Below are 115343 nucleotides of genomic sequence, written 5' to 3'. Positions count from 1 at the left end.
ACCGAGGCGCGACCGAGCTCGCAAGTGGCTGGCACCGCTGCGTTTTCCAAGTTTGTGCATCTGTTGCAGATAGTGGCTGACACTCCCGAGCCGCTTACCGTCGCTTCCCTCAGTAAGCTCAGCGGATACCCACGACCGACCGTTTATCGGACGGTCGCGGCTCTCGTCGCGGAAGGCCTGCTTGAAGAAGGTGCCCGTACCGGCCGGCTTGCGCTCGGCCCGCGGCTAATCCATCTTGCTAATCGCAGCTGGGGGCAGTCTGAACTTCGACTTGCCTCTCTCGAGGATTTGAAGCGACTGCGTGATGTCACGGGCGAAACGGTACACCTAGCCGTGTTGAACGGACATCACATGGTTTATGTGGAAAAGCTTGAGAGTCCCAGCGCGGTGCAAATGTCTTCGCGTATCGGGACTAATGTGTCGCTCCACTCGTCCGCCGTAGGGAAAGCCTACCTCGCAGCACTGTCAGAGGTCGACCAAGACAAATTGCTTCAGGCTTTGCCGAGTCCGCTCACGCGATTCACCGACAACACGAAAGATAGCTTGGAGAAGTTGCGAGTTGAGTTGGCGCTCACCCGCGAGCGTGGTTGGTCCGTTGATGACGAAGAGCAAGAGGCCGGCATACACTGCTTTGGCTCTGCCATATATGGACGCTTGGGTACCCCAATCGCAGCGATAAGTGTCAGTACATTGCGCTTCCGCCAGAAAGAGAACCTTCGTCAAGCCTATGTCGAGCCGTTGTTAGAAGTCTGCCGAACTATCTCAAGGCGAATCGGGGAGACTCCCGCCTCTATCGAGCCGTTTTCTCTCTGAGACGACGTAGTGGAAGCGTCGAAGTAGGCACACGTGCTTTATTTCGCGTGTTTCATGGTTGCTGCGGATGCTCGAACAGCAATAACGTTCGCGCTCTCTCCCGTCCAGGTGGGTGATGCACAGGAAGGGCGTGCCCTGCTGCAAAGCCTTGGACGGCCTAATGTGCCTAATGGGCCACTGCACCTGCTTATGGACAAGGCATACGAAGGCGACGAGACGCGACACCTCGCGCTCGATCTTCGCTTCATTCCTGTGTTCCGCCCAAAAGCAGCCGTCTTGCCATGGGAGTACGACCGCGAAATGTACAAGCATAGAAATCAAGTCGAACGCCTGTTGCCGGTGCCCACTGTATCGTGCACGGGCTCGAGGATCGCATCTCAAGCCCGCTACACAGCTTCTTGTTGTTTTGCCGTGACCAAGCAGGCAAACCTTGCGTCAAACCTCCGCGAGTTTATCGAGCGGCGGCACATCGCCTTCGTTGGCAAGAAGCGCGCGTTTTCTCACGTATCGCATGATGCTCGTCGAGCCGTAACGCGACCCTCCCATGCCGGACTTTTTGAACGCGGTTTTCTCGCCGGCGAACATCATCACGCGCGGTAGCTCCGTGTCGTTGATGCTCACTCCGCCCGCTTCCATCTTCGTCGCGAAATCGCCAGCAGTGTGCGTGTCAGGACCAAATACCGCGCCGCTCAGGCCGAACATCGAGTCGTTCATCAGCCGCTCGGCTTCGTCGACGTCGGTGAAGCCCATCACTGGCACGACGGGTCCGAAGGTCTCCTCGGTCATCAGCGCCATGTCGTGCGTGACGCCGGTCACGATGGTCGGGTCGATCCACACCGCGCCGTTCACGCTTTCGCTCTTGCCGCCAAGCACGATTTTTGCGCCCTTCGCCACGGCGTCATCGAGTTGCGCGTCGATGATCGCGGCCTGTCGCGCGAAGATCATTGGACCGTAGTGGCCGCCATCGCCGGCCGCGTGGCTACGCTTTAGCGTCTTCGCTTGAGCGGCGAGTTCGGTGACGAGCGCATCATGCAGCGAATCATGCGCATACACGCGCTCGATCGCGTAACAGACCTGTCCCGAGTTATACAGCGCGCTGCGCAAGATGCTGGTCGCCGCGCGCGCGACATCCGATCCCTCGAGCACGACCGCCGCGTCCTTCCCGCCGAGTTCGAGGAACGCGGGGACGAACGCCTGCGCCGCCGCCGCCGCGATCTTCTTTCCGGTCGGTATGCTGCCGGTGAATACAACGGCATCCGCCTGCGCGACGATCGCAGCGCCAGTCTCCGCCCCGCCGCGTACGAGATTGATGATGCCCTTCAACGCCGGCACCGCATCAATCGAACGGACCAGCGGTTCCACGAAGCGCGGCGTCACCTCGCTCGGCTTGATGACGACTGCCGCGCCTGCAACCAGTGCGGGAATCGCGTCGATGAACGACAGCACGAGAGGAAAGTTCCACGGGCTGATGACGCCCACCACCGGATACGGCGCGTAGGTCACCTTGAAAACGATGTCGGGATGAGCGTCGAGCTTGCGGAACGGCGTGGCCAGCACTTCAGGTGCGGCCTCGCAGAAACCGTGAATGAAATGGATCACGGCGCCGAGTTCTTCTTCCGAAATGCGATGACGCGCAGTATCGACGGCGAGTGCCGCGACGATATCACGGCCATGCGCTTCGAGCTGGCGAGCCCAGTCAGCAAGCGCCTCGATGCGATGCTCGAGTCCCAGCGCTGACCACGCGCGCTGCACGTGGCGCGCTTCGGCCATCACGGCTGAGACGTCCTGCGCGCTTGCCGATGCGAACTCGTAATCGTGCTCGCCCGTGCGCGGATTGCGTACCTGGATTGACTTCATCATGTTTCCGGTCTGTTGATCGTCGGCCCGAGGGCCGGTGGCATAGGGTGAGACGATGCTATCAACAGACGTCGCGGCATGGCAGCCAGTCAGGGACGATGCGGCCGATTTCCTAAATTTGAATGCCTTGATCCAATATGACGCGCGTGCCTCACGGCTTGCCCGCATTCTCGGTTGTCGCGGATTGTGTCCTCACAGACACGCTGGCATCAGCCATGCGCTCGGGCGCGAGCGGCGCTGCTGCCGCCCGCGTTTCATGTCGCTGAATCGCCGGGCTCGCAAGCCGGCGCGCGTCCTTCGGCGCAAATCCGAAGTAGTCGCGAAAGGCGGCGGTAAAGCTGGTTTGATGCTGATAACTGGTCGCAAGCGCGACCTGTCCGACGGGCAGCCGCTCATCGACGAGCAGCCGCAACGCATGATTCATGCGGCAACGATGCCCGTATTCGAAGATGGTCATGCCGTACAGGAACTTGAAGCCGCGCTTCAGCTTCGATGAGTTGGTGCCGACTGCGCGCGCCAGTTCCGGAATGGTCGGCGAAACGCGCAGGTCCGAGACGATGATTTTCTGCGCCTGCTCGATGAGCCGCAGATCGCGTGCGGAAAGCGTCTCGCCGGGCTTGTCCGCATTGAGATGCGCAAGCCACATCTCGATGCAGGCACAAAGGATCTCCGTGCACTTTCCTTCGAGATAAAGCAGTTGCCGCGCGCCGTGATACGGCGAGGCGAGCAGTCGCTCGGCAATCTGCAACGCCTCGACGCTGAACGGCATCTGACGGTTGTAGATCTGGTCGTGACCGATCGTGGCGAACTCGGAGCGGATCTTATCGGCCTCGCCGCCGAGCGCATGCACGAGGCGGTCGAAATAGCGCCGCGTCACGTACATGCCAACCGATTGCCACGGCCCGGGCCCGCATGTCACCTGATATTGCACGTCGGTGCCCTGGACGCAGACGAGCAGGTTGGGCGCATTGACGTGTAACTGACCAGCGTCCGAAAAATCCACGCTTGCGGGACCCGAGAGCGAAAAGTGAAACTCGACGAAGCCCTCCGGCAGAACGTTCTCCGAGCGACTGTGCGCGTAGTTGCAGTCCGACACGACAAGAAAGATATCGTCGCGAATGCTCGCCATCTTCCAGGCACCCTCCTCCGCTTCGCCGGGCACCGAGACGATCGCACCGTACAAGCCGAACTCGGGCACGCTCACGCAGTCGGGACGCACCCGTAATTGATAGAACGCTTCGGTCAGGCGTGCCTGCGGCCCCGCCAGCGCGTTTCTGAAGAGGCCCGTATGGTCGTTCGTCATTGCGTCTCCCCGATGAATAGCCGCGCGGCGCCGCTCGTGTCTTGCGCTTCGCCGCGCGCGCTTCATTATGTCCCATCAAGCGGGTTATCCGTCACCGGAAGCATGGCGCCGCATGTCCCATGACGCCGCGTGCGCGGCAAAAAAAACCTATTTCCTAGTTTTGCCGCGCTTTTGCGAATCATCCCGCCACCTTCGTCGGCTATAAGAGAAGCACCTGCGCTCGCCGCCGCTTCGTGCGGCATCGGCGCTCATTTCACGATTCGCGGATTCGCTCACGATGAGACACTACCTCTCCCGCCTGCGCGCGCGCGGCGACCTTTTGACCGTCACACGAGAAGTCGATCCGCGTTTCGAAGCGGCAGCGGTCGCGCGACGGCTTCAGCGGGAAAACACTAAGCCCGTCCTGTTCGAGAACGTGCGCGGAAGCAGGCTGCCGGTGTTGCTCAATCTTTACAGCGATCATGACCGTCTGCGCGAAATCATCCGCTGCGCACCCGATGAAACATTCTGCGCCCGCCTCGATCGCGAGATCTCGCTCGCCTCGACCCTCGAGAGCGCGTTCGAACACGTTCCGATGCCATCCGACTGGGTGACGGGCACGCTTTCCGATCTGCCCATCCTCACCTATCACGAGCGCGACGGCGCGCCCTACATCACATCCGGCATCTTTCTGGCGAAGGACCCGGACAGCGGCGTGCCGAACCTGTCGTTTCACCGCTCGATGGTCGTCTCGGACTCCGAGCTGCGGATTCGTCTCGGCAGCAGCCACGATCTCGCGCAGTACCAATTGCGCGCCGAGGCGCGCGGCGAGCCGCTGGAAGCGGCGATCCTGATCGGCGCGGCGCCTGAACTCTTCATGAGCGCATGCGTCTCACTGCCGCCCGACGGCGACGAGCTGGCGCTCGCGGCCGCGATGCGCGGCGGCCCGCTCGCGATGCGCCGCGCGCTCACGCTCGACCTGGACATTCCGGTGGCCGCCGAGATCGTGATCGAAGGCCGCATCCTGCCGAACGAGCGGCGTCCGGAAGGGCCGTTCGGCGAGTTCATGGGCTATTACGTCGAAGTCGGGGACAACCATGTTTTCGAAGTGACGCATGTCGGCTGGCGCGAAGGCGCCGTCTTTCACGGTCTCATTTGCGGTTCCGACGAGGACCTGCGCCCGCTCGAAGCCGCGACCGCGGCCCGCATCTACAAGGCCGTGTCGGCGCAGGTGCGCGGCGTGCTCGACGTCACCTGCAAGCCCACGGTCATGAACACGATCATCAAGATCGACAAGCAATACGACGGCCACGCGCAGCACGCATTGCTCGCTGCGCTCGGCTCGCATCTCGACTACAACAAGCTGTGCATCGTCGTCGACAAGGACGTCGATATCTACGACATGAACGAAGTCATCTGGGCCTTTCTCACGCGCGGCCGCGCGGACACGCGCACGATGGTGATCCCGGACGTGCCTGGTTTTTATCGCGATCCGCACAGGGACCACTGGGGCCGCCTCGCCATCGACGCCACCAAGCCGTGGCGACGCGAAGCGGAGTTCGAGCGCAAGTCGATCCCGGGCGCCGAGACGCTCGCGCTGGACGATTACCTGCCGCACTTCAGTCCGCGGACATTTCGATGAGCCCGCGCCAGCCCCGCATCGTCGTCGCGATAACGGGCGCGACGGGCGCGATCTATGGCGTGCGTCTGCTCGCGGCGCTGCGCGAGCGGGCGGTCGAAACCCATCTGATCGTCTCGCGCGCGGGCTGGCTCACGCTGCACGACGAGATGGCGCTCGAGCGCACGGCCGTACGCGCGCTCGCGAGTGAATGGCACGAGCCCGGCGAAATCGGTGCGACGCTCGCGAGCGGATCGTTCCAGCACGACGGCATGGTCGTCGCGCCGTGCTCGATGAAGACGCTCGCGGCGATCGCCCACGGTCTCGACGACAACCTCGTCACGCGTGCCGCCGACGTCACGCTCAAGGAGCGGCGCAAGCTCGTGCTGCTCGCACGCGAAACGCCGCTCACGCTCGCGCATCTGAACAACATGACGCTCGTCACGCAGATGGGCGGCGTCATCATGCCGCCGCTGCCGTCTTTCTACGCGAGGCCGGAGAGCATCGAGGCGCTCGTCGATTATACGGTGCAGCGCGTGATCGACCAGTTCGGGATCAATGACCCGGATGCTTACGCACGGTGGGCCGGGCTGAGCAAGGCGAACTGATTGCGCCTGCTGTCGAAGGGTCGTCGATAGCCATATCCGCCCTGCGCGAAATTTCAAACGAAGGGGCCGCACGATATCGCGCGGCCCCTTTTTTCCTGCCCTGTTGCGAAGCGTCGGATCAACTGCCGGCCGAACCCACCGGTTCGAGTTTCTTGCGCGCGGACCCGCGCTTCTTGCGCTTCGCCATGGACAGCAGCGTGCCGAGCACGAAAAGCGCCGTGACGAGCTTGAGATCGGATGGCTGGAAGCCGAGTGCGAGCACCGCCGATATCAACTGGAAGTAGATGATCGAACCGAGCACCGGCGCGATCACCTGGCGCGTCATCGAACGATTGCCGATCACGGCCTCGCCGAGCAGCAGCGCCGCCAGGCCGTTCACGAGGACGCCGAAGCCCATGTTCACGTCGGAGAAGCCCTGGTTCTGCGCGAGCATCGCGCCGCCGAGCGCGGCGAAAAGATTCGCGAGACCGAGGCCGATCAGCGTGTAGACCTTCACGTTGATGCCCTGCGCCTTCGCCATCGACACGCTCGAGCCGATCGCGCGCATCGCGAGGCCATGCTCTGTGCCGAGGAACCAGAGCACGCACGCGGCGATCGCCACGTCGATCACGCCGAGCATCGCGATGCGCGGCAGGTAGCCGCCGGCGTCGCCGGGCAGCCACAAGAACACGCTCGGGAACGCGAAGAGCGCGGCGTTCGGCTGCCCCATCACGCGAATGTCGATGGAATAGAGCATCGACAGCACGAGAATGCCGCACAAGAGCGTGTTGATCTTCGCCTTCTCGTGAATGTAGCCCGTGGCGAGTCCCGCGATGAAGCCGGCGAGCGCGCCGCCGAGCAGCGCCATGACCGGATTGAGCCCGAGCATCAGGAACTTGGCGCAGACGCATGCGCCAAAGGGAAACGCGCCCTCTCCGGTCATGTCCGCAAAACTGAGGATGCGAAAGGGGATCATGATCGCGATGGCGATCAGCGCATAGGTCAGGCCCTGCATCAGTCCCACAGGCACCAGATCGAGGAAGCCGCTCAAAAAGTTCATGAGTTCACCGTGAGTGCCGTTGCAGGCTCGTCATTGAAGGTTGCCACCAGTTTCTCGACCGTCATCGCGCGCTTCGCGTCGCCCGTCAGATCGCCGACGATGCGCCCGTCGCGCATCATGATGAGCCGGTTGCCGTAATCGATCGCGTGCTGCATGTTGTGCGTGACCATCAGCGTCGTAAGGCTCGCCTCACGCACGACCTGCTCGGTCACCCGCATGACGATCGCGGCCGTTCGTGGATCGAGTGCGGCCGTGTGTTCGTCGAGCAACAGCAGCTCGGGGCGCTGCAGCACCGCCATCAGCAGCGACAGCGCCTGGCGCTGGCCGCCCGAGAGCAGCGACGCCTTGGTCTTCATTCGCTTCTCCAGCCCGAGATCGAACGAGGCAATGCGTTCACGGAGTTCATGGGACAACGACTGCGTGAGTCCCAGGCTGAACCTGCGCTTGAGCCCGCGCCGGTTCGCCACCGCAAGATTTTCTTCGAGACTCAGCGCAGCGGCGGTACCGACCGACGGGTCCTGAAACACGCGTGCGATGTGCCGCGCGCGTCTGTGCGTGGGCAGCGCCGTCACGTCGCAGCCGCCGACGGTGATGGTGCCGCTGTCCGGCGTCACCTCGCCCGCCAGCAAGTTCAGGAACGTCGACTTCCCCGCGCCGTTGCCGCCCACGACGACGGCGAAATCGCCGGCATGCAGCTTCAGCGAAACATCCGATAGAGCGATACGCTCGTCCACGGTGCCCGGATGGAACGTCTTGCAGATCTTCTCTGCCAACAGCATGAGTATGGGGCGCTCGCGCATCGTGGTGACCCTGGCCGCACGGCGGCCGTTTAGTTGATGAAGCATTTGCAATCCTCGAATTCGGCGGGCACCTTGAGCCCCAGCGACTGGAACTGACTCCTGCTGATCGACGTCACGTAGTCCGCGGCCGTAGGCATCGCGGGCGGCAGCGCCGAAGTCTTCTCGCCTTTCAGCACGCGTCCCGCGAGCTTCGCGGCGTTCGCGCCCACCGACCCCAGCGAAACCGCGTAGGACGCCGTCGCCATGCCCTTCTTGATCGCTTCGGTCTCTGAACTGAGCACGGGAATCTTCAGGCGCTGCATGCTCGCGGCCACTGCGGGAATCGCGGACTGCACGAGATTCGAACCGGTGACATAGACGAAGCCCACGCCCTTGAGCAACTGCGCGCGCTGCGTGATGTCGTTGACCGTGTCGACGCTGACCGGGCGAAAGGCGAGGCCGGCGCGCTGGGCGGCGGCTTCCAGCGCCTTCGTGGTGACGACGTCGTTCGCCTCGCCTGCGTTGTAAAGCGTGCCGAACGACTTCACCCCCGGAAACGCCTTCTTGGCGAACGCGAGCACGGCGTCGAAATCCTGCAGATCCGACGAGCCGGTAAAGCGCTCGCCGCCCTGCTTCCAGTTCGGCACGAGGCCGGCCGCCACCGGGTCCGTAACCTCGGTGAAGATGAGCGGCGTCTTTGGATCGACGATGGCCGAGCGCGCCACCTGCGAAACCGACGTCGTCACAGTCAGGATCAGCGCCGGATGCTTCGCCACGATCTGGGAGAACATTTGCGGCATCAGCGCCTGAGTGAAATTGGCGTCGCTGTACACGTAGCTCGTGTTCTTGCCTTCCACATAACCTTCGTTCGCCATCTGCTGCTTGAAGCCTTCGATCGTCTTCTGGAGCGACGGATGCGGCCCGAGGTTCGCAATCCCGATGACGGTCGTGGCGGGTGTTTCGGCCGCCACGGGTCCCCCGGCCGATGCCAACGCAACCACCATCGTCGCGCCGAGCATAGCCGACAGCTTGCGGCAGGCCAGACGCCGGGCCGCGCAGATGCGCCCATCTCTGTTCATCCTCATCTCCATGTTGACTCCCCAAAGTTCGATCGGAAACCCGTTGCGAGAACGGCGGCAGGTCTGCAATGTTTTTTATCACCGATAGTTCGCACGGCATTAAAGCGCGCCGAGCAATTGCCGTTTCGCTACAATTCGCTGCGTTTTGCCTAATTTCTAGGCGCTCGCGCACGTCATGGCCGCCTGCATACGTGCAAAGAGCGTCTTCGCGGCGCGCTCGCCGCTCGCGCACGCGCCCGTCAGGAGCGCTTGCGAGAGCCAGTCGCCGCAATACACGATCGCGCTCGCGCCGCCTTGCTGGCGGTCTTCCTGCCAGGCCCAGAAATTCGCCACGCGCGCTCCATATCCCGGCGAGAACACCGGCAGCTTGCGCGGGATCCACTGGTTCGCGACCGCGACCACATGCCGGTCGAAATCCGGAATGCGCGAGCGCAGCTCGTCGCGCACCAGCACATCCAGCGCGTTTTCGAGGCCGCGTCGCACGGCCTCGTCGGCGGCTTCGGGCGTGAGCTGGCAATAAATCTGATTGAGCGGCCGGCCGCTCGCAGGCGCGGCGGGCAGCTGCTGGTAGGTCGCGATCCTGCCGGGCTGGCCGCGCATCGCGAAGTTCATCTTCGGCGGCAGCGGCAACGCGAAGCCGTAGTGCACGACGCCGAGCGCGTTGTAGCGCACGGCGTCGAGCATGGTGCGCTCGGCGCTCGTCGGCGCTTCGACGAGCGCCTTCGCAAGCGAGCCTTCCACCGCGCACACGGCGTAGTCGGCATGCACGCGTTCGCCGTTCGCGAGCGTCAGCTCGACGCCGTCGCCCGCCGCGCCGCGCCGGATGGTGCGCACGGGCGTCGAGGTGCGTACGGTCAGTTGCGCGGCGAGCGCGTGACACACCCGGCCCATGCCGCCCTTCAGCGTATGCACGGTGGTCTCGCCGATCATGTGCGGCACCGTCGACGCATAGAAGAGCGCCGACAGCGTCTCGGGATTGAAGCTGCGCGTCGCGCGAAACACCGGTTCGACCATTCGCGCAAGCACGTTCGGCCCCAGGGCCTCGCGGATGTACTCGGCGAGCGTGATTCGATCGAGCCGGGGATCGGCGTCGAGCGCGCTCGTCGCCCAGTCGGGGTCGACGCGCGGCTTCAGGCGGCGCATCGAAAGCGCATGCGTGACGAGCCGCAGGCGTTCGCCGGCGGCGAGACCCGGCGTGGCGAGCGAGCGCGGCGAGGGCATCAGTTCGATGGTGTGCTCGCCGCCGGGGGCGATGCATCGCGCGCTCAGCCGGTGAAGCGGCACCAGCGCGTCGCCGAGCGACAGCTCGTCGACGAGCCGGTTGAACACCCGGCCGAACCGATACACGAGTCGCGCGCCGCTGTTGAACACGAGATCGCCTTCGCGGCGATCTCCCATGCGTCCGCCGACGACCGGCTGCGCATCGAAGACGGTCACGCGCACACCGGCCTGCTGCAGGCGGTAGGCCGCCGTCAGCCCGGCGATGCCGGCGCCGACGACCGCGACATGTGGATCGGAAAGAGAGTGGCTCATCGTTTGAATTCGGAAACTTGAATACGGTTAGCCGACCGGCTTGGTCACGTCGGAGGACACGCGCAGTTCGATCAGCGACACGCCGCGTGCGGCCTTCGCGCGATGAAGCGCGGGCGCGAACGCGTCGGTCGTCTCGACGGTCTCGCCGCGCGCGCCAAGCGCCCGCGCGAACGAAGCGAAATCGATCGCGCCGAGCGCCGTGCCCGTCGTGCGGCCGAACTGGCGGCGCTGGGCGCTCTCGATCGCGCCATACGAGCGGTTGTTCACCACGATCACGAGCAGATCGATCCCGAGCCGCACGGCGGTCTCCAACTCCTCGGCGTGCATCATGAAGCAGCCGTCGCCCGCCACGGCGACAACCCGCCGGGCAGGCGCGAGGAGCGCCGCGCCGATCGCCGCAGCCAGCCCGTAACCCATCGCTCCGCTCTTCGGCCCAAGTTGCGTGCCCGGCCGGCGATGCCGCAAATAGCGCTGCGGCCACATCGCATAGGCACCCGCGCCAGAGGCGACGAGGGCGTCGTCGGGCAGCGCGGCGTCGAGCGTGGCGTAGGCCGCGCGCAGATCGAGCGGACCCGTGCAACTCCCCGAGCTCGTGAAAGCAAGGCGCTCTGCGCGCGCCGTGGCAAGCCAAGCAGCACGCCCGGCATCCGGTGCGCCGGGCGCCGGGCTGTGCGCGGCGGCATCGGCCCAGGCCTCTACGAATGCGTTCGCATCGGCAGGGATGGCGAGGTCCGCGCGATAGGCGCTATTGAGCTCGGTCGGCTCCGGGTGGACGTGCACCAGCACGTTAGCCTGGCGCGGCGGCGTCCAGAGCGTGAAGCCGCTGAAAGCGCCTGCCCCGACGGTGTTCAGTTCGCTGAGCCGTCCGTTCACCACGATCACGAGATCGGCCTGGGCGATGCGCTCGGCGAGCGACTTGTCGATGCCCAGCCCGATTTCGCCGACAAAGCTCGGATGCTCATGGTCGATCAGGTCGCGGCGGCGATAGGTCGTCGCAAGCGGCACGCCGTGCGTGTTGGCGAGCTCGGTCAGCACGCGCAGCGAGTCGCTCTGCCAGCCGGTGCCGCCGACGATCATGAGCGGCCTCTGCGCCGCCGCAAGCAGGCCCCTGAAGCGCGCGAGGTCGGGCGCGGTGGGGGCGGCGGCCGACGGCGACGGACGCGGCAGATCGGCGACCTCGGCGAGCTCGCGCGAGACATCCTCAGGCAGAACCAGCACGACGGGCCCGCGACGCCCCGACATCGCGACGTGCCAGGCTCGCGAGAGCATTTCAGGAATACGCGCCGCCGACTCGATCAGTCCGACCCACTTGGCGAGCGGCCCGAACACCTGATGGAAATGGCCGACGCCGAGCATCGCTTCGCGCTCGGCGGCGCCCATGCCCGCCTGCCCGACGATCATCACGAGCGGCGCGCTGTCGGTATGCGCGGTATGCACGGCGAGCGTCGTGTTGAGCGCGCCGGGCGCGCGCGCCGCCAGACAGACGCCCGGCTGGCCGCTCAATTGCCCGATGGCCTGCGCGGCGAATGCCATGCCCGCTTCGTGACGAAAGCTCGCGAGTCGAATCGACGGCGCGCGCACCGCGAGTTCGTCGACGAGTTCCAGAATGCCCTCACCCGGAATGAACGTGACGACGGGCACGTCGAACTGGCGCAGCGTATCGGCCAGGATCGCCGCGCCGCTGCGGCTTTCGCGCGGCGTCGGCAACATGTTATTTAGCACTTGACCATCCTCGTGAATGGGCAGCGCTCGCCGCCGCCCGCAATGCGCTTGCTCAGAAGCGATGGAAGATGCCCGCCGTCACCGCGATCTGACGCTTGCTGGTTGACGCGCCGCCGCTGCTCGCATATTCGATGTTCGCGTGCTGCGCGTCGCCTGCGGCGAGCTGGAAGATCGCGTCGACATAGAGCGCCGTGCGCTTGGACAGGAAGTAGTTGTTGACCAGCACGAACTGATGATACTTCGGCGAGAAATCGGTCGGTTGCACCTTGCCGAGCGTGTACACGTAATCGAACGCTGCCTGGAAGGCCGGCGTGAAATAGTGGCTCACGTTCGCTTCGATGTTCGTGTAGCCCGCGCGGCCGTGCGTGAGGCCCAGTTGCGCGACGCCCAGGTCGTCGTAGCGGCTGTGGGTGACGACCAGGCTGAGCGTGGTCTGTCCGAGCACATACGACCCGCCGCCGCCGTAGATTTCCATGCTCGACGGCGCGAGCGCGTAGGAGAAGGTGGGCGACTGCGCCGAGATCGACGGAAAGAGCGCGGTGTTCCAGATCCCTTCGCTCGCCGCCACGGAAGGATGGTTCATCCGCATGTACGCCGCCGAAAGCGAGAGCGGGCCGCTCGCATAGTTGAGGCCGAAGCTCACGGCGCTCTGATTGCCGAAGCTGCCCGCGACGCCGCCGAAGCTGTACATCGCCCCGCCCTGCAGCCCGCGATAGTTCGGCGACACGAACTTCACGGCGTTGTTCGTGCGGAACTGGAAGTTGAAGTTGTTGTTGTCGCCGACCGTCGCCGCATATCCGTTCCAGCGGAGCGGTGCCGAGTATTGCGCGAGCCAGTCCTGCGTGAAGTCGTACTGGCGCCCAAAGGTAAGCGTGCCGAACGTGTCCGACTGCAAGCCGACGAACGCCTGACGGCCGAACTCGCGGCCGCCCTGCGACATCGTGCCGGTGTTCGGATTGAAGCCGCCTTCGAGCGTGAAGATCGCGCGCAGCCCGCCCCCGAGATCCTCCACGCCTTTAAAACCCCAGCGGCTCGGCCCGTTGGCCGTCGCAACCGACGGGCCCTTCAGTGAATTGTTCGTGTAGATGAGGCCTTCCATCAAGACGCCGTACAGCGTGACGCTGCTCGACGATGACGTCTGGGCGTGTGCGGCTGTGGCCAATGTAACCAGCAGCATCGCAGGGCAAATTCGTTTCATGCTTTTATCCCGTGTAGGCGGTGATGACTCTGGAGTCGAACCTGGTCTCGAGTGCGGCGGAGCAGCGCATGGATGCGAGCGCCAGGACTGGAGACTAAAAACCGGCGCGCCGGCCGACAATCGGGTCAAAAAAGTTAGAACCGAAATCCTCCAATTGAGGATCGGATGACTAGCGGGTGCCACGGGCGCATGCGGGCAAACCCGCACGTTCCGCTGCGCTGACACCTGGCAAGTGGCGATGCGTACGCGGCTGCCCGGATGCGCAGGCCGCGAATCGAGGGCAGCCGCCCAAATAGATAGGCAATCGGATTTGTTTAGGTTGCCGGCCTGCCCGCGCGCGGCGCTTCTTTACACAATGGGCGGCAGTCGAGCGCTCCCATCCACTTCAGGTTCCACTCCATGCGTCCACTCGTTCCTCTATCCGGCATCGCCTCATGTCTCTCCTCGCTCTTGCGCAAGCTGCCGGCGTTCGCCGCCGCCGCGGCGCTCATTCATGCGAGCGGCGCGGCCGCCCAGGCCACGACGGTGATCGGCATTGCGAACTTCGGGCCGCATCCCGCGCTGTCGCGCACGATCGCCGGTTTCAAGGAGGAGATGACGAAGCAGGGCTACGTCGACGGCAAGAACGCCGAGTACGTCTACAGCGACGCGAATTTCACGCCGGGACTGATACCGCAGACGCTCGCGCAGGTCGTCGCGAGGCATCCCGCCGTGATTCTCACCGTGACGACACCCGTCGCGCAGGCCTCGGTGCGCAACGTATCGGATCACTCGGTGCCGCTCGTGTTCACGCAGGTGACCAACCCGGTCGCCGCCGGCCTCGTGCCGGACTGGGCGCACGGCAGCGATCGCATCACCGGCACGGCGAGCGTCACGGACTACGACGCCGTGCTCGCGTTCGCCAGGAAGGTGTTCCCGAAGGCGACCTCGTTCGGCGTGCTGTACAACGCGGGCGAAGTCAACGACGTCGCCGCGATCGCGAGCCTCAAGACAGCCGCGAGCAAGGCTGGCCTCGAAATGCTCGCGACTTCCGTGGATTCGACCGTCGACGTGCCGCAGCGCACGGCCACCATGAAGGGCGTCGGCTTTTTCTATGCGATCGGCTCGAATCTCGTGCAGTCGTCGCTGCCGGCGGTCGCGTCGGTGACGGATCGCATGAAGGTGCCGATCATCAGCGCCGAGCACGAGATGATCAAGAAGGGCGACATCGTCGCGGTCGCCTATGCCCCGTCCTACGAATCGCAGGGCGCGCATGCGGCCGACCTCGCCGTGAAGATGCTGCGCGGCACGAAGCCTTCCGCGCTCGCGGTCTATCGGCCGCAGCCGGGCGACTACGTGGCGATCATCAATCGCGCGAAGATGAAGGCGCTGAACCTTCCGATCGCGTCCTCGCTCGACGGCTGCAACTGCTTCATCAACTGACCATGCGCGCGAACGCTTCCGCCGCGCGCCCCCGCACGATCCATGGCGTGAGCATCGGCATCCTGATGCTCGATACGGGATTCATGCGTTTGCCCGGCGACATCGGGCATGGGGCGACCTGGCCCTTCCCCGTGCAGTACGCGCTGGTGGAAGGCGTGAGCGGGCCGCAGGTGATGGCCGCCGTGGCCGGCGACAACGAGGCGGGAGCGCCGCTACTCGAGCGCTTCGTCGACGCGGCGAACGGACTCGCGCGGCTCGGCGTGGACGCCGTCACGACGAGCTGCGGCTTTCTCGTCCTGTTCCAGAACCAACTTGCCGCGCGCTGCGCCGTTCCGGTGGCGACGTCGAGCTTGCTGCAGATTCCGCTGGCCACGAGCCTTCTGCGCCGCGGCCAGCGAGTGGGCGTGCTGACCGCGAAGCGTTCGGCGCTCACGGCCGCGCATCTGCTCGCGGCGAACGCGCCGCCCAATCTGCCGGTCGCGGGCCTGCCCGAAGCGTCGCGCTTCTTCCAGAACAACCTCACGAACGCGGCGCAGGTGAGCTTCAACGAGCAGTCAAATGACATCCTCGATTGTGCGGCGCGTCTCATCGACGAGCATCCGGACGTCGGCGCGATCGTCAGCGAATGCGCGAATTTCGCGCCGTATTCGGCGCTCATCGCCGCGCGCTTCGGTGTGCCGGTATATGACATCGTGAGCCTCGTCGAGTGGTTTCACGCGGGTCTGCGTCCGCGTGTCTACCGCCATCCAACGGAGTTGAAGCTTTGATGAACGCATTCCGCGACCCTGCCGCTCACAGGCACACGCGCTGCCGCGTCGGCATCGACATCGGCGGCACCTTCACCGATCTCGTGCTCGAGACCGGTGAGCGCCGCATCACCCACAAGCTGCTCACGACACCACTGGCGCCCGAACGAGGCGTGCTCGACGGCCTCGCGGCGCTGCTCGCGAAGGCGGATATGGCGCCCGGCTCGCTCGACGCGGTGATGCACGGCACGACCCTCGCCACCAACGCGCTGCTCGAACGACAGGGCGCAAGGACCGCGCTCCTCACCACGGAGGGCTTTCGCGACGTCATCGAAATGGGCACGGAAAGCCGCTGCGACCAGTACGACCTGATGTTGCGCAAGGCCGAGCCGCTCGTGCCGCGCGCGCTGCGCTTCGCGGTCACGGAGCGCATGAGCGCGCATGGCGACGTGCTGCTGCCGCTCGATCACGCGATGGTGCAGGCCCAGGCGCGGCAGATAGGCGAAAGCGGCGCCCGAAGTCTCGCGATCGGCTTCCTGCACAGCTACGTGAACCCCGCGCACGAACAGCAGGCGGCGGAGATCGTCGCGCGCATCCTGCCCTCGCTCGACATCAGCGTCTCGTCCGACGTCTCGCCCGAAATGCGCGAGTTCGAGCGCTTCTCGACGACCTGCGTGAACGCCTACGTGAGGCCATTGATCCGCGGCTATCTGGACCGGTTGCGCGCGGGCCTCGATGCACTCGGCGTGCGCGCGCCGCTCCTGATGATGCTGTCGAACGGCGGCCTGTGCGACGTCGCGACCGCATGTCGCTATCCGGTGCGGCTGCTCGAGTCGGGACCGGCGGGCGGCGCGCTGCTCGCCGCCCGCCTTGCACGAGAACACGGCTTCGACCAGGTGCTGTCCGTCGATATCGGCGGGACCACGGCCAAGCTGTGCTTCATAGACGGAGGCGAGCCGCAGACCGCGCGCTCCCTCGAAGTCTCGCTGTTCTACCGCTTCAAGGCGGGCAGCGGCATCCCGCTGCGCATTCCCGTGATCGAACTTTCGGAGATCGGCGCGGGCGGAGGTTCGATCGCGCGCGTCGACGACCTCGGCCGCGTCGCCGTCGGCCCGGAAAGCGCGGGCTCGCAGCCCGGCCCCGTGTGCTATGCGCTCGGAGGCGAGCGGGTCACGCTCACCGACGTCCATCTGCATGCGGGTCGCCTCAGCCCCGAATACTTCGCCGCGGGCACGATCGCGCTCGATGCGGCAGCGGCCTCGCGAGCACTCGACGCGCAGATCGCGCAGCCGCTGCGTGTCGATGCCGACGAAGCCGCTTACGCCGTCGCCGAGATCGCCGACGAAGCGATGGCGCAGGCCGTGCGCGAGCACGCGGTCGATACGGGCCGTGGCGTCGCGGGTCGCACGCTGATCGCGTTCGGCGGCTCGGCGCCCTTGCACGCGGCGCGCCTCGCGGACAAATTGCAAATCGACCGCGTGCTGATTCCGGCTCAGGCGGGCGTTGGCTCGGCGCTCGGCTTCCTGCACGCGGCGCTCGCGTTTGAAACCACGCAGAGTTTGCATCAGAACCTCGAGCGCTTCGATGCATCCGCGGTGAACGCGCTGCTCGCGGAGCTGACCGCGCGCGGCCGCGCCGCGCTGTGCGCGCTCGATCCGGACATGCCGAACACGGCGTCGATGCATGCGTTCGTCCGGTACAAGGGACAAGGCCACGAACTGCGCGTGCCGCTCGCGGACGTCTCGTTCGGCGAGGACGGCGGCCAGCGCCTGTCGGCCGCCTTCGTCGACGAATACGTCAAGCGCTATGGCCGCTCGATCGAAGGCGCGGGCGTCGAAGCGCTGGGCTGGAGCGTGACGGTGACCGGCCATGAAGCGGCCCGCACGGCCGTCGTTGCGCGCCGGGCGCAAGGCGCGCCGACCGGCGGCGCGCCGTCGCGAAGTGTCGAGATCCGCAAGGTGCTCGATCAGGCAAGTCGCCGGCGTGCGGATTTTGCGGTGGTCGCCCGCGACGCGCTCGCGACGGGCGCGAGCGCCGCCGGGCCGATGATCCTCGTCGACAGAGAGACCACCATCGTCGTGCCGCCGGCCTTCGACATCCGCGTTCTCCACAACGCCGACATTCTCCTCGAGCGCAGACCGCTCACTTTCCGCGCGGAGGTATGACGCATGTCCTTTCAGCCCGGAGACGACATCGACGTCGTCACGCTGCAGATCGTCTGGAATCGCCTCATTTCGACCGTGGAGGAACAGGCGCGGCTGCTCATGCGCACCGCCTTCAGTCCGACCGTGCGCGAGGCGGGCGACTTGTCCGCGGGTGTCTTTGATGCGCGCGGCCGGCTCGTCGCGCAGGCCGTGACGGGCACGCCGGGTCATGTCAATTCGATGGCGGCCGCCGTGCGCCACTTCGTCGAGCGCTTCCCTGCCGGCTCCATCGGCGAGGACGATCATTTCATCACGAACGACCCGTGGCTCTCCTCGGGCCATCTGCACGATGTGACGGTCGTCTCGCCCGTATTCGCGAAGGACGCGCTGATCGCGTTTTTCGCCTGTACGTGCCACCAGGTGGATATCGGCGGCCTCGGGCAGGGACCGGACGGACAGTCGGTCTACGAAGAAGGCCTGTTCATTCCGATGATGCGGCTGATGCGCGCGGGGTCGCTCAACCAGGATCTGCTCGACATCGTGCGCGCCAACGTGCGCCAGCCGAATGAAGTGGTGGGCGACCTCCTCTCCTACGTGACGGCGAATTCGTTGAGCGGCAAGCGTCTCGTCGACACGCTCGGCGAATACGGCATCGACGACTTCCAGGCGCTCGCGGACGTCATCATCGACCGCTCCCTGCGCGCGACGCGCGCGGCGATCGCGTTGTTGCCCGACGGAACCTATTCCTACTCGATGCAGATCGACGGTTATTCCACGCCCGTCGATCTCGTCGCGGAACTGACGATCTACGGCGACCGGCTCAGAGTCGACTATGCGGGGTCGTCGAATGCGAGCGCGCGCGGCATCAACCTCGTGTTGAACTACACCCGCGCCTACACGCTCTATGCGCTACGCGCGGCGATCGCGCCCGAGGTGCCGAACAACGCAGGCTCGCTTCAGCCGTTCGAGATCGACGCGCCCGCGGGCTCGATCCTCAACGTGCAGCATCCGTGGCCTGTGAGCGCGCGGCACATCATCGGGCAATTCCTGCCGGATGTCGTGTTCGGCTGCCTCGCCGCCGTGATGCCCGAACGCGTGCCGGCTGAAGGCGCGTCGTGCGTCTGGGGCGCCCAGTTGCGCGGCGGTCCGCAGGTCAGCGCGCTTGCCGGCACGCCCGAGCACGCGACGCCCGCGTTCGAGACGCTTTTCTTCAACAGCGGCGGCTCCGGCGCGAGACCGGGCGCCGCCGGGCTCTCGGCGACCGCCTTCCCGAGCGGCATCAAGGCGATCTCGTGCGAGGTGATCGAAGCCGGCAACCCGATCGTGATCTGGAAAAAGGAGCTGCTCGAAGACTCGGGCGGTATGGGCCGCTGGCGCGGCGGGATGGGACAGCGCATCGAGATCGGCACCATCAACGGCGCGCCGTTCCAGTTCTTCGGGATGTACGACCGTATCCAGCGACCCGCGCGCGGCCGCGATGGCGGAGGGGCGGGCCGAAGCGGCTGGGTCGGTCTCGCGGATGGCACGCCGCTCCCGCCGATGGGTCGGCAGACGGTTCCGGCGCATGCGCGTCTGCGGCTCGACGTGCCGGGTGGCGGCGGCCACGGTGCGTCTGCCGAATCAGGATAAGCGGCCGCGGCCGATTTCCGAACTAAATGTGCGAATCCGTTGATTTCGTCGCGCCCTTCATCGTCGCGCGCGAGATACCGGTGTTGGCCGAATCGGAGGACAACCGCGCTGATCGCCAGCACAGCGATGCCGAGCGTAAAAATGAGGATACGCTGGTCCGCCGTGTCGCCCCGGTTCAGAATGAGATCTCGCGCCAGCGACGCCATGGCGATATACAGCGGAAATCGAACCGGCAACTGCCCAAGGCGTAGATATCGCGCGTCCATTGCAAGGACTTCGAGATACAGGAACATCAGCAGCAAGTCGATCATTTAGCGGGAACTCGCCTACCGAGCGGTCGCTCATTCGTCGAGAATGCAGTCCCGAGCCCTACGTCTGGACTGCCATTCAGATCGCTTCAAGTGCTCCTTTCCCTAGGCAGAATGGTCGACATGCGCCGCAACCCGCACAAGTCTGACTAGCGCTTTTTCTGCGCATCCGGGGCCGGATTAGAGCCCTCGTAGGCGACGCGGAATCAGCCAACCGAGCGTTCGCGCCTGAGGGGGCGCCATGATCGCCTCCGCAACCGGATATTGCGGGCGCAGCAGGAGGGCATCCGGTCGACGCCGCAGTGCTCGGAACGCTGTGGCCATATCGTCGAGAGCCCATCAGTCCGACTCGGGGGACAATCCGCTGGGTCCCCAGCGCGCCTGCCAAAGGGATCGGCGATCTGCACGCCCGTGCATTTCAATCGACGCTTTCTTATGCCTTCGTCGTGAGTTTCTCTCGTTGTATCGCGACCTCGACCACTTCTGCCGTTTCCGCGCAGATTAACGTTTTTTTCTTGACCGCGTTTATCGGCTAGCATACATTGGCCCTACTGGTAGGACCAGTAGGGCCGGAGATCGAGACTGCCGAAGCTCTCCTCGGAGGAGCACTGATCATGGATGTCGTTCGCTCACGATCCGTGGCGAATGTCCGAGTCCGTGGGAACGGCGCAGCATCGCGACGCGTCATTTTCGCCTGTCAGTGCTGCGCCCCAAGGCGTACCGCTTCGTTGGCACCACTCGAAATCAATAAGTCAGGCAAAAGCCCAAACCCAATCTACTTGTAAAGGATTAAGAATGACGAAGAAGCAGATTCTGCCCGCCGGCGTTTTCGCGCACCATCGCGCCGCAGTGACGAGCCACTACGCAGTCATGCCGCCCGAAGGGATTCTTGAAAGCCGAATCCCGGGGATTGACAAGACCACCGTCAGCGTGCAAGCCACGCCTGGCTTGGGCGCTAAATTTGCCCAGCTTCTCCTAGAAATTCAGAGTGGTGGGGGCATGGCCCATGAGCGGAATGACGGCATGCAATCATTTTTTTATGTTGTTTCGGGTAACCCAACTTTGGAAATCAGTGGCCAAGAACACCTACTGAAACCAGGCTCGTTCGCCTACGCTTCCGCGGGCACAGGCGTTCGCCTGTATAACCCGGAAACCGATGCATCCAACGTCATCTGGATCAAAAAGCCCTATGAACGATTAGAAGGTGTTTCAGCAGCAGAGCCGTTTGTTTCGCATGAAGGCAACATAGAAAAAGTCAACAAACACACTAAGGGGCGTACATGGCAACATCTTCTGCCTGACGAGAATCCGGCGTTCGACTTCGCTATCAATATCCTGAGTTTCGAGCCGGGAAACTACTTTCCGATGGTAGAAACGCATGTTATGGAACATGGGTTGTATATGCTCGAAGGCCAAGGCATGTATTTGCTTCAAAATGATTGGCATGAGTGTTGGGCGCAGGACTTCATTTATATGGCACCGTTTTGCCCGCAATTTTTCTACGCAACTGGTTGGTCGAAAGCCAGTTATTTGCTTTACAAGAATGTGAACCGAGATATCACCTTCTAAGCCGATACGCCAAACGGGAATGCCATTTCCCATCAGCGTAGCGGAATCGGGAACGCGCAGTTCAAGCGGAGGACAGAATAGCGCGCCAGTTCTTTCGTGAACGGAACGCGAAGTGCGGGCGCGCTCATCGTGACCTCCCTCGACGTTGAAAAATTAATGCCAGAACGCGAGGACCCCAAATAAAAAAGGCATCAACCCTCAACTCTTCGTGGTTAGCCCACAATGAAATACGAACTGTTATAGCGAGAGAATCGTGCTTAAATACCTCAAGAAGTTACACGTTCAAGTGTTACTGGGTTTTATTGGAGGCGCGTTGCTCGGCTTTCTTTGGCCCGGCGCCGCAGTGCATCTGCTCCCACTCGCGGAAGGATTCATCAAGCTTATTAAAATGATGTTGGCTCCTATTGTCTTCTGCTTCGTCATCAACGGAATCCTACATGCGGGTGACCTAAAAACGGCGGGGAGAGTAGCGCTTAAAACCATTCTCTATTTCGAAGCAATTACAACGATCGCCTTGTTGATTGGCGTAGTCGTCACCTTCCAGCTTAAGCCGGGAACTGGGATGAATGTTGATCTTTCGAGGCTAGACCCCAGATCAATCCAAAGTTTCGTCGGCAATGTATCGCATGCAACGGATGTTAAAGGATTCTTGCTCAACATCATTCCGTCGACGTTTCTTTCGGCATTCGCAAAAGGCGATATTTTACAAGTATTACTTCTCGCGGTCCTCTTCGGATGCGCAATTCAATTAACGGGGAAGAAAGGCCGACCTGTTGGGGCGTTGATTGAAAGCGTTTCCGATGTACTTTTTCGTATCGTAGGGCTTATTGTTCGACTTTCGCCGTTGGGCGTGTTTGGTGCGGTCGCATTTACCGTCGGGAACTTCGGATTTGGCACGATTCAGCAATTAGGACAACTTGTGTTGACGTATTATGCTGCATGTGCGTTGTTCCTCTTTGTGGTCCTAGGTCTTGTAATGAGAATCTGCGGCCTAAATCTCTTAAAGTTCATTATCTATCTAAAGAGCGAGGTGTTGATTGCACTTGGCTCAAGCTCGTCCGATGCTGTTATGCCGATGGTCATGGCAAAATTGCAGCACCTTGGAATAAAAGAGACCACCGTCGGATTGGTGATTCCCACCGGTTACACGTTCAATTTGGACGGCTTCTCGATTTGGCTAACCTGCGCAACAATATTTATTGCGCAAGCTACGAACACGCCTTTAGATAGCGGAACGCTCGCTCTTATCTTGGCAGTGTCGCTACTAACTTCGAAAGGCGCCCACGGAATTCCAGGGTCGGCTACTGTCGTTCTCGCCGCGACACTGACTGCTATTCCATCCATACCCGTTATTGGCATAGCACTGATTTTGTCGGTGGACAAGCTTATGGGATTTTTCCGGGTCGCACTCAACTTGATTGGAAACTGCGTGGGTGCCGTCGCGATCGGCGCTTGGGAAGGACAACTTGATCTCGCGAGAGCTCGCAGGGTTTTGAACGGAGAGGATATTTTTCAGGCTAAAGAGATCGACATGAGCTCTCTTGAACGCAGGGCTTAAGCGCTGGGCTAGTTTCTTATGTCTGGCTGCGCAGCCAACTTTCCCTATCACCGAAACCTCACCCATTTTGGCTCGTCTGAGATGCAAATTTTATACCGCATCTCAGATGAATTTTTCTTGTTCTCGCGCGCCGACGCAGCGACATTGTTCTTCAATAAACACGGCACATTTCGGCTCGCTCCTAACCTAGGGTCACAAAAGCGCTAACGCGTCAAAATCGGCCGATCCCTCTCGTCAAACCAAAATTCGTTGCAATTTCTTCCGGGGCCGGCGCGATCAATTACAAGAAATTCAGCATCTTTATCAGGCACAATCAACGTATGATGCCAGACACCTATTCTATAATTTATCCCTTGCTTTCCATCGCTGATAAACGCTTTTAGTTCTCCTGGCGTGCCATCATATTTGTCGACGGCAACGACGGTGATAAATGGACTCTCGGTTAAAGGTATAAAAGCTTGACTAGAAAGCACGAACTGCTGAACGAATTTTATCACTAACGGAAACTGGTTCGGGCGCGCGTGCAGAATGCTGACGGCGGGACGCCCGCTTTCTCTGTTAACGTCAATGTTCGCCAAATCGTGAAATCGCTTGGCCATCCCCTCATTCAACCGAAAGCTTTGTTTTCCATCTCGCGATATTACTTCCCCAAATGGCGCAAAACCGTCATCTGTCAGTGGTCGAATTTGCAACCGATGTTGGAGCATTTCTCACCTCCTAGCTTTTATCCATTAATTCTATCGAAATTCCGGCCCGCTCAGCTGAGTAACGAATATGTGATTCAACCGCTCGACGAGTCTCGATCGGATCGTGGTCAGCGAGGGCGCTAATAATCGACTCGACCTCTTCCATCGAACCGATGATCGAGTCAAATCGATGGTCGGAAAAAGCCGCTTGACAACTCCGCTCAATCTCCGACTTCAATCGTTCCGCTGCATCAATTGCAACGCCATTCCCAGACCATCGGACTATCGACAGATAGAATTCGATTGAATACTCGCTGAAGTTGAACATGTTTTGTTGAGCACCCGCAGCGCGCATTTTACTGACAAGCGCCCGTAACTCTGAAATCTGCCCACTTGTCACGACAGTCGCAAGCAGCATCGCTGCCATCCCTTCCGTGGCGTAACGGTATTGATAGATCTCCTTCAATCCATATTTGCCGGAAGACTGCCCGTTGCGCTTCGTATAGCGGTGACGCTCTTCGTCTGACAGAACGAAGACGCCGCGTCCTGGCACGATCCGCAGGTATCCGAGCGTCTCAAGTGCTGTCAGTGCCTCCCGCAGAGAATTTCGACTTATGCCTAATTCGTTCGCAAGATCTCGCTGCGACGGGAGACGTTGGCCCGCACGCAGCGCGCCGTCGAGAATTAGTTGTTGTAAGGCTTCTGCGGCATGATGGCTAACCGGGGAACGGTCAGGCCGCAGCGGTGCGAGTGGCCCGCGGTCGTCGTGCAACGTTCGTTTTAGGTCAAGTTGTTTGCAGTCGCTCATGGCGCTATCCTAGCAAACAGTCTCCATTTTGAAGCAAATACACTCGGGATGATCGGGTCCGCCATAGTCAACGCTGACTGGCCTCCAGAGGCCGAGTCAAACAATTATGGCTTTTTCTAGCGTCGAGGTCGTCGGAAATGGCGATTTGCGCTCGCGATTGGGACACAGCGTCAATCGGCGGCCCGGCGGCCCGGCCGCGATTAAGCTACCGGACTATGCAAGCGCATTTCAAGACGGAATGCATGGGTCCCGTACGATCGTCGAGGCGGGAATAGCGTCTAAATTACCCCGCCAAGTGAGCCTGGCCAGTAAACGCCCCGCAATCCAGTGTGACTGCAATTATCTGTCGAGTGATAAGCGTCTTGCCCATCCGATGGTCGGCAACGCTGCAAAGCACTTATTCGTTGACATGGAGCCTCTAGGTCCTCCACGCCGGAAGACGATTGTCTCGGGCTCTGACGGGACTGACAGCAATTTCCGACGATATGCTCGCAACCCGCAAATGTAAAGTGGGTCAAACCACAGAGGTATACCGGAGCAGCTGGACCGCGTTTAAAATGGAGACCATAGACGCTACACTAGCTGACGTCTGAGAGCAGGAAAAATACTCTCATCGATGAGACGGCCTCAAAAGCGCATATTTACTCCGAAATCCACAGGCAATATTTCCGTGAGAATTCCAATCCAAGAGCAACGCAGGGATATCTACGAAGAACCCTTATATGGACGCCTCCCTTGTGGCAAGGAAGTTTTGGAAATTCTGGTAGCGGATCAACTGCGGACTTATACATGGCCTCGTCCCGTTTGCCAAATGATCTGATCCACAGCGAGCAGGTGCTGGATTGCATATATACATTCGGCCTGTTGATGGCACGGTTGTGCCTGGCCCCAATGGATTTCGCCCGACGACTCCTTCATATATCCACGGCTTCGAAAGCCCTAAGTCCGCGCAGGTTCTGTCGTCGACGGTCCGACCTGTTTTGCCATTGAATCAAATCCCTTGTGCAACCGATGAAGAGGTAAAGCAGCGACAAAGTATGTGATCGGGATTCCGCTCATACCGGCGGCGCGTACTCCTGACCACGTGCGAGCAACACCCAGATCGTTCTGGCAATCTTGTTCGCGAGTGCGACGACAGCGACATTTGTTCCGCGACGCGCCTGAACCTCGAGTATCCATCGGGAGAGTTTGTCCGTATGCCTTACGGCTTGCTGGACAACCGATCGCGCACCATGTACCAGCAGCATCCGCAGATACCCGTTACCACGCTTCGTAATACCGAACAGACGATCTCTGCCGCCTGACGAGTGTTGACGTGGTGTCAGGCCAAGCCACGCTGCAAACTGCCGACCGTTTGAGAACTCGGAGGCACTGCCGGCCGCGGCAATGACGCCGGTTGCGATCATCGGTCCGACACCACGGATCTTCTCGAGGCGCTTGCTTATGGGCGATGCCTTGTGCGCTTGCTGGATCAGACTGTCATACCTCGCGATCTGCTTATCGAGCAAGGCAAGTCGCTCGTACATGTCACGCATCATTGTTCGGGTCAGTCCTGTCAGCTCGTTGTGCTCGTCATCGATAATCGTGGGAAGTTGCGTCCGCACTTTGAGAGGTGTCTGCGCAATAACCACGCCGTATTCAGTCAGCAAGCCTCGAATCTGATTGATCTGCGCGATGCGGTCTCGCATCAGAAGACTGCGGATGCGGTGCATGGACTGGATGTCTTGCTGCTCAACGCTGTTGACTGCAACGTAGCGCATCGTCGGACGAGATGCGGCTTCAACAATCGCTTCCGCGTCATTTCGATCATTCTTCTGGGATTTGACGAACGGCTTGACGAATCGCGGGGCGATGATCTGGACCTGATGCCCCATCGCGGTGAACCGCCGAGCCCAGTAGTGCGCTCCACCACAAGCTTCCATCACAATGCGGCAGCACGGCAGGCAGATAACCGCTTCCAGGAGCCTGTTGCGGCTGACTCGCCGGCTCAATACCGGATGGCCGCGCTCGTCAACGCCGTACAGCTGGAAGATGTTCTTGGCTAGATCGATGCTCAGCAACGCGACGCTCATGACGGCCTCCGCTCATTCGTGGATCAGGGAGTGTTCATACTGCCATGCACTTTGATGGAGATCGTTAGCGTTCATCCACCGAAGGTGGGACGAGGCCATTCCACTATATCCGGCCTGTTCATGCAGTCCGGAGCTCGTCCGCCTGCTGGCTATGATGGTCATTCGCGAGGTCGGTGCCTACCTAAAGTACGGGCTGCGCACATGGCGCGCCTAAGCGTGGACGTGGCTTTGCCGACCCACGGTCTTGACCGCTTGCCATCATTTCCTCAACTGCACTCGCACACTCGGTTCGTCGGTTCAGCGCTTGACGCGTTCGTTGTTCATGAGGGTGGACGCTCCCGGTGCTTGCACACAGCGGCCTATGCCGCCGCTGCGGGCTTGACGTCGGGTTGGCATGCAGGCGCGATCGGATGCCATTGCACGTCATAGCGTCTGTTATGGGCGATCAAAGCCCAGGCCGTTCGCGCCAGTTTATTGGCCAGCGCAACGACGGCCACGTTTGTTGGCCTTCGCGATAGCAACGCCTGCACCCACGATGAACAGTTCTTTCTGGCTACAACAGCTCGCGCACCAGCGATGAGCAACGTGCGTAGATAGGGATCCCCGCGCCGGCTAATGCCGCCCATCTTCACCTTGCCGCCGGTACCAGTATGGCGGGGGCACAGTCCAAAGCTCGCGGCGAAATCGCGGCCATTGCGCCACGCGCTTGCATTGCCCAATACCGCCGCAAGCGCCGTGGCGCCTAGCACACCGATTCCGGGCACTTCTCGCAATGTTTGCGCTGCCCCCACGCTGTGCTGCACGGAGGCGATCTCCTCATCGAGCACTTCGATGTCGTGGTCGATTTCGCGCAGCGATCTCAGTTGCTCAGTCAACAGCCTCATCATTAGCGGCGGCAGTCTCGCATCGATGTCCGCGCGTTGTTGCTCAAGCATCCGTAGCGCGGCTGGACGCGCGGGCGTCGGCCATGTCGTCCTTATTGCCTCGGACGAAGGCGCGGATCTGGCCAGCGGGCAGTAACTCGACGGCATGCCCCATGGGGGTCAACGCACGTGCCCAATGAAGAGCTCCCCCGCAGGCCTCCACGGCTACGCGGACGGGCTGCAACCGTGCGAAGAACTCCAGGAATTTCGCCCTGCTGAGTCTCTTGCGGTGGATCTCGCCGGTCTCGACGTCGACCCAGTGCAACTGCATTACATTCTTGGCCGTATCGACGGCGTACGTGGTGCCATTCATGGTGGGACCTCCGTTGGATGATGGGATGCAACCTCCACAGGAGCATTTTATGCCTGGCCAAACGCGCGTTCCCATCGCGTTTCTGGAGGGGGCCCGCCAACTCGGGCGGGAGGCGTCCATACCATCTGAAGTGCTCGCCCGAGAGCAGATCCTTCTTCTCGGCGAGGGCCACCACTTCGTTGAAGAATTCGACGATTGCATGGTGCTTGATCAATCGCTCGTCATTCTTCGTGAAGACCGTGGGCACCGACACCTCGTCATCCATTTCCAGGCCGATGAACCAGCGAAAAAGCAGGTTATATTGAACCTGCTCCATCAGTTGCCGCTCCGAGCGGACGCTGTGGAGGATCTGGATCAGCATGGCTCGCAGCAACTTCTCGGGCGCGATGCTCGGCCGCCCGCCCTTCGTGTGCGCTTCATACATCCCGGCGAACAGTCGAACCATCTTCGCCAGCGCTTCGTTCGCCATCACGCGGATCGAGCGCAACGGATGCGACTTCGAGACGAAGTCGTCCAACTTTCGCGGGCAAAACAGACTCTCGGTGAACGTGTCGGCGCCGCGCATGATCTTCAATGGCCAAGTGAGAGCCTAATATCAGCGCATCAGGGCACTTCCGCGATGACATGAACCGTCGGTACTTCAGCAACGTGCTAAGCGATCGCATCTTGACCTCTTTTACTGGTTTTTCCGAAGCATTCGCTCGAATGCCGCTGCAACCACACTAGCCAACGGCGCGTCTAGGAACTGCAAGCAGGTGCGGTAGGCGCGGGCGGAAGGTTCCCTCCAGCTTCGGCGTAGCTAGTCGCCTCACTGACCACCGGAAGCGGCTTGTCCTCGCGCGGTGCCGAAGCACACTGCGCTTCTAAGGGTGACCAATTCGGAGTACACGGCAAATTTTCGTTAGTAGCTTCGATGATCAGCGCGGCATTTTCATCCACGTCTGGGAGAGGGGTGTCGGACGATGCTCCACCTTTTACGATGACTTCATCTTCCCAAGGCAGCTTGTACCGTCCTCCGACCAGGTCTTGCATGTAGGTATAGGGACAGTCGCTGACGCCACCGCTAACCGCTACGTACCCCCTGTGAGCAAGTTGGTAGATATTGTTTTCCGCACCCCACGTACGGCGTGCTTCGCGTACTAAATCTGGCCGAATTTCAGCAGTCACCAGTTCATTTTCCTTGTCGCTGCCATAGCGGATTGGTACACCATCGAAGCCGACGACAATGGCCTGACCCATTCCACCGAAGGGCCCCGAAGCGGAGCTTCCGCAAACGCTTGCCGTGTACATGAGGTTGCAAAATGCATCGGCTTGCGCAGTGAGATGCCATTGATGACGCAGAGACGAAGAATAACCTGCGATCCGAATCAGTAACTCAGCCCCTTTGTATGCTGACTCACGAGCAACCTCGGGAAACATCCCATCGTGGCAGATGACCACGGCAATTTTGCAACCCTTGGGTCCTTCGCACACTGGAATGCCTAAATCACCCGGCGCCCATGGCTCTGCCGGAACCCACGGGTGAAGCTTGCGGTAATGCAAGGAGATTTGTCCTTCATTGCTTACCAAAATCGCCGAGTTGAAAGGGTTGCCGCCCGGATTAAGTTCCATGAACGAGAAGCATGCCCATACGTTCGCCTTCAAACAAGCATCTCGAAGCACGCCGATCTCAGGGCCATCTAATGAACATTGAAGCTCCGCGCTCAAACTCTTCGACGCACCGTTGAGGGAGTACTCGGGGAAGACGATAATGTCGACATTTGGACGCCCTCGTTTTACGTCGTGAACAAATGACGCCAGCCTATTGGCAGAATGACGCAAGTCGTCCGAAGTTGTGACGTCAGCCTTAGAAAGTTGCAGCAACCCAACGATGACCCCGTTTGGCGTCTGATTCAATCCGCCTAAACCATCCATCAAACTCTCCTTAGTCGTGCTCGGTTCAGCCGAACTCTGATCAGTTTAAAAAACGGTCAAAGCGGGTGCATATAAGACGCGTTGGCCATCGGAGTCCTCCATGTTCCCCCTTTGTTGCTGGCGGGCGTTGCCGGGAAAATTGCCGACGGCAAATCTTACTGCAGGAAGGGTGTCAAACCTCTGTGGATTGACCGCGCGAGTCGGCTTCTTTTACAGCGGACCCGCCCGTCTCGCTTGCTGCCGTGGACATCAGCTTTTTCAGGGTGTTCAGTGATGCGCGCTTTACCTACATGCCACCACGCCCATATTTCTGTAGCGGGCTAACTCATTTCTAGCGGACGCGCGCATCTGATTCGACGCCACGCGGAAATTTCTGACGCTCTAAGAGCGCGAATGCCTCCGATAGCGTTACGACGTCGCAGTTTGGCTGTTCGCCGCCGCGATCCACGACGATGAAATCCGCCACCTTGTCAAGCACGATCAGTGGGTGATGCCACACGCCGCGTGCATAGTTCACGCCTTGCCAGCCGCGCGCGTAAAACGCGCGCAGGCCGGCGGCATCGAACTCGCCCGCGGGTGCGACGACCACCAGATAGCGCACGTCCGCGAGCGGCACGAACGCTTGGCTGCCGAGCGGATGACGTTCCATCATCGAGATCGCGACCGGCTGCGGGCGCGGCTGTCCGCGAAACACATTGATGAGCGGCCGCCCGCCGCTCTCGAAACCGATCTCCACGTTCGCGAGATCGTGAAAGCGCTCGGTCGTGCCCGCGTTGATCGGAAAATGACGCGCGCCTTCCAGTTCGATGACATCGCCGAACGGCGCGAAGGCCTCGCGCGTGAGCGGTTCCAGCGTCAGCGTTTTCATTCGATCTCTCCGAAGATGCGCAGCCGCGACACGCCGCCATCGGGATAGATGTTGAAGCGCACGTGCGTCACGGGACCGAGCGCGGCGAGTTCCTTCTCGAAGCGATGCACGCTGTCCATCGCGAGCTTCTGCTCGCCGAGCAGCACCGGCCAGAACATGGCCTGCGTGACGAGCGATTCGTCCGTGCCGCCTTCCACGCGCGCCGCCTGCAGCGAGCAGCGGTCGGGATAGTTGCCCTTGAAGTGCGCGGTGTCCACTTCGATCGCGCGGATCACGCCGGGATTGGCCAGCGCGACGATCGCCCAGTCGTTGCCGGGCTCGCGTCGTCGCCGGGTTTCCCAGCCGTCGCCCATGTTCACGCCGCGTCCCGGCATGAGCATTTGCGACGCCGGCCCGAAGTGCTGATTGTTCGCCGCGACGAGATACGCGCCGTTTTCGATCGCCGCGAGATCGAGCAGCGTGCCGCGCTCGACGCGCGAGAAATCGGTCTTCGGCTGACCGTAGACACGCAGCCGCGCAATGCCGCCATCGGGATAGATATTCACGCGCAGATGCGTGTAGGCGCGCGTATCGGCGATCTCCAGATAGTGATGATGATTGCCCTGCAAGGTCGTCGACGGAACGATCTCGCGCCAGTCGCCATCGTCTTGCGGATTCGCGCTTTCGCTGTAACAAGCATCGATCGACGCCGCCGGCGGGAAGTTGCCGGTGAAGTGACTCGTATCGATATCGATGCCGTAAATCACGCCCGCGCGCGCCAGCTTGACGATGCAGAAGTCATAGCCCGTCGTGCGCTTGCGGCGCGTTTCCCAGCCGTCCATCCACTTGCCGTGCTCGTCGTATTTGCCGGGGATGAACACGGCCGGCTGCGGCTCCAGCATGCGGTCCTTCGGCGCGAAGAATTCGTCGGTGGCGAAGAGCGCCTGCGCGCCGAGCCGCGGGTCCGCGAGGCTCATGTAGCGGCGGGCGAAAGCGGGAGCGTCGTCGGGCAGAATCGGGTTTGCCATTTTGCGTGTCTCTCAGGGGTGGTTATCGGGATCAGACTGCGTGCGCGTGGTCATGATCGTGAGCCGCGCCGTGTTCCAGTCCGGGAGCGGCCGGCACGAAGCGGTATTCGGCGTCCTGGTCGAGCACGCGCTTGGCGCGCACCCGGTCGATGTCGTTTTCCCACACCGCGACGATCACTGTCGCCACGCAGTTGCCGATCAGGTTCGTCACCGCGCGCGCGATACCCACGAACCAGTCCACCGGCAGGATCAGCACGAGGCCGAGCACGGGGATCGCGGGGATCGCGGAGAGCGTCGCGGCGAGAATCACGATGGCCGAGCCCGGAATGCCGTGCGCGCCCTTCGAGGTCACCAGCGACACGAGCACGACGACGATCAGGTCATGCAGCGACAGCGGCGTGTTGGTCGCCTGCGCGATGAAGATCACCGCGAGCGTGAGATAGATCGAGAAGCCGTCGAGGTTGAACGAGTAGCCGGTCGGAATCACGAGGCCGACGGTCGAATCCTTCACGCCCATCCATTCGAGCTTGCGCATGACCTGCGGCAGCACGGCGTCCGACGAAGCGGTGCCGAGCACGATCGACAGTTCCTCGCGCAGGTAACGCACCAGCTTGAAGATGGAAAAGCCCGCAAGCCGCATCACCACCGCCAGCACGACGAACACGAACAGGAAGCAGCTCGCGTAGAACACGAGCACGAGCAGGCCCAGTTGCTTCAGCGACGCGACGCCGTACTGGCCGGTCGTGAACGCGATCGCACCGAGCACGCCGAGCGGCGCGAGCTTGATGATGAACCCCATGATGCGAAAGAAGACGTTCGAGAGTTCGTCGATGAACACCGTCACGCGCTGGGCCTTGTCGCCGAGCATCGAGAGCGCCGAGCCGAACAGCACCGCGAACACCAGCACTTGCAGGATGTCGCCTTTCGCGAACGCATCGACGGCGGTGTCGGGGATGATCTTCAGCAGAAAGCCGGCGGTGTCCTTGAGACTCTTCGCATGCTCGGTGTAGGTGGCGAGCGACGCGGCGTTGAGCGTATGCAGATCGATGTTCATGCCGACGCCGGGCCGCGTGATCCACGCGAGGACCGCGCCGATCACGAGCGCGAGCGTGGTCATGATCTCGAAGTACACGACCGCCTTCAGCCCGACGCGCCCGACCTTCTTCAGATCGCCCGCGCTCGCCATGCCGCTCACCACGACGCAGAACACGATCGGCCCGATCACCATCTTGATGAGCTTCAGAAAGCCGTCGCCCAACGGCCGCAACGATTGACCGAACTGCGGAAACAGCGCGCCCACCACGATGCCGATAACCAGCGCAATCATTACCCTGCCGAACAACGAATTTAGAAATCTCGACACGACCGTCTCCTCGTGTAATGTCTCAGGACCCGAGCAACTGTTCCGACTGGTCGGACCAGTGCTGTGATGTGGAATATTAGAAAGCCGATATAACCCCGTCAAGGACGTATTCGTAGCGGTATACCCTGTTCGATTCGGGCACGAAAATGCGAGCGATACGGTCCATCACACGCGCGCCCGGCACACGCATACAATGGCGGTCAGACCGGCCAATACTGTTTCTTCCTATGAAAAACGTCCCGCATACCGTGACCGACGCCGCGATCGCAACCATTCGCGAGCGCATCGAATCTAGCGTGTACCCGGTCGGGAGCCTGTTGCCGGCGCAACGGCAACTGTCGGAAGAGCTGTCGATCAGCAGGGCGTCGCTGCGCGAGGCGCTCTCGACGCTCGAAGCGCTTGGCATGCTGCATATCCGGCCGGGCAAGGGTGTGTACGTCAACAACGCGCAGGCGAGCACCACGCATCCGTGGCGCTTCGCGGATCAGGCATCGCTGCCCGACACGTACCAGATGCGCTTCGCGCTGGAAGGATTCGTCGCGCGGCTCGCGGCGCATTCGATCGGCGATTCGGACATCGACTGGCTCGACGACAATCTCGATTCGTTGCACGCGGCGCTGACGGAATCGGCACTCGAGGAAGCCGCGCAACTGGATTTCGCGTTCCACATGCGCATCGTGAGTCTCGCGGGGAACGCGGCGATCGAATCGATCCTGCGCGGCAGCGCCGACATCATGAAGGAGAGCCAGCGCCTGCCGTTTTATCGGCGCGAGCTGGTGCTGTCGACGTATCACGAGCACGCGGTCATCATCGAAGCGTTGAAGGCGCGCGACGGAGAGAAGGCCGGCCGCGCGATCGAAGGGCACATCGTCAATGCGGCGCAGCGCGCGGGCGTGCATTTTCCCCTACCCACTTTGACTGTCAGTAACGCGTAGAGGATCATCGATAGTTCTATGCACGGACAGCGATGATCAGGTAAAGCAACACAAAAGCTTGGCAACTTCCGGCACCGACGGTAGTGGCAGCCGGTCGCATCCGTGATGCTAACGCGAAAAGTCGGGGGCTATTTCGTCAGGCCCTCCGAGTATTGCAGGGATGCAGAGCAAAGTGTGACCGCCGGTTCCGTACGGTTCCTCATCCGGGCCAAGCCTAACTCACAGTGCAGGCCAAGTTTCCGGTTTGCGCGGCCGCGGCCCAGTTGCTGAATTCTGCGCGCGGCTCGTAAGAATCGATGCAAGGTTGGTCGACCGCGTTCGGGCGTGTCTGGAGTGATCAGGCGCCCGTGAGTACGGCGGACGCCATCGGCTTCGAATTCGAAATCGGCGAACGTGCCGCCGATGGCGATGCGACGCGCGGACGCGCCGGTACGCCGTCGGTTACAGCAGTAGGCCCATGACGCATTATGGCAAAGAGACGGCGCGCGGAGTTGCACAGCCGATACCGGGACGATTCAGGGGACGAACCGCGGCGCGTTCGACTTTGGAGCTCTGATGTTCGCTTCCCCACCCCCTGCGCCGAGAAACTGCAAGCCACACAGGCAGCAGGCGGCGAGGCATGCCCCAATCGCAAACATGGCGGCACCGCAGCAATGCGACTCCTCCGATCATAGGCATTGCGTTAGGCTTAGGCCTGCCAGAACCGAATGTGTCTCCTTTCGATGAGATAGCGCCGGGCGGGTCCGGTTCACCAGTCGCGCATGCTCTCAGCTTCTGAGTGAAAATCCTAGCCACCGAATCGACGCTCCCGGCTCAAATGGTGTTCGAGTCACTTTTCCGTCACGCGTGTTTGCCCGGACAAGGACGAGCGCGGCTTTGAATGCCTGACGATCACAGTGACGAACCACGTGTTGCGGTCCATCACTCATCCGGACGGTTTCCTCATTCGCAAGCGCGATTTTGAGCGCCGCCGCGAAAATCATCCGGGAGGGTTCGCTATCATTGATCGCGCTGCCCAAATCACGTGCTTCTCCCGCTCGGATGGCCGCAGGGCCGCCGGGACCGTTACGTGTAACGGGATCCGTTAAAATGTACTGCTTTTTGCAAGTGCCAGACTAGCTCCACTGACGTAACCTGGCCTTATTATGGTTATTTTGAGCACAAACCCAGAGGAGCGATCGCCATGAGGCTTCCGATTGAAGACCGTCTTAAAGAGATCTACGAGGAACTTCCTTACAGCGAACGCGTACTGGCCGACCTACTCATAGATTTCCCGGGTGTGTTGGCAACACATTCCATCTCGGAGCTGGTCCAGCGAGCCAACACATCGAATGCCGCAGCCACAAGACTGGTCAAACGGCTCGGCTATAAAAACGCTCAAGAAATCCGCAAACAGGTACGAGAGGCCCGCGAGAATGGATCGCCGCGCTATTTGAATACCTTTGTCCATGATACGCTGGACTTCGAAAGCAGCGTCAAGCAACACGTCGATTTCGAAATCCAGAACCTGTTGCAAAGTTTTAGTGAACTGGAAGAGAACACGCTCAAGGAGATCGTCACGGCGCTTGCACAGGCCCGTAATATTTGGATTGTCGGCTATGGCAATAGCCATATGACAGCAATGTACCTGCGCCAGCAACTCATCCAGTTACGTGAGTACGTGGAGGTGCTTCCCCGCTCAGGGCAGGCAATAGAAAAAGATCTTTCGGGGCTGAGGAAGCAGGACATGGTGGTTATTGTTGGCTTTCGTCGACGTAGCGAGATCCGCTATAAGCTTCTGCAATATGCCAGGAGTGTCGAAGCAACCATCCTGTACGTCACTGACCATTCCGAACCGAAAACGAACGACCTGGCAAACTGGACGGTCCGTTGCCGGGTCCAAAGCACGTCGCTGTTCGACTCGTATACTTCAGCGTACAGCATTCTCAATTACATTTGCGCTTCGCTAACCGATCACCTTGGCCGAGCTGCTTCCAACCGGCTCGCGCAGGCAGAAAGGCTGCACGAGCTCATCCGGAGCCAGTGACAGATCATTCCAACTCAAAGACAATTTCCTGTGCACCATCCCAGTGCACCAGCTCTCCAAATTTCGGTAAGGAATCCTGATTTTTAATAATGGTCAGAAAGCGGCTGCCCGCTATTTTTCCGTACTCGCAGGAAAACTCATTCGGACCATAGGGCATGTAGATCTCTCCGCCGCCACGCGTCGCATCACCCGGATACAGGACGACATCTCCATTTTGTGGATAACTTGTAGCATTTTCATAACCGAGCTCGGCGGCCGTTGTACCCAGTCGAATAAACACCGCTTTGCCGCTCCATCGACCCTGGCTGATATGTGACTTGAAGGGCAGTTTGTTCAAGAACCATGCGCAGCTCTTCGGTGCGCTTTCCTCTTCCAGTCGGGCGAAGTACACATACTCCCCTGAAGTAATTTTTATACGTTTCATGAGTCACCTCATTTAAAGTGAATAAACCTCGGATTTGCGAAGTGTCGAAACCCTGCAACCGAATAAACCTGCTTGACATCCAGATACATGCGTGCGCCGATGAGCGAATAGCTCCTCAGGGGGCATGTCGTTGAGCGCGACAGGCAGCCGCGCTTGCTAGAATCGATGACGCAAGCCAATGGATACGCCCGTCAGATCCTCACCGGCGGTCACCCCCAATGCACCGTTGGAGAAGTCATACCGAGCGGCGGCCCCGTTCGAGATGCGCGATGCCACCATGCGTATCAACGTGCTCTTGCTCAGCGCGTATGTGTATCCCAAGGTGAATAAGCGCGCACGCGTGCTACCGGCCGTCGCACAATTCACGCCGTTGTTGGTTGTTACGCCATTGCACTCAACCGGCTGGCTCTGGACAAACATTGCATAGACACTGTGAGCTACGCTGCTCCAGCGAGTAATGACGCCGAAACTGTGTTCGGTAATCTTGCCGTTACCCGTGCCGAAGTTCCCGCTGTTCTTAGCCAGATCGTAAAACGCACCCACCATCCAATCCGGCAGAACCTGGTACTGCACGCCGATACGATGCCGTACGTCGCGACTGTTGGCTTGTGCCAACCCAGTCGGGTTGGCGTTGTTCCTGGAATCATAGGCGTAACCCAACAGGAAAGGCCCAGCCTGGTACCTGAGACCGGCGCCGAACATGTTGTCCGTGGGTCCGCTCGTGTTTTGTCCGAACCCATAGAGCAGGTCCGCCCTGAACCCGTAGACACTAGGTGAACGATACCGCACAGAACTGGGCCTGCGACTATCCGCACCGGTTGAACGACCGTTGATAGTCAGCAAGGACTGGATTGCACCAATGCCGGTATTACCGCCAGGAGTCAGATCAAAAACCAGTCCCAAGTCCCGCATGGGGGTTGTATTCTGCCCGAGCGTCAGCAGCCCCCACCGATCGTTTTGCAAACCGACGTACGTGTCCCGGTTAAACCCAGAGAACGAGCCCGAGTTAATGGAGTAGTTGCCTTCGATCTGAAACACCGCTGACAGGCCGCCACCCAGTGGCTCGATGCCCCGCAAACCGAAGTAAGACCCTTCGGACGACAAACGCGTGACATTTGCGCTCTGGGCGGTCGGCGTTCCGGTGATATGGATGTAGTCCACCGATGCATCTGCTACCCCATAGAGCGTCACCGTTTGTGCGTGCGCTGCGGGCCAAACCGATAACAGCACAGCAGCAGGCAGGATATTTTTTAGTTTCATGATTTCACGACCAAGATTGATCTTCGACATGGCTAGCGCCACTCACCTGAAACTGGCGTGAGTTTCTTAAAATCACCAAACGCGTTTCCCTCGATATCGCACGACCAGCAAATCTAATTCACACAACCTACAATTTAGCATTTATTAGTATAACTAAATCAATAAATTGATGTCGTATTCAATATTTTTCGTTGAGTTGATGAAACCTCTCGATTTCCGTTAATTACCGAATATGACACTGATGAGATGAGCGTGAAAGTCCAACGCTCCAAGAAGGACGTGTGGCACAGACGTCATCGGATAGCCATTGTGACCTACGGCTCGATCACTCCTTCTCCTGCGCCGGCCAGTTCCAGCAGGGTTTGGTAAAGAACCCTTGTCCCATCCGAACAGTCCTCGGGTGTACTCCATTCATCCGGGTTGTGGCTGATGCCGTCTACGGAACGCACGAATATCATGCCCATCGGACAGAAGTCGTAATAGGACCCGGAATCGTGTCCTGCCCCGCTCGGAAGCAAAAATATGGGGAGATTCAGCTTTTCGAATGCGTTCCTAATAGGAGCCTGTACCTCTTGAGCACATAGCTTGGAAATCCCCCTGCCGAAGATAGTGATATCAAAGCCGATGTCGCGCTCTTCACAGATTGCCCGGGAAACACTCACAATTCGGTCGAGCAAGACATCGCGTACCGCCGCATCGATGTCCCTGCAGTCCAGGGAAAACTCGACCTTGTTCGGAATAACGTTGACGCCTCCTGGAAAGGCCTTAATCAAGCCAACCGTCGCGACTGCGCTCCCGGTCAGTCGCGCCTCCTCTTCGATCATCTGGATAATGGCCGCGGCTGCAGCCATCGGGTCACGACGCAGGGACATTGGGGTGGTACCCGCATGCCTCGCCTCTCCCGTCAGCGTAATTCGGCTGCGCGACGAAGCGCAAATTCCCGTCACGACGCCAACCGACAGCCCCCGGCTGGCAAGCACGCTCCCTTGTTCGATGTGAAGCTCGACGTGAGCCTTGACAGATCCCGGCGCCCTCGCAGCCTCCTGCACGCGGTTCGGATCGATGCCCAACGCCTCGAGCGCCTCAGCGATCGATATCCCGTTCTCGTCGGTACGCAGCAAGCGCGCCGGCTCATGCTTGCCAGTCATGATCCGCGAGCCGGAGTAGCTGGCTGCAAATCGGCAGCCTTCCTCATCCCGATACGCGCATACCTCCAGTGCGTGGTCAGTGACCACACCACGCTCGTTCATGCTTTGTAGCACCTCGATGCCGCCCGCGATGCCCAACGCACCATCGAACATCCCTCCCTCCTGCGTGGTGTCCGAATGGGAGCCCGTCAACACCACCGGCCAATCCGGAAAGCGTCCTTCCTTGCGGCCGATGAGGTTGCCAGCCGCGTCCATGCGCACTTGCAGCCCTGCATCACACATCCACTCGGCGATCAGATCAATGCCCTGCCGGTCCAACTCACTGAGGGCCAGGCGGGTTACGCCACCTTGCTGCGTGCGCCCAATCGCTCCCAATCTGTTCAATCTGTCAAATAAGCGGGTTTGGTTGATCATGTGACTCTGCCTATTTTTTCTTGATGTCTTCGACGAGAATATCTTGCGTAACCGGCGGCACGAAGCTCACGCGCTTCGAATTGATGCCGGTGAAATACCGTTCGTTGTAGAGATAGATGTATGGGAGATCCGTAACGAGAATCTGTTGCACTTCCTCGTACATCCTGGCGCGTTGTTCCTGGTCTGTGGTCTGCATCGCCTGATCCAGCAGACTGTCTACCTTTTCGTTCCTGTATCCAATACGCTGGAAGTACACCTTCGAGTTCAGCGCGTTGAGCGGCAGGAAAGGATCGAACATGCTGTTGCCGTAGCCGGCGAGCATCAGATCCTTGTTCTTGTTGCTGTTGCGCACCTGGACGTACTTGCTGGACTCAAGCAGTTCCATCTCAACCTGTATACCCACACCCGCCAGCATTGCGGCGATGAGTTGCCCCAGTTCGGAATCGCGCTGGTAGCGCCCCTCAGGGATCTGCAGCGTGAGCTTGAGCGGATGGCCATCGCTATACCCAGCCTCTTTGAGCAGTGCCCTAGCCTTTTCCGGGTCATAGGCGGAAGTGTTATACAGGCTCTTCTCGAAACCAAGAGTGCCCGGCGTAATATGCGTTTGGGTCGGCGTGCCCAGACCATTGAAGAGCTTCTTGACGATCAGACGGCTGTCGATCGCATGCTCGATGGCCTGACGCACACGTGGGTCGGAGGTCGGGAATCCCCGGTTGCAATTGGCGATAAGCAACATCACCTGGGTAGAATCACCATCGACGATTTTCAGACCGGCCTGACTATTAATCCGATTCCAGTCAGATGGTGGCACTGCCGTCACTAGGTCCATCCCGCCGGTGAGAAGCTCGTTGACTCGAGTCGCGGCATCAGGCAGCACGGTCAGTACCGCGTTTTTCCAGTCCGAGACCTTACCCTTGAAGTATCCGTCGAACCGCTTCAACACGAGCCGGTGGTCAAGTTCGTACTTCACGACTTCATAGGGTCCCGAACCGACAGGATGCTGCGTGAAATAGTCCACACCCCTCGCCTTGAAGTACTGCTCGGGCAGGATGCTGCCTCCCATGCGCACCAGCCGGTTCAACAGTACCGGGTCAGGATACCGAGTGACGATCTGAAAATCGTACTTGTCGAGTACCTTGACCGCCTTGATCGACGCAAAGCGCGGGTTTTCAATCAGCGACTTATCGGAAACGACGCGATCCAGCGTGAACTTCACATCGTTGGCGGTCAGTTCGTCGCCGTTGTGGAATCGGATGCCATGATGCAGCGAGAACTCCCAGGTAATGGGATCGATCTGCCGGAAGCGCTCGGCCAAATGCGGTTGAAAATGGCCGTCCTTGTCAATTCTGACCAACGTATCGAAGATGTTCATCAACGGCGTGCCGTAGCTGCCGTTATTCTGCGGATCGAACGACAGAATACCCTTGTCCATACCGATCCTCAGGGTATCGGAATCCCGCGGTACCGCGGACTGATCGTCGCTTTGTGCGTGCCCTCCCTTGAACAGGAAATGTCCCACCAGCGCGACGACCACGATGCCAAGAATGATCACCCAGCCAATCCGCTTGGGCGGGGTCTTGTTCTTTTCCATTCTGGATTTCCTCACCATGTAGGTTTTCAAGCCGTCACGACAACGGGACCGGCAGGTTGCGCCAGCGGAAAATGACAGGCCACCTGGTGTCCGTCCTGCTGTTCAGTCAGCACAGGCTCCGCGACACGGCACTTCTCTTGCGCATACATACAGCGGGTGTGGAACCGGCATCCCGCGGGCAGGTTGACCGGACTGGGGATGTCACCGTCCAGGACGATGCGCTTGCGGTCGCGAGCGACCGCAGGATCCGGAATCGGCACCGCGGAAAGGAGCGCTTCGGTATAAGGGTGCCGTGGATGGCGAAAGAGCTGTTCCTTCTTCGCCAGTTCGACAATTTTGCCGAGATACATCACAGCCACTCGGGTGCTGAAGTGCTTGACTGCCGGCAACCCGTGCGAAATAAAGATGTAGGTGAGGTTGAATTCCCTCTGGAGACGCGCCAGCAGGTTGAGTATCTGGGCCTGAATCGACACGTCTAACGCGGAGACCACCTCATCGCACACGATGAGTTTCGGTTGCAGCGCCAATGCGCGCGCAATGCCGATACGCTGTCTCTGCCCGCCGCTGAATTCGTGAGGATATCGGGTGATGAATGACGAGCTGAGGCCCACGTTGTCCATCAACTCGGTCACGCGCCGGCGCAGTTGATCACCCGACAGGATGTTGTGCGAGCGCAATGGCTCCGCGATGAGGTCCATCACGCGCATGCGCGGGTTGAGCGACGAAAAAGGATCTTGAAATATCATCTGAAAATCCTTGCGCCGCTTTCTCAGTTCGCGCACCGAGAGGCTGGCGATGTTTTCGCCCTCAAACAGAATATCGCCTTCTGTCGGCTCGAGGAGCCGCAACATGACATTTCCGGTGGTAGACTTTCCGCAACCCGACTCGCCTACGATACCCAGCGTTTCGCCGCTGAACACCTTGAGATCGATCCCGTCGACTGCCTTCAAATACTTGCGTTCGCCGGAATACCACTTTCCCGATAGATCAAAATGTTTCTTAAGCCCCTTCAATTCCAGCACGGGGATGCCTGGATCAGCGTTCATTCGGCAGAGTCTCCTTTATTGTCATCATGCAGCCAGCACCGCACCTGGTAGGGAGCGCCCAATGTCCGTAAAGCCGGCGCTTCGTTCCTGCACTGGTCGGAAACGTATGGGCATCGGGGACTGAAACGGCACCCCTTAGGCATGTCTACGGGTGTCGGCACCGTGCCTCGAATCGATTGCAGAGAATCACGTATCTCGTGAATCTTCGGCGTGCTGTTCAGTAGCCCCTGGGTGTACGGATGCTTGGGGTCTTTGAACAGGGTATATACATCTCCCTGCTCCACCACCTGTCCCGCGTACATCACGATCACGCGGTCAGCCATTTCCGCTACGACGCCAAGGTCGTGCGTGATCAGAACGATGGTGGTACCAAACTCGCTACGCAGGTCCTGCATCAGCTTGAGTATCTGCGCCTGGATGGTGACATCGAGCGCCGTGGTGGGTTCGTCTGCAATCAGCAGCTTGGGTGCGCATGACAATGCCATGGCTATCATGACGCGCTGACGCATGCCTCCGCTCAGTTCGTGTGGATAGGCAGCATGTACGGCCTCCGGCCGCGGCATCCCAACTTTCCTGAGCATTTCAATGCTCTGCTCCCTGGCTTGCTTCCTGCCTAGATGTTTGTGCAGTCGCAGCGATTCGTCGATCTGGTAACCGCTCGTCAACAAAGGGTTGAGAGATGTCAGCGGTTCCTGGAAAATCATCGAGATTTGATTGCCCTGTATCTCCCGCATTTCATCGGGCGACATGCGCGTGAGATCGTGGCCCTCGAACAGAATTTCACCTTGTGCCACGCGGCCCGGATCACGGACCAGTCCCATCACCGAAAACGCAGTGATGCTTTTGCCGCACCCAGACTCTCCAACGATCGCCACCACTTCGCCGCGATTCAGGGAGAACGACACATCGTCAACGGGGAAGATAGTGCCTTGCGAAGTCCGAAAACAGGTTCTGATATGACGAACGTCGAGCAGCGCTGCTTCTTCATTCGCTGGTGCCAGTGCTTCTGTATCGATCATCATGATTAACGTCCTTGTTGACGTGGGTCGATGACATCGCGCAACCAGTCGCCCAGAAAAATAATTCCAATCGCGGTCACCGTTATCGCCACACCAGGAAATGTGGCGATCCACCAGCTGGTGGACAGGTATGCCTGCCCTTCGCTCAACATATATCCCCAGGAAATCGCCGGGGGCTGTATTCCAAGACCCAGAAAACTAAGTGAGGATTCCGCAATGATGGCTGTACCGACATTGAGCGTCGAAATGACGATCAGCGTCGAAAATACGTTGGGTAGGAGATGACGCAGCATGATTGTGTGATTACGCGTGCCGATGGAATAAGCGGCCCGGACGAAATCGCGTTCCTTCAGGCTCAGCACTTCACCTCGCATGAGTCGGGTATAAGCAACCCATTTTGTACAACCCATCACGAAGATGAGTGTCGTCAGGCTGGGCCCAAATACACCGATGATTACGAGCATGATCAACATCGATGGCAAGGCCAGAAAGGCGTCCGTCACACGCATGATCGCCGTGCCGAACCAGCCGCCATAGAAGCCGGCAATTACCCCCAGTATCGTGCCGATAAATCCCGACACCAATACTGCGCAGATCCCCACCAACAGCGACACGCGCGAACCATAAATAATGCGGCTGAGCACATCGCGTCCGAGGCTGTCTGTTCCTAGAATGTGCTTCATCGTCCCGTCCGGAAGCCACGCAGGCGGTGTTAACATGTCCGTCAGATCGATTCTGGTCGGATCGCAGGGTGCGATCCATGGTGCGAAGATTGCCACCAGAATAATCAGGACGACAACTAATAGGCCCGTCATTCCCGTCTTGCTGTGATATAGGGAATTCAACCACCGAGTCGACCGTCTTCGCTCGCGTCTGGTCAGGTTCCGGGCCGAGTCGGTCACCATATTAGATGGCCCGCCATTCATGGCGCTCCCCTCACTATGATTCATTGCAGTCTCCCCGCTTCTCAGTATTTGATCCGATGATCGACCAGGCGATAGAGCACATCGCCGAGCATGTTCATGAAAATCACGATCAGTGCGATCACAAAGACACCAGCCTGAACAACCGACATATCGCGGGCATTAACGGCCTGGACCAGGAGTTGGCCCACACCCGGATAGGCAAATACCGTTTCGGTGATAAGCGAGCCACCAATCAAGAAGGGCAATTGAACAGTGACAATCGTAATGACCGGATTTAGGCAGTTCTTCAGTGCATGCCGGTAAATGATGGCGAATTTTCCAAGACCCTTGCTGCGTGCCGTGCGGATGTAGTCCTGCCCAAGTGTTTCCAGCATGTTCGAACGCACCAGACGGGAAATTTCCGCAGCCGCTCCGCCACCCAGCGTGATCGCAGGCAGGATCATGTGCCTCAGGCCGCCACTGCCTGATACCGGGAAGATCGGCAGAGTGACCGCAAAAATAAGGATGAGCATCAATCCCAGCCAGAAAGGCGGCATGGCTTTACCGGCAACCGATGCACCGGCGATGAGTACATCGATGGAGCTGTTCTTGCGAACCGCCGACCAGATGCCAAGCGGGATGGAGACCGTCAGCGCGATGGCCATGGCCAGCAGCCCCAACTCGATCGACGCCGGCAGCCTACCCATCACGACCGACATCGCATCGGTGTGGTAGCGGAACGACGTACCGAAGTTTCCGCTGCCAATATGCGTGAGGAAGATCCAGAACTGAACAAGAAACGGGCGATTGAGTCCCAGCGACTCGCGCAGATTGGCGATGTCTGCGGGTGTCGCGGAATCCGGCAACATCAGCGCGACCGGATCCCCCGCCATATAGACCAGTGCAAACACGATCAACGAGATGATCAACAGCACTGGGACGAACTGCAACGCATACCGTAAGAAGTATTTCTTCATGTCGCCACTCTCCGCAGGTTACACAGCCGTACGAAATGCAGGGCTCTCAACCCCGGACGAGCGAATGATAATTTGTTTTTATGATCTGTCTCAAGTAAAAAATAAATACCGGATGTAGAGTGTTTGTCCCCATATACATGCAAGGCGCAACAGCGCCGACGCAGCCGAATGAGCGGCACTCGTCGCGCGACGATCACCTGGCTGCGGCTTTCGCCACGCTCGAGCTGTCGGCCCGAACCCACCGAGAGCGGAGTAGGCAAATGTGCGCCTAGACGCTATCGCTGCGTGCGACCGAACGCTTGCGGCACCACGAGAGCATGGGAAATACCATGTTGATGTTTCGTCCCTCAACAGCAGGTGTGAACCTTCGCCGTTAAGGAGCCAAACCGTTTTCGGCATAAAGGCGCCGGGGACTTTTCGGCGTTTAGGCGCCACAAGTCATGGGCCGTAAGAAGCTGGCGGCTGTGCGGGAGACCGCAACCGAGCGCGCGGGTGGCTTTCTCCGGACAAGGCTCTGCCGGATGACGCGCAGCTTGCTACAGCGTTCAGCCGCAAGGATTTCCTGCCCGCGAGCCGTATCTCGTCGGCCGAACCGTGGCGCGAACAGATTGCCCAGTGGCACGACGCGGGCGTCCCCGGCGCGACGATTCACAGCGCGCTGCTGCGCAACCACGGCTACGAGGGAAGCTACTCATCCGTATATAGGCTACTTCATGAATTGAAGGCGGAGCTCACGCCAGATGTAGCGATGCGGCTGGAGTTCAAACCTGCAGAAGCCGCGCAAGTTGATTTCGGCGCAGGTCCGACCATCACCGATGCACACACCGGCGAGGTCCACAAGACGTGGTTCTTCGTGATGACGTTGTGCTGGTCGCGGCATCAACCATGTCCTGCAACCGCGGCCAAAGTACCTCGATCGGATCCTGATACGCGCGCGTTTCGCTGCGGCCTGCTCGACCGTCTCGGGGACGGTCGCACTTCGTTAAGTAGGATCAACACGACGCGCTACACTGACGGATAAAAGCCCTCCGAACCGGAGAAACGCCTCTCGACCCGACCCGAAAACATGAACCCGTCAAGACCTCTCGCTGCACCGAATGGACTTCGCGGCTTTGCGCACGTAGTTGAGCACCTCGTTCCACGCACGGATCGTTCGACGCCGTCCGACTCGGAGGTAATGACGTCGGCGCAACAAGGCGTTATCTCCCCCGACGCGGCCCGGCATACGACTCGGGCTAGCGTTGCGGCGCGGCCGAACCCGAACTATCGCTGACACGGAGAATGTTCCCCTCGGGCGTGATTTGACGAGGTATATCGTTGAACGTTGGTCGCGAGTGCGGCCGTCCTGCTGCCCTCGGGAACCAACCAGTGGCTGCCGCTCGCACGCCATGCTTGACGTTGCTGCGCGGCAATGCCTTCATACGCGCGTGCCGGCCCGCCAACGACTTATGAGGCTGTGAGTTTACTCCGGGCACGTTGCTGCGCGCCTCGGGCGGATTCCAGACTTCGATGTGGTGCTGGCCTGCCGTCGCGGTCGATGCCAATGCCACCAGAACTGCGCCAAGAAAGACCCGCTTCCCCACGTTCCCTCCCGAATTGTGTCGTTGGTCGGTGGCGCTTTCTGGCAAATCGCCGCTAATATCGCACGCAAAAAAGCGGTCGCGACAACCAGCGACATAAGGAGGAGCGAATCACCATGCCGGTAGCTTGGCATCGCAGGTCACCGTTACGCTAAAAGCTAAGATGGCCTTGGTGAAGCCCGACGGTGCCGCGCATCTCTATGCATATTGACCGGTGTGGCCGCGAGGACTCTTGTGACCATAGCCGCGAGGAAGCGGCTCGGAGCAAGATCGTCAGGTGTGTTGCCTTCCAGAATCGTCACTCTGGGAAGTTGGGCAATTTGTCGATCGGCTTCCGATACCTGCGTCGGCGCGGGCGCGTCCTCCTCTTTCTCCGGCTCCGGTCCAGGCTCCGGCACTCCTACAGGTGGCGGTTCTTCTCCAGTGTCGGGCAGCGCGGCGGCATCTGAATATTCCATCAGAACGAGACACGTCGCGTGGTAGGCGTCGTCTTCACGCCCGAGCTTTGCCAACAGGTCGAACAACCACTCCGCCGTAGCCGGCTCTTTTTGGAGGATGTCGGAGCGAAGTCCGAAGACGAACCCCAACGCAGCCAGCGGATGACGCAGTCGCAGGTTCTTCGCGTCGCCATACGACTCCTCGATGCGATTCGGCGCGTTCTTACCGTACGAGGAGTCCATGCGCTTTGTCGATATCAATAACTCAGGACCGGTGGCCCAATCAGTAATTATGACATCGACCTGCTTGAGATAATTCTTTCCAAGAATCGATGCGCTGGACGCAGTCACGCCCGCGATCGATGCCTGCGTGCTCACGCGATCTGCCAGCGGATCGCGTAGGCTACGAGGCAGCGAAGCGAGCAAGGAAGCCACGGGCGCTGGAAGAATCCGCGGGTGAACTGGTCGCGGCCAAACCTCGTCGTTCGTGAAACCCGCCCTCCGCAACTCATAGCTCAGCCATACGTCGAGCGCGAGAGCCGGTACCCCAGATTGAGTCTCCGCTTTCAGAAAAAGAGGAACGCCTAGCAATTTAGCGAGCGTATCGTAGTCCGGTTCGAAGCACAGTTGCCCTTCATTGTTGATGACCCACGGGTTGCTATGCGTGCCACCGGGCGCTGCGACAGCAACGATGCGATCAAAAACCACCCAGGCTTTCGCTTTCAAAGATTGCTTAACGGCCACTAGCTGACCTCACTGTGCGGCGGTCTGCGAGCTCGGCTCGTGCACGCCGGATATGTTTTATTTGTTGAGCGGTCAAGCCGTCCTTGCCCTCAAAAACGATTTGATCGATTACCTGGACTGCCTCAAGGAGCTTGCCGTGATCTAGCAAGTCAGCGACTTGCTGTTTGACTGTCCGAAACGCATTGGCATGCTTAATTATCGAAGCAGGTGAAGGCATGGCCCAAGAATCCGCCTCCCTCGGCTCGATCTTGAGAATACCTCCTCCATAGGCGCGTCCAACCATCTCAGCATGCAACAGCGTCACGGAGTTTAAGCTGGCGAGTGGCAGGAGCTCCCGTCCCAGTTCTCGATACTGTTTGTCGAAGAAGACGCCATGTACAGAGTTGAGGTGGAGAGCTCCGGCCTCATTTGATGTCAGCCGTGGCGTGTCCGCATTCATGCAAGTCAGCAGCAAGTCTGCAGCAGGAACGAGCGGCACGCGATACCAAGTTTTGCGGACGCGACACTTGTAGGCGGTATCTACGCCGGTCCGGTGACCGTCGGCGATGTATGCGGCAGCTTCCTTCGAGGGAGTATTACCGGGATAAAAGAGCAAGGTCGCCTGGCCTTCGCGCCCGAGTTTGTTCAGCATTGCGGTGGAAAGTGCGAGCCGGCGCAAATGGGAACTTCCGGGTGGGGAAAGCCGAAGCAGCTCTCCGCGTTGCAAGCCCAGCTCCTTCGCGCGCTGGGGAGAGAGCGTGAAGTATTTATTGTTTCCAGTAACGATCCCGAGCGTCGTCTCACCCCAAGTCTGCAGGTTTGTGAAGACGCCGCGCTCAACGAGCTTAGCTAGCGATTCGGTCGCCTTCGGGTCGATCAAGCTACCGGTCCACTTACCCGCCGGATCACTCGGCGTCCACACTTGTCCCTCACCGAGGAGCGCAAGATCTGCCGCGTTCTTCGATTGCCGAATCGTCGCGTGTGAAGCGGGGCCCTCGAGATACCCGTCAGCTAGTAGCAAAACAACGTCGGCCTCGGCTTCGGGAAAGACCTGCTCGTCGAATAGAACAAGCTGTACGTCGCGAAAGCGATCGAAGAGGAATCGGCGCACAGGTGACGCATAGTTCACCGACAGCAATTCAGCGGGAAGGACGAGGCCGAGCCGGCCACCCTGCTTTAAAAACATCGCTGAGTGAATTGTGAATGCGGCCCAGCTAGAAGCGAGACCGGTCAGCGATACACCGCCTCGAAGAGCAGCCTGGCGCGCTCTTACACGCGACTCACCCGAGAAATCCTGATAGCGAATGTACGGAGGGTTTCCGATGACTGCATCGTAAATCGGCTCCGGCTCGACTGTGAAGAAATCACTGTGTCGAATTTTCGCTTTGCCACCGACGTCGCGGACACGCTGCTGAGCCACGCGTGCACTATGAGCATGAATTTCGACGCCTTCAACAGTCGGCCGTGTGTCGACGTGGGGTGCCAACTCGCGAAGTCGGCGCACAGCAGCCACGAGGAACGCAGCATCGCCGGCGGACGGCTCGAGCGTCAGATCGCCTGCGCTGCGAATGGCCCAATCGGCAATGAATTCCGTGATCTCATCCGGCGTGAAAAACGCGCCTCGCTCTTTACGAAGTGCCGGGGTATCGTCAGGATCGATGGAACTCAGTCGCATTACTTGCAGTTCCTCGGCATCAGCGGCTCCGGCGTCACCATACATAAGTGTTGCACCGATTCGCGTGGAGAAGACTTCATTGTCAGATTAATTTCATGTTAGCCAGCGTGAACTGCGCTGCCGCTCTTCTCGGCCGCCAGTAACGACCCTGTCCGTACTTGACGCGACTTGTGCTGCCGAATTTTATCTTGGTTGTGGATTCATCGTCGAGTGCGAAGGTTGACAGCACCTGGCGATGGTAGAGGCACTGGGATACCGTCCACAAGCACGAAGCAATCTTTTGGCAGCAGGCCGATGACGACGAAATCTGGTATCTGAGCGTTCGACAAATGCCCTCGCTTAGGTGCCGCTTGAAGCAGCCGACGACGCGGGTCCGACGATCGCCGCCGTCGAATGGGCAGGAAGGGCAGCGGCGTGCCCAGGGATAACGTAAAGCCCCTTCAACATATGCTCGAGCACCTCAAATCCCGCGATCAACTGTGCCTCCGTATGGGCCGTCCTTTCATGGGCGGCACTGTTGCCCATTCGACGAACGCGATGAAGGATGTCGGCGCCATCTCGAGTAACGTGGCCATGATCCCTTAGAGCGTCAATCTGTTGGATCAACTTGCCGCTGAGCTCCTTTTCCGCGCAGACGGCTTCCACTACAGCTCGAATACCGAGAGCAGCGAGGATGTTGAGCCCAGCACCCAACGCCTTGTGGGCCTCCTCGTAGATCTGCATCACATCTTCGGGTAATTCATCGCTTTCGCGCAGCATGGTGCGCGCTACCGAACGCTCCGGATAGATCATCTCGACTTCAGGATGAAACGGGTTACCCGCGCGATCGTGATCCACGTCCTCCGAGCAACTTTCGCCCTTACGAAAGCTGATGATGCCGCACCCTCCGCATTGAACAATTTGGTGGCGCGTCCAAACGGAGACACAGTGTTCGCCGTCGTCATCGGTGAACGATGACGCAACTTGCGTCAGCACGGTATGTCGAGTCTTGCTGGAGCAAGTCGAGCACGGAAGAAAGTGAAAGGCCCCGTCCGGCTGGGAAACGTTGATCGTATTGGGAAAGGACATAGCGGAGCGTCGATTGGTAGCTGGGCGGAAATTGAGGGCGATCACTAGGCTGAACGCCCGTCCTATAAGGGCTTCATGTTTCACAACACAAGGGAGCGTGCGCCCTCTTCGCAGGCAGAGGACGCACAGTCGGCAGCGTGATCGCGATAGGGGCGTCTTTCTGTTCTAGGACGCGACATTCGCCCGCGCGGAGCGGAACTGCGCGAGCGAGACGACACCTTCTGCGTTACGGTGAGCCTGCACGGTCAGGGGCGCAACCTCCATCAAAAGCTGGGGCGTGATCTGCGCGATTGCAGCTATCTCGTTGACCGTACAGCCAAGCTTTTCACGAAGAACGTCCAGCGCATTCGCTAGCAACTCTGGTCTTTCGTGCGTGATCGATGCGTCCTCGACCTCGGTGTGTCGTTCACCCTTCGCATACAGATGACCGATCAACGCTCGTTTATAGTGTTGCTCGCTGAGAATGCCGAGCTGCCGCGCACGGTAGAGCATCGCCGCTTTGCTCACACGCCAGCGATACTTCAGCTCGGACAGTGCGATCCAGTTGATCTGCGTGCCACCGCGCAGGGCTGGAAACTCCTTGACGAAAGAACTTCGCGGCATGAGGAAGGCGCCAGCGAATCTGTTGGCCTCTGCCTCGGTAGCCTTATCGCCCGTCTTTTTCCCAACGTGCCCAACGAAATGCCCCAATTCATGCGCGTGCCCGAAGCGGACACGGCATGCAGACGTGTCACTCCGGCTGCTGACGACGATAGGGCGTGAGGAGGCAATGGAAAGAGCATCGATTTCGCGCGCGGTACTCTCAAACGCGGTCACAACCGCGCCAGCGTTCTCCAGCACGCGAACCATATTGCCGATCGGACCTAATCCCAATCCCCAATGGGCGCGGCAACGCTCCGCAGCACGCTCCGCCGCCTCAGGTGAATCGATCGAATATTCAGGAAAGTCGAGCTTGGGCAGCTTCAGCTTTGCGTCGATCACAGCGACGAAGCGTCGAAAGATCTCGCCCTTGGCGATGACGGTCGCCCTGTCCGTTGCCTTTGCTCCGAGCAGTCCTCGAAAGTGGAACGCCTCCTCACTCAGAGCCTGCGGAGCACCTGGATAAAAAAACTCACGATGAACCCGCAAGGCGGAGGCGAGCGCATCGACGAGCTCGTCCGTCGGATTAGCCATGCCCGACTCAATGCGCTGAATGAATTGCTTCGACTTGCCAACGGCGTCGCCGACGTCGGCAAGCGATAAACATTGGGCGCATCGGACGAGGCGCAGATTGGCCGCGTCAAATCCTGCTGTCATTTCGTACCAGTGTCGGATACGTCCGCATCGTCCGCTTCGCTCGCCGGCAGTTCGACACGAGCAGCGTCTTGATGAACTTCGGGCGCGAGTTCTTCGTCAGTCGACCGGAGCACACGCACATTGCCGTAGCGCCATTCGCATACGGCTTCCTGCTGGGCATTGAATCCGATGAAGTAGATCTCCAATTCATCGGTATCGCTCACCGGCCGCTCGACGATGAACCGGAAAATCACCGGCTCCATGTCATTCGAAGCAAACAGGCGATCCGTGTCGTTACGGCGCCAAAAGCCTTTCTTAGCAGGCTTGTCGTGTTCATCACGGAAGACTCGGAAAGGAATGCCCCCTATCTCAAGCGTGAAGTCCATCGCAGAATTCACGAGCTTCAGCCAAGGCAACTCATCAGACATTCCTAGTCGGATAAAGCGCTGACGAGCACGACTGAAGAATAGTGAACCTCGACCGTAGCTGCAGTCGTCGTCAGTTATCAACATCGATTCGACACCGTAGAAGATCTCCTTGAGGTGGCTCGCAAGCAGATTCAAGCGCTCCTCAGAGAGGTTCGAGTTGAACTTCCACGGCAGGATCATCGACATAGGCTTATTTTCGGTTTATGACAAAATCGTCAACCGGAATTTTGTCGGAAAATAGCAGTTTCGTCAACCATAAAGATTTTCCAGAACGGCGCGGCTCGGTGGCTTCATTCCTGTTTTGGGCTCGGTTACCCGCTTCGTTACGAGAAGCCGTTGTGAGAATCAGTCCGGCCAGGGACGAGGGTCACTTCGACTATGAATGGTCGCGGCGGCTCGTCGAGAAGATCGATCGATTTGGAGAGGTTCTTCGCTCAATTCACAATCTGCGCGACGGCGGGTCCCGTCAAGCACCATCTTCCTGATCGGCTCGACCGCGCCGTCAAGCGTGTGCAGTTCATAAAATGACGTTTGTCTAGAGGTACGTGGCTTGCTTGACGCCTCTTGTTCATTCCTAGGAGGCGATGATGGCTGGTGATAACTCATATAAGCCGGGCGAGATCGTGAAGGTCTCGGGTATCTACTCGGTGGTGCATGAAGACGGCAAAGGCACCTTCGAAGTCACGTGCGTTGAAGGCGAGCACTTCCCGCCTACCCGAAGCGGAAAAGGTGCGCATTACGAGCTGAAGTACGGTGCAACCCACTCTCATAAGCACGGGGAGTTGAAGGGAACTGAAGCAAAAGGCTAACGTTTCATACCCACGGCACGGCGCATCGCGACGGTGATTCCCTGTCGGGTGCGCCAGTAGCCTTCCCACGGGTCCGCACGAAGCGACCGTTGACGTTGGACGGCTTCCGCCATCGTCCGCTGGTCGCCGCTCTTCACGTCTTTCAACTCATCCCACGCAATCGGCATCGAGACGGCCAAACCTGGCCGTGCGCGCACCGAGAACGCCGTGACCGTGCTCGCGCTGCGCCCGTTTCTCAAATAGTCGATAAAGATCTTCCCCACGCGATTCTTCGGACCGAGCACGGCGGAGAATCGCTGCGGCACGACTCTCGTCATGTGTTGCGCGACCGCCTGGGAGAATGCCTCCACTTCTTCCCAGCCTGGTTGACGTGTCAGCGGCACGACAATGTGAAAGCCCTTGCCACCGCTCGTCTTCACGAACGAGCGCAGGCCTATCTCGTCGAGGACGACTTTAACGAGTGTCGCGGCCTCCAACATTGCCGACCACGGAAGTGCGGAGTCCGGGTCGAGATCGAAGATGACGCGGTCGGGGTGTGCCAAGTCTGGCGCGACACCGTTCCATGAATGAATCTCGACCACGCTCATCTGCGCGAGTCCGACCAGCGCCTCGGGCGTGTTGGCAACGAGCAACGGTGCATGGTTCGGATACACCGCAGTGGGGAGTTCCTCGACGCCAGGAATCCTGGCCCGCTCGCTGTGCTTCTGGAAAAACTGTTCGCCCTTGATGCCGTCGGGCGCGCGCAACAATGCCAACGGCCTGCAATGCAGGTAGGGCAATGCCCACTCTGCGATGGCATCGTAATACCGCGCGATGTCGAGCTTTGTCAGACGCGTCGAATCGTCCATGACCCGCTGCGGATTGGAAACCTTGATGTCGCAGATGAACACAGTCCCGCGTGGGCCGGGCCTTTCGCGCGTCGAACCGACCATGCCAGAGGCCGGATCGTCAATCACCTTTTCTTCCGTGACCGCGCTCGCCGGTTTGTCTTCGCGGATTGCCTGGAAGACTGGATGGCGCACCTCACCCGAGGGAGTCCACTCGAGAAACGACACCTCGGCCACGATGTCGGGCTTCAGCCAGTAGAACTCGCGGTCGCGTTCGGGCGCTGGAGCGTTATAGAAAGGAGACTCTGCCTGCTTCAATGCCGCGGTGCGCCTGGCGAACGATGCGCTGCGGGTCGACGAGAGGTGCGGTGCGACGTGCCCTGCATATCGGAGCGAGCCGTCTTTTTCATACACGCCGAGGAGAAGCGCGCGAACGCCCAATTTCGCACCTCTGACGCGGGTGAACCCGCCAACGACGAACTCCTGTCGCAAGTTGCATTTGAGCTTGATCCAGTCAGTCGACCTGCCTGAGCGATACGGGGCATCCGCCCGCTTGCCGATGATGCCTTCGAGTTGCATCTTGCACGCGGAGGCGACCAGCGACCCGGGATCCTCCGCGAAGTCATCGGAGAAGCGGATGAGCGGCCCCTCGATTTCGCTCGTGAGTTCGCGCAGAAGCGCGCGCCGTTCACGAAGCGCTCGCTCACGGAGGTCGGCGCCATTCAGCCACAGTAGATCGAAGACGAAGAGAACGATGTCTGATGTGCTGCGACGGTCGAAGGCGTTTTGCAACGAATTGAAATCCGGCCTGCCAGCGGCATCCAGTACGACCGCTTCGCCGTCTATCCAGGCGCTGTCGACCGGCACGGCTTCCAGGGCTGCGCGCAGGCGCGGCATCCTGGAAGTCCAGTCGTGCCCATTACGCGTGATCAGCTTGACGGCACCGTCGTCGATTCGCGCGAGCATCCGGTAGCCATCGAACTTGATTTCGTAGGACCAGTCGCCGTTCGTCGGATGGCGTTCGACCAGCGTGGCCAGTTGCGGCTCAATCAAGAGGGGCATCTCGCCCGGTGCTGTCTTCGGCGTCGGAATTCGCACGGTCCGCGAACCGCTCCAGCGACCCATGGCACTCGCCTACTGTCGGGTAGGCGACGCGTCGTCTTCATCGTCCTGTGAAAGTTCGATTGGCGGACGCAACGGCTGCGTCGTGTCGATTCCCGCCGCCTGAAGCACAGCGTCGATGCGTTCCAGTTCATGCCTGAAATTCAGTGGCCAGGGCGACGCATATTCATCGTCTCCAATGACGGTCATGCCGTGATGGATCGTCAGTGCGTACCGCGCCAGCAGCAGCGCATCGACAAATTGAGCTTCGCGCTCGGCCTGCTTGAGGAATGCAGTGGTTCTCATGGGGACGCCCTCCGGACCAAAGCGATGCAAACGGCGCGCCCGGTGCGTACACGTTGCGGCCATGAGACAGCGAACTTGCAAACGACCTCTGCGGGTTTATACTGATTCCCGTCTCCTCCATGTCTCAACCGATGTGGCTTCAGCCCGCCGATATGAGCGGGCTTTTTCTTTTTAGCCGTCAGCGTGTGAATCGTCCTGTTGCGACTTTCCACGCTTGGAGGTCGTTGTCATCGATCCAGCTCGCCGCGAGTTCACACGCGGCTTGCGCAGCGGCGCTCACGACCTCACCGCGTTTAACGGTGATATCCACGTGGGTGCTCCCGTCCTCAGCGGCAACAACACCGTCGCTGGGACGCGAAAACGAGATCCCCGTCTCGACCAGCAACTTGATCAGGTCGTCGCGCGAATTCAGCGGATCGAACTGATCGAGGTTCACCGCGACCACGCGATCCACATCGGAGAACGCGGCCAATCCGGCGCGCAGATTGATTTCCTTGTCCGTCATCGTGTTTTTCCTGTGTTCCGGCGCGCAAGTGCACGAGAAGGCGCCGGGAAGATTAGTTTTGTCAGAGACGCGTGCAGCAGCGGTCCTCTCATCGCCCCGTCTTGTGCGCGGCGCCGGCATAGTAGCGAGCCACCTCTTCGACCACGCGCTGCTTTTCGGCCTGGACATAGAGCGTCGTCGTTTGCAGCGAGGCATGCCCCAAGACCTTCTGCACGACGTCGACCGGGACATCATCGGCAACCGAATGGGACGCGAAAGTATGTCGCAGGGCGTGCGCGTTTGCCTGTCCGAGCTGCCGCCGCTCATCGAGGCTCAAGTTGTCCATCGTCTCAACCAGTTCGGTGACCATTCGACTAATCAGCCGGTTCAGTCCATCCGCGGTGTAGCCCGCCTCATTCGCAGAGTCACCGTCACCGCCCTGCCCCGCTCGGTGTCGCCGGCGTGACGCGTCGGTCCACGGAATGACAATGGGGCCAAGCAGCGGCCCGCTCTGTTTGCCTTCTTCGGTCGCGCCGTCGAAATCTTTAGCCCGATCGTCTTTAACCCGGTCGGACCAGTGCGCGCGCAGCGCCTTCAGCGTCGCGGCGCTCACCGGCACCGTGCGTTCGCGCTGACCCTTGCCAACGATGGTCAGTTCCCACACCGGCCGCTCGAGCGTCCCGTACGATGAAGGGCGCAGATGTTCGCGCCGGGCACTCGCGGCTTCCTCGCGACGCAGACCCGAATCGCCCATCAACAAAATCGCTGCGCGTACCGCGCGCCACTGCACGCCGTTGCGGCACTCGCGCCACTGTACGCCGGACGCTGATTCGCGGCCCTGCACGCCCCCCGCTTCGGCCGACCGCGCATCGAGTTCTCCGCGGACCTTGCGCCACAGCTCGGCCGGTAAGGCGCGCTCGATTTTGATCGCCCGCTCCCGCTTGATCACCACTGGATCGTTGACGGCTTTCCATGGATTGCCGGCGAGATAGCGCACATCGACCCACCACGAGAACGCCGAACGCAGCGCCCGGACCGCGTAACGCTGGGAATCGGGTGACAGCGCGGCCGAGCCGCTCGCATTGGAGGTGGACGAGGCGAAGGGTCGCCAGCGCGGCGAGTGCCGCGCGAAGCGTTCGCCGACGAAGCGCGGGTCGGGATGCTTCAGGAAGTCCTTGTAAGCCTCGCAGTCGTCGACCCGCAAATCACTGAGCGCCTTGCCTCTCAGCACGACTGCCCACAACAGGAAGCGCTCGAGCTCCTTGGTGTACGCCCGCAGCGTTTTGGGTTGATCGCGATAGCGGTTCAGATACGCCCGCACCGCCTCGAGATCGTGGTTCGCCTGGATATAGCAAAAGGCGGCCGAGCGGTTTTCGCCGTGGGCGCCGGACAGCGCGTGCGGCACGGCCAGGCGCTCGAGCGGCGCCAGGGTCAGTCGGTCGGTGAGCCGATTCTCCGAATCCGAGCCGCCGCTTGAACCACTCGCCAGGCCACTTTGCGTCACCTTTGCGAGCGGCACGACTTCGACGAGCTCGGCCGCGACCAGCGGCACGCCTGCCTGGTCGGTGGAGTCGACATCGGCATCGACGCGCAATTTCAGATGGGCTTCGTGGCGTCGCAACCAACTGACGACAGCCCGCGCCCGCCCCGGACCGATGCGCGGAATCGAGCGCCACCAGCTGCCGCCGCGCCGGTTGCAGAAAGCCACCAACTCGCCGAGCGTCTGAATGCCCTCGCCCTTCAGCCGGTGCGCCACGCGCGGACGCAGCCAGGCACTGATCGCGTGATCGGCCTGCGGCGGCAGCGCGGCGAGCTGCGCCGCCTCGATGACCATGCGAAACGTCACCGCGGTGAGCAACGGCCGCCCGTGCTGGCGGATCGAGGCGCGCAGGTGCTCGGCCAGTGCGCTCGAGCCGTGCGCGAGCGCGAGCGCCACCAGCGCATCGAGCATCGCGTTCAGGTGCCGCTCCATCGAACCGGGCGTCGCCGCGTGCGGATCCTCGTCGGGGTTGTAGTAGGTCCGCGCGATCACCGCCGGCGCGATGCGCTGCACGTAGGCGCGCAGCGCCGTGAAGTCCTTGGTCGTGAAGCCGCGCTCGAGGGTCAGCTTCTCGGGGGTGAGCTTCTCGGCGGTGAGCTTTTCCGGGGGCGGCGAGATGTGCTCAGGCATCGCCTCGCTCCTCGCCTGGCTCTTCATCGTCGCCTCGATTCGGCGCGTCATCCTCGTCGTCGCCGACCGTTCCGCCTCTTGGACCCTTCGCTGACGGCGGCGCCGGTGCGCGCAGCGTGGGTAGCCCAAGCCCGGCGAGCGCCTCGCTCGCCTGCGCCATGAACACTTCGGGCCAGGTCGCGCAGAGAAATTCAAACGACGTGCGGGCGTCGCGCACCCGTTCGGCCAAACGCGAATTTTCAGCGGCGTAGGCGCTGACATCAAAGTGAGTCGTCGGGCGCGCGCCATACATCACCCGCTGCACCAATTTCACGGCGCCATGGTCCGCGATGAAGTCGATCACCGGCAGCAAGCGCGACGCCGAACTGAGCGCGGTCCCATAGGTTTCGGCCAATGCGATCACCACCGCCAGTTCGACGCGGGACGGTTTAATGGGCAGCAGCGGCACCGCATCGCCGTGCGCGGTGAGCCACGCGGCGGCCGCGCGGCGCTTGAGCGTGATCGCCGCGTCGACGTCAAGCACCACGCGCGCAATGGCCGCAGTGGGCGCCTCGTTGGTCCAGCGCTCGAAATCGTTCGATGCGTCGTGCGACGTGTCGCGATGGCCGTCATCGTCGTGATCAGCCGGAAAGTCGTCTGCGCCTTGTCCCACGGGCCCCTGCCCTCTGTTGTAAATGGTAATTCGAGGATTTTACCCTTGAAACGCTATCCCGATAATTGACATTATTAGGCTTACTAATCAATCTACGAAGCGGATTATCTCCCTGGCCCTGACCAGAGATCGCTACAAGCACGTCTCCATACACGACACAACAACCTCATCTTCTTCGTCGCTGATAGATCACTATTGCACCCGCAGATGTGCCGCTCGCGTCGGTCAACGCGGCCTCAACGACGAATGCGTTCGTGCAGATTGACAAACTTCACTTACTTCAGGCACTTAGCGAGTTACTAGAAAGTTGCCCACATGCTTGTCAACGGAATCTGTGGATAAGTCCGTCGAAGTTTCCGTCTCGAATCGCTGCGAAGGCGGGATTCAGCGAACAGGAGACGGTCGAAGTCTGATCGCCGCGCGACGTAGACGTTAGCGTTGGTAGCCTAGCCCGCGGCGGAGGTTCACACATGTCTGCGTCGGATCAGCGAGCAACAATTGTATCCCGGTCATTCCGGGGCTCCTTCGAGTTTTACAGTGTACGACGCGGCTCAGCGTTTGGCGGACATGGGTCGATCCAAAAAGACGTCGACGCCCTCGCAACCAGCGTCGCGTTGCTGCCGGTGATTGCCCGCATCTGAATGCCAGGATCCTGTTGTAGAGGTCCGGCGGCCGTCTGGCCGGAAAATCGCGCGTCATGCTATCGACAAGAAAGGCGGCGATTCGGTCGATCCGCTCCCGATATCAGCGGTGCCGGTCTTCCCTTCTTGCTGCCATAGAACGAAGGCGCGCGCCCGGAGAGTCTGCTCCAGCAAGGCCTGCGTTACCCGATCGGGCTGGAAGAACCTCGCCGTTGCAAGCGCGCCTATGCGCGCCCCGGATGTATTGGCAAGCTGGAGCAGATCCTCCGTACCGAATTCGGCCAGTGCGGCTGTCTCGGCGCTCAGCCGCGGCATCGCCATGCCAACGAAGCGACCAAACGTCGACCGTGTAGGGCAAGTCGTCCGTTGCCTTGGCTTTGCTTATGCCGTGCGCCCCGTCCGCGCGTGCATGATGTCGCTTGAGCGCCGAACGCGTGCCGGGAATCCATGTCGGTGCGATCATGGGCCCGAGTGCCGCGGCGGCGTTGAAGTCGTGGCCTCGTTCCCGCCGGTGCGCGCGCAACGCGTCGATGGTCGCACGGCTGACGGGCGCTGTGCGTTGCTTCCCACGCTTCCACCGGAAACACTCAGTGGTTCGCAATATCGACGAACTGAATTATGGACTGAGATACAACGATTCAACGAACATGATTCGCGCGCGCAACGAAGACCGTAACATCGTCGTGACCGCGTGCGTAGTCGCGGTACAGCACCGCTGCAACGAGCGCTGGGTGACGGACGGCCAGCACCGGATAGCGCGACAGATCCCAGCGAGACATCAGCCCGTCCGAGTGCAACACGATGAGCGCCCCTTTCGCACAGGGCACCTCAAACTGCTGGACCCGACGATACGCGTGTCCGATCACGCCGTCATGCGAGGCGAGGTGCTTGTGCGACGTTTCTGCCCACACGCTCGCTGCAAGATTCCCGATGCCCGCAAACTTGACCTGCGACTCTTCCTGCACGCATATCGGAAACCTCGCCACCCCCACCGCTGCGCCAACCGTTGAGCGCAGCGCGTGGTGAGCGCGATCCAAGATGCTTTCGAGCGGTGCTCCGCCGCAGTCCTCTAGTATCTTCACCGCCTCGGTCGCTGCGCGATTGGCCATTGGTCCGTGACCGAGGCCGTCCGCAACGAGCACAGTGAAATTGTCTTCATCGGCGTAGCATGACCACGCATCGCCGCTGACGAACTCGCCGCGCAATGGGAGATTGACAACGCCGTAAAGTACGCGCGCATCCGTTACGCGCGTTTCCTCCGTACGCGTTGGCCGATTCCATGAAACGAAGCGCAGGACGGAGCCATGCCCCGGCGCGGTCCAGACGTCGAGTTCGTCCGACCACCGCTTCAGTTGGGATAGATAGGCCTGAATGTCGGCTACGCCCGGTCCGCTATCGATGGATAACACTTCAACGCCGTAGTGCAGTGCACCCGGCGCTTTCGTTTCTGCGAGAGGACGCACCAGCAGTTCTCCATGCGCCTCACTCGTCAGTAAATGAGCTGCGCACTCGGTCACGAGCCGTGCAAGTTTTCCGAGCTCTGTCTCGCTAAAGCCGAGACCCCGTGCGAGGTCGCAAATTGAGCGGCACGCCAAGCCGGAGTGAGTCGCTTCCGCGATTTCGTAGCGCTGCTGGATGGCCATCAGTTCAACTTCGGGCATTCTCATTGGGGCCCCTGAAACGCGTCTTCGGTGACGGCTGTTGCAAAGGGTAGGCGAAAACGCCATCGCACCGATGTTCTGCCTGCGTCCACGTCAGCGTGGGCGAAGTGGGACCCGGAAGGGTCGAACGCTTCGAGGAAAATTCTCGAAGCGCAGAGCCGATTACAGATCGGCGTCGCCGGTCGGTAAGTTTCGCATCATACGGGGGACCGTGGCATGTGAACGGTGAAGCGAGTTCCCCGTTCGGACGATTCCACGCTTATCGTTCCCTGATGCGCGTTAGCGATACAGCGGCAGATGTAAAGGCCCAAGCCAATACCGGCCGCGGTTCCACTTCGATTGGGCGAACTGGCCCTTGTCAAGGGATCGAACAGCGTCGGAAGCGCGTGCTGCGGTATCGGATCGCCTTGGTTAGAAACGACCACGCTTATCTGCCCATCTTGACCCTTGGCTTCGACGAGAATCGGACCCGAGCCATATCGAACCGCGTTCGTCAGCAGATTGACCATCAATTGCCCGAGCCGGCTGCCGTCCCATCGGCCCTGGAGTTCGCCCGCAAGACGCAGGTCGATGTGCGCATCGGGGTAGGACGCGCGCACCTCGTCCGCCGCGTCGCCGCAGATGCGCCCCATTTCCTGCGGCGTAAAGCTGACCGGCATCGCGTCGCCCAGACGGGTGCGCGTGAAGATGAGCAAGTCGTCAATCATTTGTTTCATGCGCATGGCCCCGCGCTGCACGAATGCGACTGCTCTCACGCCCGCTGGAGACAGGCTTTCGTCGTGCAGCAGTACTTCGCCGGAATTCAGTATCGCGCCAAGTGGCGAGCGCAGGTCGTGTGCAAGCACCCCGGCAAACAGGTCGTGAATGCGCGCGGTCCGATACGCGTAGTGTCGCACCGACTCTGCGAGCACCTGATCAATCGCCTCGTTGAAGCGGATCATTTCCTGAAACGCCGCGGCGCTGTCCGGAGAACCTCTCAACCAGCGGCGCAGCACCGTGGCGCGCAGGGCGCGAAACTCCGCCACCACATCATTGATGCCGAAGCCATGAGAAAGGCGCTCCTCTGCGTGTCGATGCGCCACCCGATCGAAGCTGTTTTCCAGTTCGCGGTTGTCGCCCCGCGACTTGCTCTGCTGCTGCATCGGGCTCTGCGCGTCGCGCATGTCTGCGGCAATCGAAGTCAGGATTTCGGCGGCCGAATCGCGCAATTGGATTTCGGAGAGTTGACTGCCCTCTTGGCTGAGTGCCAGCGCGTATTCTGCCCAGTCGTCGATCAAACCGGGAAGATCGCCTTCAATAAAATCTGCCAGGCCCATTGATCCCCCAAATAGATCCGCGTCACGTTAGATGACGGCGGCCATTAGCCGCCGGAAGGAACGCCAGGCAATCGACTTGGAGCGGCAACCTTGGGGTCTGCTGTTCTGGCCGCCGAGCTCGCCCTTCGGCGAGATTGTAGCGCCGTCGGCCGTGCCGGAACCGGTTCACTTTGCATCTGGGCAAAGGCAGGGCCTGCCCTCAAAAGGCAAGCGTTCGGATTAATGTGATCAGTTCGCCCGGCGGTCGGCCTTTCTGCACATAACCGTCGAACTGGTCCGCGGTGGCTTACAGGCGCACCTCGGACTCGTCCAGCGCGGTACGGGCGACGATCGCGATATTACCGGTACGCGGTCCCTGTCGCAGCGCACGGGCGGCGTCGAAGCCGTTGCATTCCGGCATCGAAATATCCATCAGGATGACGTGAGGGGTCCACGCGGTCCCGATCAGGATTGCTTCCCGGCCGCCGAAGGCCGTGCGGCACTGTATGCCCTCAAGCGCCAGGTAAGCGGCCAGGGCAAGGGCCCCGCTGGCGTTGTCGTCGACGATCAGGACGCGCGTGATTGCCCCATTGAGGGCAACACGACGGGTCGTCCAGGGTCGAGCCCTTCGATCGGCTGATTTGGGATTAAGCATGATTGCGCATCGTTGGGTAGGCGAGCGCGCTGCCCATGCCCGCGTTGGAGCCGCTAGTGCGGGAAGACACCAATGCCGGATCGCCGGATTACGCCCTTGCGGATCACGCCCTGCAAACGGTTCGAACCTCTTTTACACGTCTATCCGGTCTTTCCGGGACTCTCGCAGTTCCCGCTCCCATTTTTCCCATATGCTGCGGTCGTCGCCGTTCTGGTTATTGAGATAAACGACGAGCGCTCCGCCGAGAAGCAACAGAATCACCGTCATCGCGATCATTTCCACACCCCTAGAGCAATTAAGCTGGCGCACGTCGCACCACGGCCATGCGCGAGAAGCGCGGCGCGCAGCGAGCCTCTGAGCACGGGTGGTGAAGCAAATCGTAGTCCAGTGAATCCAGCAAATCTGCGTCGGAATTGTCTCGCGCCTCGGCGCGAGGAAAATGGCATTCACTGTCCGTCCACCGGCACCAAGGCGGCGCACCTTGCGCGCAGTTCACGCTTATCCCTCGTCTTCCGCGTAGTAGCGCGCCGCAGCCTCCAGCATGCGTCGGCGCTCCGCCCGCACATAGATCGAGGTCGTCTGCAGCGACGCGTGACCGAGGATTGCCTGCACGACATCGGTCGGTATCTCACGCGCGACCGCGCGCGTGCCGAACATAGTGGCGAAACGCATGCGCGTTCGACTGCCCGAGTCGCACCCGTTCATCGAGGCCCAACCCATCCATCGTCTCAACGAGTTCGGTGACCATTCGACTAATCAGCCGGTTCAGTCCATCCGCGGTGTAGCCCCGCTTCATTCGCAGGCTGCCCGTCCCACCCTCCGCGCCCTGCCCCGCTCGATGTCGCCGGCGCGACGCGTCGGTCCACGGAATGACGACGGGGCTCAGCAGCGGCCCGCTCGGTTTGTCTTCTTCGGTTGCTGCGCGCGCAGCGCGTTCAGCGTCGCGGCGCTCACCGGCACCGTACGTTCGCGCTGGCCCTTGCCGACGATGGTCGGCTCCCACACGGGTCGCTCGAGCGTCCGGAATCGCCCATCAACAGAATCGCCGCGCGCACGGCGCGCCACTGCACGCCGTCTCGACGCGTGTTCGTGTCCATGCGCCACTGCGCACCGGCCGTCACCCCGCCCGCTTCTGCTGAGCGCACATCGAGCTCGTCACGCAGCTTGCGCCACAGATTGGAAGGCAAGGCGCGTTCAATCTTCATCGCGCGTTCGCGCCTGGTCACCATCGAATCGTTGACCGCCTTCCACGGATTGCCGGCGAGATAGCGCACATCGATCTACCAGGCGAAGGCCGTACGCAGCACGCGCACGGCATTACGCTGGGACTCGGGTGACAGCGATGCCGTACCATCGCCGGCCGAGGCGAACGAAGCTGCCCGCGAAACGAGCGGGGCCGTGCTCGATGCGAACGGCGAAATAGCAAGGACTGCGCGTTCGGCAGCCAAGCGTCCCGTCTAAAGTCTGGCGGCGCATGAAGCCTCGGGCGGCTTCATGCGCCAGGTCGCCTTCATCGCAGGCAGGCGCTCATTGGACATCATGGCTCCCCGGATAAGGGCCACGAGCCGATCGTCCGATAAGCGGCGCTTTTGGCAACGATCCTCTGCAGATCGACATACTGCGCCGCGCCTCCGCGGTTTTCCAGCGATTACAGACCGCATCGGCAAATGCTCCCAGATGGATACCGATGAGTATGCATTGCAAACGTTTCTGACGTACGTCCGAACGAGCATCGCCAGGATCACCGGGCTTCGAACCTTCAAACGCCTCGCGCACCGAAGCGTTTGAAGGCGGGCGCCTTCAGGTATGCGGTCGAAGTTTAATCTGCCCGACCCTTCGTGCCCGAGAACGACACGTGCGCACGCGCTCCGTCACCGCACAAGGTAGTGCCGCAACGAAACATGAATATCTTTGATCCGCTTGCATCGGCAAACGCCGCCCTCTGGTCGCTGTTCGCGGGTGGACCGCTAGGATTCGCGGTGCAATCTTTCGTCGATCCGCAGTCGGTCGATAGCCGTGCAAGGCCGGAAACACGGTCGACATCATCGACGAGTCGCCCGCGGCGAGGCCGCAGCTTCCCGCGGCAGTGCCGTCTATGAAGCCGCGCGACGCATCAGAGTTAGTATGGCAAGACACTTACGGCGGCGGCATTGGATTTCCAGCAGCAGCCCTTTAACAGCCGCTTTCATAGAGACGACCGTCATGACCAGTGATGAAATCGCAGCGACCGCGTTGGCGAACAAGAACCTGCTGGTCGCCTTGATCGACTATCTGGCCGAGCGCGATCCGAAAATTCGGGCGGCGCTACGGCAAGGTTTTAACGTCGCCTCCCATATCGCCGCAACGGCTGAGCAAAACGCTGGAAACGACCAACTCGTTCGGTCTGTGCAGATTGTGCTTGAGATGTTGGCGCCGAGCGACGGCCGTCCTCCGCTCACGCTCGTTCCGAACGGTGACCAGATCTAATCGTCACGCGGATGGCTGCTGTTCGCAGCAGCGCAGCGATTTGAAGTCGCATGTTGTTGAGGCATCGAGCCGGAGGTCCTCTCGATTAACGCTCAACGCTCGCGTGCTCTTCAGACGGTCGTTCGCTTTACCGGGCCCCGCCTCTTATCAGGCGTAGGAGCGTTCACCCTCGAAGGCCTGCCCCCTCGGTCGTGTCTAGCGGGCTGCAAGCATCCTGATGACGATTCCGTCTAATACGGCGATGCAATTGCCTTTCATGGGTCTTGTTGAACAAACTGGGCCGTTGCGTCCGACGCGTCACAATAACAGGCGGCGAGCGCGGCACGCGTGTCAGCAAATCGCGCCTGTCGCGTTGCATCGCTCCGCGGTTCTGCAGGGGTCGTTGCGTTTTCCGGTTCCCCGCTCGTGGGAAACGAGAAGGAATCAGCTGTCGGCTCGGCGAGGACTGCGGGGCTCGCAGGACAGTCACCGAGTAGCCTCCCGGATCGGTCGTGAAGGCGCCAGATGCTCGATCATCCGAAACAGACCGGGCAACGGTGCGCCTTTTCGGTAAAAAGCGTCGATCTCGACCGCCTTGCCTTTGTCGATGACTTCATCTTCCGGCAGAGAGGTGTGGGCAACGATCGGGACTTTCGAGAATCTTGTCGTGCCGCGCATCGCCTCGGCGACGGTGAAACCGTCGCAGTCGGCCATCTCGATGTCAAGAACGATGACGTGTTGCGTCCATGCTTGCGGAATCTGGAAGGCGGCCATCCCGTCTTCGACGAGGTATGCGCGGCAGCCATAGGCATCGAGCGCCGCAGCAAGTGCCGTCCCGAGCGCCTCGTCGTCGTCGATGACAAGCACCGCCACGGGCGGATCGACAGCATCGAATGATCGGCTTGCCCATAGCCCGGGCATTGGCGAATCGGCGGGGTGCATGGCGATAAGGTCAAGCGTTGGTCGGCTTTGCCTTCGCTTGCGCAACGCGCGTGCCGATCTAAGCGGCTCCGCTGTCGTCGCTCGTCGTCACTCCAAGCGCACGCATGACCTTGCCGGCATCGGCAAGCGCTGCCTCCTGGCTTCCAAAAGCTTTGAGCAATTGACCCATAATCCTCACGGCGTCGCTGCCCGGCGCCGACATGACGGCAACCCATATCCACCCGCCGGGTTGGCGTTCCACCTTGATTTCCGCAGCTTCGGCCATGTCCAACCTCCCATGTCAGCAATTCCAGGGCGGCTCTGATGGAGGCGGCACCTTCCTTGCGTGAGTTGATTACCGCCGACAGGCGTTCTAGGGAGAAGACAATGAACGAAGATCAAGTGAAGGGTGTAGGCGAAAAGGCCAAAGGCAAGATCAATGAAGGGGTCGGAAAAGTGACCAATGACCCGGCTCAAGAAGCGAAAGGTGACGCACAGCAAATCGCCGGCGAAACCCGGAAGCAAGTGGGAGATCTCAAAGAAGATGTGAAGGATGCCGCTGATAATGCGGCTGACCGCGACGACGATGCACCCGCACCGGCGCCGTGAGCAAAGACGGGTTAATGACTCAGCCACGTCTTGGGCGTGGCCTCATCGGTCTGCGAGTGTCCGTGCCGGCTCCGGCCGGCCTTTTCATCCTCAGAATAATCGGCCTTCTATCCTTGCCTCGATCACTCATGCAGCCGAAACAGCGCCATTTTGGGAGTTCCAAAGTCGAGGAGCGTCCTCGCCAGCTGCAGCAACTCGTGTTCAAACGGACCGGGGTGGATGATCTGCTTGGTTTGTCGAATGAATTCGGCGCCTTCGACAAAAAATTGGTTGGGATACCGGCCGCGATGCCGATGTAGCTGGTTCGGGGTCATCAAACGGTCCAACGGTCGGCGAGCGGGTCCAGCGTTTCACGATGTCCCTGGCGCGAAGGGACTAGTCGGGGATCTATCAAATTTATCGTTGTCGGTACAGCGATTGCTCGTGTTTGCCATTTCCCCGTGGTGCTTCGCCCGCTCTCAGCGGGCATTCTTTTGACTGGAGACCCTGGGATAGAGTCAGGGCTCACCGGGTCAAGTTGCGCTGCCTGCGCTTGTCGTGACAACGCAAGGCTCGACGATCAGTGCAGCCGTGAACCTTTCGTAATGTCGCCGATCGCCTTGATGGGGCGAGTCGGTCACCCGAAGCGGCGGCGCCGCATAGCTGGCTGACTTCAGCAAGTTAAAAGCATTGCAGCATGACTTATGCACAAGGTTTTCAACGGAATTAACCCGTAGCGGGATGTCTGCCAAGTTGCTGAGCGCGGCATTAAAATAGGGCGGTCTTACCGGAAAGATCGATCAAGATCACCCGATTACTGTTTTTCCTTCGCTTCCGATGCCTCGCAGCAGCCCCCGAAAATCACCACCATCAACCGGCGCTCGTCGCCCAACGAGCCGCGCGATGTTACTGCCCTTGCCACCGGAATCCCTGCGGAAGATGTCGCTTCAGATCCACCTCGCGCTCGCTGCATGTTGTTGAGGCTCGTTAATTCCGCTAATCGTGTTCAGCGATGCTGCTAATAGTGAACAGGCCCATCTCCCTGATTTTTCATCATATTTTTAGGAAAAGTACCTTGAGTATAACGTTGCACCCTCGCAACGGTTGCTGACCGTCCTGTTCGCTATTTGTGCTAATACCAGCTTGCTGCTCGTTAATTGTACTAATGTGGATTTGTTGTCAACCACCGCGACGCACAATGGTCAAAGCACGCGATCCCGAAGACCGAGCGAACGAAATCGCCCGCGTACTGCGACCGCTTGGAAACGGGCCTCTTACGAAGGCTCAGGCGTTGACAGCCGCTCAATTGCTTGATGTGCATTGGACCACCGTCTATCGCCTTAGGCGACGTTTTTTGGCGAATCCGGTCACTGGCGCGGTCATGCCTCGTGACCGAGGGCCAAAGACTGGAGGCCGGCGCCTGAACGAACGGGCCGAGTTGATCATTGACGAAGTGCTCATGAGATGGCTTCCCAAGCAGCGTCAACTCGCTCACCCGCTTTCCGACTTGACACTTGAGATCCGGCGTCGCTGCACGACTGCAGGCGTCCAACCGCCGAGCCGCAGTTCCGTGGTCCGGCGTTGGGTCGCACATCGCGAAGCTGACAATCTCGCTGAAGCTAGCAAAACAACAGCAACACCTGGAAACTTCGTGGTGCACCATCCGCTCGACGTCGTCCAGGTCGACCATACCCAAGCGGATATCATGCTGGTCGACGCGTTTGGCCGGCGCCCGATCGGCCGACCATGGCTCTCACTTGCCATTGACGTCGCGACTCGTTGCGTTGTCGGTTTTTATCTCAGCATGGAACGCCCTGGAGCAGCGACCGTCGCCCTTCTGCTGACGCGCGTAGCGCTTCCCAAGTCTGGCTGGCTGAGTAGACTCTGCGTCGAGGTCGAGTGGCCGATGCAAGGCGTCCCAAAGGTGTTGCATCTCGATAACGCCGCGGAGTTCAAGAGCCGGGCCCTTCGAACCGGATGCTCCGAGTATGGCATCGAGTTGATGTACCGCCCGGTCGGACGCCCTCACTTTGGAGGGCACATTGAGCGTTTGAACCGTACGCTGATGGAGCGCGTGCATGGTCTTCCCGGCACCACGGGTTCGTCTCCCAAAGGGCGAAAGAAGCGCCCGCCCGAGAAACACGCTGCGCTGACGCTGCCGGAGTTTGAGCGATGGCTCGCGTTGGAAATCGGGCAGCGTTATCACCACAGCGCGCATCGCGGCCTTCATGGGGCGACGCCCGCCAGCATGTGGGCGGCGGGATCGAATGGCGCTGAAGCTTCTTCTCGTCTTCCAGATACGCTCGAAGCGGAATGGCAGTTCCTGCTGCGATTCCTACCTGTCGCCCGACGAACGATTCAGGCTGACGGGCTGACCCTGTTCCATATTCGCTATTGGCACCCGATATTCTCCGCATGGCGACTAGACCGCCGCGCAGTGACGGTCCGTTACCATCCGGAAGATCTCTCACGGATATTCGTGAGCGTTTCTGGCAAACAGTTCATCGAAGTTCGCTTTGCCGACCTGCGTCATCCTCCGATCTCGCTTTGGGAGCAGCGATCCATTGTTCGCTATCTACGCGGCCAACGACAGGAGTTGATTTCCGAAGCGACGATCTTCCGCGCGATCGAGGAGCAACGTCGTCTCGTGGCCCAGGCTCAACGGGATACTCGAAAGGCGAAACACCGAACTGGTAAGGCTAAGACCGACCGCTACGCGTCACGGAAGGTTTTTTCCGCACCTGCCACGTCCGACTCTTCTTCAGCATCCAGTCCGGTCGATTACAGCAAGCCGGCCCCCGCGTACGATGTAGAGCAATGGTGAGAGCGATATGAGGAATACACAGCTCGGACACTTACTACCGGCGGTCCGGCCACAGGCTCAGCTCGAAGATGGAACGCGAATTCAGTCTTTGCTGCGCGATCGGTGGATAGATTATCCGCGTGCGACTCAGGCGTTGGACCAGCTCCGGAAGCTGCTTGCGACGCCACGGCGAGAGCGAATGCCATGCCTTCTCCTGCATGGCGACTCCAATATCGGCAAAACACAAATAATCGCCAAGTTCCGGCGCGAGCATCCCGATGAGTTCGACGAGCGACGCGGCGTTGAAGTGCGCCCAATCATTTCGATGCAGATGCCGCCGACACCCGATCAGCACCGCTTCTACTCAGCATTGCTCTTTGAGCTCGGCGCGCCGCACAACGCTGCAGCAAGTCTCGCGGTGTTGGAGAGACTTGCACGAGACCTGCTGAGGAGAATGACGCCGAGCATGTTGATCGTCGACGAAGTACACCATCTTCTGGCGGGCACGTACCGCGAGCAACGCGCCGCTTTGAATCTGCTCAAGTTCCTCGCCAACGACCTTCGTGCCAGCATCGTTCTCGTGGGTACCGACGACGCGGTAATCGCCCTGCAGAGCGATACGCAAATGGTGAGCCGATTCACACCGTTCGAGATTCCCCGCTGGCGCGAAAGCGATGCCTTTCGTCGGCTGCTGTCGGCGTTCGAACGCATATTACCGCTACGTCGCCCGTCTGATCTTGCGCGACGCGAGATCGTGCAATACGTCCTGGCTGCCAGCGAGGGACTCACCGGCGAAGTGTCGCGGATCTTGAACGGCGCCGCAGAACTGGCGATTCGTGACGGCAATGAATCGATCAATCTGCATCATCTCGAGCAGGTAACTTACCTTGCCGTCCATTAGTCTGCGTCCTTGGCCGGTAGCGCCTCGCCCGTTCGGCGATGAGGCCTTCGGGAGTTGGTTCGGGCGCGTCGCCAGCCGCTACCAGTTGAGCGTCATTCAGGCGTGGGAGATCAATCACCTTGGACCATTTCCACCGTTGACGAATGCCGGATGGATCTTATTCCCTCCCCTACCTGCCAGCACGCTCAACGTCCTTGCCACGCTCGCTCGTTTGGACGTTGATAGTCTCACGCAGATTCAAACGCGACCTGACTGGCTGAAGGCCCGCTCGAAACTCCCGTACTGTTTTGTTTGCCTGACAGTTAATCCAGCCGATGTCTTCGCGCCACGCTGGAAAAGCCGGTGGCTCGATCCAGGAACCGTAGTGTGCGAGGAACACGGGACGTTGTTGGACCGAATTCCGGTAGCACTTCCGAAACGGGCTCGAAATATGACGAGTCTGCTATCGCTCGTCAGCAAGTATCGACGTGCCATCGCCAGATCGAGGCTCGCTTGGCGGTATTAGCAAAATTAGCGTACCTATTAGCACAATTAACGTACCTCAACAGTAGAGGCGATGGGCCTACACTTTGTGACCTCTCAACGAGAGTACAGGAGCGACTTCATTCTGCTGTGTGTCTAAGTTTCTTATCGGCCTGATAAGGAAAAACTTTAGAGCCGTGCGGCCTGATGATATTGGCTGGCGGCTTTCGCGCCATCCATCGAGCGGCGATACGTTGCCGAAAGGGCCGTCTGCGCGTCGCGCGCGCGGGCAGCGACGGCGTCCATGCTCGCCTGAATCTTGCGGATGACGATCAGCGCGTCCGCCGGCTGGTCTGCCTGCAGGGACATCACGAGCGGCGCGCGCGCTTCGTCGAGCTCGGCGGCTTGCGCCCAGTCTTCCTTGCCGACTGCGGCTTCGATCGCCTCGGTCAGCGTCCAGGCGTTCTGAATCAGTTCCTGCTGGTTCATGGTTCCGTCGATTCCTTCGCTTACTTCTTGTTGTCGGACATCGCGCCGGCGCTGTTGCTGCCGCCGAAGAGCGCCGTCAGATAGCTGGTCTGCGTCGCCATCGACGACATCAGCGTGTTCAGCGCCGTGAACTGCGAGTTGTACGAGGTCGTCAACTGCTGCGTATAGGCGGTGAGTTGCGTCTGCTGATCCGCGATGTTCGACAGATCGTTGTTGAGCGCGGTCGTGCGCGAGTCGATCACGCCGCCCGTCTGCAGGAACGAGGTCAGGCTGTTGTTCAGCTGCGCCGCGACGCCGTTGGTCGAGTTGAACAACGCGGCGACCGTGCCGGAGCTATTGGTCAGCGCGCTGGTGAGCTTGTCTTCGTCGGTCTGCAGCGAGCCGTCCGGCTGCAGCGAAATGCCGATCGACGCGAGATTGACCTGATTCGTGCCCGAACCGATCGCCTTGCTGATCGTGCTCGAGATCGTGTTCTTGATCGAGTTCATCATCGAGTCGCCGAGCAGCGCGCCGCCTTGCGAGCCGGCTGCCTGGGTCGAGTCGAACGACGTCAGCGAGGCTGCCGTGCTGATGAAGTTGTTGTACGCCGTGACGAACGCTTCGATGGTCGTCTTCTGGCCGGTGACGTCCTGGCCGATGGTGAGGTTCTGCGTCGTGCCGACCGCGTCCGAGGTGAGCGACATCGTCACGCCGGTGATCGCGTCCTTTACCGAATTGCTCGAACTCGTCACCGCCGTGCCCGCGACCGTCAGGTTCGCGTCCTGGCCGGCCGTGCTCTGCGTCCAGCCGCCCGTGCTGCTGATGGTCGTCTGGGCAGGAACGTTGATGGTCTTGGTCGAATCGTTCGGGTCGGTCTTGGTGGTCGCGGCTGCCGTCGTGGTCGCGACCGCGAGCTTGTTGAGCGACGAGGTGCTGTCGTCGGCGTCGACCGTGATGTTGATGCCGTTGGACAGACCCGTCGACGAGGAGCGCAGCACGAGGTGCGCGCCGTCCGTGCCGTTGACGATGGTCGCCGTGACGCCCGGGTTGTCGGACGCCGAGTTGATCGCCGAGGCTATGCCCGAGAGCGTGTTGTCGCTGCTGTCGATCTTGATCGTGCTGGTCTTGCCGTTGACGTTGAGCGTCATCGAGCCGGTGCCGAGCGTGTCGGTCGACTTGAACGCGCCTGACGTGATCGACTGCGACGTCGCGATGTTCTGCACGTTCACCGAATAGCTACCCGCGACCGCGCCGCTGGCAGCGGTGGCGGCGAGGCCCTTGCCGTCGGCGGTGGCGGTGAACTGCGAGAGCGTCGTGCCGTTCGCGAGATTCGTGAGCGAGCTTTGCAGCAGCGAAAGAATCGACTTCAACGTGCCGATCGCGGTGAGCTGCGTGTTGTCGGCCGTTTTCTTGTTGTTGAGCGCGTCGGTCTGTCCTGCGACCTTCGCGTTGACGATCGCGCTGACGAGCGAGTTCACGTCCATCGTCGAGTTCGTGGAACCGCTGATGATCGACTGCGCGGCCTGCTGGACGGCGCTCGTCGGATCGACAGTGGAACCCGTTGTCGTGGCTACGGTGGTCATGTGTGCTCCGGTCGTTACTGGTCGCGATCGTTCGGGAATGGGGCGGGAGTCGTCATCTCCCGAAAACGCGCACAGGGAGACGAGCTCCCGGTGCGCTGACTGCTTGTGCTTCTACTGCGATGTTTTATTACACCCGGCGCGCATTGTACTGATAACGCGCGCCGGTTACAGCGTCGGCCGTGATGCTTAGCCGAGGAGCTTCAGAACTTGCTGCGGCATCGAGTTCGCTTGAGCCAGCACCGAGATACCAGCTTGTTGCAGCACCTGAGCCTTCGACAGGTTCGCGGTTTCCTGCGCGAAGTTCGCGTCGGTGATTTGCGACTGAGCCGACGACAGGTTCGTGGCCTGTTGGGTCTGCGTCGACGCGATCGACGTGAAGCGGTTTTGCGCAGCGCCGAGCGAAGCCTGAATCGTGTTGACGGCGTTCAGCGCGTTGTCGACGGCTTCGATCGCCTGGTTTGCACCAGCCGTCGTGCTGATGTCGATGTCCGAAACCTTCGGCGGCACGTTGTTGCTCGTGACTGCCTTCAGGCCGTCGGATGCTGCCGCGACGTTCGGGTTTGCGGCCAGGACGCCTGCGCCAGAAATCGTCTTGGCGTTGTCGCCCGAAGTTGCGGTGTCGACCGAAAACAGATTAGCTGCGTTCGCGTTGATTGAAGCCGTCGCGTTTTCGTTACCACTGGAGTCCACCGCACGGAAGGCATAGCCGCCGTTGCCGTCGGCGTACACGTTCACCGACGTGTAGGCAACCGGGTCCCCCACGTTCGCCGCGTTGCCGGATGAGTTCAGATTCACCGAAACCGTGCCGAGCTTGGTGGCTTGAGTGGCGCTCTTGCTCTGAACGTCGCTCAGGGCCGACGAGATGGCGGTCGCGTTAGCGTCCGAGCCCACCGTGCCGACTGCTGCGCCCGTGAGAGAGATCGACGCGGCCGTGAGCGGATCGCTACCCGGCGTGCCGCTCGCGCTACCGATTTTGAACAGGTCGGCGAGCGTATTCGTCGCGTCGGTCACGGTGACCGCGTTATCGCTGGCGTCCAGCGCAGCAAAGTTGTAGCCGCCGCTGCCGTTGGCCGTGATCGCGATCTTCTTGATCGAGCCGCCGGTCGTCGACGTAAGGTCTGCCGGGTCAATCGCGGTCGCCAGGGTGATCGTCGTCAGCGGCGTGCCCGACTTCGCGAAGCTGCTGCCGGCCGGGTAGGTGGGAGCGACGTAGCTCTTCGAAACAGCCGACGTGATCTGCGTGCCGGCGCCTGTTGCATCCCCGCCAAGGGCGGCCGCACCAGCCGAGGACAGTGACAGCGAACCGGGCGTCGTACCCGAACCTTCGCTCGTGGAGAAGAGCGATGCCAGGCCGCCGCTTGCCGTAACATTCTTGGTGACGTCGGTAGTGCCGTTGAGCGCCTTGAAGGTATAGCCACCGTTGCCGTCCGCCAGTACCTTGATGGAGGTGATGTCGGTGCCCGCGCTACCGCCTTCGCCGCTCAGATCCAACTTCAGGGCGGTGTTTCCGGTCGTAGTGATGGTAGCCAGTTCCGTGCCGCTCACCGCGAAACCGCCTGCGGTCGTCTTGGCGTTGGCCGACTGGATTGCAGCGATCGAGCTCGTCTGAGCCGCGCTCGCGCCGTTGGTCAGGGCGCCTTGCGGTTTAAGCGTCAGCGCCGTTCCCGTGCCCTTCACTGCGGCGTCGCCGCCGAACAGGTTCGAAACAGCCGCGCTCGACAGAGCCTGGTTGTTCTGGTCGGTGAACGTGAAGCCGCCCTTGCCGTCAGCGAGAACGTTGATCGACGTCAGGGTAGCCGTCGAGCCTGCAGCTGCGGCGTTGCCGGTCTTCGCGTCGAGCGACAGACCCGTCATCGTGCCGAGCACCGAACCCTTCGCCACGGTACCCGTGCCGAGGTTCGCTGCCGAAACGCTGTGGCTCAGATCGACGCTGATCGTCTGGCCGACGTTCGCGCCAACCTGGAACGACACGTTGCCAGCAGAACCGTCGAGCACGTTCGTGCCGTTGTACGTGGTTTGCGAAGCGATACGGTTCACTTCAGCGATACGCTGCGAAACTTCCTTCTGCAGCGCGGCCTGGTCGTCGGCCGAGAGCGAGCCCGTCGCCGACTGCACAGCCAGCTGGCGGATACGCTGAAGGTTGTCGGTGATCTGGTTCAGGCCGCTCGACGCCGTCTGCGTCATCGACACGCCGTCGTTCGCGTTCGACACGCCCTGATTCAAACCGTTGATCTGCGACGTCATGCGCGAAGCGATCGCCTGGCCGGCTGCATCGTCAGCAGCGCTGTTGATGCGCTTGCCCGACGAGAGGCGGGTGATCGCCGACGACAGCGCGCTCTGCGTGCTGTTGAGGTTCTGCTGGGCAACCAGCGAGTTGATATTGCTATTGATACCGATCATTTTTTGCTCTCCTGGGAGACTTTGTCTGGCTTTGGCTTTGGCACCGAGTGTTGCCTTGGCGGTCCTGCGCTCGGTGATAGCCGGCCGCCTACTTGTGGTTATCGGGCCTGGCAGGACAAACTTTAGGCCGCGCTGCCGGTATCTTTTACATCGTGTCGGACCACCCCTCGAGCGCACGCGGGTGGACAACGTGTCTGTGGCACCTAGAATGGTGAAGTCTGCCTGTGCGGCTGGAGGCTCGAATGGACAAGATTCGGTGGGTCGGCGTCGACATCGGCAAGTTCGTTTTCCAGGTTCACTGGCAGGATGGAGACGGCCATGTGCTCGCGCGAAAGCGGATGTCGCGGGCGCATTTCCTTGACTATTTCGCGTCCGCGGCGCCGTGCTGTATTGCCATGGAGGCGTGCGCTGGCTCGCATTTTCTGGCTCGGCAGTTGCAGGCGTTTGGGCACACTCCAAGGCTGGTCGCGCCGCAATTTGTCCGCCCGTTTCTCAAGAGTTGTAAGTCCGATATAAACGACGCGGAAGCGGTATGCGAGGCAGCCACCCGACCGTCGATGCGCTTTGTCGCGCCAAAGAGCGAGGCGCAACAAGTCCTGTCGGCGCTGCAACGCGTCCGGCAATCGCTGGTCACCGACCGCGGCCGAACTGCCAACCAGGTCCACGCATTTCTGCTCGAATTCGGCTTTGCAATGCCGCGCGGCGCGGGCCTCTGGCGCAGCCTCGCCGCGCTGATCGAGCAGCAGCGGTTGCCACCGGCGATCTCGCCGCTTCTCGAACAGCTCGCGGTGCAGTATCGGATGAAAACAACGGACATCGCGACGATCGAACGAGACATGCTCGCTCGACTCAGAAAGGAGGAAGCGGGCAGGCGGCTGCTGACAATTCCCGGGATCGGCCCTGTGACAGCTTGTGCGCTGCTCTGTGAACTGGGCGAGGGCCAGCAGTTCGCGAACGGTCGCCAGTTCGCCGCGTCGATTGGCTTGACACCACGCGAGCACGGTTCGGGCGGAACCACCCGACGCCTAGGTATTACCAAGCGAGGCGAGAAGCACGTGCGGACCCTGCTGATTCTGTGTGCCCACCTCATCATAGCGCGACCCGGCACGCATGCCGACGGACTGGGCGACTGGGCGCGGGCTTTGGCGAGGCGGCGCCATCCGAGCGTCGCTGCCTGCGCGTTGGCGAACCACCTCGCGCGCATCGCCTGGGCGGTGGTGGCGCACCGAACCGACTACGAACCGCGCTTGACCCAGCGTGGCTTGTAGGATACGCACACCTAGAACGATGTCCCGGGGAGGCGCGGATCCGAGCGTGACCCAAGGCCGAAAAAAATTTGGCTCTCGAAGCCGTTGCATTGGCATGCCACGACACGTGCCGCTGACCAGGTCTCCGATGCCAACAGGCGCGCAGACATCGACTGCTCATCTTTCGACGAAGGGCTGTGCCGAGTGTGAGTGGATGGCTCGTCGAAGCCGATTAAGTTTTCGGAGCCCTCGGTCGACTTGGAGATGACCTCTTGGGGTGCCTGCGAAGGCACCCCTTTTTTGAGGGTCTGACAAATGGTGCAAGGTACCGAGACGCAGTCCCGGCGTGCCCAACGATCGGTCGAGAACCCGGTTGCCCGGTAGGCTGGAGAGACCGCGCTCATCAGGAGACAGGCGCGGCCGTGCGCTGCCACAAAGAAGTGTCATCCACAGCGAGACCCGAGTTCGCACGCTTTACGAATAAGCGGACCCTCACGCGTCGAACTCCCTTGCGCACTCGAGCGAGAGTGCTCCCTATGCCTCATCGTCGGCGTAGTAGCGCGCCGCGGCGTCGAGCATGCGGCGTCGTTCAGCCCGCACGTAGATCGAGGTCGTCTGCAACGACGCGTGTCCCAGGATCGACTGCACGACGTCAGTCGGCATCTCACGCGCGACGGCCCGCGTCCCGAATGTGTGCCTAAAAGCGTGAGACGAAGTGTTGGCCAGCTGCACCAAGTCCTCCGCGCTGAAGTCGGCCAACGCCGCGGTCTGCACACTCAGTCGCTGCATCGCCATGCGAACGATCCGGCCCAAGGCGTCGACTGTATAGGGCATCGCTTGTGCCCTACCCTGTTCGTTGGATTGGTCAGAACGCGCATCGTGCCGTTCGATCGCCGCAGGCGTGCCCGGAATCCAGGTCGGCGCGATCAAGGGCCCCTGCGCGCCAGCGGCGTCGAAGTCGTTACCCCGGTCCCGCCAGTGCGCGCGTAGCGCGGCGACGGTCGCGCGACTGACCGGCACCGTGCGTTGCTTGCGACGCTTACCCACGATGGTCAGGGTCCAAACAGCGCGGGTGACTCGAGCGGCGCCGGAGTTTGAATCCGGTAACGCTTTTTGTGCCGGCGCCGAAGTGTCAGTCGACGCATTGGTCGTCGATGCGTCATTGACCGATGCGCTGCTCGTCGGTGCACGGACTGCAGATTTCCTGCGTTCCGCTGTTGGGCGGTCGTCCGGATCTTCGGCTGGACGCAAATCTTCTCGTCGCGCCGAAGCCGCTTCCGCACGGCGCAGACCGGAATCACCCATCAACAAAATCGCTGCGCGAGCAGCGCGCCATTGCCGCGAATCATCGTCGCCGGGGAAATTGGCCTCGGACGCGAAGGCGCGGTCACATCGCTCATCAAGCGCTGCACGCACCTGCGCCCATAGTTTGGCCGGAAGTGCCCGGTGCACCTGCACCGCCAACTCACGCGTAATAGTCGCTGGTTCGTGGACGGCGCTCCATGGATTGCCCGCCAGATAGCGCACCTCGACCAGCCAGGCAAAGGCGCCCCGTAGCACCCGCACCGCATACGCCTGACTGTCCGCGGATAAGCCCTCTGGCGAAAACGGCCGCCACCTTCCACTCGTGCGCGGCCGCTTCGGTCCCGTGAACGACGGCAAGGGATTCTTCAAAAAATCCTTGTACGCCTCGCAGTCTTCGACGGTGAGCGACGACAACGCCTTGCGTCGCACCACCACGCTCCATAGGATCAGCCGCTCGAGTTCGCGCGTGTAGGCGCGTAAGGTCGTCGGTCGATCGCGATAACGGTGCAGGTACGCGTGGACCGCCGCGAGGTCGTGCTCGGCGCGAATGAACGCAAAGTTTCTTGCTCGATTTAAACCCGTCGTACCCGATAACTCGGCCGGCACGGCGAGCTGCTCAAACGGCGCAAGCCGCGGTTCGCTCGGATCGCCACCGACCACAACGACCCGCCCGTCGCTCTCACTTTCGCTCGCGCTTGCTGGCACCAACGATGCCGTGTCGACGTCGGCCGCGATTTTCGCGCCGAGCGTCGTCTCATGTCGCCGCAGCCACGCGACGATCGTCCGGGCCCGCAGCGCGCCGATGCGCGGCACCGACCGCCACCAGCTGCCACCGCGCGCATTGCAATAGTCGACCAGCGCGCCGAGCGTGCTGATCCCCTCCCCGCTTAAGCGCTGCGCGATCAGCGGCCGAAACCACAGGTGCACCGGATGCGTCATGAGCGGGACGGCGGCCGCCAGGGTCGACGCCTGCTCGACCATGCGCAAGGTCATGGCTGTCAGCTTCGCGCTGCCATGGTGCCTGATCGACGCCTTCAGGTGATCGGCCAGCACCGACGAGCCATGCAGCAACGCGAGGTGCACGAGGTCATCGCGCATCGTGCCCAAAAACCGTTCCATCGCATCGGCACTGGCCGCATGCGGTGAACGCTCGGGATCGTAATAGAGTCGCGCGATGGTCGCCGCCGGCAGGCGTTGCACAAAGGCGCGCAGCGCGGTGAAGTCGGTGCGCGTGTAGGTGCGCGGCGGCGGCAAGGTCAGCTGTTGCGGTTGATTGGCCATCGCGATGCACTCTCGTCTTTAGTCAAAGGAAGCGATTGACTTCCAACACGTGTCCGATACGGTGAGTCTTTTCAGGGGACAGCGGTGAGCTTATGCGGGTGACGCGTCTCGTCCGCTCACGAACAGCCGCTGATCCCACACCACCGACTGCGGCGCCGACACGACCAGACGCGCGGCATCCGGATGCGTCGGGTTGACCACGGCATTGCATTCCGCCCGGGCCACCACCGACGGCACCACGAGAACGGCCGACCTCGCCTCGTCGAGCCATTGGTCACCCAAGCGGCGCGCGACCTGCGCATCGGGCGCGTCCCATCCGGGTGGCAGATCGTCGATCCCCACGCGCTCGATCGACACGTCCTCGGGGACCTCGACCTCGACCCAGACGTGGTGCTTGGGCACCTTGCCGATCCGCGCATGCACCAGTACCTCGAGCATCGCACCGGCGAAGTTCAGCGCCCCATAGATGACGGGACGCCCGGGGCTGTTGAAGCGGCCACCGACCAGCATCGCCCCCGTGCCGCTCCAGACGGGATGGCGGCTGTCGGCGATCCGGAAAATGCGCATCAGGCCCGCCCCTCAACCGGCTTGCCAATCCTTGCTTTCACGCGATCCGCGGCACCCTCTATATAGAGCGTCATGCGGGCAACCCGTAAAACAGCTTCCACAGCAGTTCCTCAACGCGCCGCGCCCCGAGTTCGCTCAAGGCCACGTCGACCGGCGTACGCCCTTCGAGCAGCGGATGCGCGGTGTTCAAGAATTCTCGCGCGTCCGCCTCGTCGTCCCACACGTAACGGGCGGTCGCGACGATGCGCGCGAGCCGTTCGGTCTTTTCCGACTCGTCAGGACTGAGCTTGTCGCGGCGCCGTTTAAACGTCGCTTCCGGCACGATGCGCGCGAGCAGCGCGCGGCGTTCCTCGGCACTGCGCGTCGCGTGTTCGACGCCCTCCTTCAGAGCCGACTTCGGCAGGCCGTCGCGGACCTGTGCGTCGAGTTCGGCGACCGAATGCGGGATGCGCGTGAGCGCCATCACCGCGGCAATCTGTTCGGGCGACACCAGCAGCATGGGACACCTCTGAGATAGTTAGGGATTGATCTTGGTTCATTTGAACCTTCATTATAGACCAAATGATACCGGCGCCCTATCCTAGAGAGATGTAAAACAACTTATTGGCTATTTTACCCATTAAACCATTCACTGCTAATAATAACTATCAGACAAACGATCTTGATAGTAATCCGCTTTTTCTTGTCTGGCATCAAGGCGCCCGCATCAGTTTCCAGTTCCGATTTCCTCTGAGGCGTTGCGGACTCCAACTCGATTTGGGTGTCGGATAACGGAACGACGGGACTTTATTCCACCTGACATCGGCGGCTTGTCTCATCCCTTGCTCGGGTGTGCCGGCAAACTGACTCCCGGTCAACGCGATCGCTCGAATTGATGTTCCTCATCTCGCCCGAAATCGTTCGCGCGATTCAGTTCCGGCGCGCGAGCTTTTTTCGAGAGAGCCGTCCAGGACACTAACGTCGCGAGCGAGCACCAGCTTCTACACTCGATCCTGCGCCGGCGCTTGGAAAGATGGACGCGAAAAGCCAATGATCGCGCTGAGGTTCGGCCCGGCTACGTTACGTGATGATGCCATCACGCGTAAACCATGCTGCGCCGGCGATCGAAGCATGTGCTCATCTACGCTCCGTTGGTCGGCGATGTTTGACCGGAGCGCACCGCTTTAGGATGCGCTGCCACCCGTTTCGGACTCGCACTGCTTCGCCAAGAATGTCGAAGTATTCGTCGTGGTCGACGCGGTCGTCCGGCGGCGGAGCACCATTTGCATGCCGCTTGAGCGCTTCTTCTCTCTGTCTGACGCCGGTAGTCATCGAGGTAATGCGGCTGTAGGCCTCGCACGCATAGGCAAAGGTTTCGCGTTTGGCGTAATCGATATCAAGGAGGTACTCCTTGCGACGGCTCTCGTTCAACCCGACAGTGGCTCGCTTGCAGTTGTGAAAGACGTGAGCCGCCTCGTGCACGACGAAATCAGCGAACGGGTCGGCTTCCTCGAAATAGGACATCGAGACAAAGCACATGGTTTCTTCACTCAGTCCGACGATGTGGCAGGCGTCCTGCGATAATACCGGTGCGCCCATACTCGTCAGGTAGAGGTTTGCAAGGTCCCACGCGGTCGACAGCCACCTTTGGTCTGCGAGCACTGACGCAATGTTGTGCGGCGTGAGGAACACGATGCTGCTAGCGAGGGTATTCAGCACGATCGAGCGTTGATCTGCGGAAAACAGCCCATCGACCATCGGTGAAAGCTTGGTTCGCGACCACAGGTGCAAATTTTCAGGCATCTTCATCCGACTCGGGATGCGGTCTACTCGCCGGATAGTTTCCTCTACGAGCGCCGTCCTTAGGCGTCGAGTCGCGTTTTGCGCTACGTCTACGAAGTTGTCTCCTGGCCAGCCCGCGAAGTTGCTGTCGTAGTCGCCACTAGCGACATACCGCTTCACTTCGGCTTCGAGCCACTGTTGCGTGCCGTGTCTCAGGGGCTCGGTCGCGAGTTTCAACATCTGTTGACACCTCCATAACGCTACCTGGTCGACGTGCAGAGCTCAGGCCGACGAGTTTGTGGCCAGAGAGAAGAGGAAAGCGACAGGTGATCTACCGTAAAGCTTGAGGCCGACGTAGGCACCGTGCGTCATCCCCTCCGCGCCGATACATCTGGATGGCCTTCTGAAGATTGAGCGTCTTTCCGGTGCTGGGCACTCCCCGCACCTCGATCCGGTCATGGATTGTAAACCGAGAGCTGCGTCGTTTGCGCCGGCGAGAATGTGAAGACAGCATCGCTTAGTCCCTTCACCGTGGGGCGGTTGCCGGGACCGGTATCGAGCACGGTACATTGCTCACCACGAAGCAAACCGATCTTGTAGTCGCGCTCAGGGATGATGACCGCACCCTGCTCGTAGTGCTTGCTGTGCCGCCGCTCGGCCTGCGCCGTGTCGAGCCGGTCGAGCAGCGTGTACTCCCGACCGTGACCCTTCAGCCCCAACGCTCGCTGAATCCCGTCATTGATTTCCTTGCGGCTCTGATTCGTGCCCATGATGACGAGCGTTTGCGCGCGATCCGCGGGCGTCAAACCCGCATAGGCCTGGACGATCTGATCGTACCGCGCCCTCGAATCTTTGACCTCCCGCACACGGGTCACGTGCGCAAGCGATGCCGCGGTCTTGCCAATCGCCGCCAGTTCGACCGCCTTTAGAAGCGGTGGATCCTTCTAGCGCTGAATCGGTGTCGAGCATCTGACGCGCCGGGATCACCCCCGCTTCGTCAATAAAAACCACCGAGTTGCTGTTGAGCTTCTTGTTCTTCGCCTTGAGAAACGACTGTAGCGTGCGCGCTTCGATGCCCTCCGATTCAAGGGCCTTCTTCTAGCTGCCATAGGGGGCGAGCGCGGTGACGGTGTAGCCGTGCTCTTCGAGCAACGCTTTCGCCGATCGCGTCATATAGCTCTTGCCCATGCCGGCGAAGCCAGGAACGGCCATGAAGCGGTTCGTCGTGTCGACGATCCGCGCGACAGCGCGGGCCTACTCAACGTTGAGCCCCGGTCGGTCGCGCATTTGCGTGCGCGTCGCCAGAAATGCCTCAATGTGATCCGGACCCAAGCGCGGCGACGGTGTCGCGTCCAGCCCGCGTGTGTCGTGTAACGGGGACAGTTTTTCACCCATTCGGCCGACGCCGAGCGCCACCATCGTGCGATGGTTGCCGAGCATGGTTTCCGCCAGATTTTCGCCATAGACGTCCACCAGTTGCGTGTAGGTCTGGTAGCCCGATACGACTCGCAGCCCCTTTTTGCGGCCTTTGGTCAACGCGTCCCCTAAGGTCGGCAGGCGCGCGAGCGATTCCAGTTCGTCGAGATAGACCCAGAGGCGCCGGCTGCGGCCCGCGTTTCATGCATCTATTTACATCATGCATGACTGGGCTCGACCTCCCTCGTTTAAAGCGTGTACGCAACGGCTTGCGATGAACTCGGCCCGCCTTGCGATCGTCGCGAACCCAGTGATCCTTGGAACTCGACTTCTGTTTTGGTACTAAGCTTGGTACTCGCGTCCAGCGTAGGAAGGTGGGCAATGAAAATCTTCATGACCGAACGGTTCATAGGCCTTGGCTTTACGCTTGTCGGCGCGTGTCTAATCGGCATGACGGGATACGGCCTCCTCAAGCTTCTCTTGTCGGTTCTTCTTGTTTTGCGACCAGGATCGTGAAACGTTGCTCTTCGTAAGACCAGTGCCGTGGCGTTGGCTGCCGTTCAATCCTTCACCTCTGCTCATACGGGGATTATGACCAGCGAATCAATCTTGGCGAATTCCAGCCGACGGTGATCGCGTTCTGAGAATTGTCGATCTCCGAACGAGCTTCAGCCGGAGAATCTGTTGCACTTGATTGCCCTCAAGTTGATGCGGCGACGGTGCAGGGGACGATTGGCAACAAAACGTGCAACGAACTCGCAGTCTCGCGCATGCTGGTAGACGACAGATTTTCCTCGCTTAGCACAACATACGCCGAATTCAGGATTGTCCCAGCTGTCGGCGAAGTTCCGCGCTCAGATACGCAGCTATTTAGACACTACTACTCTCCTAACGGCTCGATTTCCGCCCACAACTGCGCGAAGGCGACAGCGAGCGCCTTGCTTCCCTTGGAAGCGATTCTCGTCACCTAGCAGGAGCGTTTTGCGGATGTTCCGCGGCACTACCGATGGAAGCACGAGCGAAAGTACTGTTGATCGGACTTAGCAGACCGTACACGGCTCGTTGTCGGTCGAGCGTGCCCGCGATTTAGTGATGCGCTGTCTACCATTCAGGGGCTGGGAGCGGCCCGCAAGCCTGCAGTTCGCCTCGCAGCGTTGTTCCGGACGGGCGATGCCGTTCGACTTCATGTCGCCGTGCTCGAGGCCGACCGACATCAGGACTATTTCTGGCTCGCTCGAAACGCCGACAATGCTCGGACGCTGAAGGTTTTCAGCGTCGGCTTTTTGTCGCATGGGGACGTCTACGCAGAAAATTCATTTAGCTAACCTAATTGTTTACTATTGACCAGTAACATTAGATCTCTTGGAGGCCCAATGGCCACAGCCTCCCCGAAGACAAGTGGCGCGGCAACGCTCGAGGCGTCGGTCGTTCTCACCTTCAAGGTAAATCGCGAGAACGACCATTAGTTGCGTCCCTGACGTCGACGACGGGGTTGGTGTGCCGCCTCCACCACCGTCGCTGAACGTTGCGCGGATAGGCCGATCTTCTTCCCTCCGTCGCCGTCGTATTCCGGTGCAAGAGCGAGACGGCTCGCGACTACGTCTTAGTAGTTTCCGGACAACCCTAGTCGCCGCCCTTCTTGAGGTGCATGATTTCCTTCGCCGGGGACTCGTAACCGCGTCCCGCGATATAAAGGTCCGGCCAGTCTCCGAAAAGCTGATCGCAACCATGCTGTTCGAAACGACGTTATCCTGCGCATTGGCCGTCGGTCCCTTGCCGTTGCGGATGCCGCTTGCATACCGTTCTTGCGCAGAAAACACCTGTCCCACCTTGTTCGCGTCGTACCGATTCCCGTGCGACCTCAGGCGCAGTCATTCATACTGGCGTGCAGGTGATCGCTTTATTTGGTTAGTCATTCGAATCAAAGATTCCGCGGCGTTGAAGAATTCTTTGAGCGGTCCGTTTCCCAACTATTGATCCTTCTCTAACCGCAGCGCAGCCGACCACGCGGCTGGCGACTTCAGGAGGTGCACGTTTGCGTTTGCCTGTAATCAAACACTGACAGCGCCTCGACTATAATCTCGGAGTCAGCATATCAACGATTGCAGGGAGCCCTACCCTATGAGTCAACCCCGCGGCCGATATGCGGGATCTCGAGACACCGGCCAGCGCCAGCCTCGCCATGTAAGCCAATCCTCGCCCAATCGGCAGAGACAGACCCACGCGAAGGCGCCTGCTCGAGACTCTGCCCAGACAGCCTCAATTTTCAAAACGCGTTCGTTTCAGTTTCTGATCGATGCGGTGGGCGCCGAGAATATCGCGTTAGGACTGGATTCCAGCATGACGCGCGTGGCCGAACTCTTGAAGGGTGAGAGGTTCACGCCCGAGACCGCCTTTCACATGGAAACCACGCTGGGGTTGCCGCACGGCTTTTTTGATCAGCCGCATCCCGCACTCACACCCGAGACGATTGCTCGCTTGAAGTCACCGCTCGACTTCGTTCAAACAGACGAGGAGGTGGAAGCAGAGTCTGACATCGGTAAGCCTGCTACAGCCGCCAACGTCGGCCAGCAACCCTCTCTTGAAGTTGGATCGTCCGAGGACGCCGAAATGCCAAAGAAACCAGCGGGCGGCTCGCCCATGGCTCACAAGAATAATGAGCGCGAGATGGCCAAGCAAACAAGCCGGGGTGCTGCCCTCAAGGGTGCGCCTTCTCAATCCAAAGCATCGCAAAAATCGGCTCCGCAACACGCGCTGCCCTTGAGCGACGGCGCCGATGTCGAAAGCATTCGACGTGCGAACCTTCACGTTCTCACGACGCGCAACGGATCGAAAGTAAGACTTGGGGTGGTCATGGTGTTGAGCGGGTCCAACATGGCCCATCGGCTACATGGCAAGAAGCGCATGGACGATGTCGAAGCAAGCCGCTTTACAGAGCGCCTTGGCTTGCCAGTCGGCTGGCTCGACAAGCCGCGCTCCGAAGCCGAGATTCCTGAGTCAGTGTCTCGTTTGCTCACTCCTGCTGCGCGTGGCCGCACATCCGTTCAACAAGAAGCGCCGCTGGCGCTCGCAGCTCAGAGCAACGCACCAACGAAGCGCGCTGCAAAGGCGCGCTCGGAAGGCCCTCATCTGGACGACCTGGGCGATACGCAAAGCTTAACTGCGTCGGAAAACGTTCCGGAAGAGAAAGCGTCAATCGCCATCGAGCCGCTAGATCAGGTCAGTGCTGCTCCAAGCGAGCGGGGTGGCCACTCACTTGACGAAAGCGATCGCCATTTCCCGCCAGCGTCACTGACAACGATGGAGCCGCCGCCCGCCGCCGCCCTCACCCACGGAAAAGCCGTGTCGCTCTCCTCCACTTCCGCGACCAGTCTGGACAATCTTGATGGTATCGAACCGATTGCGGAAGCCTTGCTCAAGACGCTTGCAGGCAAAGCACGCACGGGTCGTTTGGACGAGTTGAAAGCGCTGGAGCTTTTGCAGCAAGCGATCTTGCTGTAACGCCGGGGCCCGTTGTCATCCCCTATTGGGCGGAGAAGCCGCGCCTGGTGCGCGGCCCTCAACTCTCCGACCCATCCGCCTTCTTTTGAGCGACGATTCAGCAAGCGCGCGTGCTTGTCCCATCCGACCCGCGCCGCTTGCCGCATCGCGCTGACTCGCTGTTCAAGATGTCACATTGATCGGGTATCGACGCGCCGGCCGGTGACTCAATGATCAAGAAACGGTCGGAGCTTGTCTGCGCGACTCGGGTGCATCAGTTTTCGCATCGCCTTGCTTTCGATCTGCCGGATCCGTTCGCGCGTCACGTCGAATTGTTTGCCAAGCTCGTCGAGCGTGAAGTCGGACGGCGTATCGATTCCGAAACGCATCCGTAGGACCTTCGCTTCACGCGGCGACAACGCATCGAGCGCCTCGTCGATCGCGGCGCGCAGGTTCGCATGCACGGCCGCATCAGCGGGGGAAGCCACCCTCGGATCCTCGATCATGTCGCCAAGCGTCGCTTCCCCGTCCTCGCCCACCGGCATCTCGAGTGACACCGGTTGCTTGGCCACCTTCAACATGCCGCGAACCTTTTCTTCGGTCAGTTCCATACGCTCCGCTAGCACTGCAGGATGCGCCTCCTGCCCAGTGTGCTGCAGAATCTCGCGCGAAATCCGATTGAGCTTGTTGATCGATTCGATCATATGCACCGGCACGCGAATCGTGCGCGCCTGATCCGCAAGCGAACGCGTCACCGCTTGGCGTACCCACCACGTCGCGTAGGTGGAAAACTTCCAGCCGCGTCGATATTCGAATTTGTCGACGGCTTTCATCAGGCCGATATTGCCTTCCTGAATCAGATCCAGGAAATGCATGCCGCGGTTCACGTACTTCTTCGCGATGGAGATCACCAGGCGCAGGTTGGCTTCGATCATCTCACCCTTTGCCTGCCTCATTTTCGACTCGGCCGCCATCATCTGCCGGTTAATTTTCTTCAGTTGTTGCAGCGGCAGAGCGGCGGTGGCTTCGATCTCGATCAGCTTTTCCTGCTCGGCCTGAATTGCCGGCAGACTGCGCTCGAGCGCGGCGCCATACTTGTTCGATGCCGTGGCCATGCGTCCGGTCCAGCCAAGATCGGTTTCATGCCCCGGAAAGGACTCGACAAACTTCTCGCGCGGCATCCCGCACCGGTCGACGGCAATCTGCAAAACACGGCGCTCGATTTCCCGCACTTGCGCGACCTGCTGCTGCACCTGCGCGCACAGCCGATCGATGGTTCGCGCCGTGAAGCGAATCGGCGCCAGTTCGCGCTGCATCGCCTCACATACGTGTGCGAAGGCCACCCCGTCCGCGCCTTGCGTCGCATCAGCGCGCGGAAGCTGAGCGATCAACTCGCGTACGCGTGCAAAGATGGCAAGGCTCTCACTCGTCAGCCGTTTCAGACGCGCTTCGTTTGCCTTGGCCGAATCCCCTTGCTCCGTCGCGCCGCGTTCGTCGTCTGTCTCACCGCCCTCCTCATCGGCGTCCCCCTCATCGCCATCGTCGCTTTCGGCGTCGTCCGCGTCGAGCTTAGCCGCATCAGATGAGTCCGAGACCAGCCCTTCGGCCGCGGCGGCGTCTTCATTGAGACCGTCAACCAATTCGTCGATGCGCAGTTCACCCGCCTCAATTTGCTCCACACTTGAAAGAATCGTGGAGACAGTGGCCGGACAGGCCGCAATCGCCTGGATCATCTCGTGAAGGCCGTCTTCGATGCGTTTCGCAATCTCAACTTCGCCCGCGCGCGTCAGCAACTCCGTCCCGCCCATTTCCCGCATGTACATCCGCACGGGATCGGTGGTGCGGCCGAACTCAGAATCCACCGTAGCGAGCGTGACTTCTGCTTCCTCGTCAGTCTGATCGTCAGACATCGCCGCCGGCGTCGTGTCGTTCAGGAGCAGCGTCTCAGCATCCGGCGTCTGCTCATAAACCGCCACGCCCATGTCGTTGAAGGTGCTGACAATGGTTTCAATCGCAGCGGTCTGCGCGAAGTTGTCCGGCAAGTGATCGTTGATTTCCGCGTGAGTCAGGTAGCCGCGCGTCTTGCCCAACTGGATCAACGCGCGCATCTGGCGCTGCCGCTCTTCGTCCTGTACCGCTGAAGACACCGTGTCCATCGGCAGCAACAATGCAGCAACCTTGGCCTTCGGCCCACGCCGGCCTGGGGCCTTTGACACGAGTGAAGTTGTAGCAGACCCGGAAACCTCACGATCAAAACTTGTCGTGCATTCTCCTTGGCAGGTGTGCTCGGCGATGGCGAGATCGGCGGCTGACGGATCACGGCCGGCGCGTCACGAACATTCAAGGGCTGAAGGCGGACGCGACTTTGGGGTATCGCAACGAGCGGGGACGCGGCCCGCTTACGCGAGCAGGCCGGATGAATGGCGCAATCAAGACACAGTGCAACGGGAGCACTGCCTAAAACCATAGCACAAATTGCTGCACCGCACAAATTAACCGGGTCGATCTTTCGTTCCTCCTGCGCCAGCGCGGCAAGGGCCACAGACCTGCCCTTGAGCGACCGTTACGATGCTTTGACTTCCGCATGACGCGGAATTCCTCTCGATGTCCTTTTCACCATGCCGTCTCGCCGCCGCCCGAATTTCGGATCTCGCGCACCGTCGCGAAAGCCACGCACGAAAGCCATGTTGCTCCCGATGCCCGAGTGCGCGGCGCGAGAAATCTCCCTGGTGAACCATCTGAGCTTCGTCGCCTGCAGAAGTGGCGCCGGCTCCGCGCACCTTTTCAACGAACTGATTCAGCTCGTCTACCTCAGCTTCTACGTTCAGGACGCTGGCTTTGGCGACACGGACTTGATGATTTACGCGCGGGTCGAGGCCGCCATTGAGCGCACTCTCGAACGCGCCGAAAGCGGACGTGCCTGGATGCTCGATGCCGAAGACCTCCCGCTTTTCGAGGCGGTGCTGCGTGAGTCCGATCGTCAACTGGCGCTCGCGCCGCGGCATGTTCATATTGGCGCATGCGAAAGACTCGAACGCTTCGCGACCAGCGGGCGGACATCCCCGCTGCGCGCCACGAAACCGGGCAGCCGTCCGTGACGGTCGATGACAGGTTCGGCATGAGGTGGCTTCAAGGCCTCATCGCTTCGACCACGGCCGAAGGGCAATCCATCGCGGATGGAACAAGGCGGATGACTTCAGGCGCGCGCGGGTAAGCGATCGTCAGCGTTTCGCGGAATCATCATCGGGCGTGTCCGGGTGGACGACCTCAACGTGGACGGCCCGGCCGTCGTCGCCAAACCCTCGCCCCTGCCGACGCAGCGCGCGTGTCTTCCACCAGAAATAGCCGAAGACGATCGTGCCTACGCCAAACAGTACGGCGAGCAGCACCATCGACAGCATCGCGGCCGCCACGAGCACGATCACGCTCAGAAGCATGGCGAATAATCGGCCGAACCATCCTGAGCCGCTGGTCTGAATCCCTTTTCCGTAGGTCACGCGCCGTCGCGGCGGACTGCCGTTCTGCATCTTTCGTCTCCCTGTCTCGGTTCGGCGACGACTTGAAGCAGGTCGGCCGTCGTCCATCGCTTTGAATCTGAAATGCACACGTCGTCGGCGCAAGGGCGCATGCGGCAATCCGTGAACTTCGGTTTGGACCACCGCATCACGTCAGGAATTCGCCGGCGGGCGTAGAAAGGTCGGAATGCAGCGGGACGAGGTCGGCGTGCCCGAGCGCTTTGCCGCTGCGACGGTAACGCCTCAAGCGAGACAAACGCGTTCACACGCGAGGCGCTCAGCGCGGGAGGGAAGGAGACGGTTCGCACTGGTGACAGCGGACTCGTCGTAGCCGCGCCGTCAAGTTTTACGAGAAGTGCCCAGTACGCCACGCGTTGAGGGTCCGCACTTCGCCATTGCTGCGCTTTGCGGATGAGGCGAGCGCCGATGATTGCTTGCCGCGAAGGCGATGCGTCATCCGAGGTATCAGATGCTACAGAATATATGTCGTTTAATACGATTCGCGAGTTTTCCGCTGTTCGATGATCACGATCGAGGTCGCAGGCAGGTTCGAAGCGCGTTGGTGCCCCGACACCGTGAAACAGCTCACCGTTCACAGCAATATTTTGGAAGGTATACACCAAATAATCAATAAGATAGCGCGAACTCTGAAACGACGACATATGTTTCACGACTGGACAAAAAGTGAGGGTTTCTCACTTTTTAAACCCTTCGCCTTCGCTGTTATTTTGGCTTCGGTCGAACGCCTTTCGTGCGTCTGCCCTGCCGACGCCCCGACAACCGCGCGATCGCCGGGGCGCGACGAGTTAGGCCGGCTTGATGTTCGCCGCCTGCTTGCCCTTCGGCCCCATCTTCTCGTCGAACGTCACCTTCTGTCCTTCCTTGAGCGTTTTGAAGCCCTCAGCGCGGATTTCCGAGAAGTGCGCGAACACATCTTCACCGCCGCCATCGGGCGTGATGAAGCCAAAACCCTTGTCATCCTTGAACCACTTGACCGTACCGGTTGCCATTTTTGTGTGACCTAAAAAGTTGAGAACGGCGTCGCCCTCGCGAACGCCGGACGCTATCTTGATCGGCCATCGCTAGTAACGCAACTGAGCAAAGGCGCCCTCGGCTCCGTGTCTCGGTAGTGTCGGCGGAAGGGTGATGATGCATGGCAGGCAGACTGTCCACAGGTGAGTGCGCAGCCCTATCCCGCTAACACGACTTATCAGGCTTGAGGTCGCGCGCGGAGTAGCGCTGAGAAGAGACGTTTCCGTCGTTGATTCAAGCAATGCGGCGGGCAGCTAGGCGAAAATCGGAAAGGCCCATGAGAATGTTCTAGGCACGCCCTTTCCCGCCTGTCTCGCCTGAAGACGCCAAACGGTGCCCGTCTGCATACGATCGGCGAGACAGCTGTTTGTGCTCTCTAGGCTGCTCGACAATGGCGACGGCCGCGGCGGCGCCGAGCGGACATCGGGGTCACCTTTCCGTCCCCATCTCAATCGGGGTGGGGCGTGCCGGAAGACGGTGGCTTCATCGGCTGAAGTTGCCGCGCGGTCGGTCCTCGCACGGACAAAGGCCGGGTACGTTCCTCGACTTGCGCTTTTCGGGGAACCACGACCAACCCTGGCAACCGACGCGGGCATACGAGGTGTCAAAGGCGCGGCGTGCTTTTTTGAGCTGCCTATGTTGGGTCCGAGCGGACCAATTGCGGATTTTCTCGAAGCAAGGCTGCGGGGGTTGCGTTCGATGATCTGTCTCGATAGGCGTCAGGCACTGCGTACCTGCGCTCGTCCCGGTGGGTTCCGACGATTCGCGCGGTCTGTCGGCTTACCTCGGACGCACCTTAGCGGCAGTTCTTTCATGCGGTTTGGCTACCGTCGGTGCCGCAGCGACCAAAACCGCGCGTGTTTCTGGATCTTTCTGGTGATCGTTTTCGGGTCGCCGATTCTGCCCGGGCCGGTCGCCGTGCCCGAGTACTGGATCACGCTGCTGAACTACATCGGCCTCTATTCGATCGTCGCAATTCATTGTTCATGCGTGTCTCGTCAGTGACGGAACGTTTTGGTGGGAGCGCGGTCGCGGAACGCAGCTAGCCTCGCCGGCGTTGGGCGATCTAGCAAACGACGGAAGCAACAGTCCGGCTCCCCACAAGTCCGAGGTTGCCATCGATTCCCCGACCCCCGCGGATCTAATGGTTGCGGGTGCTGCTAAGGCTCGCTGAAGCACAATTTCCAATGAGAGGGTGCCGACTACAAGTGTGTCAAATTGACACAAGCACTCAGTCGCCGGTCGCAAAGGCTCTCTTAGCAGACAGCATGTCGTTGTAATTCATTTATTAAGGCACCCAGCCGACTAATCGATGCGCATGTCGCGCGCAATTCTTCGAGAAAGCGACTGTGTGTCGACTTGACACACCCGCCTGGGCCTATAGGTCGTCCATCTCGCTGATCAAGGCGTCCAGCCGGGCTCTCACAAGCACCTGGCGTGATGGTAGCAAGGCACACGGGAGAACCAATCTGACGCAAACCGCGGGTGCCGCGGTTTCGTGCTCGGCAGCCCGTCCCGTGCTGCCACGACAGCCAGAGCTCCGGGTTTTGACGCGGCGACCAGTGCGAAAGGGCGGCACCCGGACGCCCGGTGTGAGATGCTCCCACCAATCGCGAGGGCTGCTGGGAAACAGGAAAACTACAGCGTCGCAGGCGGCCAACTTGCCGTACAAACTTCACGGTCCCATTCGCCCTATGCTGCAAATTTTGGATGGCGGTAAGACACCATTCGCGACCGACGTTAGCCACCCCATGGTGACGCCGCGCTTCGCGGCAGCCTCTATCGAAAAAAAGGCCGCTCCGTGGCGGCCAGGCGATAAGAAACGGATCAGCTAGGTGTGACACTGAATAACGAACAGATTAGTCTTCGGATTTCTTTTTCTTGCTCTTCCGACAGCACGCCGGTCTTGATCTTCACCGTGAAACTGCTTGCGTCCCTTGTGATCGTGCCAGCATGGCTCTTCCCCGAAAAAATCTTCTCGATACTACGCTCGTGTACACCTTGATGACCATGCCCGTTCAATACGTGCTGTTTGATTGCCGTGGCGAACTTCCCTTGGTCGAGCGCCCCACTCGCCACGGAGCTCCACAGAGCCCGGGCCGCCTCAATACCTGCTTCTCCATGCTTTTTGATGGCAGACACTACTTCGTCGGCAGCTGCCCCGCCTAGCAGATATGGGTTTAGATCCAGATCCTGACGGACAAAGTCCGGAAGGTTCTCGAATGCGAGAAACCGATATAAGCCTTTGCGAGACATGCCTAGCGCTTCGGCCATGCGCTTTCGGCTTGGAAATTCTCCCTCCACCACACGCAGCGATTGACCAACCTCGTAGTCTGTCAAATCCTCCCGACCGACATTTTCAACAAGCGAGAGGACCGCCATGTCTTCGTCGGAGCATTCAATAACTGCGGCCTTGATTTCATCGAGATCGAGTAATTTATGGGCGCGCAAGCGGCGCTCACCGGCAATCAACTGATATCCGCCCTCCACGCGGCGGACGACGACTGGCTCGACCAGTCCAACTTCTCGAATCGACTCGGCAAGTGACGCAAGAGCATCATCGCTGAAAACCTTGCGCGGCTGCCAAGGATTCGGCCGGATTGCTCCGACCGGCAGCATTAGCTTATCGCTCGTCGCCTCCAACTGTTGAATGCGCTGCTCCGCGGCGGCCAGCGCCCCAAGCATACCCGGACCGGTTTTAAATGCACTCGAGCGACGCGTTTCTGCCGATGCGGATGGTGCCTTCGCCTGGCGCTCCGCTCCGACACCCAGTTCGGCGGTTTTTTGTAGCATCCGCTCCCGAAACGAACTCATTTGCCGGTCCTCCAATATTCTATATACAGGTCATCCAGCCAACGCACATAGTCCATCAGCGGCTGGCGCACGCGTGAAACAGTCTTTTCAGCGAGGTCGCCCTTACTGATGTCAAAAACAGTCGCCATGGCAAGCGCTCCGTTACTCATTGCTGAACTCGCCGGCACCTCGAGCCCGCTCAACCATTCCTTGTAAGTTCGTTGAACCCAAGACCGCACGACCGGGGCCGATGACGACGTTCCATTGTCGACCTTCGACAGGAGGACGGAGATAAAGTCATACGTGCGAGTATCGCCATGTTCCATGATGCTCTGCGCCAGATCAGAAAAGAGTCCCCAGAAGGAAACCGAGCTAATAAAATCCAAGCTTTCAGGCACGAGCGGCATCACCATCGAATCCGCCGCCATTAAGGCATTAATAGTCAGGTACGAGAGCGAGGGCGCTGTATCAAGAATGATGTAGTCGTATCGTTTCCGCAGCGGCGCCATGCCATCGCGAAGCAGCGCCCAAAACTTATAGCTTGGATTTTTGATGACCGAGCCAGGAATGTGAAACTCCGCCGAAAAAAGCGTCGGATGCGCTGGGATCACGTCCAGCCCATCCCAATATGTCTCTTGCACGAAGTTGAGTAGGCCGCCCTCCATCTGTGGGTTATAGATGAAAGGCAAGACCGTGTTTTCCTCGGTGACTTCCTTTTCCGCGTACAGACCGCACAGCTCGGTAAGCGAAGCCTGAGGATCGAGATCGATCAAGAGAACCTTCCTCCCTCGCAGAGTGAGTCCTTGCGCAAGACACATCGTTGTCGTGGTTTTTGTCGAGCCACCCTTAAAGTTCGCGACAAGCACGACCTTTCCATTGCCGTCACGCACGCCTGTATGAAGAGGAGTCTGATAGATGTCAGAAACCTTTTGTACCCATTCCCGCGTCTCGCTCAGTGAGAACGCACGACTTCGCCCGGACCCGTGCACTTCACCAGGAGGAAGGTCACTCCCTTCGCGCGATGCGAGGTAATTTAGTTTTGCTCTGTCAATTCCACACAGCTCCGCCACCTGGGTTGATGTGAAACGTGGTGCCGTCTTGCGTGGCCGAGGCGCGAGCATCATCTCTCGAAGTTCGTCCGAAAGTGTCGCAGCGTCCTCTGCAAATTGGATGACCCCTTGCAGATCGATCCGACGATCAATTTCCGGCAGTTCGATAGTTTTTGCCATTTAGACGCTTTTTCTCAAAATTAGGTTAAAGCGAAGAATACACGGAAAGCGTCAAAGTGCCCATTCGATAGAAGGGCCGCTGTCACAAAATTACGATTCGGCGGCCCTTTCGCCCCTGAGGCGGAGGATCTGGCCATGCTGGCCCTCCAAGGGCCTGCGAAGGTACAGGTTTTTGTGCACTTTCGTGTTTTCGCGACGGCCGTAAGGTGTCAGATTTTGTGCAACCAGCGTTCGCCCCGGCCGTGTCGATGATTTCGATGCACATAAACCGTTACCTTGCATCGCTACGTAGGGCTGCAGCGTGACGGCCGTCGCACGGGCATCCGCCTTCCGCACATAAACCGTTACCTTTCCGCATCCTCAGTGTGTTTGTGCCGTGCTAATTCGGCACAGCAGAGCGGGTACTGTGAGTGTCAAACTGCTTTTCAGGCGAGACTTCGTCCACTTGCCCAAAAAACGTTACCTTGGGCGGGGTACTTGCACAAAAACCGTCACCGCTGCGAGCGTGCCTCACATACATGAGATTGCCGCATCAGCGTTCCGGGATCGCCGAAGTCGATTCTGATCGTTTTCGTGAGGGCCCGGTTGGTTTGTTTTTTTTATAAGAAGACCTACTAACCTACCAACAGAAACTTCGCTTCCATCTTGATCAATGAGTTAGGTACACAAACGTCACGTTTTTTGTGCCCTCGGTAACGTTCCTTGTGCGAGCAGGCACCGTTTTGTGATCTAGCAGGTAACCGTTGTTGTGCAGCAAGGCGACGGTCTTTGTGCGGCGTCGAAATCGGACGGCCACGGTGGTAACGTTTATTGTGTTGACTCGGCGTTGCGGAGTGGTAAAGTCCGCCAGAACCTACGCGGAGGAGGGATGGGCAATCAAGTGGGCCAAGGGGCAACATCTGCGCAGATGTCGCTGCAGCTATTCGAGGATATGTCGGGACAGCCGATCGACGAGTCAACAAAAGAGATCGGTTTCAAGCGGAATAACCTCCTTGTCGCGATAAGCGGACTCGGCCTCGCTCCGCGTCGTTTTATCGATGCAGCCTATTTCATCGCAGCACAGGATCCCGCTCCGCGCGACTACTACGATGTCGACCTGAACTACTTCAAATGGCTGATGCACTATGACAGCCGCAACGTTCGGCATCTGCGCTCGGTGATCAAGGATGCGCAGCGCGTGCTTATCGAAGTTACCGACACCCCCGCGGACCGGGCGCCCTCCGAGGACGATCGATGGGTCTCCGAGCAGCTTATGGGGACCGTCGGGATAGGGAAGGGCCGCATCCAATTTCGGATACCCCCGCTTATTCTGCGGCATATCACCGGCCCGGAGAAGCATCACTGGCTGAATCTGGTCATTACGGCCGCGTTCACGCAGACCTATTCTCGCGCCATCTACGACTATGTGCTTCCACACGTTCACGATGGCCTGACCGATTGGCTCGATCTCGATGTCATGCGCAGTTGGCCTGGCAAGCTGGGCAAAAGCGCCTCCGAGTTCAAGCATTTCCGGCAGAAGTATCTGGAGCCAGCGGTGAAGCAAGTGAATGAGCTCTCAGATCTCGACGTCGTGTATGAGACGCGCGCCGACACGCCCGGGTCGAAAAAGATAAGCCGGATTCGCTTCCGCATCAAACGCAAGGACACAGTCGCGTCGATGCTTGCCCGTCAGCCGGAATCGCACGATTTGTTGCTCATCCTTCGCAATGAGTTCGGCCTCGACACGAAGCAGTTTGATGCAATCGCACAGCATCGCCTTGATTGGACAGACGAGCGCATCCAACAAGCGATCGAATACACGCGGTTTCGGCTTAATCAGGGCAAAGTTACAAAAAGTCCGGCGGGGTATCTAATGCAAGCCCTTAGCCACAATTGGCGCGTATCCGAAGCCGAACGCAAGATGGTCGTAATTCAGGAGGAACGGGCGAAAGTCGAGAATGCGGCAGCGGCCGCGAAATCAGCGGCGAGCGAAACGGTCGCGAAGAGCGTCGCCCAGCGGGATCAGGAAGCACGCGAACGCATGAATAACGAAGTCCGTCTCGGGCGTGAACATTTCGAGGCGGCAGACGACAAGACCCGTAAAGATCTCGTTCGCTCCTACGTACTGTCGGCGCAGGGAAAGCTGACGCTCAAGCGTCTTCAACTGGACGCGTCGGCGTTATCCGACTGCAATATCCTCGGACATTCGGATCTTGCGTGGTACTTCGGTCAGTTCGTCTTCGGGCGCATTAAGCCGCAGGCCCGCGTGTCGCGCTAGCAGCCGGCCCGCAGCCATCGCTGGGTCTGCTGGTACACGAGTTCCCACGGCGGGAAATTGGTCGCTAGCATGCGCTACGCCGGCACGAGCCAGCGCAGCGCATTGAACATTCCCCGCAACTCGTACTTTCGCTGCGGAGCTTTGCCATCAGTGTCAGCTAGGGCACCACGGAATTCCATTCTTCGTCGGACAGATCGGTCGGATATCCTCCCCGGGTTATCATCGTCCCACCTGTATTTAACTTTGGTATCCTGATTTAAACCGTTATGAAAGTTTTTCACACGCTCTAGCTGGACACTTTACGGTAAAGCTCCTCCAAGACCCTCTGTCTGCACGATGGCCCTGCCTATCAGAAAACGGTGACCTTTGTCACCGCAACGGCAGGAATCACCGGCACTGTTGATTCCGATCTAGCCGAACTAACAGTTATCGTGACGAAATCGGTGAGTATCGAAGCGACGCACGCGGCAGCCACCATGCGACCGAAGGGACGAATGCACGCGTTGACTGGCGGACAGGCGCGGTTTTCTCACTAAAGAAGCATGCCAAGGCACTGATGCCTGTCCGTGGCAGCAAATAGTGCAGCGCAAGCCTCCTATCGTCCTATCGTCGACGTGGGTTTCCACGTGGAAACCGAGCCGGTCGCTAAGCCGTTACCGCCGCGTCCGCGCGTTATTCACCAGCAAGCGATGTCTTCAATTCCTGCCGGACCAGCCAATTCGTTAATCTGTTGCCGACGGTCGGATGGTCCGCACTGTGCGGCTATGCGTACCGCCCCGACCGTTGGCATAGCGATCTCAATCATCAGCGCAAGATCGCGCGATTCTGAAGACGATTTCCGCGTGGAAACCGCCGGCTTATCGTGGGATTTCCACTGAGTTCGCCAGTGCCGAGATCGCTAGTGCCCGCAGTTGGTCGACGTCTATGAGATTGCGCCGGGTCGCACGCGCCTTGAAGCTAAAGGAAAAAGTAACAGCGTCCCCGACGACGTGCACCTTTACCATGCAGTCGGCGTCGCCTGGGCCACCGGCAAGATAGTTCAAGATTGCAGCCGCCGACCGGCGACCGGGCTGCTCTGACAGGAGCTTGGCATTGTGAGCAACCTTGGAAACGCCTAGCGTCCTAACAATTGCCAGTAGCGTCTCTGCGTTGCCGTGAGAAAATCGCTTCTCGTCAAACAACTCTGTAATCACTTTCGGAAGCTTGGAGAGGGCCGTTGCAACAGATAACCGTACCTTTCCCCAGCCTTGCCGATTCGCCGCTTCGCTCTTCGTTAGCCATTTGTTGGCCGCGACACCCTCGACGAACTGTCTTGCCCGAACAAAAGGAAGATCGACTTGTGGCGTGCGTCCACGCTCCGGCGCGGGCGGCGGCTTGTCGTCTAGCAGGTGAATAATCTCGGCCCATGACTTTCCCTCCTTCGGAATCGCGCGCGCTCGTTGTTCCAGCGTCTCACGCCCGATAGCTCGTTCGATCCGGATAAGCTCTCGCGCCGTCCTCCCGATCAAACCGGTTTCAGTGAAGAGGAGAAGTACGTCGGCAGGCATCGCCGAGACGCGCAACGCTCTATTGACGTGTTCACGTTGAACCCCGAACCTTGCCAAGGACTCTGCAGCCTCCGTTTGGTTTTGCCATAGCCGGCCCAGGCCGTCTTTGTACACCGTAGCGAGGGCCAGCGGATTCCGGCTCAACGGCTTCCCGATATAGGCTTCCATCTATCCTCCGTTTCGACTGTTTGTCGGCACGCTGCGGGAGTTCTTTAGCATGGATGTAGTTTCCAAGTGGAAATCGCACGTCAAGGCCCGCAGGGGTTCTTGATGCGGATGTTCGATACATATAAGACGAGGGTGCGCCATGGGCCTAGTGCTAGCAGTAGCGAATCAAAAGGGTGGGAGCGGTAAGACGACCATTCCCCTTAATCTCGCGGGCGCATATTGCGATGACGATCCGGGCCTACGGGTCCTTGTGATGGACGCCGATTACAAGCGCCGGCGCGGAGCCGTACCCCTTCACGGTTGTCGACCTCGCAGCCGCCGAATTGAATCTAGGACGGGAAATAAACAGTCGACGACGATCAGATCGTAGTTTTCCGCCATCCTTATCGCAGCATCCGACTTCGTCCTCGTCCCTATGGATGCGTCGGCCCTAGGCGCGTGAACCACGGTCGGAATGCTTCAGCTAGTCCGCCGCAAGTTAGTTTATCTACAAGTCCACAGTTGATCGTTGGCTCACCAAGCTCTTCTTGGCCCGAAACCTCCTCTCCGAGTTGCAGGCAGGACGTTCTAGATCTGCGGGTGAGCGCTTGAGGAGTTGGTCTCGAACCCCTTCATCCCCGCGAGTTTTACACTCGCCCGACATCGCCGAGCTCACGGTTTTGTTGCGTCGCGAAGGTCAACACGTCTCCATCATCAAAAAGCTCGACAGCACCTCACCGTCGAGAGCTGCTAAGAAGACGCATTTCAGTGGGTACGTGCCTTTCCAGGCCCCGACGGACGTGAGATAGGAGCATTGAAGTACTCTCGGGACGGGCGAACTGAACTCAAATTAAGCGGTCTCTCGGAGCAACAGCAAGACAGCAAGCGCTCATCGTTGGGAAGCTCCAAACGGTCATCAGCGAGTTCGTTGCCAATGAGTTTTCGACCGAGCCCGAGAGGCAGGATTAGTTCGCCGCCGTAAGCGAAACAAGGCTCGACGAGTTGGCAGCGGTTCCCGCGACCGCGAAGAGTTGGCTGACGAGACCGTGTGAGAACAAAAGCAATCTATCGAAGGCATCAAAGGTGTTGTTTAATAAAACAACACCTTTGGACGATAGCGAGTTCTCTGCTTCCTGGGAGCGCTGCCCTTCCCCTCATCAGGGTGCCAGGCCAACAGCAATTGATCGGCGGGCCATATCACTGATAATTCACCTTGTCGGGCCTGACCTATCCTAACCATCTGTTTTACAAGTGAAAAACACGGAAAAACAGGTGTGACAATCCGGATCTTTCTGCAGTTGTCACACTCGACGCCTCAGTCGCCGCTAAAGAACGTCATATTCGGAAAACGTTGTGCACCCGAAAGACGGCAAAAAACAGCGTCTTTGTGGCAAACGGGCTTCATCATGATAATTCCGCTGCATGCCCGGCCTACCAGCCGTCGTCGGTGGTAACCGTGCAATGACGCACAAAACTACCCGCCTTTCCGCTAAAAAAAGGACGCTCGCGCTGTTTCAATGGTGACCACTCCAAAGGGTTGCCATGCGTCTTTTCAAGAACAAGCGTCGGGCCGCGCTGTCCCCGGCCCCCGGCTCATATGCCGAGGAAGATCCGAGCAAGGTGATTTTCGAGACGAGCACAAGGCTCACGCTCGAAGCTAACCGCTGGATGCTCATCTCGTTCGGCCTCGCATTCATCGCGGCCGGCGCTGTCTGGACGCGCCAACCGCCGCCTTCGGTCACGCGCGTCGTAGGCGTCTCTGCCGACACCGGCGGTCATCCGATCGTGACAGAGCTCGTCGCCTACAAGCCCGACTCGCAAGCTGTGCGGACGACCGTCAAAGATATGGCGGTTCGTTGGTTCACGATCGAGCCGGTGCTGACGGACCGGCTCGAGACTTCGCGCATGACGGCTAACATCAACGCGGTGAAGGCTCAGATGATCGGCGCGGCAGCCGGTCAGTTCCGTGACTGGTTGAAGGCCGACACTCCCTTTCAGCAGATAACAGCCAACCCGAAGCTGATCCGCGAAGTCGACGTGCGCAATATCGCGTTGCTCGAAGACTCGACGGTTCTCGTTGAGTTCACGACGACCACCTCGCAGGCTGGCGCGACCGGCAAGCCGGACGTGAAGTCATATGCCCTCACGTTGCGCTATCAAATCGTCGCGCCTACTGCTGAGCAGGCGTTGACGACGAACCCCTTCGGCATCTTCATTCCGTTCTTCCGCCTCGAGCGGACCGCATAAGCATGACCGCAACCATTCTCAACAAACGGCCGGTCATCGGCATGTGCGTTCTCGCTGCGTGCGCAGCGTTCCTTGCTCAACCGGCTGCGGCCAAGAAAGCCGCCAGCGATTCGTCGTTTAATGCCGCGATGGTCGCGGGCGACCCGATGAGCCCGATCAATCCGTTCAACGGCGGCGCTGATCCATTGACGATGCCCGGCGACGCTCGCATCGGCGTGTTTCCGTACAGCCGCGACCAGATCTACCGCGTGCTGACCGCACCGCTGAAGCTCACGACAATCGAGCTGGAGAAGGGGGAGAAGTTGATCGCTGACCCGGCGATGGGCGACAGCGTCCAGTGGGAGATCGACGACGACAAGATGAACCATGTGTTCATCAAGCCGCACAAGGCGGACCTCGTCAACACGCTGCACCTGACGACGAATCTTCGCGAATACGACTTCACGCTCATCGCCTCACCGGCGGGCGGCATGTTCTATCAGACGGTGCGCTTCCAATATCCGCGCGCGCCGATGGCCCGCGTCAGCGCTCGGGAGAATGCCTCTGGAAACGCCGACCGTGGTGGTGCTGATTCGGGAAGCATCAGCGTGGCGCCCGACAAGCTGAACTGGGACTACAGCGTCGACGGCCGCGCTGAATTCACGCCGGAAACCGTCTTTGATGACGGCCATGCGGTTTGGATGCGCATGCCTGCCAAGGCTCAGGAGTGGCCGGTTCCGTTCATTCTCGATCATGGCGATCGCGTCGTAGCGAACTTCATTCGCCGTGGGGACTTCCTTGTCCTTCAGCGTCTGGCCGACGAGATCGTTCTGCGTTCGGGCAAGGACGAGGTCACAGTAACGCGCGGCCGCCGTCGCATGTTCGGGGTGTTCTGATCGTGGCGAAGAAGCCGGACTCGGCTACGCCTACTGCGGAGCAAGAAACGCTAGTCAAAGGCAAGACGCCGCGCAATGCGATTATGAGTATCGGCATTCTGGCTGCGGTCGTGATCGGCGGCCTCGGCTTTTACTATCAGCTGCAGGCGACGAACAAGGCAGACGAAGAGGCCCGCATTAAGAAGGCGACCGCGCTCAAGTCGAGTACGGAAGCGCCCACTGCCGCGAACAACAACGACATCGACCAGATGATCCGTCAGCAGCGCGACGCAGCGGCGTCGGAGGCTGCCGCTCGTGCAGCGTCTGAAGCAGCGGCTCCGAAGCCCGCTGTCAAACCGATGCTGACTGGCGGGGACTTCCAGGAAGAAGTCAAAGGCTCGGGCACGGACACGCGCGAGCTTTCGCGGCAGGCGGCGCAAGACGCGATCTATACGTCCTCCATCTTCAAGCAGGCAGGCGCGTCGCGTTCGGCGAACTCGGCGACCGGCGTACTGCCCGCTGGCGTCCGTTCGTTGGACGAGGTGCGTGCTGCCCGTAACGCTGCCGGAGCCAACACCCCGGATGCGATGGCAATTGCTTTGGCGAAGCAGGGCCAAGCGCCCGAAGATCGCGATCGCGCCTTCCTGCGCGATGCGGCTTTGCAGGGCGGCATCGAACGCACGACCTTCAATGGCCGGTCGACCGGTTGCACCTTGACGCCGCCGCACGTCATCCACGTCAAGACGGTGGAGGGGCTGAACTCGGACAAGCCGGGTCGCGTTTCATTGATGGTGGACGAGGACATCTATGACAGCCTGCGCGGCGACTGCTTGATGATCCCGAAGGGTGCGTTCATCAATGGCATGTACAGCGCGGACGTCAAAGTCGGCCAGGAGCGCCTGCTGGTCGCGTCGACGAGTCTGCGTCTGCCCAACGGCAAGAGCGTGTCGCTCAACGGCATGCAGGGTGCGGACCAGAACGGCTACGCCGGGTTTTCGGGCGATGTGAACAACCACTTCCTGAAAATCTTCGGCGCGGGCTTCATTACAGCGATTTTGCTGAAGGCGTTCGACAGCAGCTCGCAGACGGCAACGACGGCAACGCCGAACGGCGTTACTACCTACGGTGACACGGCGGGGCAGGTTGCGGCCGCGACGGCCCAGACGGTCATGCAGCGCAACCAGAATATCCCGCCCACGATCACCGTTGAACCGGGCCAGAAGTTTCTCGTGCAAGTGACGCAGGACATCGTCATGGAGCCATACCATGACTAAGGCATGGGCGGCTGCGTGTCTGTCTGCGATCGCGTTCGGCGTGCACGCGGCGACCATTGACTCGATCATTAGCCCGACGCGCATCGTGCTCGATGACGGCACGAAACGCGCGATCGTCGAGCTGCCCGGCGAACCCGTCTACGCATGTGGACTCAGGCCGTTTCTGGCTTGGGCTAACCGATTTGAGGGCCAAACAGTCGAGGCCACGGCTGGCGGTGTTGCGATCAGCATCGACGGATCGCCTGCGAGCCTCGAGAGCCTGTTCGTTAAGGCCGGTTGGCTGCGCCCCGCGACACTTACCGATGAGGCCCAAGCGAGCATCACGGAACGGCGAGGGGGCTGGTCATGCGCATCCGCGCAGGCGCCGTTCGATGCGATGCACACGTCCGTCGATCCCAAGATTCTCGCTGGCATCGCGCTCAATGAGTCCGCATACAACGGTCGTGCATGGCCGTGGACGTTGAATGTGGCGGGTCGCGGCTTCTTCTTTCGCACTCGCGAAGACGCGTATCGCGCGGTCTGCTATTTGATCAGCAACGGCCGGTCAAACTTCGACGTCGGCATCATGCAAGTGAACTGGGGATACCACGGCAAGCGCTTCGCGAGTGCATGGGATGCCCTTGCGCCGGCGACCAACATCCGCGTCGCCGAAGACATCCTCAACGAGAACTTCCGTTTTACGCACTCCGCGGTGAAGGCCGTCGCGTACTACCACAGCGCCAATCCCGCCCCGGGCCGCGAATACCTCGCGCGCTTCGTGAAGCACCTTTCTCAAATCGAACGCGGTCTATGAAGCACACGCTCTCTTTTCTTACTCTCGCGCTTGCCGCGGTCACGCTCAACGCGGCGGCCGCTGGCACGGACCCGCTCGACTTTGACTATGAGATCGCGGGCAATGTGCTTGAGCGACCGGCGCTCGTCTTCAACGATGGCAGCGACACCTACTTCCAGCCGCGTGCCGGGCAGTCCCTGCGCGTCGACGGTGGACATAGCCAAGGACCGTACATCGTTGTGCCGGGCACGCCCGAGGTGATCCGCTACTCGGCGGGCGGCTCGAGCGCCACTGCTTATTGGAAAAAGGCAAATCGCTTCATTGGCGACAAGGCGCGCAGCGATACGCCTCCAGGTTTTTCCGGATTCTCGGGCCGCCTTGCGCTGATCGGACCGCGCAGCAGCCTCGAAAGCACCCGGCCTTTGAACGCCACGCTGCCGCTCGCGCAACTGGTCAGAGCGCTGGTGCCGCAAGGTTGGACCGGATCGGCACAGAAAGACATCGATCTGACGACCTCGACGAGCTTCGGAACGCGTGATGGCGAAAACTGGATGCAGTCGCTCGATCGGCTGGTGGCCGCTTCTGACCTGTACGCGGACGTCGATTTCAACTCTCACCATGTAACACTTCGCCGCTCGGCTCCGCTGTCGGTGGCCGTAAACTACGTCGCGCCGTTGTCGCAGGTCGCGGCAAGTCCTGTTGCCGCGTCGTCGAGCGTGACTGGCGGTGCGGACCCGATCGCAGATATCGCGAAAAAAGCCGACGCGGACGCGCCCGCCGCATCGGGGTCCATCCTGGCAGCGAAGCTCGGCGCGCTGGCGATCCGGGACGGTGACGACAGCCACATTCAAATCAAGTTTTCCGCCAAGCCCGCTACTGAGCTGAAGGTGACCGGACAAGACGGCAAGTCGCTGCGTCCGAAGTGGGATGACGCGACCGACGTGGTGACGTTCAACCGCGCTGAGCGTTTCACGATCTCCAACGGCACCGACAAGGTCGAAGTCGCCCGTGTCGCCGGAACCGTCTATGAGTTCGACACGGCCAACAAGGCCGCTCTGCAAAGCGTGTTTGATGAAAACGGTTCGACGTTCTTCAAGTTCGCTGACACCGTCGGCAAGGTGACGGTCGCCGACGTGGCGCACATGGGCTCGGGCGAGCAGAAGGGCCGCTTTTACAAATTCAACGGCACCGCCGACCAGTTCATCGTCAACGCTGACGGCAACGTCGTCAACGTGCTGCGCAAGCACGATGTGCGGTTCTTCGATCGGCCCGCGTCATGAACCGGACTTTGATTCACTTCTCGACGCTGCTTTGCGCGGCCGTCTCCGTGCATGCGCGTGCCGACTGTCTTGACGATGCCGCGCGCTATCACCGCGTGAGCGTTCAAGTGGTACGCGCCATCGCGCAGCAAGAGTCGGGTATGCGCCCGTACGTGACGAACCGCAATAAAGATGGGAGCGAGGACATTGGCCTAATGCAGATCAACTCGTCCTGGCTTCCAAAACTGGGGCGCTTCGGCATCACCCGGCAACACCTGTTCGATGCCTGCGTGAACGCCTATGTGGGGACCTGGATCCTCGCTTCGAACATCAAGCAGTTCGGTCCGACATGGAAAGCGGTCGGTGCCTATAACGCCGCTTCCTCGAACAAGCAGCTTATCTACGCCAACAACATTTACCGCCGCCTGCAACGCGCGAACTGACCAACATGACGCCTACTTTTTCTCTTCAAACGCATCGCACCGCGCGCATGGTGGCCCACTTGTTCGTGTGTCTTGCACTGACGACCGTACCGGGTCTTGCCGCAGCGGAACCTGATCAGTCTCGCCTTGCGCCGCCGCCCGGTGACGGTTGGCAACTGCTGTCCGCGCCGGTCGCAAAGGCGCCGGTCGCACAGCTCGCGATGGTGGCGCCTTCTGCGCACGTTGCGGCTGCGGTCCCTGTTGTTCCCGCTGCTCCCGCTTCTCCTGCCGCGCTCAAGGCAGCGATCGGTGGCGCTGCGCCTTCGGCGCTTCCGGGTGTTGCCGCGCCGTCACCTGTGGGCTCGTTGGACGTCGCTCCGGTCGTTGCGCCGTCCCAAGGCGGTGCAACGGCCCCAGGTGGACTTTTGACCTTTTCCATCACGCCGCTGGACATCAACATGCGCAATGCGCTCGATCGCTGGCTGCAGCAGCAAGGCTGGCAACTCGCTTGGAAGATCGATGACGACCTGCCGCTCGAGTTCAACGCGACGTTCACCGGGGACTTCAAGTCAGTGCTTACGCAAGTGATGCAGGCGACCAATCACATGCGCACGCCCACGCGCGTCTGCAAGCACACCAATAACGTTATCCGCGTCGTCGCACGCGCAGCCAACTGCCAAGAGTAACCGCCATGCGTCTCACGAAAATCAAATCTGCCGTTGCCATTCTCGTGGCTGCATCGCTTACCGGCTGCGCTGTCTCGCAATCGGACGTGAACCATGCGTATGACGCGACCAATGCTGAAGCCACGCGCGCGATGGGCAATGGCCCAGAGTCGATGTCGCTCGTTGAGGAAGTGCCGACCGCGTTCCTCGGCGACCGGTTGGTGCCGGTCGCCTATGAAGCGACACTTCCCGCGATCTTCCGCGAAAAGTCGGTCGTCTTTCCGGGCAACCTGCCGCTGTCCAAAATCGCCACGCTCGTTTCGACGGCTACCGGCTATCCGGTGCATCTGAGCCCGGATGTGTTCATTCCGCGCGACGCGCTGATTCCGAAGACCAACGGCGGGAACGGGCAGAGCGCCCCGATGCAGCCGCAAGCGATGGCAAAGTCCAACGTTGAGCCGGTGTACGCGCAGGCGTGTAACTGCAAGGTAGGCGCATATCTGCGTGGCGTGACGGAAAACCTTGGCCTCGACTGGACGTTCGATGGCAGCACCATTTCCATCAGCCGGTTCGTCACCAAGACGTTCACGATCGCGGCGATCCCGGGCAAGGTGTCCATCAAGTCCACCATGTCGAAGGGCACCGATACGTCGACCGGCAACCAGGCATCCGGTGGCACCACGGGCGGCACGTCGGGCAATACTGGGTCTTTCTCGTCGATCACGTCGACCGGACGCGATGGCACGTTTGACCAGATTGCGATCATCCAGTCGGAGCTGGAAAAGCTGAAGTCGCCGCTCGGCGAAGTCGTGGTCAATCCACAAAGCCGCCTGGTGATGGTTCACGACACCAAGGAAGCCGTCGATCGCATGGGCGCGTTGCTCGCGCGCGAGAACGCGATCTCGACCCGTCAAGTCGCTCTGCGAGTCCGTACCCTGCAGGTCGATCTGAGCAATTCGTCGCAAGCCGGCGTGAGCGCCGACATCGTCTTCAACCGCATCTCGGACGGCCTGAAGCGCTACTCAATCTCGGTTGCTTCGCCCGCGTCGTTGGCAACTGCAATTGGCGGCACCGTGGGCTTGTCCGTCTTGAAGCCGGGTTCGCCCATGGAAAGCACCAACGCAGTCATCAGCGGCCTAAACGCCTTCGGCAAAACGGTTCAGGACAACACCCAAACGAAGATGACGCTCAATGGCTTGCCGGTTTCGATCGGATCCTTCGAGACAAAGGGCTACCTCGCTGCAACAACGCCTAGCCTCGGTTCCATCTCGGGCGGTACTGCTGGCGTGCCGGGTCTGCAACCTGGGTCGGTGACGGTCGGTGACTTCGTGAACATCCTGCCGTCGGTCAATGACCACAACCAGATCATCCTGTCGTACTGGAGCGATAGCTCGAAGCTGAATGGTCCGTTCACAACCATCAGCACCGGTTCGGGCGACACGCTGCAGCAGATCCAGTTGCCCGACATCATCGGCAACAAGGACGACCAGACCATTGCACTGTCGGATGGACAGACGGTTGTGCTGTACGGCGCGGTGGGCAATCGCTATGACGGCAGCAGCAACAACGGCATCGGTGGTCTTTCGGGCGCGTGGAATAAGGGTCGTACGTTCCAGGTGATCATGCTGACGGCAACCGTCGTCCCGTCGATGTGAGCGCGGGGTAAAAATGCCTTTGCACTTCGAATCCATACCGGGAGAAAAGGGCGCCAAGCTCGTCTTCGGGCTGGACTGGCGCGCTTACTCCGCTAAGGGTGCCCGCGCCGAACGCCGGCACTATATCGAGGAGTCCGGCGCGACCCACTTCGCCGAGTTCAAGTCGAAGGGCGAGACGATCGTCGGCTTCTGCGAGCTCGAGCCAGTGCACCGTAAGGGCGGCAAGCTGTATTCGGCCGCCGCACGCATTGCGTCGCTCGAGCGCGTCTGGCGCCGGCCCGCTGTGCTTGTCCTCATTCAGAACGATGAACTCGTGCATCTAGTGCTGGTGCAACGCGGCGCCGTCGCGCTTGACGAGGCAGTGGCGCTTAACGCGCTCGCTGACAAGCGCGAAGCGATCGAGGACACCTGTGCGAAGGCGGGACTCGAACTCGCGACGCTCGGCCACGGTGCGCAACTCCATGCGGTCGATGAGGTGTTCGATCTGCGCGAGCTGATCGTCGCGCGCACGGTCGGCCTCATCAAGAAAATCCCGGTCGCCGTGCCCACGACGGTGCCGTTGCTCGTCATCCTCGCCGCCGTGTTCTTCGGCGGCAAGCAGTTGATTGATGTGCTCAACCCACCGCCTCCGCCGCCGGCACCGCCGCCGACATTCATGCAGGAGTACCAGTCGGCTGTCATGCGCACGCTGGCCGCGCCTGCTCCGCTTGCCAATCAGCTTGCACCCAAGCTGCTCGCGAGTTTTGGCGCGCAGGAAACGAACGTCGCGGGATGGCAGTTTCAAAAAGCATCCTGCACGATCGCCGGTCCGTGCGTGGTCACGTACAAGCGACAAGGCGGCACATTCAAGGAATTCGACGCGCGCGCGCCGGAGTCGCTGCGGCCGGTCGTCTTCAACGCTGACGGCTGGCATTTGGCCGCGCGGGGGCCCGAAGTAACGGTGGCCGAACGGGTAGCGCTTGGTGAACAAAAAACGTGGCCCACGCAGCAGGCGCTCATTAAGACCCTGCAGACCGACCCGCAGAAGCTCTCTACCAAGCTAGACACGCTCGATAGCCACGGTTATGTCGTTGACATCAAGCCGGCCGAGCGACTCATTCCGCGACAGCCGCTGGCTGGCGAAGTGCAGGGGCCGCTCGTGCAGCGCGGCACATGGCAAATCGACGGATACAAATGGCAGAGCGCGCTCCTCGCGCGCCTGCCGGACAACATGGCACTGGACACCCTCGACGTCGAGTTGAAGGAAGACGGTACCGGGGTGCATTTCACTGCGAAGGGTAAATACTATGTTCTCAACTAAGTGGCCAGCACGGGCCGCCTGCTTCGGTGCGCTTATGTTCGTCGCCGGCGCGGCGGTTTCGCAGGAAAGTCATCTCACGCTAGACGACATTGACAAGCTCGCGCGCGCAAAGCTCGTCGACTCGATGCGGGGCCCGCAAAGTGGCCAAGGCGTGGCAGCAGCACCGGGCAACGGCGTTGGCCTTGCTTCGCCGCTCGGCGCGACGCCTGCGGCGGTGACGGCGGCCCCACCAGCTGCGCCCAAGTTTGAGCACAAGCCCAGTGTCCCGGTAAAGCGCGTCATTCCAGCAACCTTCGTTGGCGCGTACTCCGACATGTCGGGCTCCTACGTGCTGTATGACTATCAAGGCACGACTTATACCGCGCGCAGCGGCAGCCGCTTGCTCAACGGTTGGACCGTCGCCTCCATCGACGGCTTCACCGTCAATCTTGTCGACGGCAAGCGCCACTGGACAGAGACCATCGCTGCGCCCTCCGACGCGCCCGCCGCGATTCCGGACTCGCCAGCCGTCAGGGCGATCACTGATCTGTCATCGCCGCTTCCTCCGGGCGGCATCGCGTCGACGGCTTCCACCTTCGTACCGTTTGGGAAATAAGAAATGGGTCTTTTCGCACAAGAAGAGCAGGGCACACCAGATGCTCCGCGTGGTGGCTTCCTGAAGCGGTTTCGCGCACCGCGCTCGAGCTTCATTGAGCCCGGCACGGGTGCGGAACCGAAGTTCGCGGCCGGTGAGCCGGTTGCGGGAAAACGCAAACGGCGGGGAATATTGGCCGACGAAACGGCAACCGAGCAAGCGTCGCCGGTGAGCACGCGCGCGGTGAATCCCCAAGTCACGTTTCTCGGTCGCGCGCTGTCGGGGGGCGACATTGAGGACGTCGAGAGCACAGAGGTTGGCGATGATTGGCACTCGCCGGCGCAGGCGGGGCCTGAGAGATCCGAAACTCCGGTGCATGCGGCCGACGATTACGTGGCGTTTCGCCCGTTTGTCCCGCCTAGCTTCGAACGACCCACCTTCGCTAGTATGTCTGCGGCGATGGCGGCCAGGGAGCACGGCGTGCAAGTCAATGGTGCAGCCTCGCCAGTCGAATCGGTGGCGGCCACTGCCCGACCGAGCTACAAAGTGCAGCCTGAGCCGCAGCCGATGGCCGCGCCGTCGGCAAGCCTTGCGCACGATGCTGTCGCCGCAAACGATGCGCCCTCCGACACGCACGGCACGTCTGGTGCAAATGCGAGCCCGCTTGCGTTCGAGAAGCAAGCGGATGTCGCGCCTCAGCGGCCCATCGCCTCGGCCGAGAAAAAGGCGATGTCTGCGCCCACGAAGGTAGAGCAGGAACAGCCAGCGGAAGACGAAGATCAGCCCGAAGGCGGTGGATTGTCTTCCGGGCGGCCGGAACTCGTGTCGCCCGATTCACTTCCTGACTTCAAGCGCATTCTGACCGTAGCGGATGACGACGCCGCGCTGCGCATTCCCGCAGCCGCCCGCAAAGAGTTCGTCGCCGTTGAACTGCAGCCGGGTGTGGCGATCACAGTGGCCACCGCACGATTCGCAGAGAAGGCACAGTACGCAACTTTCATTAAGGATCTGGGCGCTAACGACATACTCGTGCGCGAGGAGATGATCGCGACCGATGCCGTAATCGCCGCAATCTACTCGGGTAAGGCCGCGGCGTCCGCGAACTCCACAGTTCGCGAAGCGAGCCGCGCGATCGGCAATTTCCGGGACATCGTTGAGGCAGCACACGCATACGGCGCAAGCGACATCCATTTCGAGCCACGGGAATTCCACAACGAGGTAGAAGTTCGGTTTCGCGTCAACGGCGACATGTACACCTTCAGTCGGATGCCGAAGGCCATCGTGCGTCGCGCCTTGTTCGCGGCGTACAGCGATCTGGTTCAGCGCAACACGAACTCGGGCAACAGCTTTCAGCCGAGCGCGCCCCAATCCGCAATGATCCCACTCGTGGTCAAGACGGACACGGTCAACCTGCGCTGGCAGTCATCCCCGCTCGTTGGCGGCTATGACGTCACGCTGCGTCTGCTCGACGGCAACTTCAAGAACTATTCGGTGCTGCTGCCCAAAGACATGGGCCTGGAGAAGAGCCAGCTTGAGCTGATCGAAACGCTCAACTATGTGAGCGGCGGCATCACAGCGCTCACCGGCGAGACGGGTTCTGGCAAGACAACGACGCTGCGCGCGCTCTCATACATGCTGCCAGATCGGGAACTCAAGAAGCAGTTCGCAGTGAACGAGCCGTCCGAGTATCCGATGCCGTGGCTGTCGGACTACTCGATCATCCGCCGCCCGGATGAGACTGACGATGAAGCGAACCGAAAGTACGCGGAAGTCATCCGAACGCTGATGCGACAGGACCCGGACGATTTGACCATCGGTGAAGTGCGCGACCGCGTCGTGATGGGCTTGGTAGCTGAACTGGCGCTGACCGGTCACCCGGTGCGATTCTCGCTGCACGCCGGCGACATCATCGCGGCCGTGATGCGTATGGCAGGCGGGCGGCTGCAACTGCCGATCGACGAGCTCGCTTCCGAGGGGTTCATCAATGCAGTCGGCAATCAGAAGCTGATCCCGACGCTTTGCGAGCATTGCAAGCTGCCGGCGGAGGACGTCATGCCGAAGGCTGACCTTGAACTGCTGCGCACGAAGTTCGGCCTCGACACCTCGCGGATGGCATGCCGCAACTACGATGGCTGCGAGCACTGCCGACTCAAAGGGCTTTTCACGCGCAACGGGAAGGTAGCGGGCGGCACGAAGCGTCCGTCGCTAGCTGCCGAGTTGTATCGCCCGACCCCGGAATTTTTGGAGCGGGTTTCCGCACAGCGAGGCGAGCGCTCGACACCGCTATAGCATTCGACGGCGATGCGAACGCCGCCGTGCCTGAAGAGTTCACGTATGGCGCCGGCGCGCGTTGCTACGCCTTGGCGACCATCGCCGAGTATCGCCCCGCGCTTTTCTGGTGCGGGCTGTTTGCGGTAGCTCTGATAGGCTCCGTCGTCGGAAAGGCGCGCGAAATAGTCGCTGTTTCGGACGTTGACCGGTGCCCCCGACCGCAACAATGGACCCCATAGGCAACGCGCTTTGCTTGCCTGATCACCCACGATGAAACGGGACCCATGCGGTCCAGACAGGAGAAAAGGCGAATGAGCACGGTTGTCGAACCCGGCAGTGAAGAGAAAGTCGCGCTGAGCGCACTCGAACAAGGTACGGTCGAGGCGCCGCTCACGACCGACGGCGCGGACGACGGAGAGCTTGAGCGCGAGTTGACGCAGATGGAGGCGGATGCGGATCGCCTCCAGAAGGAAGGCGTGATCTCGTCCGATGACGCGCAGATGAAGCGGGCGGAAGTGGCGAAGACGCGCAAGCTGTTCCGCGACCTGCCTGCGGCCGAGCGTATTGCGATCATCAAGCGCCGCCGTGAGATCGGCCGTCAGTTGTTGGACCGCCAGCTTTCCGGCGCCGCAGTCGTGACCGCCCGCGTGCGGCTGAACCATACCCGCCTGAAGCCGCTGTTCGAACAGTGGTGGCCGTACATCAACCGCATGAGCATCAACATGCAGCGTTTCGGCCGCTCGACGTTCGGCGAGAGCGACAAGGAAGTGGTCAACAGTGCGCTCGAAAAGCTGCTCGCAGGCATCGAGAGCTACGTGGACGAGCAACTGCGCGTCGCCGAAGGCTTCCGGCAGCAGAAGGAAGCGGAGCTTCGCGCCAACAAGGAATTCGTGTTCGAGCCCACCATTCCGATGCCCGCAATGGACATCGAGGTCGAGGCCTACTCGCGCTTCTCGATGCGCGTGCTGAGCGCCATCATGAAGTTCGACCGTGCGATGGATCACTTTGACTTCATGGTCTGGAACGGCATCCGCGACCAATCGGACGTGGACGATGAAGCCGTCAACTTCCTCAAGCGCTTCAACCCGCTTGGCATTCGCGGGTACATGACGCACCTGAAGCTGATGACGACGGTCCGCGGCAACTAAGGAGGCGCGATGCTGGACGAACTCAATCCCCAGCAACGGGAAGTCGCCCAGTTGCGCCAGCATTGCGTGGCGATCGCCTGCCCGGGCGCGGGCAAGACGAAAACGATCGCCACGAAAGCAGCCCTGTTGCTGCAAGACAGCGCCGCGACGGTCGGCGCCGTCACGTTCTCGAAGGATGCCGCGCTCGAATTGCGCGAGCGCATCCTGTCCGCCGCCGGCGAGTCAGTGAAGAAGCGTCTGATCGCGGGCACCTTCCATTCGCTTGCCTTTAAGCAACTGAAGCGCCCCGGTGCACCTGCGCTCGATATCGCGTCCGATGGCGACCGGCTCGGGCTACTCATCCGAGTCATGCAGGAACTTGGCCGCGACGGCAAGGCGGAAGACGCCATTCCAACGATCGAGAAGATCAAAACGAACTTCGGCCGATGCGATTCGGACACGGCCGACGGCGAGCTATACCACGCCTATCAGGACGCGCTTGCCCGCAACGGCAAGATTGATTTCCAGGACATGCTGCGCCTCGCTGTCGAGGGGATGGAAAACGGAACCATCGCCCCGTACGCGTTCACCTATCTGCTCGTTGACGAGTTTCAAGATACCGACCCGCTGCAATATAGGTGGATCGAGCTTCATGCAAAGTCCGGTTCGATCGTGACGGTCGTAGGCGACGACGACCAGAGCATCTACGCGTTCCGTGAGGCGCTCGGCTATCGCGGCATGGAATCGTTCATCGAAGCGTTCGACGCGAAGCCGGTTGTACTCGGCAGCAACTATCGCTGCCGCGCGGAAATTCTCGGCGCGGCAGACCGAGTGATCCGTAATAACGTCGACCGGATTGCGAAGGTGTTGCGCGCCGAGAAGGGGCCGGGCGGGAGCGTCCTGACATCGCGGCACCCGGACGAGTACGAGGAAGCGACCGCTGCAGTCGAGGTGTTGGGGCCACTGCTCGCCAAAGGACATTCGTGCGCCATCCTTGCGCGCACCAACCGCATTCTTGACCCGCTTGAATCCGTTTGCCGCTCTCACGGTATCAAGTATTACCGCGCATCGGGCGCATCGGTGCTGAGCCGCCCCGAGGGCGCGCTCATGTGCAACCTGCTGGAGATTGTCGAGCGCATCAAAGACACCGGTCTTGACGCCGTTCTCGCACACCTGGGCCTGACTGCGCAGCAGTTGCGCGCGTTGCATGCCGACATGGGCGCGGAGCTGACGCAGAAGGGCCGCGCCGAGTTAGTCGAGCTGGGATTGCCCGAGGACGTCGCGACGAACTACCGTGAGTTCATGAAGCGGCTGGCGGAATGGCAAAGTCTGTGCGATCGGAAGTTTTATTCGCTGACGCTCTCAGGCGTCGCTGAGTGGATGCTGAAGTACGCGAAAAAGGATTCTGCAATTCGCGCGATCGAGGCGACAAATGAAGTCCTCTGTCGCTTGTCGGGCAGCTTCGCTGAGCGGCTTCTTTTCCTGCGTCAGGATAACAACGAGCCGACGGCCGGCGCGCTCATCCTCACGACGATGCACAGCTCCAAAGGGCTGGAGTGGGATCACGTGTGGATCGCGCGCAGCGAAGAGACGATCGTCCCTGATGCGAAGTCGACGGAGCCGGAGGAACGTCGTCTGTTCTATGTCGCGATGACGCGCGCACGTGAATCCCTGATGATCTCGGGCACGTCCAAAAATTTCGAGTCTCGTTTTGTCGTCGAAGCTCAACTTCAGCAAGTAGCGGCGGCGGCCTAAGGGTGTGATTGGGCTGCCACGGTTCTCGAGCGCCGGTTGATCCGCCTCGGCTACTCTCGGTGCCGTGTCTATTCATGGCACCTTCCGCCCGGGGCGCGGGCGCCGATCAGGGCGCTCGTGGCGCTCAGAGTTCTGAGGGCGACCGCGGTCCTCGCTGACCGTCGAGATGGAGTGCTTGAAGATCACCTGCGGGCCCGTCGCCGCGTTCAGACAGACCGTGTACGAATCGAAGGACTCGATGCGGCCTGTCAGCTTTATTCCATTGACCAGGAAAACTGAGACGCGCTTGTGTTCCTTGCGAAGCGCGTTGAGGAACTCGTGCTCGGGCTTCGGGACGGTGTCAGGCATGGTCGCCTCAGTCAGTGAAGTCGAAGAGTGAAAGTGCTTGCAGTCCATCTGCACGCCGTGGCGAAAGCGGTCGGCATACCGTTTCCCGATCATGTTCGCGTTCGACGACTGGCTGCGCAATGTGCCAAATCAGATGGCCGCGTACACGACAACCGGGCGTCAGTACTTCTCGGAGTACGACCGCGACGGCAAACGCTATTGCAAGACGTACGCGCCGATCGAGCGTAACGCACGCGCGCAACGGGCGCGGAGATCCTTCGGTGGGCGACTGGTCGTTCACCG

94 protein-coding genes and 10 pseudogenes (2 of these 104 cut by a window edge) are annotated in these 115343 nt (G+C 60.4%); 39 read left to right on the top strand and 65 right to left on the bottom strand.

The features are described 5' to 3' along the window. A protein-coding gene (locus NCS28_RS31980; RefSeq protein ID WP_350029835.1) for an IclR family transcriptional regulator crosses the window boundary here: on the top strand, positions 1–813 show its 3' portion. The gene continues 102 nt to the left of window position 1, outside the view; only the last 813 of its 915 coding nucleotides appear in the window; the start codon falls outside the window, past its left edge; it ends in the stop codon at positions 811–813. A 54-nt stretch (positions 814–867) separates the two neighbouring features. Next, positions 868–1146: pseudogene (locus tag NCS28_RS31975) on the top strand (transposase family protein); the annotation flags it as partial. A 102-nt stretch (positions 1147–1248) separates the two neighbouring features. Here the strand turns inward: NCS28_RS31975 and NCS28_RS31970 are convergent. Next, positions 1249–2673 carry an aldehyde dehydrogenase family protein gene (locus tag NCS28_RS31970; RefSeq protein WP_250517781.1) on the bottom strand — a complete coding sequence of 475 codons (1425 nt, stop codon included), beginning with the start codon at positions 2671–2673 and terminating at the stop codon, positions 1249–1251. Between the two features lie 148 nt (positions 2674–2821). Then, positions 2822–3973 (bottom strand): helix-turn-helix transcriptional regulator, encoded by a 1152-nt coding sequence (locus NCS28_RS31965; protein WP_250517780.1) that lies wholly within the window; start codon positions 3971–3973, stop codon positions 2822–2824. Positions 3974–4250: 277 nt separating this feature from the next. Here NCS28_RS31965 and NCS28_RS31960 point away from each other — a divergent pair, with 277 nt between their 5' ends. Both NCS28_RS31960 and NCS28_RS31955 read left to right on the top strand, forming a co-directional pair. Further along, on the top strand, positions 4251–5594 hold the full coding sequence (locus NCS28_RS31960) for a UbiD family decarboxylase (RefSeq protein ID WP_250517779.1): 1344 nt from the start codon (positions 4251–4253) through the stop codon (positions 5592–5594). Then, positions 5591–6178, top strand: a complete 588-nt coding sequence (locus tag NCS28_RS31955) for a UbiX family flavin prenyltransferase (protein WP_250517778.1) — start codon at positions 5591–5593, stop codon at positions 6176–6178. The genes NCS28_RS31960 and NCS28_RS31955 overlap by 4 nt, the downstream gene beginning before the upstream one ends. 118 nt (positions 6179–6296) lie before the next feature. Here the strand turns inward: NCS28_RS31955 and NCS28_RS31950 are convergent, their stop codons facing one another. The 6 genes from NCS28_RS31950 to NCS28_RS31925 all read right to left on the bottom strand — a co-directional run bounded on the left by NCS28_RS31950 (position 6297) and on the right by NCS28_RS31925 (position 13528). Further along, a complete protein-coding gene (locus tag NCS28_RS31950; RefSeq protein WP_250517777.1) occupies positions 6297–7217 on the bottom strand; it encodes an ABC transporter permease in 921 nt (306 codons plus the stop codon). Next, on the bottom strand, positions 7214–7996 hold the full coding sequence (locus tag NCS28_RS31945; RefSeq protein ID WP_250517814.1) for an ABC transporter ATP-binding protein: 783 nt from the start codon (positions 7994–7996) through the stop codon (positions 7214–7216). Before NCS28_RS31945 ends, NCS28_RS31950 begins: the two co-directional genes overlap by 4 nt. Positions 7997–8046: 50 nt before the next feature. Further along, on the bottom strand, positions 8047–9075 hold the full coding sequence (locus NCS28_RS31940) for an ABC transporter substrate-binding protein (RefSeq protein WP_250517776.1): 1029 nt from the start codon (positions 9073–9075) through the stop codon (positions 8047–8049). Between the two features lie 156 nt (positions 9076–9231). Then, the gene (locus NCS28_RS31935; RefSeq protein WP_250517775.1) at positions 9232–10608 is read right to left on the bottom strand and encodes a protoporphyrinogen/coproporphyrinogen oxidase; all 1377 of its coding nucleotides are present in this window, start codon (positions 10606–10608) and stop codon (positions 9232–9234) included. Between the two features lie 27 nt (positions 10609–10635). Then, complete coding sequence (locus tag NCS28_RS31930; RefSeq protein ID WP_250517774.1) at positions 10636–12330, bottom strand: thiamine pyrophosphate-dependent enzyme; 1695 nt, start codon at positions 12328–12330, stop codon at positions 10636–10638. Between the two features lie 52 nt (positions 12331–12382). Beyond that, entirely contained in the window at positions 12383–13528 is a 1146-nt protein-coding gene (locus tag NCS28_RS31925) for a porin (protein ID WP_250517773.1), read from the bottom strand. Between the two features lie 399 nt (positions 13529–13927). On the opposite strand from NCS28_RS31925, the gene NCS28_RS31920 reads away from it, so the two are divergent. Genes NCS28_RS31920 through NCS28_RS31905 form a run of 4 tightly spaced genes read left to right on the top strand, consistent with a single transcriptional unit; the run spans position 13928 to position 19469 of the window. Next, positions 13928–14950 carry an ABC transporter substrate-binding protein gene (locus NCS28_RS31920; protein ID WP_250517772.1) on the top strand — a complete coding sequence of 341 codons (1023 nt, stop codon included), beginning with the start codon at positions 13928–13930 and terminating at the stop codon, positions 14948–14950. A 2-nt stretch (positions 14951–14952) separates the two neighbouring features. Continuing rightward, a complete protein-coding gene (locus tag NCS28_RS31915; RefSeq protein WP_284506394.1) occupies positions 14953–15717 on the top strand; it encodes an aspartate/glutamate racemase family protein in 765 nt (254 codons plus the stop codon). Further along, the gene (locus NCS28_RS31910; RefSeq protein ID WP_250517770.1) at positions 15717–17861 is read left to right on the top strand and encodes a hydantoinase/oxoprolinase family protein; all 2145 of its coding nucleotides are present in this window, start codon (positions 15717–15719) and stop codon (positions 17859–17861) included. Before NCS28_RS31915 ends, NCS28_RS31910 begins: the two co-directional genes overlap by 1 nt. A gap of 3 nt (positions 17862–17864) precedes the next feature. Beyond that, entirely contained in the window at positions 17865–19469 is a 1605-nt protein-coding gene (locus NCS28_RS31905) for a hydantoinase B/oxoprolinase family protein (RefSeq protein WP_250517769.1), read from the top strand. A 68-nt stretch (positions 19470–19537) separates the two neighbouring features. On the opposite strand, the pseudogene NCS28_RS33575 reads toward NCS28_RS31905, so the two are convergent. After that, positions 19538–19780 (bottom strand): annotated as a pseudogene (locus NCS28_RS33575) (phosphate-starvation-inducible PsiE family protein); the annotation flags it as partial. A gap of 792 nt (positions 19781–20572) precedes the next feature. Between NCS28_RS33575 and allE the strand changes: the two are divergent. Beyond that, positions 20573–21346, top strand: coding sequence for a (S)-ureidoglycine aminohydrolase (allE, locus tag NCS28_RS31895; RefSeq protein WP_250517768.1), 774 nt, complete (start codon positions 20573–20575; stop codon positions 21344–21346). 253 nt (positions 21347–21599) lie between these two features. Then, positions 21600–22904 (top strand): C4-dicarboxylate transporter DctA, encoded by a 1305-nt coding sequence (dctA, locus tag NCS28_RS31890; RefSeq protein ID WP_250517767.1) that lies wholly within the window; start codon positions 21600–21602, stop codon positions 22902–22904. Between the two features lie 203 nt (positions 22905–23107). Here the strand turns inward: dctA and NCS28_RS31885 are convergent, their stop codons facing one another. The 9 genes and pseudogenes from NCS28_RS31885 to NCS28_RS31845 all read right to left on the bottom strand — a co-directional run bounded on the left by NCS28_RS31885 (position 23108) and on the right by NCS28_RS31845 (position 32858). Then, positions 23108–23611, bottom strand: a complete 504-nt coding sequence (locus tag NCS28_RS31885) for an ureidoglycolate lyase (RefSeq protein ID WP_250517766.1) — start codon at positions 23609–23611, stop codon at positions 23108–23110. Between the two features lie 10 nt (positions 23612–23621). Further along, a complete protein-coding gene (locus tag NCS28_RS31880) occupies positions 23622–24398 on the bottom strand; it encodes a FadR/GntR family transcriptional regulator (protein ID WP_250517765.1) in 777 nt (258 codons plus the stop codon). A 1055-nt stretch (positions 24399–25453) separates the two neighbouring features. Further along, complete coding sequence (locus NCS28_RS31875) at positions 25454–26470, bottom strand: IS110 family RNA-guided transposase (RefSeq protein WP_250517764.1); 1017 nt, start codon at positions 26468–26470, stop codon at positions 25454–25456. 359 nt (positions 26471–26829) lie between these two features. After that, positions 26830–27706: pseudogene (locus NCS28_RS31870) on the bottom strand (IS110 family RNA-guided transposase). Between the two features lie 91 nt (positions 27707–27797). Beyond that, positions 27798–28271, bottom strand: a pseudogene (locus tag NCS28_RS31865) (transposase); the annotation flags it as partial. Between the two features lie 173 nt (positions 28272–28444). Further along, positions 28445–29620, bottom strand: a complete 1176-nt coding sequence (locus NCS28_RS31860) for a formamidase (protein ID WP_250517763.1) — start codon at positions 29618–29620, stop codon at positions 28445–28447. A 331-nt stretch (positions 29621–29951) separates the two neighbouring features. Then, complete coding sequence (locus NCS28_RS31855) at positions 29952–30488, bottom strand: ureidoglycolate lyase (RefSeq protein WP_250517762.1); 537 nt, start codon at positions 30486–30488, stop codon at positions 29952–29954. Beyond that, a complete protein-coding gene (alc, locus tag NCS28_RS31850) occupies positions 30485–31495 on the bottom strand; it encodes an allantoicase (RefSeq protein ID WP_250517761.1) in 1011 nt (336 codons plus the stop codon). Before alc ends, NCS28_RS31855 begins: the two co-directional genes overlap by 4 nt. A gap of 31 nt (positions 31496–31526) precedes the next feature. Then, positions 31527–32858, bottom strand: a complete 1332-nt coding sequence (locus NCS28_RS31845; protein WP_250517760.1) for a C4-dicarboxylate transporter DctA — start codon at positions 32856–32858, stop codon at positions 31527–31529. Positions 32859–33085: 227 nt separating this feature from the next. Here NCS28_RS31845 and NCS28_RS31840 point away from each other — a divergent pair, with 227 nt between their 5' ends. Both NCS28_RS31840 and NCS28_RS31835 read left to right on the top strand, forming a co-directional pair. Next, positions 33086–33793: a FadR/GntR family transcriptional regulator gene (locus tag NCS28_RS31840; RefSeq protein WP_250517759.1), complete on the top strand. Its 708-nt coding sequence runs from the start codon at positions 33086–33088 to the stop codon at positions 33791–33793. A 1183-nt stretch (positions 33794–34976) separates the two neighbouring features. Next, complete coding sequence (locus tag NCS28_RS31835) at positions 34977–35819, top strand: MurR/RpiR family transcriptional regulator (RefSeq protein ID WP_250517758.1); 843 nt, start codon at positions 34977–34979, stop codon at positions 35817–35819. Between the two features lie 4 nt (positions 35820–35823). Here the strand turns inward: NCS28_RS31835 and NCS28_RS31830 are convergent, their stop codons facing one another. The 14 genes and pseudogenes from NCS28_RS31830 to NCS28_RS31770 form a co-directional block, all read right to left on the bottom strand. Beyond that, positions 35824–36243 (bottom strand): DUF3830 family protein, encoded by a 420-nt coding sequence (locus NCS28_RS31830; protein ID WP_250517757.1) that lies wholly within the window; start codon positions 36241–36243, stop codon positions 35824–35826. Between the two features lie 156 nt (positions 36244–36399). Beyond that, the gene (locus NCS28_RS31825; RefSeq protein ID WP_250517756.1) at positions 36400–37533 is read right to left on the bottom strand and encodes a porin; all 1134 of its coding nucleotides are present in this window, start codon (positions 37531–37533) and stop codon (positions 36400–36402) included. 284 nt (positions 37534–37817) lie between these two features. Then, entirely contained in the window at positions 37818–39065 is a 1248-nt protein-coding gene (locus tag NCS28_RS31820) for a Zn-dependent hydrolase (protein ID WP_250517755.1), read from the bottom strand. A 10-nt stretch (positions 39066–39075) separates the two neighbouring features. Further along, complete coding sequence (locus NCS28_RS31815; RefSeq protein ID WP_250517754.1) at positions 39076–40656, bottom strand: ABC transporter substrate-binding protein; 1581 nt, start codon at positions 40654–40656, stop codon at positions 39076–39078. A 26-nt stretch (positions 40657–40682) separates the two neighbouring features. Beyond that, positions 40683–41702 carry an ABC transporter ATP-binding protein gene (locus NCS28_RS31810; RefSeq protein WP_250517753.1) on the bottom strand — a complete coding sequence of 340 codons (1020 nt, stop codon included), beginning with the start codon at positions 41700–41702 and terminating at the stop codon, positions 40683–40685. Then, positions 41699–42724, bottom strand: coding sequence for an ABC transporter ATP-binding protein (locus NCS28_RS31805; RefSeq protein ID WP_250517752.1), 1026 nt, complete (start codon positions 42722–42724; stop codon positions 41699–41701). The genes NCS28_RS31810 and NCS28_RS31805 overlap by 4 nt, the downstream gene beginning before the upstream one ends. A gap of 2 nt (positions 42725–42726) precedes the next feature. Continuing rightward, positions 42727–43404: an ABC transporter permease gene (locus tag NCS28_RS31800; protein WP_250517751.1), complete on the bottom strand. Its 678-nt coding sequence runs from the start codon at positions 43402–43404 to the stop codon at positions 42727–42729. Between the two features lie 33 nt (positions 43405–43437). Further along, a pseudogene (locus tag NCS28_RS33465) lies at positions 43438–43626 on the bottom strand (hypothetical protein); the annotation flags it as partial. Between the two features lie 62 nt (positions 43627–43688). Continuing rightward, positions 43689–44603, bottom strand: a complete 915-nt coding sequence (locus NCS28_RS31795; RefSeq protein ID WP_250517750.1) for an ABC transporter permease — start codon at positions 44601–44603, stop codon at positions 43689–43691. Between the two features lie 1738 nt (positions 44604–46341). After that, complete coding sequence (locus tag NCS28_RS31790) at positions 46342–47346, bottom strand: hypothetical protein (RefSeq protein ID WP_250517749.1); 1005 nt, start codon at positions 47344–47346, stop codon at positions 46342–46344. A gap of 7 nt (positions 47347–47353) precedes the next feature. Then, the gene (locus tag NCS28_RS31785) at positions 47354–49018 is read right to left on the bottom strand and encodes an HsdM family class I SAM-dependent methyltransferase (RefSeq protein WP_250517748.1); all 1665 of its coding nucleotides are present in this window, start codon (positions 49016–49018) and stop codon (positions 47354–47356) included. Positions 49019–49357: 339 nt separating this feature from the next. Next, positions 49358–50086, bottom strand: a complete 729-nt coding sequence (locus NCS28_RS31780; RefSeq protein WP_250517747.1) for a DUF4145 domain-containing protein — start codon at positions 50084–50086, stop codon at positions 49358–49360. 165 nt (positions 50087–50251) lie between these two features. After that, on the bottom strand, positions 50252–51382 hold the full coding sequence (locus NCS28_RS31775; RefSeq protein ID WP_250517746.1) for a helix-turn-helix domain-containing protein: 1131 nt from the start codon (positions 51380–51382) through the stop codon (positions 50252–50254). Further along, complete coding sequence (locus NCS28_RS31770) at positions 51379–51975, bottom strand: hypothetical protein (protein WP_250517745.1); 597 nt, start codon at positions 51973–51975, stop codon at positions 51379–51381. Before NCS28_RS31770 ends, NCS28_RS31775 begins: the two co-directional genes overlap by 4 nt. A gap of 401 nt (positions 51976–52376) precedes the next feature. Here NCS28_RS31770 and NCS28_RS31765 point away from each other — a divergent pair, with 401 nt between their 5' ends. After that, entirely contained in the window at positions 52377–52598 is a 222-nt protein-coding gene (locus NCS28_RS31765; RefSeq protein WP_250517744.1) for a hypothetical protein, read from the top strand. Here NCS28_RS31765 and ligD read toward each other — a convergent pair. The 12 genes from ligD to NCS28_RS31705 form a co-directional block, all read right to left on the bottom strand. Next, positions 52595–54550: a DNA ligase D gene (gene ligD / locus NCS28_RS31760; protein WP_250517743.1), complete on the bottom strand. Its 1956-nt coding sequence runs from the start codon at positions 54548–54550 to the stop codon at positions 52595–52597. The genes NCS28_RS31765 and ligD overlap by 4 nt on opposite strands. Before the next feature lie 9 nt (positions 54551–54559). Beyond that, positions 54560–54832, bottom strand: coding sequence for a hypothetical protein (locus NCS28_RS31755; protein ID WP_250517742.1), 273 nt, complete (start codon positions 54830–54832; stop codon positions 54560–54562). A gap of 178 nt (positions 54833–55010) precedes the next feature. Continuing rightward, complete coding sequence (locus tag NCS28_RS31750) at positions 55011–55337, bottom strand: hypothetical protein (protein ID WP_250517741.1); 327 nt, start codon at positions 55335–55337, stop codon at positions 55011–55013. An 88-nt stretch (positions 55338–55425) separates the two neighbouring features. Then, positions 55426–57486: a site-specific integrase gene (locus NCS28_RS31745; RefSeq protein ID WP_250517740.1), complete on the bottom strand. Its 2061-nt coding sequence runs from the start codon at positions 57484–57486 to the stop codon at positions 55426–55428. Next, positions 57479–58138 carry a hypothetical protein gene (locus tag NCS28_RS31740; RefSeq protein ID WP_250517739.1) on the bottom strand — a complete coding sequence of 220 codons (660 nt, stop codon included), beginning with the start codon at positions 58136–58138 and terminating at the stop codon, positions 57479–57481. The genes NCS28_RS31745 and NCS28_RS31740 overlap by 8 nt, the downstream gene beginning before the upstream one ends. 695 nt (positions 58139–58833) lie before the next feature. Continuing rightward, positions 58834–59100 (bottom strand): hypothetical protein, encoded by a 267-nt coding sequence (locus tag NCS28_RS31735; RefSeq protein ID WP_250517738.1) that lies wholly within the window; start codon positions 59098–59100, stop codon positions 58834–58836. A gap of 317 nt (positions 59101–59417) precedes the next feature. Beyond that, positions 59418–60446 carry a SpoIIE family protein phosphatase gene (locus tag NCS28_RS31730; protein ID WP_250517737.1) on the bottom strand — a complete coding sequence of 343 codons (1029 nt, stop codon included), beginning with the start codon at positions 60444–60446 and terminating at the stop codon, positions 59418–59420. Between the two features lie 191 nt (positions 60447–60637). After that, positions 60638–61756, bottom strand: coding sequence for a sensor histidine kinase (locus NCS28_RS31725; RefSeq protein ID WP_250517736.1), 1119 nt, complete (start codon positions 61754–61756; stop codon positions 60638–60640). A gap of 286 nt (positions 61757–62042) precedes the next feature. After that, positions 62043–62390: a response regulator gene (locus tag NCS28_RS31720; RefSeq protein ID WP_250517735.1), complete on the bottom strand. Its 348-nt coding sequence runs from the start codon at positions 62388–62390 to the stop codon at positions 62043–62045. Between the two features lie 132 nt (positions 62391–62522). Beyond that, positions 62523–62666, bottom strand: a complete 144-nt coding sequence (locus NCS28_RS31715) for a hypothetical protein (protein WP_250517734.1) — start codon at positions 62664–62666, stop codon at positions 62523–62525. A gap of 222 nt (positions 62667–62888) precedes the next feature. After that, the gene (locus tag NCS28_RS31710; RefSeq protein ID WP_250517733.1) at positions 62889–63062 is read right to left on the bottom strand and encodes a tyrosine-type recombinase/integrase; all 174 of its coding nucleotides are present in this window, start codon (positions 63060–63062) and stop codon (positions 62889–62891) included. 278 nt (positions 63063–63340) lie between these two features. Further along, complete coding sequence (locus tag NCS28_RS31705) at positions 63341–63664, bottom strand: hypothetical protein (protein ID WP_250517732.1); 324 nt, start codon at positions 63662–63664, stop codon at positions 63341–63343. 928 nt (positions 63665–64592) lie between these two features. On the opposite strand from NCS28_RS31705, the gene NCS28_RS31700 reads away from it, so the two are divergent. Continuing rightward, positions 64593–64856: a hypothetical protein gene (locus tag NCS28_RS31700; RefSeq protein WP_250517731.1), complete on the top strand. Its 264-nt coding sequence runs from the start codon at positions 64593–64595 to the stop codon at positions 64854–64856. Positions 64857–65321: 465 nt separating this feature from the next. On the opposite strand, the gene NCS28_RS31695 is transcribed toward NCS28_RS31700, so the two are convergent. Both NCS28_RS31695 and NCS28_RS31690 read right to left on the bottom strand, forming a co-directional pair. Beyond that, positions 65322–65777, bottom strand: a complete 456-nt coding sequence (locus tag NCS28_RS31695) for a response regulator (RefSeq protein WP_250517730.1) — start codon at positions 65775–65777, stop codon at positions 65322–65324. Between the two features lie 58 nt (positions 65778–65835). Next, a complete protein-coding gene (locus NCS28_RS31690) occupies positions 65836–66042 on the bottom strand; it encodes a hypothetical protein (RefSeq protein WP_250517729.1) in 207 nt (68 codons plus the stop codon). A 101-nt stretch (positions 66043–66143) separates the two neighbouring features. Between NCS28_RS31690 and NCS28_RS31685 the strand changes: the two genes are divergently transcribed. The 5 genes from NCS28_RS31685 to NCS28_RS31665 all read left to right on the top strand — a co-directional run bounded on the left by NCS28_RS31685 (position 66144) and on the right by NCS28_RS31665 (position 70553). Next, positions 66144–66365, top strand: coding sequence for a CsbD family protein (locus NCS28_RS31685; RefSeq protein ID WP_250517728.1), 222 nt, complete (start codon positions 66144–66146; stop codon positions 66363–66365). Positions 66366–66493: 128 nt separating this feature from the next. Then, on the top strand, positions 66494–66664 hold the full coding sequence (locus NCS28_RS31680; protein WP_250517727.1) for a hypothetical protein: 171 nt from the start codon (positions 66494–66496) through the stop codon (positions 66662–66664). An 878-nt stretch (positions 66665–67542) separates the two neighbouring features. Beyond that, positions 67543–69168, top strand: a complete 1626-nt coding sequence (locus tag NCS28_RS31675) for a TnsB C-terminal domain-containing protein (RefSeq protein WP_250517726.1) — start codon at positions 67543–67545, stop codon at positions 69166–69168. Positions 69169–69175: 7 nt separating this feature from the next. Further along, a complete protein-coding gene (locus NCS28_RS31670) occupies positions 69176–70048 on the top strand; it encodes a TniB family NTP-binding protein (RefSeq protein ID WP_250517725.1) in 873 nt (290 codons plus the stop codon). After that, positions 70035–70553: a TniQ family protein gene (locus NCS28_RS31665; protein WP_250517724.1), complete on the top strand. Its 519-nt coding sequence runs from the start codon at positions 70035–70037 to the stop codon at positions 70551–70553. Before NCS28_RS31670 ends, NCS28_RS31665 begins: the two co-directional genes overlap by 14 nt. A 146-nt stretch (positions 70554–70699) precedes the next feature. Here the strand turns inward: NCS28_RS31665 and fliT are convergent, their stop codons facing one another. The 4 genes and pseudogenes from fliT to NCS28_RS33455 all read right to left on the bottom strand — a co-directional run. Beyond that, a complete protein-coding gene (gene fliT / locus NCS28_RS31660; protein ID WP_250517723.1) occupies positions 70700–70999 on the bottom strand; it encodes a flagellar protein FliT in 300 nt (99 codons plus the stop codon). Between the two features lie 20 nt (positions 71000–71019). After that, positions 71020–72561 (bottom strand): flagellar filament capping protein FliD, encoded by a 1542-nt coding sequence (gene fliD / locus NCS28_RS31655; RefSeq protein ID WP_250517722.1) that lies wholly within the window; start codon positions 72559–72561, stop codon positions 71020–71022. Positions 72562–72747: 186 nt separating this feature from the next. Then, a complete protein-coding gene (locus tag NCS28_RS33460) occupies positions 72748–74193 on the bottom strand; it encodes a flagellin (protein WP_502801266.1) in 1446 nt (481 codons plus the stop codon). Between the two features lie 6 nt (positions 74194–74199). Further along, a pseudogene (locus NCS28_RS33455) lies at positions 74200–74961 on the bottom strand (flagellin N-terminal helical domain-containing protein); the annotation flags it as partial. Positions 74962–75203: 242 nt separating this feature from the next. Here NCS28_RS33455 and NCS28_RS31645 point away from each other — a divergent pair. Further along, positions 75204–76229 carry an IS110 family RNA-guided transposase gene (locus NCS28_RS31645; protein WP_250517720.1) on the top strand — a complete coding sequence of 342 codons (1026 nt, stop codon included), beginning with the start codon at positions 75204–75206 and terminating at the stop codon, positions 76227–76229. A gap of 513 nt (positions 76230–76742) precedes the next feature. Here the strand turns inward: NCS28_RS31645 and NCS28_RS31640 are convergent. The 7 genes and pseudogenes from NCS28_RS31640 to NCS28_RS31610 form a co-directional block, all read right to left on the bottom strand. Beyond that, positions 76743–78794 (bottom strand): site-specific integrase, encoded by a 2052-nt coding sequence (locus NCS28_RS31640; protein ID WP_250517719.1) that lies wholly within the window; start codon positions 78792–78794, stop codon positions 76743–76745. Between the two features lie 90 nt (positions 78795–78884). After that, positions 78885–79361 (bottom strand): RES family NAD+ phosphorylase, encoded by a 477-nt coding sequence (locus tag NCS28_RS31635; protein ID WP_250517718.1) that lies wholly within the window; start codon positions 79359–79361, stop codon positions 78885–78887. A gap of 70 nt (positions 79362–79431) precedes the next feature. Next, a complete protein-coding gene (locus NCS28_RS31630; RefSeq protein ID WP_250517717.1) occupies positions 79432–79860 on the bottom strand; it encodes an Xre family toxin-antitoxin system antitoxin in 429 nt (142 codons plus the stop codon). A gap of 617 nt (positions 79861–80477) precedes the next feature. After that, positions 80478–81362 (bottom strand): hypothetical protein, encoded by an 885-nt coding sequence (locus NCS28_RS31625; RefSeq protein WP_250517716.1) that lies wholly within the window; start codon positions 81360–81362, stop codon positions 80478–80480. Between the two features lie 215 nt (positions 81363–81577). Next, on the bottom strand, positions 81578–81997 hold the full coding sequence (locus tag NCS28_RS31620; protein ID WP_250517715.1) for a hypothetical protein: 420 nt from the start codon (positions 81995–81997) through the stop codon (positions 81578–81580). A gap of 223 nt (positions 81998–82220) precedes the next feature. Further along, positions 82221–82361: pseudogene (locus tag NCS28_RS31615) on the bottom strand (AAA family ATPase); the annotation flags it as partial. 15 nt (positions 82362–82376) lie between these two features. After that, positions 82377–82718, bottom strand: a pseudogene (locus NCS28_RS31610) (type IV secretory system conjugative DNA transfer family protein); the annotation flags it as partial. Positions 82719–84659: 1941 nt separating this feature from the next. Between NCS28_RS31610 and NCS28_RS31605 the strand changes: the two are divergent. Then, a complete protein-coding gene (locus tag NCS28_RS31605; protein WP_250517713.1) occupies positions 84660–86039 on the top strand; it encodes a hypothetical protein in 1380 nt (459 codons plus the stop codon). Positions 86040–86245: 206 nt separating this feature from the next. Here the strand turns inward: NCS28_RS31605 and rpoD are convergent, their stop codons facing one another. After that, on the bottom strand, positions 86246–88174 hold the full coding sequence (gene rpoD / locus NCS28_RS31600; RefSeq protein ID WP_250517812.1) for an RNA polymerase sigma factor RpoD: 1929 nt from the start codon (positions 88172–88174) through the stop codon (positions 86246–86248). Positions 88175–88702: 528 nt separating this feature from the next. On the opposite strand from rpoD, the gene NCS28_RS31595 reads away from it, so the two are divergent. Next, positions 88703–89116, top strand: coding sequence for a hypothetical protein (locus NCS28_RS31595; RefSeq protein WP_250517712.1), 414 nt, complete (start codon positions 88703–88705; stop codon positions 89114–89116). Between the two features lie 123 nt (positions 89117–89239). Here NCS28_RS31595 and NCS28_RS31590 read toward each other — a convergent pair whose 3' ends face one another. Beyond that, positions 89240–89545: a hypothetical protein gene (locus NCS28_RS31590; RefSeq protein WP_250517711.1), complete on the bottom strand. Its 306-nt coding sequence runs from the start codon at positions 89543–89545 to the stop codon at positions 89240–89242. A 794-nt stretch (positions 89546–90339) separates the two neighbouring features. After that, the gene (locus NCS28_RS31585) at positions 90340–90543 is read right to left on the bottom strand and encodes a cold-shock protein (protein WP_250517710.1); all 204 of its coding nucleotides are present in this window, start codon (positions 90541–90543) and stop codon (positions 90340–90342) included. A gap of 898 nt (positions 90544–91441) precedes the next feature. On the opposite strand from NCS28_RS31585, the gene NCS28_RS33290 reads away from it, so the two are divergent. Continuing rightward, positions 91442–91570, top strand: coding sequence for a hypothetical protein (locus NCS28_RS33290; protein ID WP_284506405.1), 129 nt, complete (start codon positions 91442–91444; stop codon positions 91568–91570). 822 nt (positions 91571–92392) lie between these two features. Here the strand turns inward: NCS28_RS33290 and NCS28_RS31580 are convergent. Together NCS28_RS31580 and NCS28_RS31575 are read right to left on the bottom strand one after the other, a co-directional pair. Then, positions 92393–93379, bottom strand: coding sequence for a ParB/RepB/Spo0J family partition protein (locus tag NCS28_RS31580; RefSeq protein WP_250517709.1), 987 nt, complete (start codon positions 93377–93379; stop codon positions 92393–92395). Continuing rightward, complete coding sequence (locus NCS28_RS31575) at positions 93376–94587, bottom strand: AAA family ATPase (protein WP_250517708.1); 1212 nt, start codon at positions 94585–94587, stop codon at positions 93376–93378. Before NCS28_RS31575 ends, NCS28_RS31580 begins: the two co-directional genes overlap by 4 nt. A gap of 868 nt (positions 94588–95455) precedes the next feature. Between NCS28_RS31575 and NCS28_RS31570 the strand changes: the two genes are divergently transcribed. Then, on the top strand, positions 95456–96844 hold the full coding sequence (locus tag NCS28_RS31570; protein WP_250517707.1) for a replication initiation protein: 1389 nt from the start codon (positions 95456–95458) through the stop codon (positions 96842–96844). Here the strand turns inward: NCS28_RS31570 and NCS28_RS31565 are convergent. Both NCS28_RS31565 and NCS28_RS31560 read right to left on the bottom strand, forming a co-directional pair. Next, a pseudogene (locus NCS28_RS31565) lies at positions 96844–97001 on the bottom strand (IS5/IS1182 family transposase); the annotation flags it as partial. The gene NCS28_RS31570 and the pseudogene NCS28_RS31565 sit on opposite strands and share 1 nt — an antisense overlap. Positions 97002–97701: 700 nt before the next feature. Continuing rightward, the gene (locus tag NCS28_RS31560) at positions 97702–98559 is read right to left on the bottom strand and encodes a hypothetical protein (protein WP_250517706.1); all 858 of its coding nucleotides are present in this window, start codon (positions 98557–98559) and stop codon (positions 97702–97704) included. Between the two features lie 139 nt (positions 98560–98698). On the opposite strand from NCS28_RS31560, the gene NCS28_RS31555 reads away from it, so the two are divergent. From NCS28_RS31555 to NCS28_RS31490, 14 genes are all read left to right on the top strand, one after another. Further along, positions 98699–98929 (top strand): nucleotide-binding protein, encoded by a 231-nt coding sequence (locus NCS28_RS31555; RefSeq protein ID WP_250517705.1) that lies wholly within the window; start codon positions 98699–98701, stop codon positions 98927–98929. Positions 98930–100080: 1151 nt separating this feature from the next. Further along, positions 100081–100785, top strand: coding sequence for a VirB8 family type IV secretion system protein (locus NCS28_RS31550; protein ID WP_250517704.1), 705 nt, complete (start codon positions 100081–100083; stop codon positions 100783–100785). A 2-nt stretch (positions 100786–100787) separates the two neighbouring features. Continuing rightward, the gene (locus tag NCS28_RS31545; protein ID WP_250517703.1) at positions 100788–101660 is read left to right on the top strand and encodes a TrbG/VirB9 family P-type conjugative transfer protein; all 873 of its coding nucleotides are present in this window, start codon (positions 100788–100790) and stop codon (positions 101658–101660) included. 2 nt (positions 101661–101662) lie between these two features. After that, positions 101663–102913, top strand: a complete 1251-nt coding sequence (locus tag NCS28_RS33450; protein WP_250517702.1) for a TraB/TrbI/VirB10 family type IV secretion system protein — start codon at positions 101663–101665, stop codon at positions 102911–102913. After that, entirely contained in the window at positions 102906–103706 is an 801-nt protein-coding gene (locus NCS28_RS31535) for a transglycosylase SLT domain-containing protein (RefSeq protein ID WP_250517701.1), read from the top strand. The genes NCS28_RS33450 and NCS28_RS31535 overlap by 8 nt, the downstream gene beginning before the upstream one ends. Then, a complete protein-coding gene (locus NCS28_RS31530; RefSeq protein ID WP_250517700.1) occupies positions 103703–104965 on the top strand; it encodes a TrbG/VirB9 family P-type conjugative transfer protein in 1263 nt (420 codons plus the stop codon). Before NCS28_RS31535 ends, NCS28_RS31530 begins: the two co-directional genes overlap by 4 nt. Further along, a complete protein-coding gene (locus NCS28_RS31525) occupies positions 104962–105387 on the top strand; it encodes a lytic transglycosylase domain-containing protein (RefSeq protein ID WP_250517699.1) in 426 nt (141 codons plus the stop codon). Before NCS28_RS31530 ends, NCS28_RS31525 begins: the two co-directional genes overlap by 4 nt. 5 nt (positions 105388–105392) lie before the next feature. Next, the gene (locus NCS28_RS31520; RefSeq protein ID WP_250517698.1) at positions 105393–106052 is read left to right on the top strand and encodes a toxin co-regulated pilus biosynthesis Q family protein; all 660 of its coding nucleotides are present in this window, start codon (positions 105393–105395) and stop codon (positions 106050–106052) included. Between the two features lie 5 nt (positions 106053–106057). Next, positions 106058–107686 (top strand): type II secretory pathway protein, encoded by a 1629-nt coding sequence (locus NCS28_RS31515; protein ID WP_250517697.1) that lies wholly within the window; start codon positions 106058–106060, stop codon positions 107684–107686. Between the two features lie 13 nt (positions 107687–107699). Continuing rightward, a complete protein-coding gene (locus NCS28_RS31510) occupies positions 107700–108986 on the top strand; it encodes a hypothetical protein (protein WP_250517696.1) in 1287 nt (428 codons plus the stop codon). A 34-nt stretch (positions 108987–109020) separates the two neighbouring features. Beyond that, on the top strand, positions 109021–109581 hold the full coding sequence (locus tag NCS28_RS31505; RefSeq protein ID WP_250517695.1) for a hypothetical protein: 561 nt from the start codon (positions 109021–109023) through the stop codon (positions 109579–109581). A gap of 3 nt (positions 109582–109584) precedes the next feature. Next, entirely contained in the window at positions 109585–111849 is a 2265-nt protein-coding gene (locus tag NCS28_RS31500) for an ATPase, T2SS/T4P/T4SS family (protein WP_250517694.1), read from the top strand. 293 nt (positions 111850–112142) lie between these two features. Next, positions 112143–112979, top strand: coding sequence for a hypothetical protein (locus NCS28_RS31495; protein WP_053572972.1), 837 nt, complete (start codon positions 112143–112145; stop codon positions 112977–112979). A gap of 9 nt (positions 112980–112988) precedes the next feature. Continuing rightward, complete coding sequence (locus NCS28_RS31490) at positions 112989–114713, top strand: ATP-dependent helicase (protein ID WP_250517693.1); 1725 nt, start codon at positions 112989–112991, stop codon at positions 114711–114713. Positions 114714–114785: 72 nt separating this feature from the next. Here NCS28_RS31490 and hfq read toward each other — a convergent pair whose 3' ends face one another. Next, entirely contained in the window at positions 114786–115061 is a 276-nt protein-coding gene (gene hfq / locus NCS28_RS31485; protein WP_250517692.1) for an RNA chaperone Hfq, read from the bottom strand. A gap of 76 nt (positions 115062–115137) precedes the next feature. Between hfq and NCS28_RS31480 the strand changes: the two are divergent. Further along, a pseudogene (locus NCS28_RS31480) lies at positions 115138–115343 on the top strand (recombination directionality factor); its annotated part runs 775 nt beyond the window's last position; the annotation flags it as partial.

Origin of the sequence: Caballeronia sp. INDeC2 (assembly GCF_023631325.1) — a bacterium.
In the GTDB taxonomy this organism is placed as follows: domain Bacteria; phylum Pseudomonadota; class Gammaproteobacteria; order Burkholderiales; family Burkholderiaceae; genus Caballeronia.
The sequence above is the reverse complement of the archived record's forward strand: the minus strand, read 5'-3'. Positions and strand labels throughout refer to the sequence as shown.

What these genes read in the sequence shown, in the direction of transcription:
- NCS28_RS31970 (WP_250517781.1), bottom strand. Translation starts at nt 2,673, where the DNA reads ATGATGAAGTCAATCCAGGTACGCAATCCGCGCACGGGCGAGCACGAT.
- NCS28_RS31715 (WP_250517734.1), bottom strand. Translation starts at nt 62,666, where the DNA reads ATGATCGCGATGACGGTGATTCTGTTGCTTCTCGGCGGAGCGCTCGTC.
- NCS28_RS31945 (WP_250517814.1), bottom strand. Translation starts at nt 7,996, where the DNA reads ATGCTGTTGGCAGAGAAGATCTGCAAGACGTTCCATCCGGGCACCGTG.
- NCS28_RS31690 (WP_250517729.1), bottom strand. Translation starts at nt 66,042, where the DNA reads ATGGCCGAAGCTGCGGAAATCAAGGTGGAACGCCAACCCGGCGGGTGG.
- NCS28_RS31495 (WP_053572972.1), top strand. Translation starts at nt 112,143, where the DNA reads ATGAGCACGGTTGTCGAACCCGGCAGTGAAGAGAAAGTCGCGCTGAGC.
- NCS28_RS31685 (WP_250517728.1), top strand. Translation starts at nt 66,144, where the DNA reads ATGAACGAAGATCAAGTGAAGGGTGTAGGCGAAAAGGCCAAAGGCAAG.
- NCS28_RS31955 (WP_250517778.1), top strand. Translation starts at nt 5,591, where the DNA reads ATGAGCCCGCGCCAGCCCCGCATCGTCGTCGCGATAACGGGCGCGACG.
- NCS28_RS31535 (WP_250517701.1), top strand. Translation starts at nt 102,906, where the DNA reads ATGACTAAGGCATGGGCGGCTGCGTGTCTGTCTGCGATCGCGTTCGGC.
- NCS28_RS31745 (WP_250517740.1), bottom strand. Translation starts at nt 57,486, where the DNA reads ATGCCTGAGCACATCTCGCCGCCCCCGGAAAAGCTCACCGCCGAGAAG.
- NCS28_RS31550 (WP_250517704.1), top strand. Translation starts at nt 100,081, where the DNA reads ATGCGTCTTTTCAAGAACAAGCGTCGGGCCGCGCTGTCCCCGGCCCCC.
- NCS28_RS31555 (WP_250517705.1), top strand. Translation starts at nt 98,699, where the DNA reads ATGGGCCTAGTGCTAGCAGTAGCGAATCAAAAGGGTGGGAGCGGTAAG.
- ligD (WP_250517743.1), bottom strand. Translation starts at nt 54,550, where the DNA reads ATGGGTCGCTGGAGCGGTTCGCGGACCGTGCGAATTCCGACGCCGAAG.
- NCS28_RS31735 (WP_250517738.1), bottom strand. Translation starts at nt 59,100, where the DNA reads ATGGCGATGCCGCGGCTGAGCGCCGAGACAGCCGCACTGGCCGAATTC.
- NCS28_RS31775 (WP_250517746.1), bottom strand. Translation starts at nt 51,382, where the DNA reads ATGACAGCAGGATTTGACGCGGCCAATCTGCGCCTCGTCCGATGCGCC.
- NCS28_RS31860 (WP_250517763.1), bottom strand. Translation starts at nt 29,620, where the DNA reads ATGGATGGTTTAGGCGGATTGAATCAGACGCCAAACGGGGTCATCGTT.
- NCS28_RS31580 (WP_250517709.1), bottom strand. Translation starts at nt 93,379, where the DNA reads ATGAGTTCGTTTCGGGAGCGGATGCTACAAAAAACCGCCGAACTGGGT.
- NCS28_RS31675 (WP_250517726.1), top strand. Translation starts at nt 67,543, where the DNA reads ATGGTCAAAGCACGCGATCCCGAAGACCGAGCGAACGAAATCGCCCGC.
- NCS28_RS31770 (WP_250517745.1), bottom strand. Translation starts at nt 51,975, where the DNA reads ATGTCGATGATCCTGCCGTGGAAGTTCAACTCGAACCTCTCTGAGGAG.
- NCS28_RS31645 (WP_250517720.1), top strand. Translation starts at nt 75,204, where the DNA reads ATGGACAAGATTCGGTGGGTCGGCGTCGACATCGGCAAGTTCGTTTTC.
- NCS28_RS31855 (WP_250517762.1), bottom strand. Translation starts at nt 30,488, where the DNA reads ATGAAAACGCTGACGCTGGAACCGCTCACGCGCGAGGCCTTCGCGCCG.
- NCS28_RS31520 (WP_250517698.1), top strand. Translation starts at nt 105,393, where the DNA reads ATGACGCCTACTTTTTCTCTTCAAACGCATCGCACCGCGCGCATGGTG.
- fliT (WP_250517723.1), bottom strand. Translation starts at nt 70,999, where the DNA reads ATGAACCAGCAGGAACTGATTCAGAACGCCTGGACGCTGACCGAGGCG.
- NCS28_RS31950 (WP_250517777.1), bottom strand. Translation starts at nt 7,217, where the DNA reads ATGAACTTTTTGAGCGGCTTCCTCGATCTGGTGCCTGTGGGACTGATG.
- NCS28_RS31570 (WP_250517707.1), top strand. Translation starts at nt 95,456, where the DNA reads ATGGGCAATCAAGTGGGCCAAGGGGCAACATCTGCGCAGATGTCGCTG.
- NCS28_RS31730 (WP_250517737.1), bottom strand. Translation starts at nt 60,446, where the DNA reads ATGAGAATGCCCGAAGTTGAACTGATGGCCATCCAGCAGCGCTACGAA.
- NCS28_RS31830 (WP_250517757.1), bottom strand. Translation starts at nt 36,243, where the DNA reads ATGAAACGTATAAAAATTACTTCAGGGGAGTATGTGTACTTCGCCCGA.
- NCS28_RS31605 (WP_250517713.1), top strand. Translation starts at nt 84,660, where the DNA reads ATGAGTCAACCCCGCGGCCGATATGCGGGATCTCGAGACACCGGCCAG.
- NCS28_RS31510 (WP_250517696.1), top strand. Translation starts at nt 107,700, where the DNA reads ATGCCTTTGCACTTCGAATCCATACCGGGAGAAAAGGGCGCCAAGCTC.
- NCS28_RS31710 (WP_250517733.1), bottom strand. Translation starts at nt 63,062, where the DNA reads ATGCGTTTCGCCACTATGTTCGGCACGCGCGCGGTCGCGCGTGAGATA.
- NCS28_RS31700 (WP_250517731.1), top strand. Translation starts at nt 64,593, where the DNA reads ATGACCAGTGATGAAATCGCAGCGACCGCGTTGGCGAACAAGAACCTG.
- NCS28_RS31545 (WP_250517703.1), top strand. Translation starts at nt 100,788, where the DNA reads ATGACCGCAACCATTCTCAACAAACGGCCGGTCATCGGCATGTGCGTT.
- NCS28_RS31525 (WP_250517699.1), top strand. Translation starts at nt 104,962, where the DNA reads ATGAACCGGACTTTGATTCACTTCTCGACGCTGCTTTGCGCGGCCGTC.
- NCS28_RS31810 (WP_250517753.1), bottom strand. Translation starts at nt 41,702, where the DNA reads ATGAACGCTGATCCAGGCATCCCCGTGCTGGAATTGAAGGGGCTTAAG.
- allE (WP_250517768.1), top strand. Translation starts at nt 20,573, where the DNA reads ATGACGAAGAAGCAGATTCTGCCCGCCGGCGTTTTCGCGCACCATCGC.
- NCS28_RS31785 (WP_250517748.1), bottom strand. Translation starts at nt 49,018, where the DNA reads ATGCGACTGAGTTCCATCGATCCTGACGATACCCCGGCACTTCGTAAA.
- NCS28_RS31500 (WP_250517694.1), top strand. Translation starts at nt 109,585, where the DNA reads ATGGGTCTTTTCGCACAAGAAGAGCAGGGCACACCAGATGCTCCGCGT.
- NCS28_RS31795 (WP_250517750.1), bottom strand. Translation starts at nt 44,603, where the DNA reads ATGAAGAAATACTTCTTACGGTATGCGTTGCAGTTCGTCCCAGTGCTG.
- NCS28_RS31560 (WP_250517706.1), bottom strand. Translation starts at nt 98,559, where the DNA reads ATGGAAGCCTATATCGGGAAGCCGTTGAGCCGGAATCCGCTGGCCCTC.
- alc (WP_250517761.1), bottom strand. Translation starts at nt 31,495, where the DNA reads ATGGCAAACCCGATTCTGCCCGACGACGCTCCCGCTTTCGCCCGCCGC.
- hfq (WP_250517692.1), bottom strand. Translation starts at nt 115,061, where the DNA reads ATGCCTGACACCGTCCCGAAGCCCGAGCACGAGTTCCTCAACGCGCTT.
- NCS28_RS31880 (WP_250517765.1), bottom strand. Translation starts at nt 24,398, where the DNA reads ATGAGCGACTGCAAACAACTTGACCTAAAACGAACGTTGCACGACGAC.
- NCS28_RS31680 (WP_250517727.1), top strand. Translation starts at nt 66,494, where the DNA reads ATGCAGCCGAAACAGCGCCATTTTGGGAGTTCCAAAGTCGAGGAGCGT.
- NCS28_RS31515 (WP_250517697.1), top strand. Translation starts at nt 106,058, where the DNA reads ATGCGTCTCACGAAAATCAAATCTGCCGTTGCCATTCTCGTGGCTGCA.
- NCS28_RS31875 (WP_250517764.1), bottom strand. Translation starts at nt 26,470, where the DNA reads ATGAGCGTCGCGTTGCTGAGCATCGATCTAGCCAAGAACATCTTCCAG.
- NCS28_RS31965 (WP_250517780.1), bottom strand. Translation starts at nt 3,973, where the DNA reads ATGACGAACGACCATACGGGCCTCTTCAGAAACGCGCTGGCGGGGCCG.
- NCS28_RS31695 (WP_250517730.1), bottom strand. Translation starts at nt 65,777, where the DNA reads ATGCACCCCGCCGATTCGCCAATGCCCGGGCTATGGGCAAGCCGATCA.
- NCS28_RS31625 (WP_250517716.1), bottom strand. Translation starts at nt 81,362, where the DNA reads ATGTTGAAACTCGCGACCGAGCCCCTGAGACACGGCACGCAACAGTGG.
- NCS28_RS31805 (WP_250517752.1), bottom strand. Translation starts at nt 42,724, where the DNA reads ATGATGATCGATACAGAAGCACTGGCACCAGCGAATGAAGAAGCAGCG.
- rpoD (WP_250517812.1), bottom strand. Translation starts at nt 88,174, where the DNA reads ATGGACACGGTGTCTTCAGCGGTACAGGACGAAGAGCGGCAGCGCCAG.
- NCS28_RS31885 (WP_250517766.1), bottom strand. Translation starts at nt 23,611, where the DNA reads ATGCTCCAACATCGGTTGCAAATTCGACCACTGACAGATGACGGTTTT.
- NCS28_RS31530 (WP_250517700.1), top strand. Translation starts at nt 103,703, where the DNA reads ATGAAGCACACGCTCTCTTTTCTTACTCTCGCGCTTGCCGCGGTCACG.
- fliD (WP_250517722.1), bottom strand. Translation starts at nt 72,561, where the DNA reads ATGACCACCGTAGCCACGACAACGGGTTCCACTGTCGATCCGACGAGC.
- NCS28_RS31910 (WP_250517770.1), top strand. Translation starts at nt 15,717, where the DNA reads ATGAACGCATTCCGCGACCCTGCCGCTCACAGGCACACGCGCTGCCGC.
- NCS28_RS31905 (WP_250517769.1), top strand. Translation starts at nt 17,865, where the DNA reads ATGTCCTTTCAGCCCGGAGACGACATCGACGTCGTCACGCTGCAGATC.
- NCS28_RS31800 (WP_250517751.1), bottom strand. Translation starts at nt 43,404, where the DNA reads ATGAAGCACATTCTAGGAACAGACAGCCTCGGACGCGATGTGCTCAGC.
- NCS28_RS31490 (WP_250517693.1), top strand. Translation starts at nt 112,989, where the DNA reads ATGCTGGACGAACTCAATCCCCAGCAACGGGAAGTCGCCCAGTTGCGC.
- NCS28_RS31720 (WP_250517735.1), bottom strand. Translation starts at nt 62,390, where the DNA reads ATGCTTAATCCCAAATCAGCCGATCGAAGGGCTCGACCCTGGACGACC.
- NCS28_RS31670 (WP_250517725.1), top strand. Translation starts at nt 69,176, where the DNA reads ATGAGGAATACACAGCTCGGACACTTACTACCGGCGGTCCGGCCACAG.
- NCS28_RS31590 (WP_250517711.1), bottom strand. Translation starts at nt 89,545, where the DNA reads ATGCAGAACGGCAGTCCGCCGCGACGGCGCGTGACCTACGGAAAAGGG.
- NCS28_RS31840 (WP_250517759.1), top strand. Translation starts at nt 33,086, where the DNA reads ATGAAAAACGTCCCGCATACCGTGACCGACGCCGCGATCGCAACCATT.
- NCS28_RS31920 (WP_250517772.1), top strand. Translation starts at nt 13,928, where the DNA reads ATGCGTCCACTCGTTCCTCTATCCGGCATCGCCTCATGTCTCTCCTCG.
- NCS28_RS31915 (WP_284506394.1), top strand. Translation starts at nt 14,953, where the DNA reads ATGCGCGCGAACGCTTCCGCCGCGCGCCCCCGCACGATCCATGGCGTG.
- NCS28_RS31820 (WP_250517755.1), bottom strand. Translation starts at nt 39,065, where the DNA reads ATGATCAACCAAACCCGCTTATTTGACAGATTGAACAGATTGGGAGCG.
- NCS28_RS31765 (WP_250517744.1), top strand. Translation starts at nt 52,377, where the DNA reads ATGGCTGGTGATAACTCATATAAGCCGGGCGAGATCGTGAAGGTCTCG.
- NCS28_RS31825 (WP_250517756.1), bottom strand. Translation starts at nt 37,533, where the DNA reads ATGTCGAAGATCAATCTTGGTCGTGAAATCATGAAACTAAAAAATATC.
- NCS28_RS31725 (WP_250517736.1), bottom strand. Translation starts at nt 61,756, where the DNA reads ATGGGCCTGGCAGATTTTATTGAAGGCGATCTTCCCGGTTTGATCGAC.
- NCS28_RS31940 (WP_250517776.1), bottom strand. Translation starts at nt 9,075, where the DNA reads ATGAACAGAGATGGGCGCATCTGCGCGGCCCGGCGTCTGGCCTGCCGC.
- NCS28_RS31505 (WP_250517695.1), top strand. Translation starts at nt 109,021, where the DNA reads ATGTTCGTCGCCGGCGCGGCGGTTTCGCAGGAAAGTCATCTCACGCTA.
- NCS28_RS31960 (WP_250517779.1), top strand. Translation starts at nt 4,251, where the DNA reads ATGAGACACTACCTCTCCCGCCTGCGCGCGCGCGGCGACCTTTTGACC.
- NCS28_RS31935 (WP_250517775.1), bottom strand. Translation starts at nt 10,608, where the DNA reads ATGAGCCACTCTCTTTCCGATCCACATGTCGCGGTCGTCGGCGCCGGC.
- NCS28_RS31630 (WP_250517717.1), bottom strand. Translation starts at nt 79,860, where the DNA reads ATGCTGCTGGTGTCGCCCGAACAGATTGCCGCGGTGATGGCGCTCACG.
- NCS28_RS31780 (WP_250517747.1), bottom strand. Translation starts at nt 50,086, where the DNA reads ATGTCCTTTCCCAATACGATCAACGTTTCCCAGCCGGACGGGGCCTTT.
- NCS28_RS31575 (WP_250517708.1), bottom strand. Translation starts at nt 94,587, where the DNA reads ATGGCAAAAACTATCGAACTGCCGGAAATTGATCGTCGGATCGATCTG.
- NCS28_RS31640 (WP_250517719.1), bottom strand. Translation starts at nt 78,794, where the DNA reads ATGGCCAATCAACCGCAACAGCTGACCTTGCCGCCGCCGCGCACCTAC.
- NCS28_RS31585 (WP_250517710.1), bottom strand. Translation starts at nt 90,543, where the DNA reads ATGGCAACCGGTACGGTCAAGTGGTTCAAGGATGACAAGGGTTTTGGC.
- NCS28_RS31835 (WP_250517758.1), top strand. Translation starts at nt 34,977, where the DNA reads ATGAGGCTTCCGATTGAAGACCGTCTTAAAGAGATCTACGAGGAACTT.
- NCS28_RS31925 (WP_250517773.1), bottom strand. Translation starts at nt 13,528, where the DNA reads ATGAAACGAATTTGCCCTGCGATGCTGCTGGTTACATTGGCCACAGCC.
- NCS28_RS31750 (WP_250517741.1), bottom strand. Translation starts at nt 55,337, where the DNA reads ATGACGGACAAGGAAATCAATCTGCGCGCCGGATTGGCCGCGTTCTCC.
- NCS28_RS31755 (WP_250517742.1), bottom strand. Translation starts at nt 54,832, where the DNA reads ATGAGAACCACTGCATTCCTCAAGCAGGCCGAGCGCGAAGCTCAATTT.
- NCS28_RS31595 (WP_250517712.1), top strand. Translation starts at nt 88,703, where the DNA reads ATGTTGCTCCCGATGCCCGAGTGCGCGGCGCGAGAAATCTCCCTGGTG.
- NCS28_RS31635 (WP_250517718.1), bottom strand. Translation starts at nt 79,361, where the DNA reads ATGCGCATTTTCCGGATCGCCGACAGCCGCCATCCCGTCTGGAGCGGC.
- NCS28_RS31815 (WP_250517754.1), bottom strand. Translation starts at nt 40,656, where the DNA reads ATGGAAAAGAACAAGACCCCGCCCAAGCGGATTGGCTGGGTGATCATT.